The organism is Ruegeria sp. YTSC230 (genome assembly GCF_059609665.1).
The window spans coordinates 1-111,338 of record NZ_JBXWMC010000006.1 but is presented as its reverse complement, the minus strand read 5'-3'; the positions used below and the strand labels follow the sequence as shown (position 1 = coordinate 111,338).

121 protein-coding genes, 1 tRNA gene and 1 pseudogene (1 of these 123 running past the window's edge) are annotated in these 111,338 nt (G+C 55.7%); 42 read left to right on the top strand and 81 right to left on the bottom strand.

Annotated elements, in window-relative coordinates; all coding sequences use genetic code 11:
* The 11 genes from AC2FD9_RS13275 to AC2FD9_RS13225 all read right to left on the bottom strand — a co-directional run.
* On the bottom strand, positions 1–853 hold the 5' portion of the coding sequence (locus AC2FD9_RS13275) for an amidohydrolase family protein (protein ID WP_496837296.1). It extends 17 nt beyond the left edge of the window; 853 of the gene's 870 nt are visible here — the first part of the coding sequence; its start codon is at positions 851–853; its stop codon lies off the left edge, out of view.
* On the bottom strand, positions 850–1,989 hold the full coding sequence (locus AC2FD9_RS13270; RefSeq protein WP_496837294.1) for a mandelate racemase/muconate lactonizing enzyme family protein: 1,140 nt from the start codon (positions 1,987–1,989) through the stop codon (positions 850–852). The genes AC2FD9_RS13275 and AC2FD9_RS13270 overlap by 4 nt, the downstream gene beginning before the upstream one ends.
* A complete protein-coding gene (gene eda, locus AC2FD9_RS13265; protein ID WP_282120608.1) occupies positions 1,986–2,639 on the bottom strand; it encodes a bifunctional 4-hydroxy-2-oxoglutarate aldolase/2-dehydro-3-deoxy-phosphogluconate aldolase in 654 nt (217 codons plus the stop codon). Before eda ends, AC2FD9_RS13270 begins: the two co-directional genes overlap by 4 nt.
* An 87-nt stretch (positions 2,640–2,726) precedes the next feature.
* The gene (locus AC2FD9_RS13260) at positions 2,727–3,470 is read right to left on the bottom strand and encodes a ribonuclease activity regulator RraA (protein WP_282170075.1); all 744 of its coding nucleotides are present in this window, start codon (positions 3,468–3,470) and stop codon (positions 2,727–2,729) included.
* 16 nt (positions 3,471–3,486) lie between these two features.
* Positions 3,487–4,410 carry a sugar kinase gene (locus AC2FD9_RS13255; RefSeq protein ID WP_282170076.1) on the bottom strand — a complete coding sequence of 308 codons (924 nt, stop codon included), beginning with the start codon at positions 4,408–4,410 and terminating at the stop codon, positions 3,487–3,489.
* A gap of 72 nt (positions 4,411–4,482) precedes the next feature.
* Entirely contained in the window at positions 4,483–5,226 is a 744-nt protein-coding gene (locus AC2FD9_RS13250; protein ID WP_058272450.1) for an SDR family NAD(P)-dependent oxidoreductase, read from the bottom strand.
* A 54-nt stretch (positions 5,227–5,280) separates the two neighbouring features.
* A complete protein-coding gene (locus tag AC2FD9_RS13245) occupies positions 5,281–6,153 on the bottom strand; it encodes an NAD(P)-dependent oxidoreductase (protein WP_496837292.1) in 873 nt (290 codons plus the stop codon).
* 25 nt (positions 6,154–6,178) lie between these two features.
* Positions 6,179–6,598 (bottom strand): GlcG/HbpS family heme-binding protein, encoded by a 420-nt coding sequence (locus AC2FD9_RS13240; RefSeq protein WP_058272448.1) that lies wholly within the window; start codon positions 6,596–6,598, stop codon positions 6,179–6,181.
* A gap of 19 nt (positions 6,599–6,617) precedes the next feature.
* A complete protein-coding gene (locus tag AC2FD9_RS13235; RefSeq protein WP_058272447.1) occupies positions 6,618–7,904 on the bottom strand; it encodes a TRAP transporter large permease in 1,287 nt (428 codons plus the stop codon).
* Between the two features lie 2 nt (positions 7,905–7,906).
* A complete protein-coding gene (locus AC2FD9_RS13230) occupies positions 7,907–8,401 on the bottom strand; it encodes a TRAP transporter small permease (RefSeq protein ID WP_496837290.1) in 495 nt (164 codons plus the stop codon).
* A gap of 115 nt (positions 8,402–8,516) precedes the next feature.
* On the bottom strand, positions 8,517–9,491 hold the full coding sequence (locus AC2FD9_RS13225) for a TRAP transporter substrate-binding protein (RefSeq protein ID WP_496837289.1): 975 nt from the start codon (positions 9,489–9,491) through the stop codon (positions 8,517–8,519).
* A 321-nt stretch (positions 9,492–9,812) separates the two neighbouring features.
* Here AC2FD9_RS13225 and AC2FD9_RS13220 point away from each other — a divergent pair, with 321 nt between their 5' ends.
* Complete coding sequence (locus tag AC2FD9_RS13220; RefSeq protein WP_496837288.1) at positions 9,813–10,481, top strand: GntR family transcriptional regulator; 669 nt, start codon at positions 9,813–9,815, stop codon at positions 10,479–10,481.
* Positions 10,482–10,505: 24 nt separating this feature from the next.
* On the opposite strand, the gene AC2FD9_RS13215 is transcribed toward AC2FD9_RS13220, so the two are convergent.
* Together AC2FD9_RS13215 and AC2FD9_RS13210 are read right to left on the bottom strand one after the other, a co-directional pair.
* On the bottom strand, positions 10,506–11,024 hold the full coding sequence (locus tag AC2FD9_RS13215; protein ID WP_496837286.1) for a redoxin domain-containing protein: 519 nt from the start codon (positions 11,022–11,024) through the stop codon (positions 10,506–10,508).
* Positions 11,025–11,569: 545 nt separating this feature from the next.
* A complete protein-coding gene (locus AC2FD9_RS13210) occupies positions 11,570–11,779 on the bottom strand; it encodes a hypothetical protein (RefSeq protein WP_496837284.1) in 210 nt (69 codons plus the stop codon).
* Between the two features lie 463 nt (positions 11,780–12,242).
* Between AC2FD9_RS13210 and AC2FD9_RS13205 the strand changes: the two genes are divergently transcribed.
* A complete protein-coding gene (locus tag AC2FD9_RS13205; RefSeq protein ID WP_496837283.1) occupies positions 12,243–12,500 on the top strand; it encodes a hypothetical protein in 258 nt (85 codons plus the stop codon).
* Positions 12,501–12,517: 17 nt separating this feature from the next.
* Here AC2FD9_RS13205 and AC2FD9_RS13200 read toward each other — a convergent pair whose 3' ends face one another.
* The 6 genes from AC2FD9_RS13200 to AC2FD9_RS13175 form a co-directional block, all read right to left on the bottom strand.
* Positions 12,518–13,054, bottom strand: a complete 537-nt coding sequence (locus AC2FD9_RS13200; RefSeq protein WP_496698268.1) for a hypothetical protein — start codon at positions 13,052–13,054, stop codon at positions 12,518–12,520.
* Between the two features lie 198 nt (positions 13,055–13,252).
* A complete protein-coding gene (locus AC2FD9_RS13195) occupies positions 13,253–14,074 on the bottom strand; it encodes a hypothetical protein (RefSeq protein WP_496837281.1) in 822 nt (273 codons plus the stop codon).
* 504 nt (positions 14,075–14,578) lie between these two features.
* Positions 14,579–15,556, bottom strand: a complete 978-nt coding sequence (locus AC2FD9_RS13190; protein WP_496837279.1) for a 2-dehydropantoate 2-reductase — start codon at positions 15,554–15,556, stop codon at positions 14,579–14,581.
* A 4-nt stretch (positions 15,557–15,560) separates the two neighbouring features.
* A complete protein-coding gene (locus tag AC2FD9_RS13185; protein ID WP_496837277.1) occupies positions 15,561–17,096 on the bottom strand; it encodes an acyl--CoA ligase in 1,536 nt (511 codons plus the stop codon).
* A gap of 57 nt (positions 17,097–17,153) precedes the next feature.
* Positions 17,154–17,837, bottom strand: coding sequence for a fumarylacetoacetate hydrolase family protein (locus tag AC2FD9_RS13180; protein ID WP_496837275.1), 684 nt, complete (start codon positions 17,835–17,837; stop codon positions 17,154–17,156).
* 187 nt (positions 17,838–18,024) lie between these two features.
* Positions 18,025–18,705, bottom strand: coding sequence for a FadR/GntR family transcriptional regulator (locus AC2FD9_RS13175; RefSeq protein ID WP_496837274.1), 681 nt, complete (start codon positions 18,703–18,705; stop codon positions 18,025–18,027).
* Positions 18,706–18,943: 238 nt separating this feature from the next.
* Between AC2FD9_RS13175 and AC2FD9_RS13170 the strand changes: the two genes are divergently transcribed.
* The 5 genes from AC2FD9_RS13170 to AC2FD9_RS13150 all read left to right on the top strand — a co-directional run bounded on the left by AC2FD9_RS13170 (position 18,944) and on the right by AC2FD9_RS13150 (position 23,591).
* The gene (locus AC2FD9_RS13170; protein WP_496837273.1) at positions 18,944–19,765 is read left to right on the top strand and encodes a fumarylacetoacetate hydrolase family protein; all 822 of its coding nucleotides are present in this window, start codon (positions 18,944–18,946) and stop codon (positions 19,763–19,765) included.
* Positions 19,766–19,890: 125 nt separating this feature from the next.
* Entirely contained in the window at positions 19,891–20,850 is a 960-nt protein-coding gene (locus AC2FD9_RS13165) for an ABC transporter substrate-binding protein (protein WP_282120629.1), read from the top strand.
* Positions 20,847–21,656 (top strand): ABC transporter ATP-binding protein, encoded by an 810-nt coding sequence (locus AC2FD9_RS13160; RefSeq protein WP_058275284.1) that lies wholly within the window; start codon positions 20,847–20,849, stop codon positions 21,654–21,656. The genes AC2FD9_RS13165 and AC2FD9_RS13160 overlap by 4 nt, the downstream gene beginning before the upstream one ends.
* Positions 21,653–22,525, top strand: a complete 873-nt coding sequence (locus tag AC2FD9_RS13155) for an ABC transporter permease (protein WP_496698258.1) — start codon at positions 21,653–21,655, stop codon at positions 22,523–22,525. The genes AC2FD9_RS13160 and AC2FD9_RS13155 overlap by 4 nt, the downstream gene beginning before the upstream one ends.
* Positions 22,515–23,591, top strand: coding sequence for an Ldh family oxidoreductase (locus tag AC2FD9_RS13150; protein WP_496837270.1), 1,077 nt, complete (start codon positions 22,515–22,517; stop codon positions 23,589–23,591). Before AC2FD9_RS13155 ends, AC2FD9_RS13150 begins: the two co-directional genes overlap by 11 nt.
* A 42-nt stretch (positions 23,592–23,633) precedes the next feature.
* On the opposite strand, the gene AC2FD9_RS13145 is transcribed toward AC2FD9_RS13150, so the two are convergent.
* Both AC2FD9_RS13145 and AC2FD9_RS13140 read right to left on the bottom strand, forming a co-directional pair.
* Positions 23,634–24,311: a GntR family transcriptional regulator gene (locus AC2FD9_RS13145; RefSeq protein WP_496698254.1), complete on the bottom strand. Its 678-nt coding sequence runs from the start codon at positions 24,309–24,311 to the stop codon at positions 23,634–23,636.
* 9 nt (positions 24,312–24,320) lie between these two features.
* Entirely contained in the window at positions 24,321–27,197 is a 2,877-nt protein-coding gene (locus AC2FD9_RS13140; protein WP_496837268.1) for an FAD-binding and (Fe-S)-binding domain-containing protein, read from the bottom strand.
* Between the two features lie 134 nt (positions 27,198–27,331).
* Between AC2FD9_RS13140 and AC2FD9_RS13135 the strand changes: the two genes are divergently transcribed.
* From AC2FD9_RS13135 to AC2FD9_RS13095, 9 genes are all read left to right on the top strand, one after another.
* Positions 27,332–28,495: a pyridoxal-phosphate-dependent aminotransferase family protein gene (locus AC2FD9_RS13135; RefSeq protein ID WP_496837266.1), complete on the top strand. Its 1,164-nt coding sequence runs from the start codon at positions 27,332–27,334 to the stop codon at positions 28,493–28,495.
* 370 nt (positions 28,496–28,865) lie between these two features.
* On the top strand, positions 28,866–29,450 hold the full coding sequence (locus AC2FD9_RS13130) for an ANTAR domain-containing response regulator (protein WP_282120623.1): 585 nt from the start codon (positions 28,866–28,868) through the stop codon (positions 29,448–29,450).
* Complete coding sequence (locus AC2FD9_RS13125; protein WP_496837264.1) at positions 29,447–30,616, top strand: ABC transporter substrate-binding protein; 1,170 nt, start codon at positions 29,447–29,449, stop codon at positions 30,614–30,616. Before AC2FD9_RS13130 ends, AC2FD9_RS13125 begins: the two co-directional genes overlap by 4 nt.
* A 270-nt stretch (positions 30,617–30,886) precedes the next feature.
* Entirely contained in the window at positions 30,887–32,251 is a 1,365-nt protein-coding gene (locus AC2FD9_RS13120) for a CmpA/NrtA family ABC transporter substrate-binding protein (RefSeq protein ID WP_496837262.1), read from the top strand.
* A gap of 73 nt (positions 32,252–32,324) precedes the next feature.
* Positions 32,325–33,407: an ABC transporter permease gene (locus tag AC2FD9_RS13115; protein ID WP_496837260.1), complete on the top strand. Its 1,083-nt coding sequence runs from the start codon at positions 32,325–32,327 to the stop codon at positions 33,405–33,407.
* A 5-nt stretch (positions 33,408–33,412) separates the two neighbouring features.
* On the top strand, positions 33,413–35,092 hold the full coding sequence (locus tag AC2FD9_RS13110; RefSeq protein WP_496837259.1) for an ABC transporter ATP-binding protein: 1,680 nt from the start codon (positions 33,413–33,415) through the stop codon (positions 35,090–35,092).
* 4 nt (positions 35,093–35,096) lie between these two features.
* Entirely contained in the window at positions 35,097–37,532 is a 2,436-nt protein-coding gene (nirB, locus tag AC2FD9_RS13105) for a nitrite reductase large subunit NirB (RefSeq protein ID WP_496837257.1), read from the top strand.
* Positions 37,529–37,861, top strand: a complete 333-nt coding sequence (gene nirD / locus AC2FD9_RS13100) for a nitrite reductase small subunit NirD (protein ID WP_282120617.1) — start codon at positions 37,529–37,531, stop codon at positions 37,859–37,861. Before nirB ends, nirD begins: the two co-directional genes overlap by 4 nt.
* Positions 37,861–40,521 (top strand): molybdopterin-dependent oxidoreductase, encoded by a 2,661-nt coding sequence (locus tag AC2FD9_RS13095; RefSeq protein WP_496837256.1) that lies wholly within the window; start codon positions 37,861–37,863, stop codon positions 40,519–40,521. The genes nirD and AC2FD9_RS13095 overlap by 1 nt, the downstream gene beginning before the upstream one ends.
* Positions 40,522–41,577: 1,056 nt before the next feature.
* Here the strand turns inward: AC2FD9_RS13095 and AC2FD9_RS13090 are convergent.
* Genes AC2FD9_RS13090 through AC2FD9_RS13080 form a run of 3 tightly spaced genes read right to left on the bottom strand, consistent with a single transcriptional unit; the run spans position 41,578 to position 44,208 of the window.
* Positions 41,578–42,912, bottom strand: coding sequence for a sensor histidine kinase (locus tag AC2FD9_RS13090; RefSeq protein ID WP_496837255.1), 1,335 nt, complete (start codon positions 42,910–42,912; stop codon positions 41,578–41,580).
* Positions 42,912–43,571 carry a response regulator gene (locus AC2FD9_RS13085; protein ID WP_058278674.1) on the bottom strand — a complete coding sequence of 220 codons (660 nt, stop codon included), beginning with the start codon at positions 43,569–43,571 and terminating at the stop codon, positions 42,912–42,914. The genes AC2FD9_RS13090 and AC2FD9_RS13085 overlap by 1 nt, the downstream gene beginning before the upstream one ends.
* 37 nt (positions 43,572–43,608) lie before the next feature.
* Positions 43,609–44,208 carry a PepSY domain-containing protein gene (locus tag AC2FD9_RS13080; RefSeq protein ID WP_496837253.1) on the bottom strand — a complete coding sequence of 200 codons (600 nt, stop codon included), beginning with the start codon at positions 44,206–44,208 and terminating at the stop codon, positions 43,609–43,611.
* A gap of 206 nt (positions 44,209–44,414) precedes the next feature.
* Between AC2FD9_RS13080 and AC2FD9_RS13075 the strand changes: the two genes are divergently transcribed.
* A complete protein-coding gene (locus tag AC2FD9_RS13075) occupies positions 44,415–45,632 on the top strand; it encodes a hypothetical protein (protein WP_496837251.1) in 1,218 nt (405 codons plus the stop codon).
* A gap of 201 nt (positions 45,633–45,833) precedes the next feature.
* On the opposite strand, the gene AC2FD9_RS13070 is transcribed toward AC2FD9_RS13075, so the two are convergent.
* Both AC2FD9_RS13070 and AC2FD9_RS13065 read right to left on the bottom strand, forming a co-directional pair.
* Positions 45,834–46,022 (bottom strand): hypothetical protein, encoded by a 189-nt coding sequence (locus AC2FD9_RS13070; protein ID WP_282120596.1) that lies wholly within the window; start codon positions 46,020–46,022, stop codon positions 45,834–45,836.
* 316 nt (positions 46,023–46,338) lie between these two features.
* Entirely contained in the window at positions 46,339–47,181 is an 843-nt protein-coding gene (locus AC2FD9_RS13065) for a helix-turn-helix transcriptional regulator (RefSeq protein WP_496837249.1), read from the bottom strand.
* Positions 47,182–47,686: 505 nt separating this feature from the next.
* Here AC2FD9_RS13065 and AC2FD9_RS13060 point away from each other — a divergent pair.
* The 9 genes from AC2FD9_RS13060 to AC2FD9_RS13020 all read left to right on the top strand — a co-directional run bounded on the left by AC2FD9_RS13060 (position 47,687) and on the right by AC2FD9_RS13020 (position 56,305).
* Positions 47,687–47,878, top strand: a complete 192-nt coding sequence (locus AC2FD9_RS13060) for a Flp family type IVb pilin (RefSeq protein WP_282171115.1) — start codon at positions 47,687–47,689, stop codon at positions 47,876–47,878.
* 170 nt (positions 47,879–48,048) lie between these two features.
* Positions 48,049–49,008 (top strand): Flp pilus assembly protein CpaB, encoded by a 960-nt coding sequence (gene cpaB, locus AC2FD9_RS13055; protein WP_282171114.1) that lies wholly within the window; start codon positions 48,049–48,051, stop codon positions 49,006–49,008.
* Positions 49,009–49,017: 9 nt separating this feature from the next.
* Positions 49,018–50,553, top strand: a complete 1,536-nt coding sequence (locus tag AC2FD9_RS13050) for a pilus assembly protein TadG-related protein (protein WP_282171113.1) — start codon at positions 49,018–49,020, stop codon at positions 50,551–50,553.
* A 14-nt stretch (positions 50,554–50,567) separates the two neighbouring features.
* Complete coding sequence (locus AC2FD9_RS13045; RefSeq protein ID WP_282171112.1) at positions 50,568–51,065, top strand: TadE/TadG family type IV pilus assembly protein; 498 nt, start codon at positions 50,568–50,570, stop codon at positions 51,063–51,065.
* On the top strand, positions 51,062–51,709 hold the full coding sequence (locus AC2FD9_RS13040; protein ID WP_282171111.1) for a TadE/TadG family type IV pilus assembly protein: 648 nt from the start codon (positions 51,062–51,064) through the stop codon (positions 51,707–51,709). The genes AC2FD9_RS13045 and AC2FD9_RS13040 overlap by 4 nt, the downstream gene beginning before the upstream one ends.
* On the top strand, positions 51,706–52,935 hold the full coding sequence (locus AC2FD9_RS13035) for a CpaE/TadZ family protein (protein WP_282171110.1): 1,230 nt from the start codon (positions 51,706–51,708) through the stop codon (positions 52,933–52,935). Before AC2FD9_RS13040 ends, AC2FD9_RS13035 begins: the two co-directional genes overlap by 4 nt.
* A gap of 12 nt (positions 52,936–52,947) precedes the next feature.
* Positions 52,948–54,339, top strand: a complete 1,392-nt coding sequence (locus AC2FD9_RS13030) for a TadA family conjugal transfer-associated ATPase (protein WP_058278683.1) — start codon at positions 52,948–52,950, stop codon at positions 54,337–54,339.
* Positions 54,336–55,304, top strand: a complete 969-nt coding sequence (locus AC2FD9_RS13025) for a type II secretion system F family protein (RefSeq protein WP_058278684.1) — start codon at positions 54,336–54,338, stop codon at positions 55,302–55,304. Before AC2FD9_RS13030 ends, AC2FD9_RS13025 begins: the two co-directional genes overlap by 4 nt.
* The gene (locus AC2FD9_RS13020) at positions 55,235–56,305 is read left to right on the top strand and encodes a type II secretion system F family protein (RefSeq protein ID WP_158507058.1); all 1,071 of its coding nucleotides are present in this window, start codon (positions 55,235–55,237) and stop codon (positions 56,303–56,305) included. The genes AC2FD9_RS13025 and AC2FD9_RS13020 overlap by 70 nt, the downstream gene beginning before the upstream one ends.
* A gap of 917 nt (positions 56,306–57,222) precedes the next feature.
* On the opposite strand, the gene AC2FD9_RS13015 is transcribed toward AC2FD9_RS13020, so the two are convergent.
* The 4 genes from AC2FD9_RS13015 to AC2FD9_RS13000 all read right to left on the bottom strand — a co-directional run bounded on the left by AC2FD9_RS13015 (position 57,223) and on the right by AC2FD9_RS13000 (position 60,919).
* Positions 57,223–57,299: transfer RNA gene (locus AC2FD9_RS13015), tRNA-Arg, on the bottom strand.
* Between the two features lie 64 nt (positions 57,300–57,363).
* Entirely contained in the window at positions 57,364–58,746 is a 1,383-nt protein-coding gene (locus tag AC2FD9_RS13010) for an ATP-binding protein (RefSeq protein WP_496837245.1), read from the bottom strand.
* A gap of 18 nt (positions 58,747–58,764) precedes the next feature.
* Positions 58,765–60,183 carry a dihydrolipoyl dehydrogenase family protein gene (locus tag AC2FD9_RS13005; protein WP_496837244.1) on the bottom strand — a complete coding sequence of 473 codons (1,419 nt, stop codon included), beginning with the start codon at positions 60,181–60,183 and terminating at the stop codon, positions 58,765–58,767.
* A 4-nt stretch (positions 60,184–60,187) separates the two neighbouring features.
* Positions 60,188–60,919 carry a TVP38/TMEM64 family protein gene (locus tag AC2FD9_RS13000; protein ID WP_432653424.1) on the bottom strand — a complete coding sequence of 244 codons (732 nt, stop codon included), beginning with the start codon at positions 60,917–60,919 and terminating at the stop codon, positions 60,188–60,190.
* A gap of 296 nt (positions 60,920–61,215) precedes the next feature.
* Here AC2FD9_RS13000 and rpmH point away from each other — a divergent pair, with 296 nt between their 5' ends.
* From rpmH to AC2FD9_RS12930, 14 genes and pseudogenes are all read left to right on the top strand, one after another.
* Positions 61,216–61,350 carry a 50S ribosomal protein L34 gene (gene rpmH, locus AC2FD9_RS12995; RefSeq protein WP_005632162.1) on the top strand — a complete coding sequence of 45 codons (135 nt, stop codon included), beginning with the start codon at positions 61,216–61,218 and terminating at the stop codon, positions 61,348–61,350.
* A 25-nt stretch (positions 61,351–61,375) separates the two neighbouring features.
* A pseudogene (gene rnpA / locus AC2FD9_RS12990) lies at positions 61,376–61,802 on the top strand (ribonuclease P protein component).
* Positions 61,799–62,038: a membrane protein insertion efficiency factor YidD gene (gene yidD, locus AC2FD9_RS12985; RefSeq protein ID WP_282171074.1), complete on the top strand. Its 240-nt coding sequence runs from the start codon at positions 61,799–61,801 to the stop codon at positions 62,036–62,038. Before rnpA ends, yidD begins: the two are co-directional and overlap by 4 nt.
* 76 nt (positions 62,039–62,114) lie before the next feature.
* Positions 62,115–63,731, top strand: coding sequence for an acyl-CoA dehydrogenase family protein (locus AC2FD9_RS12980; protein WP_496837242.1), 1,617 nt, complete (start codon positions 62,115–62,117; stop codon positions 63,729–63,731).
* Between the two features lie 44 nt (positions 63,732–63,775).
* On the top strand, positions 63,776–64,669 hold the full coding sequence (ttcA, locus tag AC2FD9_RS12975) for a tRNA 2-thiocytidine(32) synthetase TtcA (RefSeq protein WP_496837240.1): 894 nt from the start codon (positions 63,776–63,778) through the stop codon (positions 64,667–64,669).
* A gap of 116 nt (positions 64,670–64,785) precedes the next feature.
* Positions 64,786–66,273, top strand: a complete 1,488-nt coding sequence (locus AC2FD9_RS12970; protein WP_496837238.1) for an EAL domain-containing protein — start codon at positions 64,786–64,788, stop codon at positions 66,271–66,273.
* A gap of 123 nt (positions 66,274–66,396) precedes the next feature.
* Complete coding sequence (yidC, locus tag AC2FD9_RS12965; protein ID WP_058276195.1) at positions 66,397–68,226, top strand: membrane protein insertase YidC; 1,830 nt, start codon at positions 66,397–66,399, stop codon at positions 68,224–68,226.
* A complete protein-coding gene (locus tag AC2FD9_RS12960; protein ID WP_496837236.1) occupies positions 68,223–68,960 on the top strand; it encodes an MOSC domain-containing protein in 738 nt (245 codons plus the stop codon). The genes yidC and AC2FD9_RS12960 overlap by 4 nt, the downstream gene beginning before the upstream one ends.
* Positions 68,957–69,610 carry a ribosome biogenesis GTP-binding protein YihA/YsxC gene (yihA, locus tag AC2FD9_RS12955; protein WP_496837234.1) on the top strand — a complete coding sequence of 218 codons (654 nt, stop codon included), beginning with the start codon at positions 68,957–68,959 and terminating at the stop codon, positions 69,608–69,610. Before AC2FD9_RS12960 ends, yihA begins: the two co-directional genes overlap by 4 nt.
* Positions 69,607–69,975, top strand: a complete 369-nt coding sequence (locus tag AC2FD9_RS12950) for a DUF2946 domain-containing protein (RefSeq protein ID WP_496837232.1) — start codon at positions 69,607–69,609, stop codon at positions 69,973–69,975. Before yihA ends, AC2FD9_RS12950 begins: the two co-directional genes overlap by 4 nt.
* Positions 69,976–70,042: 67 nt before the next feature.
* Positions 70,043–71,446 carry a PepSY-associated TM helix domain-containing protein gene (locus tag AC2FD9_RS12945; protein WP_496837230.1) on the top strand — a complete coding sequence of 468 codons (1,404 nt, stop codon included), beginning with the start codon at positions 70,043–70,045 and terminating at the stop codon, positions 71,444–71,446.
* 105 nt (positions 71,447–71,551) lie between these two features.
* A complete protein-coding gene (gene argB / locus AC2FD9_RS12940; RefSeq protein WP_496775254.1) occupies positions 71,552–72,415 on the top strand; it encodes an acetylglutamate kinase in 864 nt (287 codons plus the stop codon).
* An 18-nt stretch (positions 72,416–72,433) separates the two neighbouring features.
* Positions 72,434–73,120: a ferredoxin gene (locus AC2FD9_RS12935; RefSeq protein ID WP_496837229.1), complete on the top strand. Its 687-nt coding sequence runs from the start codon at positions 72,434–72,436 to the stop codon at positions 73,118–73,120.
* Positions 73,117–73,614, top strand: coding sequence for a SixA phosphatase family protein (locus tag AC2FD9_RS12930; RefSeq protein WP_496775252.1), 498 nt, complete (start codon positions 73,117–73,119; stop codon positions 73,612–73,614). Before AC2FD9_RS12935 ends, AC2FD9_RS12930 begins: the two co-directional genes overlap by 4 nt.
* Positions 73,615–73,662: 48 nt before the next feature.
* On the opposite strand, the gene AC2FD9_RS12925 is transcribed toward AC2FD9_RS12930, so the two are convergent.
* The 21 genes from AC2FD9_RS12925 to AC2FD9_RS12825 all read right to left on the bottom strand — a co-directional run bounded on the left by AC2FD9_RS12925 (position 73,663) and on the right by AC2FD9_RS12825 (position 92,716).
* A complete protein-coding gene (locus tag AC2FD9_RS12925) occupies positions 73,663–74,454 on the bottom strand; it encodes an amino acid ABC transporter ATP-binding protein (protein WP_058272392.1) in 792 nt (263 codons plus the stop codon).
* A gap of 12 nt (positions 74,455–74,466) precedes the next feature.
* Positions 74,467–75,771 (bottom strand): amino acid ABC transporter permease, encoded by a 1,305-nt coding sequence (locus AC2FD9_RS12920; protein WP_282153886.1) that lies wholly within the window; start codon positions 75,769–75,771, stop codon positions 74,467–74,469.
* Position 75,772: 1 nt separating this feature from the next.
* Positions 75,773–77,041, bottom strand: a complete 1,269-nt coding sequence (locus AC2FD9_RS12915; RefSeq protein ID WP_282120551.1) for an amino acid ABC transporter permease — start codon at positions 77,039–77,041, stop codon at positions 75,773–75,775.
* A 126-nt stretch (positions 77,042–77,167) separates the two neighbouring features.
* A complete protein-coding gene (locus AC2FD9_RS12910) occupies positions 77,168–78,184 on the bottom strand; it encodes an amino acid ABC transporter substrate-binding protein (RefSeq protein ID WP_108861233.1) in 1,017 nt (338 codons plus the stop codon).
* A gap of 208 nt (positions 78,185–78,392) precedes the next feature.
* A complete protein-coding gene (locus AC2FD9_RS12905; protein WP_496837226.1) occupies positions 78,393–79,100 on the bottom strand; it encodes an ATP12 family chaperone protein in 708 nt (235 codons plus the stop codon).
* A gap of 4 nt (positions 79,101–79,104) precedes the next feature.
* Positions 79,105–79,776, bottom strand: a complete 672-nt coding sequence (locus AC2FD9_RS12900; protein WP_496837224.1) for an HAD-IA family hydrolase — start codon at positions 79,774–79,776, stop codon at positions 79,105–79,107.
* Positions 79,773–80,816, bottom strand: a complete 1,044-nt coding sequence (locus AC2FD9_RS12895) for an RluA family pseudouridine synthase (protein WP_496837222.1) — start codon at positions 80,814–80,816, stop codon at positions 79,773–79,775. Before AC2FD9_RS12895 ends, AC2FD9_RS12900 begins: the two co-directional genes overlap by 4 nt.
* A gap of 206 nt (positions 80,817–81,022) precedes the next feature.
* Complete coding sequence (locus AC2FD9_RS12890; RefSeq protein WP_496837221.1) at positions 81,023–82,333, bottom strand: replication-associated recombination protein A; 1,311 nt, start codon at positions 82,331–82,333, stop codon at positions 81,023–81,025.
* A gap of 4 nt (positions 82,334–82,337) precedes the next feature.
* On the bottom strand, positions 82,338–83,726 hold the full coding sequence (locus AC2FD9_RS12885; RefSeq protein ID WP_496837508.1) for a trypsin-like peptidase domain-containing protein: 1,389 nt from the start codon (positions 83,724–83,726) through the stop codon (positions 82,338–82,340).
* Positions 83,727–83,805: 79 nt separating this feature from the next.
* On the bottom strand, positions 83,806–84,861 hold the full coding sequence (locus AC2FD9_RS12880; protein ID WP_496837219.1) for a TauD/TfdA family dioxygenase: 1,056 nt from the start codon (positions 84,859–84,861) through the stop codon (positions 83,806–83,808).
* Positions 84,862–85,020: 159 nt separating this feature from the next.
* Entirely contained in the window at positions 85,021–85,443 is a 423-nt protein-coding gene (gene rplQ / locus AC2FD9_RS12875) for a 50S ribosomal protein L17 (RefSeq protein WP_058272384.1), read from the bottom strand.
* 118 nt (positions 85,444–85,561) lie between these two features.
* Positions 85,562–86,578 (bottom strand): DNA-directed RNA polymerase subunit alpha, encoded by a 1,017-nt coding sequence (locus AC2FD9_RS12870; RefSeq protein WP_058272456.1) that lies wholly within the window; start codon positions 86,576–86,578, stop codon positions 85,562–85,564.
* 114 nt (positions 86,579–86,692) lie between these two features.
* Positions 86,693–87,082, bottom strand: a complete 390-nt coding sequence (gene rpsK / locus AC2FD9_RS12865) for a 30S ribosomal protein S11 (protein ID WP_037311698.1) — start codon at positions 87,080–87,082, stop codon at positions 86,693–86,695.
* Between the two features lie 14 nt (positions 87,083–87,096).
* On the bottom strand, positions 87,097–87,465 hold the full coding sequence (rpsM, locus tag AC2FD9_RS12860; RefSeq protein ID WP_058272383.1) for a 30S ribosomal protein S13: 369 nt from the start codon (positions 87,463–87,465) through the stop codon (positions 87,097–87,099).
* Between the two features lie 201 nt (positions 87,466–87,666).
* A complete protein-coding gene (locus tag AC2FD9_RS12855) occupies positions 87,667–88,335 on the bottom strand; it encodes an adenylate kinase (RefSeq protein WP_496837216.1) in 669 nt (222 codons plus the stop codon).
* The gene (secY, locus tag AC2FD9_RS12850; RefSeq protein WP_058276180.1) at positions 88,332–89,696 is read right to left on the bottom strand and encodes a preprotein translocase subunit SecY; all 1,365 of its coding nucleotides are present in this window, start codon (positions 89,694–89,696) and stop codon (positions 88,332–88,334) included. The genes AC2FD9_RS12855 and secY overlap by 4 nt, the downstream gene beginning before the upstream one ends.
* Positions 89,697–89,805: 109 nt before the next feature.
* On the bottom strand, positions 89,806–90,279 hold the full coding sequence (gene rplO, locus AC2FD9_RS12845) for a 50S ribosomal protein L15 (RefSeq protein ID WP_058272380.1): 474 nt from the start codon (positions 90,277–90,279) through the stop codon (positions 89,806–89,808).
* A 142-nt stretch (positions 90,280–90,421) separates the two neighbouring features.
* A complete protein-coding gene (locus AC2FD9_RS12840) occupies positions 90,422–91,282 on the bottom strand; it encodes a hypothetical protein (protein ID WP_496837215.1) in 861 nt (286 codons plus the stop codon).
* Positions 91,283–91,460: 178 nt separating this feature from the next.
* On the bottom strand, positions 91,461–91,676 hold the full coding sequence (locus tag AC2FD9_RS12835) for a DUF1127 domain-containing protein (RefSeq protein WP_282120542.1): 216 nt from the start codon (positions 91,674–91,676) through the stop codon (positions 91,461–91,463).
* 203 nt (positions 91,677–91,879) lie between these two features.
* A complete protein-coding gene (locus tag AC2FD9_RS12830; RefSeq protein ID WP_282171057.1) occupies positions 91,880–92,326 on the bottom strand; it encodes a hypothetical protein in 447 nt (148 codons plus the stop codon).
* A 21-nt stretch (positions 92,327–92,347) separates the two neighbouring features.
* On the bottom strand, positions 92,348–92,716 hold the full coding sequence (locus AC2FD9_RS12825) for an antibiotic biosynthesis monooxygenase family protein (protein ID WP_496837213.1): 369 nt from the start codon (positions 92,714–92,716) through the stop codon (positions 92,348–92,350).
* Positions 92,717–92,793: 77 nt separating this feature from the next.
* On the opposite strand from AC2FD9_RS12825, the gene AC2FD9_RS12820 reads away from it, so the two are divergent.
* Positions 92,794–93,225 (top strand): MarR family winged helix-turn-helix transcriptional regulator, encoded by a 432-nt coding sequence (locus tag AC2FD9_RS12820; RefSeq protein ID WP_496837212.1) that lies wholly within the window; start codon positions 92,794–92,796, stop codon positions 93,223–93,225.
* Positions 93,226–93,327: 102 nt separating this feature from the next.
* Here the strand turns inward: AC2FD9_RS12820 and rpmD are convergent, their stop codons facing one another.
* The 21 genes from rpmD to AC2FD9_RS12715 all read right to left on the bottom strand — a co-directional run bounded on the left by rpmD (position 93,328) and on the right by AC2FD9_RS12715 (position 103,542).
* Positions 93,328–93,516, bottom strand: a complete 189-nt coding sequence (gene rpmD / locus AC2FD9_RS12815) for a 50S ribosomal protein L30 (protein ID WP_008757946.1) — start codon at positions 93,514–93,516, stop codon at positions 93,328–93,330.
* Positions 93,517–93,528: 12 nt separating this feature from the next.
* Positions 93,529–94,098 (bottom strand): 30S ribosomal protein S5, encoded by a 570-nt coding sequence (rpsE, locus tag AC2FD9_RS12810; protein ID WP_058272455.1) that lies wholly within the window; start codon positions 94,096–94,098, stop codon positions 93,529–93,531.
* A gap of 115 nt (positions 94,099–94,213) precedes the next feature.
* On the bottom strand, positions 94,214–94,573 hold the full coding sequence (rplR, locus tag AC2FD9_RS12805) for a 50S ribosomal protein L18 (RefSeq protein ID WP_010437103.1): 360 nt from the start codon (positions 94,571–94,573) through the stop codon (positions 94,214–94,216).
* Positions 94,574–94,584: 11 nt separating this feature from the next.
* Positions 94,585–95,118, bottom strand: a complete 534-nt coding sequence (gene rplF / locus AC2FD9_RS12800) for a 50S ribosomal protein L6 (protein WP_058272374.1) — start codon at positions 95,116–95,118, stop codon at positions 94,585–94,587.
* A gap of 12 nt (positions 95,119–95,130) precedes the next feature.
* Entirely contained in the window at positions 95,131–95,523 is a 393-nt protein-coding gene (gene rpsH / locus AC2FD9_RS12795) for a 30S ribosomal protein S8 (protein ID WP_008757119.1), read from the bottom strand.
* Between the two features lie 13 nt (positions 95,524–95,536).
* Positions 95,537–95,842, bottom strand: coding sequence for a 30S ribosomal protein S14 (rpsN, locus tag AC2FD9_RS12790; protein ID WP_010437098.1), 306 nt, complete (start codon positions 95,840–95,842; stop codon positions 95,537–95,539).
* Between the two features lie 19 nt (positions 95,843–95,861).
* Positions 95,862–96,422 carry a 50S ribosomal protein L5 gene (rplE, locus tag AC2FD9_RS12785; protein WP_058272373.1) on the bottom strand — a complete coding sequence of 187 codons (561 nt, stop codon included), beginning with the start codon at positions 96,420–96,422 and terminating at the stop codon, positions 95,862–95,864.
* A complete protein-coding gene (rplX, locus tag AC2FD9_RS12780; RefSeq protein WP_058272372.1) occupies positions 96,415–96,726 on the bottom strand; it encodes a 50S ribosomal protein L24 in 312 nt (103 codons plus the stop codon). Before rplX ends, rplE begins: the two co-directional genes overlap by 8 nt.
* 2 nt (positions 96,727–96,728) lie before the next feature.
* Positions 96,729–97,097 carry a 50S ribosomal protein L14 gene (gene rplN / locus AC2FD9_RS12775; RefSeq protein ID WP_008757934.1) on the bottom strand — a complete coding sequence of 123 codons (369 nt, stop codon included), beginning with the start codon at positions 97,095–97,097 and terminating at the stop codon, positions 96,729–96,731.
* A gap of 76 nt (positions 97,098–97,173) precedes the next feature.
* Complete coding sequence (gene rpsQ, locus AC2FD9_RS12770; protein ID WP_058272371.1) at positions 97,174–97,404, bottom strand: 30S ribosomal protein S17; 231 nt, start codon at positions 97,402–97,404, stop codon at positions 97,174–97,176.
* A gap of 4 nt (positions 97,405–97,408) precedes the next feature.
* Entirely contained in the window at positions 97,409–97,615 is a 207-nt protein-coding gene (gene rpmC, locus AC2FD9_RS12765) for a 50S ribosomal protein L29 (protein ID WP_037311745.1), read from the bottom strand.
* 193 nt (positions 97,616–97,808) lie between these two features.
* Positions 97,809–98,036, bottom strand: coding sequence for a hypothetical protein (locus AC2FD9_RS12760; protein ID WP_496837209.1), 228 nt, complete (start codon positions 98,034–98,036; stop codon positions 97,809–97,811).
* Positions 98,037–98,212: 176 nt separating this feature from the next.
* Positions 98,213–98,419 (bottom strand): cold-shock protein, encoded by a 207-nt coding sequence (locus AC2FD9_RS12755; RefSeq protein ID WP_010437077.1) that lies wholly within the window; start codon positions 98,417–98,419, stop codon positions 98,213–98,215.
* Between the two features lie 257 nt (positions 98,420–98,676).
* On the bottom strand, positions 98,677–99,297 hold the full coding sequence (locus AC2FD9_RS12750; RefSeq protein WP_496837506.1) for a 2OG-Fe(II) oxygenase family protein: 621 nt from the start codon (positions 99,295–99,297) through the stop codon (positions 98,677–98,679).
* A 49-nt stretch (positions 99,298–99,346) separates the two neighbouring features.
* Entirely contained in the window at positions 99,347–99,895 is a 549-nt protein-coding gene (locus AC2FD9_RS12745) for an amino acid synthesis family protein (protein ID WP_496837208.1), read from the bottom strand.
* A gap of 163 nt (positions 99,896–100,058) precedes the next feature.
* A complete protein-coding gene (rplP, locus tag AC2FD9_RS12740; protein ID WP_058272368.1) occupies positions 100,059–100,472 on the bottom strand; it encodes a 50S ribosomal protein L16 in 414 nt (137 codons plus the stop codon).
* 12 nt (positions 100,473–100,484) lie between these two features.
* Positions 100,485–101,195 carry a 30S ribosomal protein S3 gene (rpsC, locus tag AC2FD9_RS12735; protein ID WP_058272367.1) on the bottom strand — a complete coding sequence of 237 codons (711 nt, stop codon included), beginning with the start codon at positions 101,193–101,195 and terminating at the stop codon, positions 100,485–100,487.
* The gene (gene rplV / locus AC2FD9_RS12730) at positions 101,195–101,575 is read right to left on the bottom strand and encodes a 50S ribosomal protein L22 (protein WP_039538267.1); all 381 of its coding nucleotides are present in this window, start codon (positions 101,573–101,575) and stop codon (positions 101,195–101,197) included. The genes rpsC and rplV overlap by 1 nt, the downstream gene beginning before the upstream one ends.
* A gap of 3 nt (positions 101,576–101,578) precedes the next feature.
* Positions 101,579–101,857, bottom strand: coding sequence for a 30S ribosomal protein S19 (rpsS, locus tag AC2FD9_RS12725; protein ID WP_010437056.1), 279 nt, complete (start codon positions 101,855–101,857; stop codon positions 101,579–101,581).
* Positions 101,858–101,860: 3 nt separating this feature from the next.
* Positions 101,861–102,703 (bottom strand): 50S ribosomal protein L2, encoded by an 843-nt coding sequence (gene rplB / locus AC2FD9_RS12720; RefSeq protein WP_008757664.1) that lies wholly within the window; start codon positions 102,701–102,703, stop codon positions 101,861–101,863.
* Positions 102,704–102,969: 266 nt separating this feature from the next.
* Positions 102,970–103,542, bottom strand: a complete 573-nt coding sequence (locus AC2FD9_RS12715) for a TetR/AcrR family transcriptional regulator (protein WP_282153870.1) — start codon at positions 103,540–103,542, stop codon at positions 102,970–102,972.
* A gap of 146 nt (positions 103,543–103,688) precedes the next feature.
* Here AC2FD9_RS12715 and AC2FD9_RS12710 point away from each other — a divergent pair, with 146 nt between their 5' ends.
* Positions 103,689–104,828, top strand: coding sequence for an MBL fold metallo-hydrolase (locus tag AC2FD9_RS12710; RefSeq protein WP_160116543.1), 1,140 nt, complete (start codon positions 103,689–103,691; stop codon positions 104,826–104,828).
* 190 nt (positions 104,829–105,018) lie between these two features.
* Here AC2FD9_RS12710 and AC2FD9_RS12705 read toward each other — a convergent pair whose 3' ends face one another.
* The 9 genes from AC2FD9_RS12705 to AC2FD9_RS12665 form a co-directional block, all read right to left on the bottom strand.
* Complete coding sequence (locus AC2FD9_RS12705; RefSeq protein ID WP_050605905.1) at positions 105,019–105,195, bottom strand: hypothetical protein; 177 nt, start codon at positions 105,193–105,195, stop codon at positions 105,019–105,021.
* Positions 105,196–105,440: 245 nt separating this feature from the next.
* On the bottom strand, positions 105,441–106,475 hold the full coding sequence (locus AC2FD9_RS12700; protein ID WP_496837205.1) for a fatty acid desaturase: 1,035 nt from the start codon (positions 106,473–106,475) through the stop codon (positions 105,441–105,443).
* A 273-nt stretch (positions 106,476–106,748) separates the two neighbouring features.
* Entirely contained in the window at positions 106,749–107,759 is a 1,011-nt protein-coding gene (locus tag AC2FD9_RS12695; protein ID WP_496837203.1) for an aldose epimerase family protein, read from the bottom strand.
* A gap of 135 nt (positions 107,760–107,894) precedes the next feature.
* Positions 107,895–108,191: a 50S ribosomal protein L23 gene (locus tag AC2FD9_RS12690; protein WP_058272362.1), complete on the bottom strand. Its 297-nt coding sequence runs from the start codon at positions 108,189–108,191 to the stop codon at positions 107,895–107,897.
* Positions 108,188–108,805: a 50S ribosomal protein L4 gene (gene rplD / locus AC2FD9_RS12685; protein WP_050605826.1), complete on the bottom strand. Its 618-nt coding sequence runs from the start codon at positions 108,803–108,805 to the stop codon at positions 108,188–108,190. The genes AC2FD9_RS12690 and rplD overlap by 4 nt, the downstream gene beginning before the upstream one ends.
* Positions 108,802–109,527 carry a 50S ribosomal protein L3 gene (gene rplC / locus AC2FD9_RS12680; protein ID WP_058272361.1) on the bottom strand — a complete coding sequence of 242 codons (726 nt, stop codon included), beginning with the start codon at positions 109,525–109,527 and terminating at the stop codon, positions 108,802–108,804. The genes rplD and rplC overlap by 4 nt, the downstream gene beginning before the upstream one ends.
* Before the next feature lie 18 nt (positions 109,528–109,545).
* Positions 109,546–109,860 (bottom strand): 30S ribosomal protein S10, encoded by a 315-nt coding sequence (rpsJ, locus tag AC2FD9_RS12675; RefSeq protein WP_008756422.1) that lies wholly within the window; start codon positions 109,858–109,860, stop codon positions 109,546–109,548.
* A gap of 296 nt (positions 109,861–110,156) precedes the next feature.
* The gene (locus AC2FD9_RS12670; RefSeq protein ID WP_496837201.1) at positions 110,157–110,852 is read right to left on the bottom strand and encodes an FkbM family methyltransferase; all 696 of its coding nucleotides are present in this window, start codon (positions 110,850–110,852) and stop codon (positions 110,157–110,159) included.
* Between the two features lie 409 nt (positions 110,853–111,261).
* Positions 111,262–111,338: EF-Tu C-terminal domain-related protein (locus tag AC2FD9_RS12665; protein ID WP_211198660.1), on the bottom strand; the 77-nt coding region annotated here is incomplete at its 5' end.

The following is a 111,338-nucleotide window of genomic DNA, read 5'->3' as shown; positions in this document are numbered from 1 at the left end:
GGAAGCCGTAGAGTTTTTCGGCGTTTTCTACGAGAGCGAGGTGACGCGCGCGGTCATCTGGAAACCAGTTTAAAACAGTATCGAGCAATGCGGCATCGTTAGGGTAGTCTGTGGTTCTTGTCGCTGTGTTGTGAGGAAAGTTTGTCCCCCATACAATGCGTTCGGGGGCATGGGTTGCCATGACCTTCGAAACCTCGGCTACGTCTGAATAATCGGGTCCACCTTCAAAGGAGGACTCATAGCAACCGGCAAACTTGAACCAGCATCTGCCGCCGTCGACAAGGCGTTTGAGCATTGCTACTTCATCGCCATCTGGCGCGGTGCCCCTCAAAAATTTGCCATGGTGGTCAAGCACCCATTTGGATCGCAGTTTTGAGAGCCTATCAACATGGTCCGAAATGTCGGAGCCATCGAACTGAATAGCAATCATCCAGCCCGCGGCAAGTGCACGGGCGTCAACCTCTTCGAGCTGACTGAGCCCAACCGCGCCCCCTGGCAGATCCACGATACGTGTTCCAACGACCCCTCCATCCTTGAGGATTTCAAGTTCTGCGTCAGAGGTTTCACCGTCAATGGCGGCCACGCCACGTGCCACGTCCCTGGTTTCTTTGAGCGCCGCCAGCAAATTCGCATGGTTGGCGTGATGTGCATTTCCTTGTGTGATGACAAACCTGTCAATGCCAAGCCAGCCCATGACTTGTCTGTACTCTGATAACCCAGGCTGGCCCTCTGGCAGATCAGGACCTCCTGGCAGTGCTGGAAACCCGGAAAGATAGACGTGAAGGTGTGTATCAATGGCGCCTGCAGGCAGCTTGGTCTCAGGGGCACGGCCAGAGAAGCTACGTTCGATCATTCGGGTTCTCCCATGGCGAACTCTGCCAATGCATCACGATTGATCTCAATACCCAGACCCGGTTTGTTTGGAATTGCGATCACGCCGTTTTCATGTTCGATCGGGTGGGTGATTATCGCCTGCCTGAATGGGTTATGCGTCCGATCAAACTCAAAAATCGGTTCGATTGGATCACGCCGTGGTGGGTCTGGTAACAGGGCCGAAACAAACTGGAGGCTCGCAGCGATTTGCACTGCCGTTCCCCAAACATGCGGAACAACACGTACGCCGTGAAGAGCCGCCATATCAACGACCCGGCGCATCTCCGAAAAACCGCCAGTGCCACACAAGTCTGGCTGGGCGATATCGATACATCCTGTTTCCAGGGGCTCGCGGAACGCGAACCTGCCATGCCAAGTCTCGCCACCAGCAACCGGAATAGGTTGACCGGCGCGTACACGACGGTACGCGTCAAGTTGTTCCGGAATGACCGGTTCCTCGAACCAATCGATATCGAACTCTGCCGCTCGGTTGCCCAGAGTGATCGCTTCTTGGATCGAGTACCCGTGATTTGCGTCTATCATCAGACGAGTATGCGTTCCGATCGCTTCACGCACCGCCTTGATGACTGCAACATCTTCTTCCACCCCAAAGCCAATCTTGATTTTAACTGCGTGGAACCCTGCAGCGATATGGGCTGCGCATTCCTCGGCATTGTCCGAAATACGATCGACCCCGTCGCGCCGAAAAGACCCGGTGGCATATGCCTTTACTTTGTCCCGAACACGTCCTCCGAGAAGCACCGAAACCGGAACGCCAAAGTGGTGACCCTTGATATCCCACAAAGCGACATCAATTCCTGAAAGTGCGGTCATTGTGAGACCGCGCTGCCCTTGGTCTCGAAGGAGATTATACAGGCCTTGCCAGAGAACTTCCGTATCCAGCGGATTGCGGCCAATCAAATAGGGCGCATAGGCCTTTACGATCGCAGCGTTTGGCTGAGCTGGCCCCAGGCATTCTCCCCAACCCGTTGTTCCGTCGTCACAGATAATCTCGACCAAAACATGTTGGCGTCGCGTGAAACGAGTTGCTGCGCTCTCGAAGGCGGTCTCAAGCTTGTAGTCAAGAAGATGTGTATGGACCTCGGAAATCTTCATTTACACACCTCCAACTGGGCAGCGTCCCGAGCCAGGGTCTCGATACCCGCCCAATCGGTCGCTGCTATAAGATCTTTGGGCGCCACCCAACTGCCTCCAGCGCAAACCACATTCTGCTGCGCCAGATATGAGCCTGCATTGGCCGCGCTGACCCCACCTGTAGGACAGAAGGAAACCTGCGGCAAAGGCGCGCCAATAGCCTTGAGTGCCGATACTCCGCCCGAGGCCTCGGCTGGAAAGAACTTGAGCATATCATAGCCGCGCGCCAAAAGACGCATCGCCTCAGACGCAGTCGCGGCCCCGGGCAGGAGCGGCAATCCTTCGGTTTCACAAGCCGCCAGCAGTTCATCGGTTGCCCCCGGAGAGACACCGAAGGTAGCGCCCGCCTCTTTGGCAGCCCGAACATCTTCGGGGGTTATCAGTGTGCCAGCCCCCACATGCCCGCCCGGGACGCCGCTCATGACCCGAATAACCTCGAGAGCGGCAGGAGTGCGCAATGTGACCTCCAGCGTGGGTAAACCGCCTGCGATAAGCGCCTCGGCCAATGGTCGGGCTGTTGTGACATCATCAACCACCAAAACCGGCACAATTGGCGCGAGTGCACAGATTTCTCGGGCCCGTAAACTCGCTGCCTTTGGAGAAATAGTCATCTGGATAAGCTATCCTTTTGGTGGGTGAGCCCTGAGGCGAAATGCGTTCGTCCCAGTATTGGACAATAGGTGATCGCGATTCAGACGTCAGTCAGAGAGCCGTGCGCGCCAGACCTTAAATCGTTCAAGAACGTCTGGGTCGGTTGCAGGATAAAGTCCGATTACGGGGGTGTTTTTTCGTACCTCTTCCAGAACAAAGCGTTCGAACAGCTCCATTGGGCCTGCCTCGATCGCAATGTCATCGGCAAGGTGACGTGGGATAATCATGACACCATCGCTGTCACCCAGAACGATGTCACCAGGATAGACCGCCACACCGCCACACCCGATTGGCAATCCGACATCAACCGCATGATGTTTCGTAAGGTTGGTTGGGGCAGACGGTTTGGCAGCAAACACTGGCATCTCTAGTGCGGCGGCACCGTCGGCATCGCGAATGCCACCATCCGTGACGACGCCCGCTGCTCCGCGCATTTCCAGTCGCGTCAAAAGGATCGAACCGGCCGAGGCCGCCGAGGCATCCTGCCGACAATCCATGACCAATACCGCGCCTTCCGGACATGTCTCCACGGCCACGCGCTGCGGGTGATCTGGCTCACGAAACGCCTCGATTGGGTCGGTATCAGGTCGCGTCGGAATGTAGCGCAGCGTAAAGGCCGGGCCGACAAGAGTGGACTTGCCCTTGCCCAATGGGGCAACGCCTTGAACATAGGCGTTTTGGTAACCGCGTTTGTAAAGCAGCGTGGCCACAGTCGCTGTGCTGACCTTCGACAAGCGATCAAGCGTATCCGGACGCAGTTTGATCGTTTCGGCAGGCTGAGGGTTCGGCATGGACTGGATCCTTCTGCTAAGGCCGTGGGCAACTGTCGAGCAGGCTTTGGTTGATGGGAACAAGTGCACCTTTGCCTTGCACGACATGCCCTGCCAGTTTGCAAGCCAGTGCTATGCTGTCAGGTAAGGGTGTATCTGTTGCCAGCCCCGCCAGAATGCCAGCGTTGAAACTGTCGCCGGCAGCCGTCGTATCCACAACCGAGGCCAGAGGCGGAACATGGACAGAGCCCTCTGCGCCGCGGGTACGATAAAAGACCGTTTCTGCGCCATTCTTGACAACGATCGTTTCCGCACCGGCCCTTGCATAGCGCTGCAAAGTGGCCGCGGGGTTCATGTCGCTGAACCAACGTGCCTCGTCCTCGAACGATGGCAAAGCGATATCGCTAACGGCGGCCGCTTGCATGATGTTCTCGGTCATCTCAGACGGGCTGTCCCAAAGATGCGGGCGCAGATTGGGGTCGAAGGCAATCCGTTTTCCGGCACGCCGCGCAGACCGAGCAACGTCGAGCAAGGCGGCGCGCCCCTCAGGGTCCAAGATTGCCAGAGTGATACCCGAGAAATAGATGAGATCTGATTGCGTCATGGCATGGGCGAGTGCTTGCTTGTCTTGCGCCAACAGACGTGCGGCTGACTGACCACGCCAATAGGTGAAACTGCGCTCCCCGTTGTCCAGCGTGATAAGATACAACCCCACAGAACGGTTTGGCACGATCCGCACCTGCTGGGTATCCACCCCACTTTCGCGCATGGCACCCAGCATCCGGGACGAGATGGCGTCGTCTCCGACGGCGGTAAAATAGGACAAGGGCGTTTCGGGAGTGAGTTGGGCCAGATACCAAGCTGTATTGAACGTGTCTCCGGCGAACCCCATCTGATACGTGCTTGGCGCGTCAGTAGGGGCCATTTCGGCCATACATTCACCAATCGAGAGAATACGCATAGTCCGGTGTCCAGTACTTAGAAGGTTGACGAACAGTAGCGTTTGACACTTACGCCAACTGTGCTGCTGCGATCACGAGAACAGCATCCCACCATTGATATCAACATTGGTCCCGGTCAGATAAGCCGAGTCCTCGCTTGCCAGAAACGTCACGAGGTTCGCAACATCCTGAGACTGGCCTTGCCGCTTGAGCGGCGCAGCAGCTTCTAGCCCGCGACGGCCTGCATCGGGAGTATGGATGTTATGGAAATCCGTGTCGATCATGCCTGGGCAGATTGCATTGACACGGATATCGGGGCCCAGTTCCCTTGCAAGACTACGGGTGAACGTCATGACCCCGCCTTTTGACGTTGCATAAGCCGACGCACCCGGGCCACCACCGTCGCGACCCGCCTGACTGGCGATGTTTACAATGGCCCCGGATTTCATATGCAGCAGTGCCGCTTTGACCATAAGAAACGTGCTGGTCAGGTTGAGATCCATGACAGCCTGCCAATGCTCAAGCGACATCTCGGTGATTTTCTTGCGCGCGATCAAACCTCCGGCATTGTTCACCAGAATGTCCAGGCTGCCATAGGTATCGACCGTCTTGGCGATCAACGCATCGACCTCTTCGGGTTTGTTCAGGTCGCCTTGCATTGCAAACGCCTGTCCACCGATCTTTTTGATCTCGGCTACGGTTTCCTCGGCGCCAGCACTACTGGCGAAGTAGTTCACCGCGACATTCACCCCTTCGGAGGCGAGTTTGACAGCGCAGGCGCGCCCGATATCGCGGCCACCACCCGTGACAATTGCGGTCTTTCCCTGAAGTCTCATGGTTGCTCTTTCCCGTTCAATTGGTGCTGCTATGCGTGACTGATGGATCTGACGCTAAAGCTTGGCAAAATAGTCGAAGATTTCCGGCACGTTGCCGTCGCCCATGCCTGCGTCCGCGGCTGCCTGAAGGTTGTTCGCGGTTCCTTCAGCGATCTCGGCACGAGTGCCCACGTCCTCGGCCAGCTTCAGGAAGTAACCAAGATCCTTGTTGGCGTTGTTAATCGAAAACCCCAAATCGCTGACACCATCAACCGCGTAGTTCTTACAAAACTGCATAAAGGGGGAATTGGACGGTCCAGCTGACATGATGTCAAAAAGCTGCTGTTTGTTTACCCCTGAGCGTTCAGCCACAGCAAAGGCTTGGCTCATGGTGCAAGCTGTCGTCATGCCCATATAATTGTTGATGAGCTTGGTCACATGGCCCGCACCCAGTTCGCCGAGGTGAAAGACATTTTCCCCCAGTACATCCAGGACAGGTTTCACCTTCTCAAAGGCGGCTATATCGCCCGCTGCCATGATGTTCAGCAAACCAGCCTTGGCGTGCGCCGGTGTGCGTCCCAGCGGCGCATCAATCATACCAGCACCTTTTGCGGCCAAGTCTGTGCCGATTTTGCGTGTGGACGCTGGGATCGAGGTGCCAAAGTCAATGACCACAGCACTATCTTTGATGCCTGCCAGGATGCCGTCATCGCCGTAGATCAGGCTTTCGACGACATCCGATGTTGTTACACAAAGCATCACGATATCGCTGTTTTCAGCAAGCTCTCGTGGCGTTGTAACCTCTACAGCACCGCGGTTGACTGTTGCTGCGACAGCTTCCTTGTTCCGACCCATAACAACCAGGTCAAAACCGTTGTTTTGCAGGCACTCTGCCATGTTGCCGCCCATAAGACCGAGGCCGATGAAACCGATGACGGGTTTTGTCATATCTGACTCCTTAAACTCTTTCTAATTAGGCTTCGCAGAGCGCCGTGACCCCTGCCTGTGCAACTTTGAGATCCTGAGCTGGTGAGCCCGAGCTGACACCAATCCCGCCAACCACCTGTCCGTCGACCGTCACGGGAAGGCCACCTGCAACGGTCACCATTCGTCCGCCGAGCGTTGAGGATATTCCGTGTGCGGCCATCCCAGGCTGATTTGCTTCACCAAGAGCATCGGTTCCTTTTTGGATACCGGTTGCAGTGAAACTCTTGTCGATGGCCAAAATGATGCTGGTAATCTTGCCACCATCCATCCGTTCAAACGCGATGAGGTTGCCGCTTTCATCTGTGACGGCAATACACATCGGCACGCCGATTTCCTGCGCTTTGGCTCGCGCTCCTGCGATCAACTTGCCCGCGTCATCGATGTCCAGGCGTCTTATTGTCAGCATCGCCACATTCTCCTTTGATTTACGGGCCAATGATCAGGTTCGGCAGCGTCAGCGATATTGCCGGTACAAAAGTGATCAGCATGAGCGCGGCAAAGATGGCGAGGTAGAAAGGCCAAATCGTTTTGACCGCTTTCTCCATCGGTAGTTTTCCAACCGCACACCCCACAAAGAGACATGTCCCGACAGGTGGCGTGCAAAGACCAAGACCGAGGTTCACCAAAAGGATCATGCCGAACTGCAGCGGGTCGATACCCAGCATGTTCATCACCGGCAGGAAAATCGGTGTGCAGATCAGGATCAACGCGGCCATGTCCATGATCATCCCCAAAAGCAACAGGACAGCATTGATCATTAACAAGATCAGGATCGGGTTTTCTGTGATACCCAACAGGAATTCGACCGTTTTCGTCGGCACCCGGTTGAACGTCAGCATATAGGCAAAAGCACCGGCACAGGCGATCAGAATCATCACCATAGAAGTTGTGCGTACCGAAGAGATAACGGCAGTTTTAAAGTTTTCCCAGGACAGGCTACGATAGACAACAAGCGTCACGACAAAGGCATACATTGCCCCGAACGCGCCGGATTCAGTCACCGTAAAGACGCCTGACAAGACCCCTCCGACAATAATCACGGCAGTCAATAAACCCGGAATCGAACCCACAAAAGCAATGGCAAGTGCGGTCCAACCTGGAAACTGCTCGGCCTGATAGCCGCGCTTGACCGCTACGACGTACGCTGCAATTGCAAGGCAGCAACACATAAGGACGCCAGGCACAACGCCAGCCAGAAACAGTTTTGAGATTGAAACAGCACCGCCTGTTGCAAGGGCAAAGATGATCATGTTGTGGCTGGGCGGAATGATGATCCCGGCAATTGATGACGTCACTGTAACGTTCACCGCATAGTCGGCATCATAACCTTTGTCTTTCATCACCGGGATCAGGATCGACCCAAGCGCCGAGATATCGGCAATTGCCGATCCGGAAATGCCACCAAACAACATGGACGAGAAGACATTGACGATGCCAAGCCCACCGCGCACAGCGCCTACGGCGGCCTGCGCGAACCGAACCAACCGGATCGCGATGCCACCGTGAAACATCAGCTCGCCCGCAAAGATGAAGAACGGGATTGCCATTAGGGAAAAGACGTTGATCCCCGACACGATACGCTGGAATCCAACAAACAGCGGCAATCCTTCAAACCAAAAGGAAGCCAATGCAGCGATACCTAGGGCGTATGCCACTGGCGCGCCGATGATGACACAAAGGGCGAAAACCCCCAACAGAATCATGAGTCCCATGACTATCCCTGATCTATGTTGTCTTGGCGTTCGTCTCGGCCCAGAAACAGGCGGATCAGATGGCCAGTGGAAAAAAGGAACACTAACGCGCCGCTGATTGTCAGTGGCAAGGAGCGCAAGCCCTCTGACCATTGGATGAGCGGGATCAGGGTGTTCCATTTGAATATGGTCAGCTCGATCCCGTACCAAAACATCATGCCACCGAAACCTGCCATCAGGACATCAGAGACCACGACGAAAACCGTTCGCACAGAGGGTGGAACTATATTGCGGAACACGACAACAGAGAGGTGCGTGTGATTGTGCACACCCGCAGCCGCACCAAGAAACGCGATAACCATGACCAACAGCAGTGAAACCTGCTCGACCCACGTGGGCGTGTTGTTCAGAACGTAGCGGCCGAAAACCAGCCAGGCAAAGATCGCTGTCATAACAACAATGGCGACGCCAGACAGCAACATGCAAGCTCGTGCAAGCAGATCAAGAATCCTGTCCATTTTGCGTATGGCGGCAGGTGGGGTATCGGGCTCTTGCATTGGATTTCCTCTGAGACAAAACGCCCGGCATCCAATTGGCGGAGCCGGGCGCTCAAAGTTGAACTGTTAAGACAACTTATTCAGTGGCTTGCGCCATTTCCACCAACGCCTTCATGTCAGGATTTGCAGCCAAATAGTCTGCATAAACCGAATCCATTGCGGACTGGAATGGGCCTTTGTCGGCGATTTCGTTGACCGTGATACCAGCCGCTTCAACATCTTTACGCGCTTGCTCAGAGCCAACTGCCCAAAGCTCACGCTGGACCAGTGCGGCTTCTTCTGCTGCACCGCGGACAGCGGCCTGCAGCTCAGGAGACAGCGCATTGAATTTGGCCGTGTTCACGCAGATGCACTCGGGGATAATCAGGTGCTCGGACAACGAATAATTTGTGGTCACTTCATAGTGACCGACATTTTTGAACGACGGGAAGTTGTTTTCCGCACCATCAACAACGCCGGTTTTCAGCGCTTGCTGAACTTCGGAGAAAGCCATTGGAGACGGGTTTCCGCCCATAGCTGAAATCATCGATGTATAAAGATCGTTGTTCATCACACGGATTTTCAGACCTTCGACATCTGCGGGCGTGTTGATCGGCTTTTGGCTGTAGAAGGAACGCGCGCCGGCATCAAACCATGCCAGTGGCAAAACGCCTGCTTCACCCATCGCAGCCGAAACAACCTCACCGGCGTCGCCGTCCAGCACGCGGAACATGTGCGGCACATCTTTAAAGATGAAAGGAAGCGATACAAGGTTAGCTTCTTTCACCATTGGGCCAATGGGACCGAGGTTGAAGTTACCGACCTCGATTGCGCCGATACGAACCTGTTCAAGGGCGTCCGGTTGGGAACCAAGAACACCACCGTGGAACACATCGACGGTAACTTCGCCGTCTGTAGCTGCGTCAACCAGTTCGGCAAACTTGTCCATCGCAGCTGTGTTTGGGTGGCCGTCGTTGTGGATGTTCCAGGCGCGCCAGTTGTCGGCTGAAGCAGACGTTGCGATGAATGCCACAGCGGTCGCAGTCGCAAAGAACGATTTCGTGAAAGTCATGGGTTCTCCTCCCCGATTAATTTTGGACAGGATTTGGCTTTCATGGAATTTCAGAGACCGAAAGCCACGTAGCTTTCGATTTCCCCCAAGAACCAGAATCGCTGCTACCTCAAAGGGACACTAGTATCCAAGTTATGTCAACTGTAGGCTTTTAGTATGTCAGATTGCTTGACAGTCGAAAGCGCAAGGCATTTGATAGGTGACAGGCCTACATTGGTTCACTCAAGCAAGATCAAATAGAATATTCTATATATTTCAATGATCTAAAAGTGAATCTGTAATTTGAAACGTGACTAAGATAGAGGGCGCAAGCAACATACCGTGGAAGAAATTATCAGACGAACCACAACCGATGCGGTCTATGAAGCGCTACACGACGAGATCGTTTCGCTTGAAATTCTTCCCGGTACAAAGCTATCCGAAACAGAGGTAGCCAGCCGATTCGGCGTATCACGGCAACCTGTTCGCAACGCATTCACAAGGCTTGGCAACGAAGATCTGCTCGTAATACGACCACAAAAGGCGACCGTAGTTCGAGGATTTTCTATGGAGCGTGTGGCTCTCGCTCGATTGGTTCGAATGGCGGTGGAGCTGGAGATCATCCATCGAGCAATGGAAGTCTGGGACGCAACACGTGAAGCAAAGCTTGCAGAAAACCTCGCCTTACAAGAGCAGGCGATCAATGACGGTGATCTATCTGCGTTTCACGCGCTGGACTATGATTTTCACAAACTGATCTACGTGCTCAGCGGCAATCCTATGGCATTTGACGTGATGCTGGAATCAAAGCAAAAGGTTGACCGGCTTTGTATGCTCAGCCTTGAAAAGGGCAGTGCCGCAGACGCCATCCTCGCCGATCACCGAGAGATTGCACAGGCCATGGCGGCAGGAGACCATGACCAAGCGCAAGCCGCTGTCAGAAAACACCTGTCCCGCCTCGACGAAACCATCGACTTCATCCACAAGACGCACCCAGGCTACTTTGAGTAACCGAGGCCATGCGATCTGGTGGTCTCAGGCCGTTCCTCGTTCCGGACGATCATTATCAATATTGAATTTCATGCCGTCCAAAAGCTCTTCCAAATCGGGACGTGCCGCAGGGCCGTTAGAGATATCGGCCAGCATCAGTGTTCCATTCGGACGGATAGCAAACGCGCCAGGTTCGGCGAACAGACCCGTCGTTTCTGCATCAGACAGAGGCGATGACACGTAAAGACCAAGCGCGCGCATTTGCGCTTCAGTCATTCCATAGCAAAGATCAAAATCCCAGCCGAATTCTGCTTTGTCTGCCGCAGCTTTTTCTTTGGTGTCGGCAGAGACAACAATAACGTCCATAACGTCAGCCCATGCCGACAGCGCCGAATTCAACTTGTTCAAAAAACGCTTGCAGCGCGGACAATGCTTGCCTCGATAGACAAACAGCATGGTCCAGCGGTCTTTTTGTTGACCGATCGAAACCTTGTCCTCAGACCCTAGCATTGAAAAGTACATTTGCTCGATTTGCGCGCCGACATTTGGTTTGGCTGAGGTCATAAGTTGTTCCTTTGCTCCGTAAATCATGGCTTGGCGCAGATACCGTTAGTTTATTTCATGTCACGTCAAGGCAACGATTGAAACCCAGATCGCGGTATCATTCGGTGCTTGAAAGGCACGCTCGGTCTAAGATCGCCGTTGGTTGACGAGGAATCAATGATACCTACCCGCCGTCACTCTACGGCCCTCATTGCAGCCGGGCTTCTAATGCCGCAACAGGTGTGAGCGCAACCAGCTACCTGTATTAGATTCAACGCGACCTGATCACCTGTAGCCCTCAAGAAACCTTTACAATCGAGACAAGAACGATCAAACGACCAGCCTGGTGAAATCCACCACGTCACCGATACCACTTAACTGTAAGCGCGAAGAAATGCTGCGTAAGCACTACCTGCAACCGCAAAAGTCCGCTTAGTCGGCATTGCAGCTGCCGCAGAGCCGCGTTTCGAATGGCAAGTTTTTCGCAGCCGTTGGGTGATTGGCGGCAAAATTACAAACCACAAACGTCGCAGTTGGGGTATTATGTGAAGCGATCTCTGGTTGTATCATCGCCCACCTGGGCCCTCATCAATCCAGTGTCCCAATTCATAAATACCCTGTTTTTTCATACGACGTATAAAAGCAAGGTAGTTTATCACCCGGTCGACCTCATCCATGTCTCCAGTGGCATAGGCGACTGCAATCATCTTGAACTGAGCTTCAGGATCCTCCGCTACTTTTTCGTCACACCAATCCGGACTATTTTCAGTCCCCAATTAAGCGGTCCGTGCTTTGTCTACTTCGCCCCTCATCTCATTGATGATAGACCCTCATACTGAGTTCGGGGGTGTTCTCGCCAAACTTAACCACGGCCTCCCAAATTGGTTTGAGCCGTTCAAAAAGATCATTTCGACCATCAGTCATGTCTCTTCACCTCGCAGTTTAACAAATGCTTGTAGTTTGCCTTTAGGAAAAACTGGCAACGGCCTACGCACATGAAATACTTGTAACGTTCCGTTGCCTGTAAACTGCCCTGACTAAAGGGCCTCTCCGGTTGCCAGAGCCGATGCACAAATTCTTTTGCAAAGCCGTCCTATTCCCTCCGATTGATTTTGAAGACCCAGTCCGATATCCAGTCCGGCTGCGTGTTCAGTGTCAAAGCAGAGCCCAGCCCAAGACCAGCAAACCAAACGATGGAGGGTGCCATGTAGTTCTGAAACTGCATGAAAGGCCAAAGACATGGCCCACTACAAACGCAAACGTCCCCGCACCGTGCCTGGGAACGGGTACTCGCTCTTGGGTCTGAGCCGTCGTCTCGGAAAAGACCTGGATGATGTCCGGTGGCTCGGCAATTGGCCGCGCGGCCACGACATCATCTTTCACACACGTCCAACAAGACTCAAATCCAAGGCCCTTGCGCTTGGCATCCTGAAAGGCGCTGATCCTAATGACATTGCTTGGCCGGATAGCCGCAAACCCAATCACTACTACTGGTGAGCATGCACGGCGGAGCATCAGCTTGGCTCCGCCACTTGCTTTTCTTGGTTCAAACAGTCGTTGGTATTTTCGGGTTGGTCTGACGTGTAACCCCTCATCGTCAATTCCCGAACAATATCTCGTATCTCTTTCGGATACGCGCGAACAAACCCGGCCTCACAGCGGATAGTCTCGATTTCTCTTCGGTCCAACGCCCGAGCCAGATGGATCGCGGCAAGTTCAAACTGCTCAGCCATTTGACCCAGTGTTACATAACGCGCCTCAAACGCTTGCAGGCTTTGGGCCATGATATAGCACCGGTTGTGCTGCGTGTCCGGGTTTCGCACCGTGACCTGACTAAGAAAGCCACCATCCCGCAACCGTCGGATCGATATCACATTCATTTTCAAGCGTGCCGCCGCATCCAAGAGCGGCAGGTCACCAGAAAATGCACGCTCCTGCCTCTCTAAGCCTTCAGCTTGATCGATCAGCATCCCAGCCAAACCTTCGACTTCTGGATCACGCGACACGCCGGTCAATCGACCTGCCGCCCAATCGGCGACAACGCGTGCCAAAGGAACCCGGCTCTTTCGGCTGAATTCCTTGAGTGGCAACCTACGACGTGTCGATGATGCTAACTGCAGATTCTCAAGACGGGTCATCTAGGTTTGCACAGAAGACGATGTCACGTAGCGCAGAGACGTTCCGAAACGATGAGCTTTCAAAACGTCCTGCCGGATCAGCGCTTTCACCTGGACCGGATGGATATTCAGCTAGGTCGCGGTGGATTTGATATTCTGCAGTCCAGACCAGAAATCGAGCACGGCGGCCAGATCCTCATGGCTGACATCTTTCATATCTGACAACTCGCTCGCGTTTTGACCGCGAAAGTGGGCGAGAATGCCTCGCACCCGAACCTCGCCGACCCCATGTAGCTCCCGCGCGCGTTCTAGCGTGATGAGTTTGGGTGCTGAGATTTCCGTACCCAGAACTTTCGCACCGGTCTGCAGCGGATAATTCTCCCGCACAAAATCCTGCACCCAAGCCCTGAGGACTACTGTCGCCGGGTCCTCTTCAGTGTCTTTCAGCCAGGTATAGAATTCGCCCATATCTGTCGTGAAATAAGATCGCTTGGAGGAAGACCGACGCCTGGCACGGTCCAACTCAGATATCAGGGCTTCCGGCCCACTCTTCAAAACCTCGAACCCGGCCGACATGGCAGCACGCTCCTGTTCGAAGTCCAAGTCCAAACGACCGACGCCTCGAACCAGGGCGATCGACATTCCCAGTGTCAAACACGCCTGATGAAGATGCGTCAGGTCCAGTGGGTCCAACCAATCATCCGCGACCTCAAACTCGATACGGCGGCTTAAGTAAGCTTCAAACAAAGAACGTCGAAGCGTCTTTGCGTCTTGTGCGGCCTCAAAGATCAGACCCTTGTGGCGGGCCACCTGCTCAATCACGTCGTAGGTGAGATGCGCATGCGCCGCGTTGGGAAGCAGGAGCAACGGTACGCCATGTTTGGCACAGGTCCCAATCGGCAGCACCAACCACTCAAGAAGTTGAAACGCGTTCTCGGAGCCAGAAGCCTCCATGGTCTCCAAAATACATCGTGGACAAATGCGGATGGCCTCCTATTGCTTTTTGCAGTTTGACAGAATGGTACAATCGCAAATGGCGGCGGGCGCTCTTTCCCCTTACTTTCCCTTCGTGGGCCAGCGGCATTTGGACAAGCCAAACGCCCCTGGCCGTCAGGGTGAGGGCGCTGCCCTCCCCCTCGGGCAACCCTTTTAGTCAGGGCCGTGTCCTCGGCTTTGCCTGCGGGCCGCACCCCCCCCTGTCGAATAACGTTGTCTCGCCCCCTCCCGCGTTCGTGTGGAACGTCACTGATTCCTGCCTAAATCGGCGTCAAAAACCTCAACAAATGGGTAAATCGCGTCACTCAATTCCGACCCAAACGTCAAGCATTTCAAACCCAAAACGAGGAGCGAAATGACATCGAAGGTGCAGGAATACTCCCAAAGACGCTGTGTGACACGTTCGAACCAGCCCCAGTTATCCGCCTCAAGCATGCGCGCGGTGCAAGGCCCGCAGAGACTTTAATAGAGACCTGCGACCTTTGCCCTCAGTTTGATCAGTGATGCGACGGTATCGATTGTGGGCGTTGAGATACCCGTAAGGTGCCCCAGTTCTTGCACTGAAGTGACCAAGGCATCAATTTCCATCGGTCGGCGCAACTCCAAATCCTGCCACATAGAGGTTTTGTGCGCACCGACAGCCGCTCCGCCGTCGAGGCGTTTTTCAACGTCTATCGGGAACTTTACACCAAGTTTTTCACCGACTTCCTGAGCCTCGAGCATCATTCCGCGTGCCACGGAGCGTGTGCCTTCGTCGGCACACAGGACATCAAGTGTTGAGTGGGTAAGAGCGGAAATCGGGTTGAACGACAAGTTACCCCACAGTTTCAACCAAATTTCATCCCGGATTCTTGGTCTGACGGGCGCACGCAGTCCGGCGGCGGATAGCGCAGCCGAAAGCTTGGTAGCACGGTCTGATTTAGCACCATCGGGCTCGCCCAACGAAAAACGATTGCCTTCGATATGCTTGATTGATCCTGGGGCAATGACCTCGGCGGCAGGATAAACAACACATCCGAGGACGCGATCTGGTCCAAAACCGTCCCACTGCACATTTCCCGGATCGACTGAAGCCAACCTCGTTCCCTCGTAAGGACCGCCTAGTTTGTGGAAGTACCACCAGGGCACCCCGTTCACTCCACTAACTACGGTTGTCTCGTCTGCAATCAACGGCTGCATTGAGTCTACGACTGCTGGGACGGAATGCGCTTTCAGTGTGATGAAGACATAATCTTGTGGGCCGAGATCGGCAGCATTGTCTGAAGCGCGTATTGGAACGCTAACCGGATCCTGCCCTTCCTCAAGAAGGGTTAGTCCTTTTTCCTTCATTGCCGCCAAGTGGGGGCCACGCGCGACGACACTGACTTCTGTATCAGTCTGTGCAAGTTTCGCGGCAACGTAACCTCCGATAGCTCCGGCACCAAAGATACAAACTTTCATGTGTCTAAGCCTTTGCCAGCCCCAATTTAGCAGCTAGTCCGATCCTTTGTATCTTGCCAGTCGCGCCTTTTGGAATTTCTTCAAGAACAACCACCGAAGTCGGCACCTTGAATTTTGCGAGCCGCGCGCCAACAAAAGCCCTGACCTCCTGACCTTGGATCGTCGCGCCTTCTGAAAGCACCACAGCTGCCGCTATGTCTTCACCCAGTTTTTCGTGGGGAACGGCAAAACAAACTGCCTGAGCAACGTCTGGGTGGCTCAAGAGTACAGAGTCAACCTCAAGTGGGCTGATTTTCTCTCCACCGCGATTGATAAGTTCCTTAAGTCGACCGGTCAGTCGCAGATAATTTTCTTCGTCGAATGAACCCTGGTCACCAGTGCGAAACCAAGTTTTTCCGTCCACTTCAAAGAAATTGTCGGCATTTGCCTGCGGGTTGCTTTCGTATCCCGGCGTCACGTTCGGCCCGCTGATAACGATTTCTCCGACGTCCCGCGAAGAGATCAGAACATTTTCGTTCTCGTCTGCAATTCTGACTTCGGGGCCTGCTGCAATTCCAACAGATCCGGGTTTTTGCGTTTGGGGAGTAAGCGGATTGCAACACATTTGATGTGTCGCCTCAGTCATACCGTAGGCTTCGATGACGGGCGCATCAAAAGTTGCCACCAACTCTTCCATTACCGGGCCCGGCAACGAAGCAGAAGAAGACCGAAGAAAGCGCAACCGCGATTGCACAATGATCGATTGGTTTCGCGCAGCTCGGGCGAGAATAGCTTGGTGCATTGTCGGAACTGCGGTGTACCAGGTCGGATCAACTTCAGCGACCTGTGAGAAAAAGCTAAGAGCGTTGAACCCGGGGGCACAGCTAATTTGAGATCCAGCACCTAAAGACGCGGCAACAGCCGCAATCAACCCGTGGATATGAAACAGCGGCATAATACTCAGACAGCGATCGTCGATTGTCAGTTTCAAAGACGAAGCCACATTTCGAGCGGATGCGTAGATATTAGCCTGCGTCAGAGGGACGATTTTGGGACGCGACGTTGTTCCTGACGTGTGCAGTATCAGGGCGACATCATCTTCACCCGGTTCGGAGGTGTCAGCCGTGCCAATTGGGTCACAGGACAATATGGAGAACTGTCCGGCTGAATGTAAGCTATCGTGAGAGGCCCTCAAGATTGCGATGCCAAGGTCCCCAGCAGCCTTTACGGCAGGTCCATCGTCGTTTTCGTTTACAAGTAGGGCCTTGGCCTTCAGATCCTTGAGGTAGAAAACGTATTCTTCGTAAGTGTACGCCGGGTTCAAAGGTGCCGTCGTCGCCACTTGGGCGACGGATATGAAGGCCGTCGCCATTTCGGGGCCATTGGGCAACACAATTGCCACTCGGTCGCCGCGACCTACTCCGATCTGATGAAGATCTTTTTTGACCTTTGCGCAAAGCTCTCGCAGCCCGAGGTAGTTCAACCAAGATCGACCTGGGGCACCGATAGCATTTGCGGTACCAGAATGGGGTGCGATCAATTCGGCAACTAAGTGGGGCATCTGGGATCCGTTTACAAAAGCGTTGGCCTATTTCGCGGAGAGGGTTTGGTGTGGTTGCTAAGTTACCTTGACAGTTAGGCTACCCAATTTGTCGACCGACAGCACCAATACATCGCCGCGGTTTACTGGACCAACTCCAGAGGGCGTGCCAGACAAGATAACATCGCCGGCGGCAAGTTCGAAGTAATCGCTTAAGTAAGAGATCATTTCAGGGACTTTCCAGATCATCTGGTTCAAATCACCTTCCTGCCGAGTTTCTCCGTTTACCGATAGGCGAATTGCGCCTTCGTCGAGTGGCCCAACATCTTCTGCCTTATGCACCGGTCCGCATGGAGCTGATCGCTCAAATGCCTTCCCGATTTCCCAAGGACGACCCATTTTCTTCATTTCGCCCTGCAGATCTCGACGGGTCATATCCAGTGAAAGCCCGTAGCCGTAGACATGATCCAGAGCATCTTGCACAGAAATATTCGTTCCGCCGGATTTAAGCGCCACATACATTTCAGCTTCATGATGTACGTCCGAGCTGTGAGCCGGATATGGAAATTCTCCGGATGGATCGAGGTTGTCAGGGTTTTTTTGGAAGAAAAATGGGGGTTCACGATTTGGGTCGTGGCCCATTTCTATGGCGTGCGCCGCGTAGTTTCGACCAATGCAATAAACCCGACGTACCGGGAATATGCCACCGCCTTCTACCGGTATTTCGTGAACCTTCACCGCGGGAATTACAAGATCGTGCATCGCTATCCTCCTGAACACATCGTTGCCAAAGATCGGTTTGCCAATCTGTGGCCGCGTTCCGATCGATGCTGTGCCACGCCCGAAAAGACGTAGCTCTTGTCTCAGTCATCGCCAATGTGACCGTCGATTTGCAAGAGGTTCAGCCGCTGCTTAGCCCAACCATTTCCCAAATTGGTCGGACGCTAGTTTAATGGTCGGCCTCAAGACTAGCTGGCAACACGCGGGAGTAAACGGATCTCAGATGAGCCAACATGGCCTGCGCCGCCTGTTCTCCGTCTCCACTCGATATCGCCGACAGGATCAAGTCATGCTCTCGAAAGCTGGAATAATCCTCCGGGGGTTTATAGGTTTTACGAGGTTGTCCCCACACAATGGACCTTCGAACGGAATTCAGAGTCTCGAAGAAGTACAGGAAAAGCTGGTTACGCGTTGCCCGGGCTATCGCGTGATGCAAATTATTGTCCCATGCTTCATATGTGCGCCAGTCTTCTGCGGCTCGGCACCTCTCAACGCAGAGCCTCATTTGCTCGCGGTCCGAACGCGTAGAATGAAGCGCGGCAAGGCGGCTAAGCTGCGGCTCGATGGTAAACCGAACACCCACAACCTGTTCAGGCTTGATCTGAGCACCCAAATAGGTCACGTCCGTCAGATTGAGAACCGGTCGGGCACCAACGAACGTGCCCCGGCCCACATGCCGCCAGATAAGCCCCTGCGCCTCTAGTTCGGCCAATACGCGCCTCAGCTGATTTCTGGTCGTGCCTAACCATTGGCACAGTTCCCTTTCAGGCGGAAGTCTATCGTTGTGCCGGTATCCCGCATTGTCGATCAGGTCCCGGACACGTTGCGAAAGTTCTGAAGGCTCACTCACATTGCCACCCAATTTGCTGATTGGTTGATTGATTGAAACGCCAAGTCGGCAAAAACTCAAGGGCAAGTGACAACCAAATCTGAGTCGCCTGCCAAGATCGGTGACCTAAGTGGGCGCCAGCATGTAGGAGGAGAGCCGAGTGCGTTTAGCGACTGTTTCATTAGATGGCCACGCCGTTTGTGTCGCAATGCTTGCCAACGGAAGCAGGTTGGATGTTTCGCGTGCGATTAAGATGCTCATGCCGGATACAGCTCTTGATGTAAGCACGATGCAGCTGATTATCGAAGGCGGTCAGACCTCACTTGAAGCGTTGAACGCCGTTGTTGCTGCGGGTGAGGCTGGCGAACTCAAGGACTTGCTAGTCCCCGAAGACGCGCCTCTTCTGTCGCCCATTCCCACGCCACGTAAGAACGTTTTCTGTGTGGGGCGAAACTACGCTGAGCACATCGCAGAAGGTGAACGGGCGCAAAAAGAGATAATCGGCATCACCGAACATCCGGTTTTCTTTACCAAGCCGCCGACCTCGGTCGTTGCACCAGACGCCGACATCCTACTTTTCCCTTCGGTGTCGCAGTCCATCGACTATGAAGTCGAGTTGGCAGTCGTGATAGGGAAGCGCGGGCGTAACATCACAAAGGCAGATGCATTTAATCATGTCTTTGGGTATTCTATTCTGAACGACATAACCGCCCGTGACATACAGCGCCGCCATGGCGGCCAGTACTTCAAAGGCAAAGGGCTTGATGGATCTTGCCCAATTGGTCCCTACATCGTGACCGCCGATGCCATCAGCGATCCACAAGCCCTGTCGATCGGACTGACAGTTAACGGTGAGCAGCGCCAAAACGGCATGACGTCGGACATGATATTCGACATTCCAACGTTGATTGCATCCTTGTCAGAAGGCCTGACACTAGAACCGGGAGACATCATTGCGACAGGTACGCCATCAGGCGTCGGATACGCAATGGAACCGCCGCAGTTTTTGAAAAACGGGGACGTCGTAGTTTGCGAGGTTTCCGAAATCGGCACGCTAAGGAACACAGTGCGCGCCGTATAATGGCTCCTACGCAGCAATCGCTGTGAGGCGTCAACATTCAAGGGAGGAAGACTACAATGATGAACAGAAGGACTTTCACAGCGTCCCTGCTTACTGCTGTTCCGGTAGCAGGAGCACTAGGAACAATGGGTTTTGCGCAAGACTTGCGTGAAATCACCTTCGTGCAACCCAGCCCTTCGGCAATCAACTCATTTCCTGTGTTTGTCGCCATTGGCGAAGGATACTTCGCAGATGAAGGATTGAACGTGACAGTCGAGGCGATCAACGGCTCAGGCGCCGTGCTTCAGGCATTGTCTGCCGGGCAAGCGCATTTCGGTCGCCCTGGACCTGGACCTCTGATCGCAGCGCGGTCGCGCGATGTGGATGCCGTACATATCTACAACGTTGCGGCACGCAGCAACTTCGGCATCGCGGTGCCAGAAGATTCTGCAGTTCAAAGCGTTGAGGAACTGCGAGGAAAAGTCATCGGAACCGGCACCGCGGACGGTGCCGAAGTAGGTTTTGCACGAAACGTCTTGACCGGTGCAGGTATGAAAGAAGGTGAGGATTTCACATTTCTTACTGTTGGCGACGGCGGCCCTGCGACTGCAGCTTTCCTGAATGGTGAAATCGACGCATATTCTGCTTCGACGGCTGATACAGCAATCCTGAACCAGCGCGGAATGAAGGTGCGTGACATCACGCCTGCGGAATTCGGGCGTTTCTTCGGAAACGGTATCGCCACAATGGCTGACACAATCGCCAACGATCGCGAATTGGTCGAGGCCTGGAGCCGCGCGTTCGCGCGTGGCCATGCCTTTGCTCTCGATGATGCTAACCGTGAAGCTGTGCTGAAGCATCTGGCGGACGGCAATCCGCAGGAAGGCGAAGACAAGGAATTCCAGGCAGCGCTGTTCGATGCCGTACGCTCGAAGACCATAGCAGCGGATCCAAGCAATGGTCTGGGATGGTACCCCGCCGAGGTTTGGCAAGAATGGCAAGACGCACTTGTCGCAGGGGGCGAAATTCCGGGACCGCTTGATGACTTGAGCGCCGCCTGGACCAATGAATTTGCCGCCATTGGCAACGAGGCCGCCAGCAAATGAACGCTGCAGCCGCACAAGAGTTTTCCGGCGCGCCCTTGGGCACGCCGGTCTACGAATTGACCCATTTAAGCAAGACCTATGCACGCAACCTTGTTGTTGCGCTTGAGGACATTAATCTGACGCTTCGGAAAGGAAGCTTCACATCTGTCATTGGGTCCAGCGGGTGCGGGAAATCCACTCTGCTCAAGATCATGGCGGGTCTGATCCCTCCCACCAAAGGGCGTGTGATCCTACAAGGTCTGCCAGTGACCGGTCCCCGGCGAGACATTGGTATGATGTTCCAGCAGGCGACACTATTTCCCTGGAAAACTGCCGTGGAAAACATCGTGTTGCCAATCGAGATCCGCGATGGCAAGGCAGCCGCCAAGCAAGCAATGGGCAAGGCTCACGAACTTTTGGACATCGTGGGTTTGAAGGGATTCGAAAACGTATACCCGAATGAATTGTCGGGCGGCATGGCACAGCGCGCCTCAATCTGCCGTATGCTGATCACAGAACCAGCCGTGCTTTTGTTAGACGAACCATTCAGCGCGCTGGACGAGCTGTCACGCGACATGATGAATATGGAACTGCAGCGGATTTGCCATGAACAGGATGCGACTGCTTTTCTTGTTACGCACTCTATTCAGGAAGCCGTGATTTTGTCCGACGAAATCGTCGTGTTGAAACCACGCCCGGGCAGGATTGCCGAGATCGTGAAGGTCGACCTGCCACGCCCACGCACGTTGGATATGATGACCACGCCCAAGTTTGGCGCTATTGTAGACTACATTCGCAGCCTCCTGGATAAGGGAGAAGAAATGTGAGCGACGTTCATAACCACTCACCTTCCCTAAAGGATTCTGACGCCGCAGAAGACACTGTATGGGAACAGAAAATTCACTTTATCGACTCGGTTCCACGCTGGCTGGCGATGACCTTTGTCTTCGTGGTTTTCGTGGGCACATGGCAAAGTGTCACGAGCCTTGGGCTGGTTTCCCCAATCATTTTGCCGACACCGATGGAAACCCTAAAAGATATGATCTTCGTGGGACAAAATCTATTGTCTGGCGGCTACATGCTTGGGGCGCTGTGGATCACAATCAAAGAAGTTATCTATGGTTTTGCGCTGGCAATCGCGATCGGTTTTTCGCTGGGCGTATTAGTGGGGGAAACGGCATTTGGTGAAAAGGCAGTGATGCCTTACCTGGTGGCCATAGATACCATGCCAAAGGTGGCGTTTGCCCCACTCTTTGTAGCGTGGTTAGGCTTTGGTATTGAATCAAAGGTCGCACTTGCTGCCTTTATCGCGACATTTCCAATCGTGGTTGGTACTGCGGCTGGGCTTCACGCTGCCGACGAAAACGCGCGTATGCTTTTCAAGACAATGGGCGCAAGTCGGATGCAGACATTGTTCAAGATGAAACTGCCGACTGGCCTGCCGCAGATTTTTACCGGTCTCAAGATCGGAGCAGTCGGCGTAATGGCTGGTGCGATCACAGGAGAATTCCTGGGTGGTGGCAAGGGATTTGGCGAACTTATCCGAGTCGCGGCCTCGCAGCTCAACACGCCGCGCGTCTTCTCGTTGATCCTGTATCTCAGCCTTGTTGGTCTGGTGGTTTTTGCGTCGGTGGTTTGGACACAGCGTAAATTGGTGTTCTGGCACAAGGAACAGGTGGGAAGAGATGACTTCTGAGCCTGTGAAAATAGACTGCCACACCCTGCGTGAATTTGTGGCGACCGCGCTCGAAACTCGAGGTGTGCCAAAAACAGATGCGGACAAGGTGGCCTCGTTGATGGTCGAGGCCGACATTTATGGCTACGGTACGCACGGTGTCTTTCGCCTGCGCCAGTACCTTGCCCGGCTGGCGGGAGGTGGCTCCAATCCTACGCCAAAAGTAACTGTAGAACATGAGACTGTCGCAACCGCTTTGATCGACGGAGACGATGGCCTCGGCCATCTGGCTATGTCGGCGGCGCGGGATCTTGCAATTGAAAAGGCAAAAGCGGCCGGTATCGGGTGGGTTGGTGTTCGGCGCGGCAATCATGCGGGACCACTCGCACTTTATGTACGTCCACAAGCCGAGGCAGGGCTGCTTGGTATGGCCGCGGCAGTGGGCAGCGCGAACCACGTCCCGCCTTATGGCGGTAGCGATTTGCTTCTTGGCACCAATCCCATTGCTTTTTCCGCCCCTGCCGATGGTCCCGACTCGTTTGTGTTTGATATGGCGACGACCGTAGCCGCGATGGGCAAGATCAAAACCCTGTTGCAGCAAGGCAAGCTTATGCCCGAGGGCTGGATGGTTGGGCGTGATGGAAACCCATTGACGGACCCCGCCCTCAAGTCAGAAGGATTTCTGTTGCCGATTGGGGGTCCGAAAGGGTTCGGTCTTTCCGTAGCTATCGGGTTGATGGCCGGGGTCTTAAACCGCGCGGCCTTCGGTTCCGATGTGGTCAATTTCACCTCGGACACAACTTCATCCACAAACACCGGCCAGTTCGTTATGGCGCTCAATCCGGCAGCCTTTGGGATGGGCAATGACTTTGCTTCTAACGCAGCCCGCGTCTTCTCTGAAATGCGCGCATCCGCCCCCCTGCCCGGTCATGACCCGGTGCGCTTGCCCGGAGACGGCAAAACGGCTGCCGCAGAGGCCCGCCGCAAAGACGGTGTGAGGCTGAATCCCGCTCTTTGTCGAGACCTCAACAAACTTGCTGAGGACTGTGGGTTATCCCCTCTGTTTCCTAGTCTCAGCGCCGACTAGCAGCGCATCCGTGGGAAGCTGGTAGGCGCTTTTTACTAGGGTTTAGCGAGGTGTCTCGTCCTCTGCCTCCAGCGCTTTCACAAGAGCAGAAAGTTTGTTCATCATGTGAAGCTTCATGGATTTCCCAAGCCCATCTGCATTACGGGCCCTGAGTAACTCCATCATGGCTTTGTGTTCGTAAATGGCCTGCGCCCAGCGCTCGTCCGACAAGTTGGCCATAAAACGTGCGCGGCGGACCCGTGCGGCCAACAGCTTGTGGTGGCTCGCAAGGATATCGTTTCGCGCGCCACGTATCAGTGCCTGATGAATGTCCTGATTGGCCTTAAAATATGCCTGTCGGTCATGTGACTTATAGGCTTTCAGCATATCGGCGTGGCGACGTTCGATTAGTTCAATTTCAGCGGAATCCAGGTGCTGACATGCCAACTCTCCCGCCAGTTGCTCAAGCGTCGCAAGCACTGGAAATGTATTCTCCAATTCCTCTCGCGTGACACTTGCGACGCGGGCCCCCCGGTTGGCTTGAAGTACCACAAAGCCTTCTGATGCGAGCACCTTTAAAGCTTCTCGCAAAGGTGTCCGCGAGACCCCCAACGAGTCACAAAGCTGCTTCTCGGGCACTTTTTCACCCGGCTTTAGCACATCTTCGACAACCAGGTTACGCAGCCTTTCGACCAGTTCTTCATGAAGGGTCGGGCGATTAATGCTGTCCGTCAGGTTCATTTCCATTTCCTAAACATCAAGAACCAGATCCAACAGGCGCGCGACGTGCATGGGCTTCCGCTGCGTACCTTCGGCGATTTGATGGCGGCAAGATGTCCCATCGGCCACGATAACTGCATCTATAGGTGCTGCTTCCAACGCCGGGAACAAGTCAAGTTGTGCCATCTTTATCGAAACATCGATAGTTTCAGGCGCATACCCAAACGCCCCGGCCATTCCGCAACAACCGCTTTCTATCATGTGAACCTGTGCCTCCGGAATACGCTTCAAAAGGTTGAGCATCGGTGTGACGGCATCGTGTGCTTTCTGGTGGCAATGCCCATGCACATAGATCGGGCGATCCAACGGCTTCAGGGCCAAGTCCGGCTGATCGGCCAGAAATTCCTCAAAGGTACGCGTTGCATTCGACAACATCTCCGTTTCCGGCCCCGGGAAAAGCGCCAAAAACTCATCCCGGAACGTGAGGATAGAGGAAGGTTCGAGCCCGACTACTGGAACACCTTTTGCAACCGCCTCTCGCGTCGCGTCAATCACGCGTTGTGCCTCGTGACGCGCTTCGTCGACGCAGCCCATAGCTAAAAGAGTACGTCCGCAATCCAATGCCCTGTCGGATTGATCGTCTCGCGCCACGGCCACCCGAAGTCCGTTTGCCCGCAAAACCCGGACAGCGGCGCGTAAATTTTCCGGTTCGAAATACCGGTTGAACACATCGGCAAACAGCAACACCTGCGGATCATTGTCCTGAGCCTCGGCATCACGGAACGGAGCAGAAGACCACACTGGCAGATCACGTCGCGCTGAAATACCAGTCGGTCCCTCCAATAGCTTACGCGAGGGTGCAATTTTGTTTCGTAAATTCATAAGCCACGCGACTTTCGCGGCTTTTGGTGCATATCGGGGCAGGTAAGCTATCAATTTGTCTGCCAACGTCAGCCCATCTTTTTTACGTTTTGCTGACAATACTTCGATTTTCATTCGCGCCATATCGACGCCAGTCGGACATTCCCGAGCGCACGCTTTGCAGGACACGCAGTACTTCATTGTGTCCAACATGGCATCGGACGACAAACCGCCTGACATCTGCCCGCTGATCGCAAGCCGCAGCGTATTTGCCCGTCCACGCGTAACATCACGCTCGTTTCGGGTCGCTCGGAAAGATGGGCACATAACGCCACCCTTGAGCTTGCGGCATGCACCATTGTTGTTGCACATCTCGACGGCGCCCTGAAACCCTCCTCCGGAACCCGGCCAAGCGGACCAGTCCAGTGTTGTTTCGAATTCAGGAACCGAATAATCTAGGCCATAGCGGAACAGTCTGCGGTCGTCCATGGCAGGCGCGTTAACGATCTTGCCGGGATTCATCACCCCGTCGGGATCAAACCGGTTCTTAACCTGCTCAAACGCAGAAACGATACGCTGACCGAACATCTTCTCATGAAATTCTGATCTTACGATCCCGTCACCATGTTCACCTGAATGAGATCCTTTATATTTTTGGACCATATCAAATGTTTCTTCGGCGATCGCCCTCATTGTCCGGACGTCTTTGTCTTGCCGCATGTTCAGCACAGGGCGCACGTGCAAACACCCCACCGAGGCATGCGCGTACCACGTTCCCTTTGTGCCATGCCGGGCAAATATTTCGGTTAGGCCAGCGGTGTAATCGGCGAGGTCGGGCAGAGGGACAGCGCAATCCTCGACAAAAGAGATTGGTTTGCCTGCCTCTTTCATCGACATCATGACATTCAACCCGGATTTTCGGTACTCGGCGATAGCATTCTGCAAAGAGGTGTCCGTAACAGTGACAACGCCGCCCCACCGGTTTTTCGCACCGCTGAAAGCAAACCCGAGATCTCCCATCAGTTGCGAAAGCTCGACCAGTTTTGCAGCATTGGCCTCGGCGCTGCCCTCGGCGAATTCCACCAGCAGCAGGGCTTCGGGATTGCCTTCAACAAATGCATTTATCGTTTCGCGAAACAATGGGATTTCACGCCCTAATGCAATCATGGTGTCGTCGACCAACTCTACCGCCAGGGGGTTGAGTGTCACGATGTGCTGAGTGGCCTCCATTGCAGCACGGAATGTCGGGAAATGGCACACACCAGTAACTTTCGCACCCGGCAACTGTGCCAAGCTTAATTCCAGTTCTGTGAAATAGGCCAATGTGCCTTCTGACCCCACCAATAAATGGGACATGTTGATGTCGTTACCGATGAGGGCGTCGATATTGTACCCGCCCACACGGCGTTGGACTTTGGGAAAACGAGCGTCAATTTCAGCAGCCTCGCGACGCCCAAGAGCGCGCATATCACCAACAAGATCCGCATAATCGCCTGATGCGGCCGTATCAGCGCTGAACCGCGCTTCCGGGCCGTCAACCATGATTGCGTTTATCGCACGGACGTTGTCTCGCATGATCCCGTATCGCAGAGATTTTCCACCTGAAGAATTATTTGCCGCCATCCCCCCAAGAGTGCAACGAGACGCTGTTGAGGGATCCACGGGAAACCACAGGCCATGCTGCTTCAACGCTTGGTTCAATTGATCCAGAACAACACCGGGCTGAACGCGCGCGATACGTTTCTCAGCGTCTACGTCAAGAATACGATTCAAGTGTTTTGTGTTGTCCAGCACAACACCCTGATTGACTGTTTGCCCGCATTGCGACGTGCCGGCGCCGCGCGGTAGAACCGAACATCCTTCGTCCCGCGCAATGGACATCACGGCTTGGACATCTTCTGTGGACCGGGGGATCACCACAGCGTCCGGTATCATCTGATAGATTGAGGCATCGGTCGAGTATCGAGCAAGCGATGCCGGATCTGACATCACTTCCCCCCGCACATCAGACAACAGTCGGCGGTACAACGATCCATTCTCTACCATCAGGTTCGCCTTCCCTTCCCTGTAAGCCTAATTAGACCTTTCACTTCATCGTTGACTGAATAATGAATTCATAATTAACTTTTGCAATAGATAATAGCGCCACTTTTTTGGCACCAGCGTAAGGATCAGTTCAAATGCGTCAGGCGGGTAGACACTTTTTGCAGATTCCAGGGCCAAGTGCTGTGCCAGATCGCATCCTGAGAGCCATAAGCACGCAGACCATTGACCATCGAGGACCCAATTTTGCAGAAGTCGGGAATAAAGCCCTCAATGGAATGAAGACGATTTTCAGGACAAAACAGAACGTCTTTATCTATCCTTCATCCGGCACCGGTGCATGGGAAGCCGCACTTGTGAACACGGTTTCGCCTGGCGAAAAAGTTCTGATGTTTGAAACAGGACATTTCGCTTTCATGTGGTGCAACTTGGCTGGAAAACTAGGGTTGCACCCAGAGCTGATTGAAGGAGATTGGCGTGGCGGCGCGGACCCCAATCAGATTGAAGACCGTCTACGTGCGGACAAGCAGCACGACATCAAGGCAGTTTGCGTCGTCCACAACGAAACGTCTACCGGGTCAGTCTCATCAATTGAGGAAGTGCGCAGGGCCATAGACGCAGCCAAACACCCAGCACTTCTAATCGTGGACTCCATCTCCGGCCTTGCGTCGATTGATTTTCGGTTCGATGACTGGGGGGTCGATGTGTGTGTCTCCGGCTCGCAAAAAGGACTGATGTTACCGCCTGGTCTGAGCTTCAACGCCGTGAGCGATCGGGCGCTAAAACACTCAAAATCCGTGACCACGCCGCGAAGCTACTGGGATTGGCAAGATATGGTCGGACCAAATCAGAAGGGGTTCTTTCCCTACACCCCCGGCACCAATCTTCTCTATGGATTAAATGAGGCCATAGACATGTTGCACGAGGAAGGGTTGGACAACGTTTTTGCCCGTCACTCCCGACACGGAGCCGCGACACGGGCTGCCGTGCGCGCCTGGGGTCTTGAGGTTTTGTGCACACATCAAGGTCAGGAATCGGGCGTCTTGACTGCGGTTAAGGTCCCAGAAGGTCACTCCGCCGATGCGTTTCGTGCTACGGCGCTTGAGCACTATGACATCTCACTAGGAAATGGTCTGTCCAAGGTAGCCGACAAGGTGTTCCGCATTGGTCATTTGGGCGATTTCAACGACCTAATGTTGATGGCGACCCTTTCTGGCGTAGAAATGGGGCTAGCCAAGAGCGGTATGCCTCATCACGGAGGCGGCACTCAGGCTGCCTCGGAACATCTCAAGGCTGCGTAGCGCCGGATAGACGGATACACTTTCATCAGCGCTCGCACGAATTCCAGCAGTTGGGCGGAAAGCGATCATTCGCTGCGATTGCGGAGTCACGTGGTTCTTGCTGTCAAAGTGGACCTTCGATTTCGCATCGTCGATGGAAGTACATTTGGCCTCCCAAACCAAAGATTAGACCAAATGAAAATTCAAAGAGTCGATCCAATGCGCCACGCCAGGGCTCAAAGCAGATTTCTTTGATAACATGTAGAAAAACTGTGCAGACATTCCGCTGCATGTAAAAATATGCTGATAAAATAGGCAAACTGGCAGCCTGATGAAACGCTTAGTGGCCTTGGAATTGCGATCGATGAAGCTTGGGCTCACTTGGGTGCCTATGAAACAACACCTTACTGTCGTTGTCGTCGAGCAGAACCAAGAACGTGCCTTTGCAATTGTGGATGCCTTAAAAGAGTCTGGAGACGTAGACGTTTCTGTAATTGGCAATGTTTCCGGGCTGGCACGTAGAATTGCAATGCATAGCCCAGACATCGTTCTGATCGACATAGACAATCCATCGCGGGATATGCTGGAAGAGTTGACCGTCGCCTCCGGTCCGATGGAGCGTCCGGTGGCCATGTTCGTCTCGGGCGCTGCGGGTGGATTGGCGAAAGCAGCCGTTGAGGCAGGGGTATCAGCCTATGTAGTCGATGGCCTGCAAGCCGAGCGCATCAAACCTGTGATCGATACCGCCATCGCCCGGTTTCAGGTACTACGCCAGATGAGGACCGAACTGGCCGAGACCCGCCGTGCGTTGGAAGAACGCAAAGTGATTGATCGCGCCAAAGGGTTGTTGATGAAAGCCAAGGGTGTGTCTGAAGACGAGGCCTACGCCCTGCTGCGCAAAACAGCGATGAACCAGAACCGCCGGGTTGCAGAAGTGGCCGAAGCCCTGGTCACGGCCTCGGGTTTGTTGTCATGAGAACCGTGACCTTGCCTGTCGCCTATATGCCTTTGGTCGACGCGGCCCCGTTGATTGTCGCGCGCGAGATGGGATTTGACCATGCCGAAGGCGTGTCTCTGGATCTGCGACCGGCCCCGTCATGGTCATCTCTGCGCGATATGCTGGCTTTTGGGCATGTGGACGCAGCGCATCTGCTGTCACCTGTACCCGTTGCGATGGCCTTGGGTTTGGGCGGTATCTCGACGCCGCTGTCCGCAGTGTCTGTCCTATCCCTGAATGGCAACGTCATAGGCGTTGGAACCCAATTGGCAGGGCGTCTGACCGATCAGGGCTATGACTTCGATTTCAATGATGCCGTTGCGGCTGGGGCTGCACTGGCAAAGGCTGCCGGTGAGGTTTTGGTGTTCGGAGTGCCTTTTCCGTTTTCGATGCATGTTGAACTGCTGCGCTATTGGGTTGCGGGAACCGAACTGGCTTCGAAGCAGGTCGAAATCCGCACTGTCCCGCCCCCTCTCATGGCGCAGGCGCTTGCAGGTGGCGAGATCGATGCCTTCTGCGTGGGCGAGCCTTGGGGCTCATTCGCCGTGGATGACAATGTTGGTGCCTTGCTGCTGCCCGGTAAGGCAATCTGGACCTGCGCACCTGAAAAGGTGTTGGCGGTTAGAAACAACTGGGCCGAAACTGAGCCGCATTTGCTGGGTAGCCTCATGCGGGCCGTTTGGCGCGCGGGACGTTGGCTTTCAAACACGGACAGCCGAACAACCGCGTCCGAGATGCTATCGCGCAAAACCTACCTCAATGTCTCACCCGAACTAATCGACCGTGCATTGATGGGCGAATTCACAATCTCGGCGCGCGGCGAGCAACGCCATGTGGATGGGTTTGTCGAGTTCTTTGATGGCGCTGCCACCTTCCCATGGCGCAGTCAGGCCAAGTGGATCGCGCATCAGCTAGCGCAACGGAACGGGATCGATGTCAGCACAGCCGAACGTCAGGCCGCCCGTGTCTTTCGCAGCGATCTCTATCGGCGCGAGTTGTTCGGGCTGGGTGTCGAAACCCCCGGAGCGTCAGAAAAGCTGGAAGGGGCGCTTCCTGAGTCGACCACCGTAGCCTCGACAAACGGAAGCTTGATTCTGGCGCCGAACGTCTTCTTCGATCGTCGCATTTTCGAGCCAACGGGGTGAGAGTGCTCAAAATTTTTGCAGCGCAGCATCAAATTACGCTGCAGCGCAGAAAAATCACACTTTGACGCTCAAAACCGGATGACGGCCCAGATCAAGGATGTCTTAATCGGGACATCGGAAGGCAACGACGCCCACCGACGGAATTCGCCCACTATCCAGGGCACCTTACAAGAGCAAAGCCGCTCGACCATCCGCCACCTCCTCCCGGCGGACTGTGTCGGCGGCTTTTTTGTTTGCCCAAGAGGTTGGGCTGAACCGAAAGGGATCGAGATGAAAAAGCTTCTTTTAGGCCTCGTCGCAACGACGGCGCTTGTGTCTCCGGCACTGGCCGAGCTGGAACTGGAAAAAGACGAGCTGACTTTTGGCTTTATCAAACTGACCGATATGGCGCCGCTGGCTGTCGCTTACGAGAATGGGTACTTTCTGGACGAAGGCCTGTTCGTGACGCTGGAAGCACAAGCCAATTGGAAGGTCCTATTGGATGGCGTGATCGACGGGCAGCTTGACGGCGCACACATGCTGGCCGGACAGCCTTTGGCCGCCACCATCGGATACGGAACCGAAGCGCACATCGTAACGCCCTTCTCAATGGACCTGAACGGCAACGGCATCACCGTGTCCAACGAGATTTGGGAAGAGATGAAGCCGAACATCCCGGTGATGGAGGATGGTCGTCCCCAACACCCTATCAGCGCCGAGGCGCTTGCTCCGGTCGTTGAGAAATACAAATCTGAAGGCAAGCCCTTTAACATGGGCATGGTCTTCCCAGTCTCGACCCACAATTACGAACTGCGCTATTGGCTGGCCGCTGGTGGGCTGCATCCGGGGTTCTACAGCCCAGACAACGTGACCGGTCAAATCGGTGCGGATGTGTTCCTCTCGGTGACACCTCCGCCGCAAATGCCAGCCACGTTGGAGGCCGGAACGATCTATGGCTACTGCGTGGGTGAGCCGTGGAACCAGCAAGCAGTGTTCAAGGGCATCGGCGTTCCAGTAATTACCGACTACGAACTGTGGAAGAACAACCCCGAGAAGGTCTTTGGCATCACAGCCGAGTTTGCCGAGGAGTATCCGAATACCACTCTGGCAGTGACCAAAGCCCTGATCCGCGCGGCACAGTGGTTGGATGAAAATGACAACGCCAACCGACCCGAGGCGGTCGAAATCCTGAGCCGCGCGGAATATGTGGGCGCGGATTATGACGTCATCGCCAACTCGATGACCGGCACGTTTGAATACGAGAAAGGCGACAAGCGCGAGGTTCCCGATTTCAACGTGTTCTTTCGCTACAATGCGACCTATCCGTTCTATTCGGACGCTGTTTGGTACCTGACCCAGATGCGTCGTTGGGGTCAAATCGCCGATGCGAAGCCGGACAGTTGGTATGACGAAGTGGCCAAGTCGGTTTATAAGCCCGAAATCTACCTGGAGGCCGCGCGCCTGCTGGTCGACGAAGGTCTGGCGGATGAGGCTGACTTTCCCTGGGACAGTGACGGTTACAAGGCACCAACGCCTGCCGAGGATATCATTGACGGTATCGCCTACGACGGCCGCACACCCAACGCCTACCTCGAAAGCATGTCCATTGGCCTGAAGGGCGAGCAGAAGATCGTCGGCTCGGACGTTCAGGGCTAATTCCTCAGCTCCACGTCCGGCCACGGTCGGACGTGGGCTTCACAAGTGCCCCGCCATCGCAAGGACACATCAGATGACGACCGTCGATCCCGAATTCAACGCAGACGCCGCACGCCAGGAGCGTCGCGCCCGCCTTTTCACCCGCATCAATGCAGCCGACAAATGGTTCCAAGTGTTGGGCCTCAGCTGGGCCACGCCTGTTCTGAAGGCCGCTGCCGGAGACAATCCCCGCGCTCAGATGGCCGAGATCTGGCGCTTGCTGATCGTGCCATTGCTGTCGATCTTCGCCTTTTTGCTTCTGTGGGGCATGCTGGCGCCCAAGGTACAGACCTCGCTGGGCGCGGTACCCGGGCCAGCGCAGGTTTGGGCGGAGATGGTCAGCCTGAATGAGGACGCCAAAGCTAAAGCGGCAAAACGCGCCAAGTTCGAAGCCATGGTCGAGACGCGCAATCAAAAGTTTATTGATGCCGGCCAGCCGGAGAAGGTGAAAGACGTCGCTTTCACCGGGGCTCCGACCTACTATCAACAGATATGGACCTCGATCAAAACTGTGTTTTTCGGCTTTCTGATCGCCACTGCCCTTGCGGTCCCGCTGGGCATCGCCGCTGGCCTGTCTCCGACCGCAAATGCCGCGCTGAACCCGCTGATCCAGATCTTCAAACCGGTCTCGCCGCTGGCATGGCTGCCGATCGTCACCATGATCGTTTCGGCTGTCTACGTCACCAATGACGGATGGTTCGCAAAGTCCTTTTTGATCTCAGCCATCACGGTGACCCTGTGTTCGCTTTGGCCGACGTTGATTAATACCTCTCTGGGTGTGGCGTCCATCGACAAGGATCTGGTGAACGTCTCCAAGGTTCTGAAAATGAACACCTATACCAAGATCACCAAGCTGGTGCTGCCCTCGGCGCTGCCGCTGATCTTCACCGGTTTGCGCCTCAGCCTGGGTGTCGGCTGGATGGTTCTGATCGCGGCTGAAATGCTGGCGCAGAACCCTGGTCTGGGCAAATTCGTTTGGGATGAATTCCAGAACGGTTCCTCCAGCTCTTTGGCCAAAATCATGGTTGCGGTCTTCACTATCGGTATCATCGGCTTCCTGCTGGACCGTGTGATGTATGCCCTGCAATCCCTTTTCACCTTCACGAATAACCGGTGAACGCGATGAGCATTCTAAGCTTCAAGGACGCCTCTAAATCCTTCGGTGAAGGCACTGCGCGCGCCGATGTGCTGAAAGGCATCGATCTGGACGTGCAAGAGGGCGAGTTTCTGGTGGTCCTTGGTTTCTCAGGCACTGGTAAGACGACCCTGATCAACCTGATGGCCGGGCTCGATAGTCCGACCAGCGGAGAGGTCACGTTCAAAGGCGCTCCGATCAAGGGCCCCGGCCCGGAACGCGGGGTGATCTTTCAAAATTACTCGCTGATGCCTTGGCTGACAGTCAGCGGTAACGTCGGGCTGGCAGTTGATACGGTTTTCCCCGGTCTCAGCAAGGTCGAGAAAGCCGAGAAGGTTGCGCATTACGTGCGGATGGTGGGTCTCAGCCAGGCCGCGACGCGCCGCCCGGCGGAACTGTCCGGCGGGATGCGCCAGCGGGTCAACGTGGCGAGGGCGCTGTCGATGAACCCTGAGGTATTGCTGCTGGATGAGCCTCTGTCGGCGCTCGACGCTTTGACCCGTGCCAATCTGGCGGACGAGATCGAACACATCTGGGAAGCCGACAAGAAGACTTGCGTGCTGATTACCAACGACGTCGATGAAGCAATCATTCTTGCCGACCGGATCATTGCACTGAACCCCGATGGCACGCTGGGGCAGGAGTTCCACGTGTCGATCCCGCGACCGCGCGAACGCGGTGCCATGAACAACGATGAGACGTTCAAACGCTTGCGGGCGGACGTCACCAAATATCTGATGGACGTAGGGATCGAGGCCAAGGTCGAAGGCACTCGTACCCTGCCGGATGTCACCCCAATCCACGGGGTTCCAACGGCGGTGGCCGAGGCGCAAAAGGGGATGATTGAGAACCGCTTCCTCGATTTCTCGCAGCTGCACAAGGTGTATCCGACGCCCAAAGGCCCTCTGACCGTGGTCGAGGATTTTGACCTGAAGATCGACAAGGGTGAGTTCATCTCTCTGATCGGCCATTCCGGCTGCGGCAAGTCCACAGTTCTGACCATGGCCGCAGGTCTTAATGACATCTCCAAGGGCGCGATCAAGTTAGATGGCCGTCACGTCCAAGGCGCCGACCCGGAACGCGCTGTAGTGTTCCAATCGCCAAACCTGTTCCCCTGGCTGTCCGCCAAGGAAAACGTCGCGATTGGTGTCGACAAGGTCTACCCCAATGCAAGCCTGGCCGAGCGGCAGGACGTGGTGGAGTACTATCTGGAACGCGTCGGACTGGCCGATGCGATGGACAAATCTGCCTCTGACCTGTCGAACGGGATGAAGCAGCGTGTCGGTATCGCCCGCGCCTTTGCTCTGTCGCCCAAACTATTGCTGTTGGATGAGCCTTTCGGGATGCTCGACAGCCTCACACGCTGGGAATTGCAGGAAGTTCTGATGGAGGTCTGGTCCCGCACAAAGGTGACTGCGATCTGCGTCACCCATGATGTGGACGAGGCGATCCTGCTGGCCGACCGCGTAGTGATGATGACCAACGGTCCGCAGGCGACCATCGGTAAAATCACCAAGGTCGACCTGCCGCGCCCAAGGACTCGCAAGGCCCTGTTGGAGCACCCGGATTATTACGCCTACCGGCAGGAAGTTCTCAATTTCCTTGAAGAATACGAACACGGCGCCAAGCCGAAATCGCCCGCCCCTAAGGCGATTGCAGCGGAGTGAAATCATGAAGCAAAGACTAGTTGTTATAGGCGCAGGCATGGCCTCGGGTCGGGTGCTGGAACACCTGACCGACGCCGCACCGGATGCGTTCGAAATCACCCTGTTCAACGCTGAGCCACGCGGGAACTACAACCGCATCATGCTCAGCCCGGTTCTGTCGGGTGAGAAGACCTATGAAGAGATCGTCACCCATGACGACACTTGGTATGCCGAGCGGGGCATCTCCTGCCGCTTTGGAGAGAAGGTGGCCAAGATCGACCGTGAGATGAAGGTGGTCGAGGGCGAGAACGGACATGTTCCATACGACAAGCTAGTCGTCGCGACCGGGTCGAACCCGTTCATCATCCCTTTGCCGGGGCATGATCTGGATGGTGTGATCGCCTATCGCGATTTGGAAGACACGCAGCAGATGATGGGCATGAGTCCGGAAAACAAGGTCGTCGTAATTGGCGGTGGTTTGCTGGGGCTCGAGGCCGCTGCAGGGATGGTCGCGCATGGTGTTGACGTCACCGTTGTCCACATAATGGGCCACCTGATGGAGCGTCAACTGGACGAAGCCGCAGGCTACCTGCTGAAGAAGTCGCTGGAAGACAAAGGCATCAAGATCTGCCTGCAGGCGAACTCCAAGGAAATTCTGGGGCAGGACGGAAAGGTTCGCGCGCTGCTTCTGGACGACGGGACCGAACTGCCCTGTGACCTGCTGGTTATGGCGGTGGGTATCCGTCCCAACACGGCGCTGGCGCACGAGGCCGGGCTGGCCGCCGGTCGCGGCATCCATGTGGATGATCAAATGCTGACCTCGGACCCGGATGTCTATGCCGTGGGTGAATGCGTCGAACATGGCGGAGAGATCTTTGGCCTTGTCGCTCCGCTCTACGATCAAGCGAAAGTGGCGGCGCGTGCTCTGTTGGAAGAAGACGCCGCATTCGCGCAGAAAACCCTCTCGACCAAGCTGAAGGTCACGGGCTGCGATCTGTTCAGTGCCGGCGATTTCGCTGACGGGCCGGGGCGTGAAGACATCGTGTTTCGCGACCCTTCGCGCGGCGTCTACAAGCGCCTCGTTATCGAAGAGGATCGGCTGGTTGGTGCTGTCATGTATGGCGACACCGCCGATGGTAGCTGGTTCTTCGGGTTGATCAAGGACGGCACCAGCATCGACGAGATGCGTGAGACGCTGATCTTCGGCCCGGCCTATCAGGGGGGCGACACCGCGGACCCTCTCTCAGCCGTTGCAGCATTGCCGCCTGAGGCGGAGATTTGCGGCTGCAACGGCGTATGCAAAGGCGAGATTGTCGAGGCGATCAACGCAGGTGCCGACGATCTGGGCGCGGTACGTGCAGGCACCAAGGCGAGTGCTTCCTGCGGCACCTGTACTGGACTGGTGGAACAGGTGTTGCAGGTGACGCTGGGTGACGACTTCCAAATGCCAACCGCGCAACCGATCTGCGGTTGCACCGACCTGACGCATGAGGATGTACGTCGTCTGATCAAGGGGCAGGAACTGAAAAGCCAGGCCGCTGTCTGGCAGGAACTCAGCTGGACCACGCCCAACGGCTGCCATGTTTGCCGCCCGGCGATTAACTATTATCTACTGGCGGATTGGCCGCTGGAATACCAAGACGACCCGCAAAGCCGCTTCGTCAATGAACGCAAACACGCCAACATTCAGAAAGACGGCACATTCAGTGTCGTGCCCCGAATGTGGGGAGGGATCACGACACCGGAAGAGCTGCGCGCCATTGCCAATGCTGCCGATAAGTACGACGTGCCAACCGTCAAAGTCACGGGCGGTCAGCGCATCGACCTGCTGGGCGTAAAGGGTGTGGACCTGCCTGCGATCTGGTCGGATCTGAACAAGGCTGGTCTGGTCTCGGGCCATGCCTATTCCAAGGGTCTGCGCACGGTCAAAACCTGCGTCGGCACGGATCATTGCCGGTTTGGCACGCAGGACAGTACAGGCCTGGGGATCAAGCTGGAGAAGACCCTGTGGGGGGCGTGGACGCCGCACAAGCTGAAGCTTGCCGTGTCAGGCTGCCCGCGCAACTGCGCCGAGGCGACGTGCAAGGATATCGGCGTGGTCTGCGTGGATTCGGGCTATCAGATCAGCATCGGCGGTGCCGCAGGCATGGACGTAAAAGAGACCGAGTTGCTCTGCCAAGTCTCCACCGAGGACGAAGCAATCGAGGTCGTGATGGCCGTCACCCAAGCCTATCGCGAAGGCGGCAAGTATCTGGACCGCTTGTACAAATGGTTGGGCAAGGTTGGCATGGACTGGGTCAAAGCTCAGGTCGTGGACGATCTTGAAAACCGCGCTGCTTTGGTCGCCCGGTTCGAACTGTCGCAAAGCATCTACCGCAAAGACCCGTGGGCCGAACACGTCAAAGAAAAAGCGCAGACCTACGCGCCGATTGCAGATTTTACATTGGAGGCCGCGGAATGAGCTGGATCGACATCGGACATATTGATGAGGTGCCGGTGCGCGGAGCGCGTCTGGTGAAAACCCATATCGGCTGTATCGCCGTCTTCCGCACTGCCGAGGCGGAAGTATTCGCCGCGACCAACAACTGTCCGCATAAGGGCGGCCCATTGTCCGAGGGCATCGTCCACGGCCAGTCAGTCACCTGTCCGCTACACAACTGGGTCTTTGACCTGAACACGGGCGAAGCTAAAGGCGCGGATGATGGCAGCATCACCACCTATCCGGTGCGTCTTGAAGACGGTCGTATCCTATTGGACGACAGCGCGGTTTCCCGGCGGAGCGCGGCCTGATGGACGGAAGTGGTCTGCCCGAAGTTCGCTCGACCTGCGCGTATTGCGGCGTTGGCTGCGGCGTGCTTCTGCGACCAGATGGAGTTGGAGGGCTGACTGTCCGGGGCGACCCGGATCATCCAGCGAACCATGGTCGTTTGTGCTCGAAAGGGTTGGCTTTGGGTGAAACCGTGGGGTTGGAACACCGGTTGCTGGCTCCTCGCGCCTTTGGTCAGGACACCAGCTGGGATAACGCGTTGCAACTGATTGCAGACCGGTTCTCTGCCGCGATAACTGAACACGGGCCGGACAGCGTCGCTTTTTACGTCTCGGGGCAGTTGCTGACCGAGGATTACTATGTCGCCAACAAACTGATGAAAGGCTTTATGGGCTCGGCGAATATCGACACCAACTCTCGGCTTTGTATGGCATCTACAGTGGCAGGGCACAAACGCGCTTTCGGCACAGATACGGTGCCTGGAACCTATGAGGATCTGGATCAGGCTGACCTGGTTGTGCTGGTCGGCTCGAACCTCGCTTGGTGCCATCCTGTGCTCTATCAACGGGTCATAGCTGCGCGTCAGGCGCGCGGAACGAAGATTGTGGTTATTGATCCACGTCGAACAGCAAGCTGCGATCAAGCCGATCTCCATCTGGCGCTTCAACCGGGCAGCGACGTCGCATTGTTCAACCGATTGTTGGCCAGAATTCACCAAACCGGGCATGTGTCTGCGGAATTTCTGGATCGCAGCGTTGGGTTCAATGAGGCCGTCGAGCTGGCACAGCTTGACGATCCTGATGAGACGGGGCTGCGCCCTGGTGAGATTGAAGCTTTCTGCGATCTATGGATCGGTACCGAGCGCGTTGTGACGATCTTTAGTCAGGGTGTGAACCAGTCTTCTAGCGGAACCGACAAGGTCAACGCGATACTGAACTGCCATTTGGCCACCGGACGGATCGGTCGCCCGGGGATGGGTCCGTTTTCAGTCACCGGTCAGCCAAACGCCATGGGTGGTCGAGAGGTGGGCGGCTTGGCCAACATGCTCGCCTGTCATTTGGATATCGAAAACAAAGCCCACAATTCAGCCGTCCGGAATTTCTGGAAAGCACCCAACATGCCACAGAAGCAGGGGCTCAAAGCGGTTGACTTGTTTCGCGCTGTCGAAAGCGGCCAGATCAAAGCACTGTGGGTCATCCACACCAATCCGGCGGCCACTATGCCAGATGCAGACCGAGTGAAGGCGGCCATCGAAAGCTGTCCATTCACAGTTGTCAGCGACCTGACCGACAGAACAGATACCGCGCGTGTCGCAGACATATTGCTGCCAGCAGCGGGTTGGGGCGAAAAAAGCGGTACAGTGACCAATTCAGACCGCACGATCAGCAGACAACGCGCCGTTTTGGCGCCTCCGGGACAAGCGCGCGCGGATTGGGATATTTTGGCCGAAGTGGGCCGCCGCATGGGCTGGACAGAAGCATTCAGCTATAAAACCCCAGCACAGGTTTTTCGAGAATACGCTAAGATGACTTCGCTCGCTGTATCATTTGGCAAGGATCTGGATATTACAAATTTTTCGGACCTTGATGACGAAGACTATGAAGCGCTGAGCGCAACACGGTGGCCGACGACATCTCGTAAATCAGATGGCCGTTTTTTCGGCGATGGGCAGTTTTTCCATCCTGATGGCAAAGCACGTTTTGTGCCTGTTACCCATCGTCCACCTAAGGCGACGACTTCTGAACAATTTCCGTTTCTTTTGAACACGGGACGAAACAGGGACCAGTGGCACACCATGACAAGGTCCGGGTTGTCGCCGCGCCTGTCTGCCCATCTTGCCGAGCCTTATGTTGACGTTAACCCCAACGACGTTGATCGATTGGGCCTTAGTGCCGCAGATTTGGTTGAACTCAACAGCTCAGTTGGAAGCGGTATATTTCGGCTTCGCATCACGGAGTCTGTGGCACCAGGTCAAGTGTTTGCGCCAATTCACTGGACGGCCGAAACGGCCCCATCAGCCTGTGTGGATGCGCTTGTTCCAAGTGTGACTGATCCGATTTCAGGACAGCCGGAAAGTAAGTCAACAGCGGTATCTGTAAAACCTATGCATGCCGCGTGGTACGGCTTTGCCGTTTCAGTTGACGCGGCGGCCCCTGGCTCAGAGTACTGGGCAACTGCCAAAACACCCAACGGCTACAGGATGGAGTTGGCAGGCATGCAGATCATAGACAATTGGGAAAGCACTGCCCGCGAATGGTTTGGGCTACCGGATGCCGAGGCCACCGTAGTAGAAGATCCAAAGAGGGGCTCGTACAGAATAGCAATGACAGACGGGCAGCGCGTATTGGCAGCGCTCTTCGTCTCGCGCCAACCTATCACATTGATGCGAGACTATTTGGCAAGCTTTCCCAAGGTGACGCCTCAGCAGATTTTGTCTGGCCGTTCCTCTGCGTCTTCAGAAGATTGCGGACCAATTGTCTGTTCCTGTTTCGAAGTCGGGCTAAAAACCATCATCCGTGCCATTCATGACCAACATATGATCAGTGTGGACGATATCGGAGATACCCTTCAGGCTGGAACGAATTGCGGGTCTTGCCGGCCAGAGTTGGCAGACTTGCTCACCGAGCATTCGAAATCAATCCGCAACAAACAGAAGAACTGCCGGCAAGAACAATCCGCGTAGATTCAAGGTTCCTTTGAACGGTACTGCGGTCCGCTATGATTGGTTTTCAAAGCCAGCGCAGGTTCCATTCATCTATAGAACAGATCAAATTGGGCCTTCCTAACCGGTTCGAACAACTTGGTCAGACGATGGCTTCGCCCGTGCTCCAGACCAACACTCGCGTCCCAGTTTCGCGTTTGCGGCGAATGTCTCCTCTGACGCGCCGCACAACGGCTAAGGCGACCGCAACCGAACGGCAGGTTAGGGCCGAATGTCACTTTCGCTATTAGGTAATTTAATGATCGCCAATAGTAGCTATCACCCTTCACGCCGCTTTCCTTTCGCGGGCCAGCGGGATTTGGACAAGCCAAACGCCCTTGGCCGTCAGGGTGAGGGCGCTGCCCTCCCCCTCGGGTAAGGGCCGTATCCTCGGCTGTGCCTGCGGGCCGCACCACCCCTGTCGAATAGCGTTGCCTTGCCCCCTTCCGCGTTCGCCACGTGGCAGATTAGCAGGAACAGGCAGCTTCGCTGTCTGACCTACAAATCAGCTCTGATTTTCCGAAAGGGAAGTCAGAACAAATCAAACTGCGTGCGGGAGCATAAAATGGGAACGGTGTGTTAGTTGATGACGCAAAGGTCAAATTCAACTGATGTCCAACGTTGGGGGGCGCCTTCGGATGTCGAACGTTCACCTAGTTTCTGGTCCAACTATGACGATTGGGTCAGGTTCGTGTGACGTTCAACAGGAAATGTGGAACGTCACTGACCTTTGACTCAATCGATTGTCAAAACCTCAATAAATCAGTGAATCGCGTCATTCAATTCTGACCCAAACGTCAAGCATTTCTGACCCAAATTGAATGGCGGCCATTCATCGACGCTGCAGCCAATATCTCAAGGAAAGCACAACAACATCAAGAGACCCCACAGCGCACTGGGCTATCGCCCACCAGCCCCGGAAACTATAATCCCAATGGATCAGAGGCCAACAATGCACTAACAATCAAACTGGACCAGTCAGATGAGGCTGCTCAGAAATCCACACATTGAGCCACTCATTCTCTGAGCCGTCGCCGCTTATGACTTGGTTGGAATCACCACCCGACCGCTTAATCCTCCAAGCGAGACAGATTTTCCCAAGTCAAAGTGCGCACCATATGCATTGAGAAGATCAACCGCTATTGCCAGCCCCAGCCCGCTGCCTCTCACCGAAGTGTCAAGCCGCCCACCAGAGCGCAATGCTTCGCGTATTGCGTCCTCTGGAATACCCGGCCCGTCATCTTCGATACAGATCTCGACGCAGTATTCCCGACGTTTCGCAGCCAGTCTTACTTGGCCGCGACACCATTTGACTGCGTTATCCAACAAGTTTCCAAGAACCTCTTCGATATCTTGCGTATCCATGCGCACCCAGAGTTCGGGGTCGCTTTTGACGTCCAGCTTTTTGCCTTCTCTTTCGGCAATCGTTGAAAACAGCCGTGCGAGACGTTCGACTGAGTGTGAAATATCCGTGCGCGAATGCGTCAACTCAGCTGTGTTTAGAGCTCGGATGCGCGCGAGTGACCGACCGAGTTGAGCGTCGATTCGATCAAGAGCTTCGTCAGCGATATTTGTGTCGACGCCGGACTGGGACATAGCCTGCAATTCATTTCTCAGAATAGTGGCAGGTGTTTTCAAAGCATGTGCCAGATCAGCGGCTTGCCTGCGTGATCCGGACACAATGTCCCTATTGCGACGCAAAAGCTGATTCAAGTCATCAACCAAAGGGGCCACTTCCTCCGGATAATCCTTTGGTTTCAGGTCGTCATCAGCGTCCCAACGATAAGCCACATCCCTGCGCAATTTACGAAGAGGCCCCAGGATGACAGACATCAGCATCAATGAGCTCGCAACGCCGATCAGGCCAACCAACCCAAACACTGGCAGAAGACTGCGCTGTGCCGCCTGTCTTTCGTTGACCAATTGCGCCTGGCTTTCAGCAACACTTATGCCCCAGACAGTGTCATCTTCGAAGGTAATCTGTTGGTACGCGCTGCGCAGCGCTTCGCCCTCGGGGCCCGAAGTGTTCCAAAGGGTTGCGTTTTCTGAGGCGTTGGGTGGCTCGGCGATTGTTTCATCAAACAGAGACGCCGACGTGAAAACCTCTCCGTCGCCGCTGGTGACCTGCCAGTATCTGCCGGAATATGGCGCACTGTATGCCGGATCAAACATGAGATCACGCAGGGCATCCGGGTCTTGGGTCGTGACGCTCAGCCCGACAACAAGCTGGGTGTGGCGATCTAGAAGCGTGGCGTCGAACCTGTTTGAAACTCGGGAATCGATGAATGAAAACACCGCGAGTGTGCCCACGCCAACCGACAAGGCCCCGGACGCAATCCCCCCAAGCAATGCCCGTTGACGCAATGACAACATCAGAGTGAATCGATCATGTATCCGCGACCCCGAACCGTCGTGATCAGGTCAGGTCCCAACTTGTTACGCAGTCGGTTTATGAAAACCGCGATGGTATTCGAGTCCCGGTCACCATTGTATTCGTAGATATGCTCTGAAAGCTCGGATCTTGGAATCAGGCGACCGGCGTTATGGGCCAGGTAAGTCAGAACAGCAATCTCCTGGGCGGTTAAATCGATCGGAACACCTTCAACAGTCACCCGTCCATTACGTGTATCAAGAATGACGTTGCCCATCTCGATAATGGGGTTAAGCTGCCCACTCTGACGGCGCAAGATGGCGCGGACACGCGCGGCCAGCTCGGGCAAATGGAATGGTTTGGTCATGTAATCATCCGCACCAGCATCCAACCCGTCGACCCGTTCGCTCCACCCATCACGTGCCGTCAGGATCAATACCGGAGTTTTTACGCCTGCGCTGCGCCAGTCGCGCAAAACAGAGATGCCATCGCGTTCCGGAAGCCCGAGATCGAGGATGATCATATCATATGGTTCGGTAGTTCCCAGATGCTGGGCGTCAATGCCATTGTGGACGATATCGACCACTCGGCCTTCAGCGTTCAGCAGCTTTTTGATCTGCTCACAAAGGTGCGGTTCATCTTCAGCGAGTAATACTCTCATACTTTTTTCTATAGGCCTGCGACCGAAATTATAACCACTATTTTTTGCCACCACCATTACCGTTGCCGCCGGAGTTGCCGTTACCGTTGCCACCGCTGTTGCCGTTGCCGCCAGAGTTGCCGTTGCCACCGGAGTTGCCGTTGCCGCCAGAGTTACCATTGCCGTTGCCGTTACCGTTGCCGCCAGAGTTACCGTTGCCGTTGCCGCCGGAGTTGCCGTTACCATTGCCGCCGCTATTGTTGCTCTGATTGCCCTTACTGCTGGCCTGTCCTTGCGAGTTGGATTTGGCAGAATTGCCGGGTGTGGACTTGGCTGCATTGGAAATCTGGCGTCCGATATTTGAACGATTGGGCACAACCACACCGGTTTGAGCATTCACGATAACACTGATGATCTTGCCGTTGGGTTTCTTTACAAGGATCCGATAGTAGACCTTGTCAGTCTGAAACGCACGCGCATCAACCGGCGTTCCGCCAAAGACTCTTTCAACGCCTTTAAGAACCCTCTTCAACCTGATGGTGCTGCCCGACGTTGTCACTTTGCGCAATTCGGACTGCTTTAGTTCGCGCACAGCAGCATGCCCGTCCCCGACTTGGAGAAAGGCGAACAGACAAGCGATGATAAAAAAATTTCTCATCCTCAGTACTCAATATCGCGTAACTGCGCCTCAATTCTACAGATTTTAAGATGAACTGGCGATGAACGGCCGGTTCGTCGCAGGTTCAACGATAATGGGCTTAAATCTGTCAGTTAGTTCCTGATTCCGGCACGCACACTCGTGCTGTCATTTTTCTACGCATTTCATCGTGTGTGGAAATTCGCATTTAACAAACGAGGACCGTCATGAAGATCAAAACGACCGGCCTAATGAAAGCCTCTGCAATAGCAATCGCTTTGCTGGGATCTACTGCAATTATTGGGGCGTTCACATTCCCCGATACCGCCTATGCCAAGCAAGGCAATGGTAACGGCGGTGGCAATGGTAACGGCGGTGGCAATGGTAACGGCGGTGGCAATGGTAACGGGGGCGACAAAGGCAACAGCGGTGGCAAAGGCCACGGCAGCAGCGCGAGTAGCGGAAAAGATAAAGGTAAAGGATCAACCGCATCCACAAACGGCGCAAGCAAAGCTGCCGGGAAATCTGGTCACAAGTCAAAAGGCTCTGAACGGAGCTCCTCGAAATCTTCCAAGAAGGGTCAATTCTCTCTGAATGGATTGTTTGGCGGCAATAAAAAACAAACTGCCAAGAAGACACAAAGGAAGGGAATTGCCGGCCTGTTCAAAGGTAGCAAGCCAGTCACCACTGCAAAACGAACAAAAACTACTTCAGTTAAGCGGTCTTTGCGCCCGCCAAGCAGGAAAGCAACGATTCTAGAAGATAGTACGCTTGCGCTTGAACCGCGCAACCTCGGCAAGTTGAACGGCGCCACTAACTCCAGCCCCAAGGCAAAGCTCGCGCATATTGCCAACGGTCAGTATATGAAAGGTACGGGGCCGGTCAGCCTTGCAGCAGGCCTTGCCGTTGCGGACACCAAATTCAATCACATCATGGGTGAAAACAACACGTTGAGTCCCAAAGACGTGAAAGAAATCAACGCAGCGCTGGACTACTTGGACGAAGCCCCCCTGTCCCTGGAAGAAGCCGAGGATATCCTTGCCAATGAGGAAGCCAACCCTGGGACAACTGATCCTGAAGATTTGGAAGACGCGCAAGCCGTTAAAGATGCGCACGACTTAACCACGGATGAAGATGGTAATCCGATTGATCGACCTACGGAAGATCAGTTGGCGTCCGCAGAAGCCGTGCATCAGGCAGAAGACAACCTTTTGGATCACCACAAGGGCGGGTTTTCAGAAGATGACGCCATCGCAGCGCAGCAGCAAGACAGTGTTCTCGACGCTGTACGAGCCTCTAATCCTGACGAGGAAGCCGTCAAAACCGCTCTTGGCAATTCGTATGACGAAGACAAGTACGATGACGAAGAAGTCAGTATCGATCCGGCCGAAGAAGATCAGACGCCTGATGGAGAGGAAGAGGAAGAACTTGTTAGTAATGGCTAAGTGCTAGGTCAGAAGGGTGTTGGTAAAGACCTGGTCCGCGCCAATATCGCACGGGTTCGCATCATTCCCCAATAACCATTTGGATTCTTTACCCTGCCTCTCACTGTAAAAAAAGCCCGCTCTGATTAGAGCGGGCTTTTGCATTGGTGTTTTCCCGGGTGGGACGTGTCCCTGGAAAACTACAGACGTCTTTATGTAGGGTCAGACGTCCTTTTTTGCTCTTTCAAACTGTTCGCTATTTACGATAGCCGTCAGAGCAATCTCGACAGGCGAGAAACGCCCGCTGCCGGATTTCGTGGTGTTCGACACGCATTTGTGCGCGGTGGAACGTGATGGTTTCATTCGTACAGGAATCGGATCCAAAGCTTTTTCAGTGGCAGACTTAATCATGCTGTTCCCCTTCCAGAGAGCCAAGCGCCCTTAACCGTCTCGGCTCGGTAGAATGAGTATGCGCGATGTTTGTTGAACACTGCGAGAACACATTGTTCATCTTTGGTTAAAGTTGTAGCCGATACGTCAACAATAGTCTAAGTTGCTCTTCGCTGCTCAAATCCCCACTGATGGTTTAAGTAACCCTTGATAGTAGATGAGCAGCAATTGTCGTATTTGGCCTTGCACCATCGCTGTGTAGTTGAACAGACAAAGGAACGTTTTGCCAACCTGTGCGGCTAACTTGGTGCTTTACAGCTATCGCATTCACTAGCCGTCAGCCGATACGTGCTGTTTCAGCATTGTTGGAGCCGCGGTCTGCATCATTTCTTCGATTTAACAAATGCAGCAGTTCAACTTGATTAGAAGCGCCCGTCTTTGAAAAAACTGAACTCAGATGCGACCGAACAGTCGTTGGGCAGACAGTCAGGGCTTCGGAAACCTTTTTGACCGTAAATCCTTCCTTCAACATGGCACAAACCCGAAATTCACACCGGCTCAGGCCTGCTGGGTTTTGAGGACCCAGTATCGGAACACGTTTGTTTCCCGAAACCTCCTTAAGATGGTGATTTCGGCCCTTCTCAAAAATCGCGGAAGCTGAACCAGGCGTTCGATTGCTCCAACCGGACGCTAGTGTCGACGCCATTATGGCCAGTAAGTCCAAATCAAATTGGGCAGGCTTATGCCGGAAATGCAGCTCGATGTGATCCACATGCCCGCCACTCGTATCAAGCGGAACGATGATCACCTCACCCAAATCCTTTAAATCGCCCTCAAGATGTCGTGGTATTGCTGCGTTGTCTGCAATCAATGCATCTGACAATGTCCAAATTGAACCAGCCTTTGCCGTCGCAAAATTGTCACCCAAAACCAGCTCTGCCTGAGTTTGAGATTGAGAGGGCCAGACTTTACCTTCTTCTCTGCAACACCGAGCAACGTATTTTACTTTTCGGTCCAGCTTAAATGTTCGTGCAATTAATGCAGCGTCTGCATTAACCAACTCTATTAATTTTCTTAAAGCTTGTGGAATGGAATTATTACCCGCTAAAGCGTGTGTCCATTCCATAACGAATCTGAAGCTGTTTTGCGCCTGGGCGCTTCTGGGAAAACTGACACTCATTACTCTACCAACCAAATCAGCAAACTTTGCTGGTCAAAATTTCTTTCGCAGCCCCCGCCGCAGTTACAAACTTGTTTAGGTCTCATCAGCTCAGCAACTGGTTTTTGAAGCTTCAAATGAAGATGAACAATAAAGCTTGGCGCCGAACTAGTTACTAATTATCTGAATTTATTACTAAAAATTCAATTTTGTGAAAATTAAACGTCGACATCCGATCGATCCAAAGAACGAGATTTTAGACTACAGTTACCCCTCGAATCACTAAATTGTTTCCAAACATGCTGATTCGAATGAATGTTAAGACCTTGTTAATGCAAGGTTTATTTTTGTCACCTTCAGGTAACTAGTGAAATTAAAAACACACTTTAAAGGTGTATTTTTCCTATTCTTCGCGGAAGGCGGGAATTTTTATCACGGCTACCGTTATTTCAGAGCCAATGCAAAATGTCTGGCTTGCGTTGCGACAAACGCAACGTGGATTTCAATTTAACCTTTCGAGGGAAACATGACCAAATTTATGAAGAAGTTTGTCAAAGAAGAAAGCGGCGCGGCAATTGTTGAATATGGCCTTGCCCTTTTGGTTGTCGCGTCAATTGCGGTTGGTGCGTTCTCGTTTTTGGGAAGTGAAACGGCCAACAACGTTGCCGCAGCTTGTAATGCGCTAAACGCACAAAATGACTGTGCGCCTACTAACTAACAATGACTGCGCACCCGCCGTCTAGGTGGGAACCGATTCTGGGATTGCAAAAAATAACAGTTTTCTGCGCCGCAACGACGCCCTCGCGGCGCAGAAAACACCGCCGGGATTTTCGACAACAAGATATTCCGTTGTTTCGAATTTTTTGAGCGTAACTTTTGGAGACAGAGATGCGTATCAGACCAGTTATTACCACATTATTCGGAATCGCAATTGCTTCGGGCTCTGTGTTCCTGGCGAAAGATCACATTCAATTTAAAACGACTGAACCCAGTGCTACGACGAACACCGATCTTGTTGAGATCTACGTCGCGCGTTCTGAAATTGCATTTGGTCAAACCATAGAAAATCATCACGTCACCACTCACCTTTGGCCCCGCGAGGCGCTGCCCGCCGGTGTATTTACCGAGCTTGGAGTACTTGTTCCGGATAATCACCGACAACTACGCCGCGCTAAGGGGCGGTTCTATCCCGGCGAGGTCATGCTTCAGTCCAAGGTTTCGAACTATGGTGAAAAGGTCACCTTGGTTCAGAAGCTTGGCGAGAACACGCGCGCAATGGCAATCAAGGTCGACGCGGTCACTGCGGTTGGCGGATTTGTCACGCCCGGTGACTGGGTCGACATCGTTCTAACTCAGGGTGCGAGCTCCGAACTGAGCGCTGTAACCATTTTGCAGAAGATCCGGGTGATCGGTGTGGATCAACAGTCCGAAGAACTGAGTGATCAACCCGGGGTCGCGCGCACGATTACGGTGGAAGTGACACCTCAGCAAGGACAGCGCCTGGCTTTGGCTCAAAAAGCCGGGACCCTGAGCCTCACTCTAAGAACGCTGGACGGTGTCGAGGATGAGCCAATGGAAATGGTTCGCCTGCGCGATCTTTTGCAAGAAGAAGGTCCAGCTGAAAAAGTCGAAACTCAACCGACGGTTAGGTTGAATCGCGGCACGGAATCCGAAGTTGTCATCATCCAGAGGAACTCCCGCGGAGCCGAAGAAGCGACAGAGGCGGCGACGACCCCCCAGACGCAATCCAGCAATCAGACGGATGCTTCGTCCACCCCATTAACTGTCAGCCCAGAGATCAAGCCAAAAGCCCGCTCGATCGAAGTCAGCCAGAACTCTGCACAGTAAGTCTGCGCCATGCATTTTAAAGCCAACATATCATTCTTTGTAAGGGACGAACGCGGCACGGTCGCGATCCTTTGGGGCACAGCATTTGTTGCATTTCTCGGTTTCTTTGCGATCACGCTGGATGTTGGCCGATTGAACTCGACCCACGCAGAGTTTCAGTCCTTCGCGGACCACGTAGCCTTGGCAGCCGCTGGTGAGTTGGACGGACAACCCGACGCTATCACCCGCGCAACCAATGCAGCGGCCAACTTGATCAGTGACAGCCAGACATTTGCCAACGGTCCTTCCACGCTTTCGGGCTCGTCGGATTATACGCTTTTGTTTCACTCCGCGCTGCCGGTTTCGGACCTCACGCCGTTGGGCTCAGATGTCACCACCAACCCACGAGAAGCCAAATTTGCGCAGGTCGTGTTAACACCCAAATCCCTTAGCATGAACCTTGCTTCGGCTTTGGACAGAATGTTTGGTGGAAGCGGCATATCGGCCAGCGTTTCGGCCGAGGCCGTTGCCGGTTACTCCAAAGCGGCCTGCGATATCTCACCTTTGATGTTCTGCCTGCCGCCGGATTGGGAAAATACCCTGACCGTCGGCGATCAAATCTTGCTGCGCAGCGGTGGCAACGGAACCGCCTGGGGACCGGGTAACTTTGGGTTTATCGACCTGGCGACATTTGAAGATGCCTCTGGCGTATGTGCGGACGAAGGCGGGAACAAACTTGCCTGCCTCATCGCAGCGCAAAGCCAGATTACGCAATGCGTGTTGACTAATGGTCTGGATACCGAACCGGGTCAGAAGGTCGGAATCACCAATGCGGCGTTCAATGTCCGCTTTGATATTTTCCGCTCCGTGCTTAATGGTGAAAAAAACAACCCGGACTTTGCACCGGCTCCGAACGTCATCAAAGGGATACAGAAAAAGGGGGGTGGTTCCTGCATTCAGGGTAACGAAGAGGTTACGCCTGACACGGTCGCTCTTGGTCGAGACACTTGCATGGCGGCAGGCACATGCGGTGGCAACAACCGGTTCGGAGACGGCGTCTGGGATCGCGCAGGGTATCTTAACCGGAACCATGACCTTGCAGACGGTATCGCAGACGGAATTGGCAGCGATGCTCACCTTCCGGCTCTTAGCGTAAGGGATAGCGTGTTTGCTGGCACAAGATACGGAATGTATCTGCGGGAAATCGCGCACGGCAATAGCAACCCACATTCACCGCCGAACGCAAATTCGATCCTGGACCCTTCGCTTGCGGAAACCGGCCGCCCGATGTGCTCGAACCAAATGTCGACTGACCCGGCCCGTCGTGTCGTAACAGCGGCAGGCATCGATTGTACCCAAAATCCGGTTTCCGGCTCGACCACGGGCGTTCCGGTTACAAAGTTTGTCGCTGTCTTCCTGACTGAACCAGTTGGGGATGATGGCGGCTCGCCACCCAGCTTTGACATCCATGGCGAAGTTGTCGGCTTCCCTGACGTTTCAGGTGTTGGCAGCGGCGGCAATGGGTTCGGCGGTATCTTTCGCGACCTCGTGCAACTGTATCGGTGATGGGACGCAGGATCATGAAAACCCGCCTCACAGACCCCCTCAAACGCTTTGCAAAAAAGGATGATGGCGCGATCCTCGTGGAATTTGGCCTCGTCATGCCAATCATGCTGCTGCTACTGGCCGTCACGCTGGAATCCGCACGCATGATGTGGTCCTACCAATCGGTCATAGCAGGCGTTCGCGACGCCAGTCGCTATCTGTCCAGAGTGACACCCGCAGATATCTGCACCTCTGGAGGCAATGTTGCGGGACTTACTACTACTTTGAAGGGCATCGTCGAGGACGACAAAAATGCCAACAGCCTGTTCCCGCCCAGCATAACGGTCAATTCGGTGACACCCAGTCTGTCCTGTGTATCAGGAACCTATCGGGTCAACCCGGCGCCTGTCGGTACGGTCAGCGCGAACATTACCATTCAATTTCCTTTGGGCGGAATCCTGTCTCTCTTTGGCAACGGGCTGTCTTCGGTGACGACTGACGTTTCGGACACTTCACGGATTTTTGGGCAATGAAAGGTCTGCTTCATATCCACACGCACATGCTTCGCAGAGGGCAGAAAGTTCTTTGGGATCAAAGCGGCGGCGTTCTTGTCGAGTTCGCCATTGTCGTTTCCCTGTTTCTGTTCCTCTTCATGGCGCTACTGGATTTCGGTCGCATGTCCTATAGCATTGCAAATGCTCAGAAAGCCTCGCAACTGGCAGCGCGCATTGCAATCGTTCGACCGCCTGCGTGCCCCGGAGTACCCACGACGCATCAGCGGGGCACCTCTACTTCGTCACCACGGTTTGGCACGTCCTGCAGTGCCTCGGCCGGGGTTTGTGCGGATCCTCAAACCTCTTCGTGTTCGGGTGTCGCAATCAATGCTACGGCCTCGGAAGTCTGGGCGCGGGTTAGCCCGCTTTTGCCTCCGGATGCCACAATAGACAACTTACAGTTTCATTATGACTTCAACCCCAATCTGGGTTTCTTGGGTGGCCCGTATACTCCCATGGTCTCAGTCGAATTGAACCTTAACGATTTTCAATTCGTTTCACCGTTGGCCGCGCTGGCAAATGCCGCGGGCGCAACTAACAGCACAATATCTTCGACAGTCGGTTACTCAAACTTCAGCGTCTCGCTGCCTGCTGAAGACCTTGCATTAGGAGAGTCAGGATGAGAGATCAGAATGTTTTTACACCGAAATCGCAGGCAATTATGCTTGTTTCGGAAAACGAAGAGATCGCGCAGCTGGTTGCGGATGTCTTTCCCGTAAATGAGGAAAATAAAGTCACCAGGAACGGGGCATCGTTTCAGATGTTGAATGGAACTGCCCTCGATCTTGCATTCAAGCACGATCTGGTGATCTTTGAAATCGACCCTGATGACACAGGGGAGCTCCGCGCTATCGAGGCTGTCCTGACGCACCGCGACGATAACACCTTGTTTGTTGCACTCACTCAGAATGATCTGTCGATCACCAAGGCGCGTGAATTGTACAAGATCGGTATTGATGAGGTTTTGCCGCTGTCGATTGATGGCGAAGGTTTGAAAGCCGCAGTCAGTGAGAAACTAAATGCGCGCGCGGTTTCGCGAACCACTATTTCAGACGGTTCTTCGGCGTTGGGCAAGGTGATACCAGTCGCAAAGGCGCGCGGTGGAATCGGAGCTACAACAGTTGCTGTCAACCTCGCTTGCTCGCTTGTCGGCGGGCGGGGATCTTTCTTCAGGAAGTCCGCAAAAAACCGAGTAGCCCTTTTGGATTTTGACCTTCAGTTCGGAAACTCAAATGTTTTTCTAGATCTCGAGGACAACGGCGGGTTCCTTCAACTTATCGAAAACTCTAAGATTCCTGACGATCATTTTCTGTCTTCGATCCTGCAAGAGCATGGGCTTGGCGTCGACGTTCTGTGCGCGCCTGCCCCGATGGTGCCCCTACAATCGATGCGGCCTGATCTGATCGAAGGGATGCTGGACCTTCTGCAACATCGCTATGATTATATTATCATCGACCTTCCCTGCGCCGTCGTTGAATGGGTTGAACCTATTTTCAAACGGGCCACCAAATTGGCTTTGGTTACCGATACTACTGTCCCCTGCGTGCGCCAGGCGCGGCGGTTGATTGATTTCTACCGCGAGGCAAACGTCGGCCTTCCGGTGGAGTTCGTGGTCAACAGAGAGCGGAACACATTGATCAAGCCTTCGCATGTCCGCGAGGCCGAGAAGGTATTGAAGACAAGCCTGAAACACTGGCTGCCCGAGAATTCGAAAGTTGCCAGAAACTCCGTAGATCTTGGACGGCCGATTGTGGACTTGAAGCGGCAAACGGATCTTGGAAAAGCCTTGGCAAAACTGGCCGCTGCGGTCTCGGCTGAAACTCAGCCCGTGGCAACGAAGAAAGCGTAAAAGGAGATCAACGTGTTCAACGAATTTAGATCACGCAAGGTTGCTTCCAAGTCGAATGTGCTGACACTGGATCGACCCATTGACATGCCCACCAAATCCAAGGCGACTCCTGATCCAGTAGATGTCGATCTGCAGGCGCATCTGGAACTCAAAAGCCGCTTGCATGGTGAGCTTCTGGACCGGCTCAATCTTTCGGTTATCGATAAGGTTGAACGATCGGAATTGAAGCGCCAGATCGCATCTTTGGTAACCGGTCTGATTGAGGCTGAAAACCTGCACATGCGCTCTGAGGCTTTCACTGCGCTGGTTGATGAGCTTATTCACGAAGTTATGGGTCTGGGGCCATTGGAGCCGTTGCTGGAAGACCCGACTATCAACGATATTCTCGTAAACTCTTTTGATCAGGTTTACGTCGAACGCTTTGGTCTTCTGGAGCTTTCTACTGTTCGCTTCCGCGATGAACGTCACTTGCTGCGGATTATCGACAAGATCGTCAGCAAAGTTGGTCGGCGTATCGATGAGTCTCAGCCCTGGGTTGATGCGCGCTTGGAAGACGGCAGCCGCGTTAACGCAATTATTCGGCCGTGTTCCGTCGATGGACCAGCTTTGTCAATTCGTAAATTCTCCCGCAACCCTTTAACAATAAAAAAGCTTGTTGATCAGAACAGCATGAATGATCAGGCAGCCAAACTCCTTGCGGCCCTTGTCGAAGCAAGGTTGAATATTCTCATTTCAGGCGGCACTGGCACGGGTAAAACAACCATGCTGAACGCTGTATCGTCGTTTATCGATGGCAATCAGCGTATTGTTACTATCGAAGACGCTGCCGAACTTCAGCTTCAGCAAAGCCACGTTGTTCGTCTTGAAACCCGCCCTCCGAATGCTGAAGGGCAAGGTGTAATCACCCAACGTGACCTAGTTCGCAATGCCCTGAGGATGCGGCCTGACCGCATCATCGTAGGAGAAGTTCGTGGGTCAGAGTGTTTTGACATGCTTCAAGCCATGAATACGGGCCATGACGGGTCTATGACTACCGTTCACGCAAACTCGGCGCGTGATTCACTAAGCCGGGTTGAGCAGATGGTAACAATGCTTGGCACTGACTTGCCGATGAAAACCATCCGATCACAGATTGCTTCGGCGATACAGATTGTACTCCAGCTCAGCCGCCTTAGTGACGGCTCCCGCAGAGTCGTCAGCATTTCGGAAATTACCGGCATGGAAGATGACACAATCACCATGCAGGACATTTTTGTTTTCAAACGTCGCGGCAAGTCGGAGGACGGGCAGATTCTTGGGGAATTCCTGCCTACGGGTATTCGGCCAAAATGCTTCGATCAGTTGGTTGCCGCAGGGGTCAACGTAGATACCAACATGTTTATTCGTGGGGCTATGTCGTTATGATTGACCTGCAACCGAACACCCTGAACATTCTGTTCTACATTTCGATTTTCCTTGGAATTCTTCTTGCATACGAAGGATTACAGCAGCTTTTCCTGCGCAAGGAATCCCTCAGCGAGGCCAGAAACCGGCGCATGAAGCTGATCCAGGGGGGCGCCTCGACCGATCAGGTTCTGCAATTGTTACGCGACCCTGCAATGATGGCTCCTGGCGAAAAACCCAGTTTGATCGCGCGCTTTCGCCGTCTGCTTGTCCAAGCCGGGCTGACGATCAATCCGATCTGGATAGTCCTTGCAGCCACTTGTGTAGCCCTAGCGGCCTTCGTTGCAATATCCCGGCTCCTAGCCCCGGAAATTGCCGCAGTTCTTAGCGGCTTTCTGGCCGTTATTCTCCCGGTGCTGGTACTGATCGCCATGAAGGATGCCCGATCCAGGAAACTGACAAAACAGTTGCCGGATGCATTGGACCTTATGGCCCGTGGCCTGAAGGTCGGACACCCGGTGGCTGTAACGGTCGGGAATGTGGCATCAGATCTTCCGGATCCGATAGGTTCCGAGTTTGGCATTATTCAAGACCAAATTAACTACGGCGACGACGTCGCAACGGCGTTTCAGGATTTCTCGAAACGTGTCGGAACAGAGGACGCAAACTATCTTGCGGTCAGCATCGGTATTCAGCACGGAACCGGCGGCAACCTTGCACGTGTCCTAAGCATTTTGTCCCAAGTCATCCGCGACCGGCAAACCATGCAAAAAAAGATCAAGGCAATCTCTGCCGAGGGCCGTCTTAGCAGCCTTATTCTTACGGTCTTGCCGGTGTTCATCTACTTCTCAATCGAGATGTCCACACCTACGTTCTACGGCGATGTGCGAAACGATCCGCTATTTCCCTATTTCGCGTGTGCGATCATCGGCCTGACAATTGCTCAAGGGCTTATTCTGAAACGGCTCGTAAAGTTCAAATTCTGAGAGGGAGCGGAAAAATGGAATTTATTCAAGGTTTTCTGAACAGCCAAGATCTGCCCCTTCAGTATCTCGTGCTGGGCGGGATCGCCGTAAGCGTATTCTTTGTAATCCTCGGGATTTCCGGCATGACCGCAACTGATGACACGGCTGCACGCCGGATGCGGGTCGGATCAATTTCTCGGGGGCATGGCGCAGATTTCGACCTCATCCAGGGGGATAACAGCGACCCGCACGGTCTTCTAAAGGCTTTTGTGCCCTCGTCGAAACGTGAGCGTTCCAGAATTGGCAGAATGCTTAAGCAGGCTGGTATTCAGCGCAAACACGCCATCCGCACTTTCTATTTGTTTCGTGTGGTTATGGGGTTCGTGCTACCGGCCGCTTTCGTTACGGCGTTGGCATTACCGTTAGAAATTCAGGTTCAGCTTGGTATTGCCAGTCTTTTGCAGAGCATCTCCTGGGTAAATGCATTGCAGATTGTCACCGCGCTGATGGTAGTCGGATTCTACGGCCCTGCTCTGTGGCTGCGGTACCGTATTAGAAAGCGCCGTCAGGCCATTGAACACAGTCTTCCAAATGCGCTGGACCTGTTGCAAGTAGCGATAGAGGCAGGATTAGGATTTGACGCCGCGATGGTGCGTGTGTCGCATGAAATGGCGCACGCAGCACCGGAAATTTCGCAAGAATTCACGATACTCCAACTGGAACTGCAAGCTGGGAAAGAGCGCCAAGCCGCCTTTATGGACATGGCGGAACGCGTCGGCATTGATGAGGTAAACTCTTTCGCGAACGCCTTCCTGCAATCCAACCAATACGGTACCAGCATTTCTGCTTCTCTACGGAGGTTTGCCACCGACATGCGTGTGGATCGCGAACTTCGGGCACAGGAAAAGGCCAACAAACTACCAGTGCAGATGTCAGCTGTTATGGCCATGTGTATGATGCCCGTTCTTCTGCTGATCTGCCTTTCACCGATGGTGATCCGATGGATCAACATGTTTGGGTGAAAGCGAGGAAGACAACAGTTAGAAGTTTGACGTCTATCCGGGCGCTGCCGGTCCGTCACAGAGCCCGGAGTTCTCCAACCCATGGATGTTCGACGCCTCGGCAACAAACCGCGAACGTCGTTGAACGGGTGTTATGTGAAGCGATCTCTGGTTGTATCATCGCCGATCTGGGTCCTTATCACTCCAGTGTCCCAATTCATAAATAACCTGTTTTTTTTCATACGACGTATAAAAGCAAGGTAGTTTATCACCTGATCAACCTCATCCATGTCTCCGGTGGCATAGGTGACTGCAATCATCTTGAACTGAGCCTCTGGATCCTCCGCTACTTTTTCGTCACACCGATAATGTCCGCTATGCGGACTGCGGGTGCAGCAAACGAAGGCAATGGTAAATGGTAAAGGTCCAGTTAGGGCCGGACTGTCACTTTTGCGGTATGACAGAATGAAAAACCGCCAATGGCGGCGGGTCATCCTCCCCGCCGATTTCCTTTCGTGGGCCATCGGGATTTGGACAAGCCAAACGCCCCTGGCCGTCAGGGTGAGGACGCTGCCCTCCCCCTCGGGTAACCCTTTTAGACAGGGCCGTGTCCTCGGCTTTGCCTGCGGGCCGCACCACCCCTGTCGAATAGCGTTGCCTCGCCCCCTCCCGTGTTCGCCACGTGGCAGATCCGCAGGAACAGGCGGCTTCGCCTTCTGGCCTGCAAATCAGCCCTGATTTTCCAAAGAGGAAGTCAGAGCAAACGAAACCGTCTGCGAGAGTCTGAGATTGGGGGAATTGAGTCAGTTTATGACGCAAACGTCAAATTCAACTGATGTCCAACTTCGGGTGCGCCTTCTAGTGTCAAACATTCACTACTTTTCTGGTCCAACTGTGACGGTTGGGTCAGGTTCGTGTGACGTTCAACAGGAAACCAGTGGCGGACCGAGGAGGATTCGAACCCCCGACCCCTTGATTCGTAGTCAAGTACTCTATCCAGCTGAGCTATCGGTCCGCGTTGGTGAGGCGGTATTTAGACCCGGTGTTCGGGACACGCAAGTCGATTCTTCAAAAAGTTTTCAAAAAGTCCCATCGCCCCGCGGAAGCCTGATTTCAAAGGTTGTCCCCTCGGGCCCGGTATGCGCCAGTATCAGGTCTCCGCCATGCCCACGCACCAGCTCCTGCGAGATGGCAAGCCCCAGCCCAGAGCCTCCCTTACGCACCCCACCCTGAAATGGAGTGAACAAGTTCTCACGTGCTTTGGGCGGCAATCCGGGGCCGTCATCCCTGATCTCGACGCACCAGTCGTCTTTATACTCGCAGCCGGCGATCGTGATGCTTCCCGGCTTCCCGGATGCCACCAAGGCCTGACGCGCATTGCGCACAAGGTTCATCATGACACGGAATATCTGCTCTGGGTCTGCCCGGGCCACAAGGTCTTTGGGTACGTCGTTCACGATCTCGACGCAGGCATCTGCAACGGCCAGCTGTTCGCTGGCGACGACATCTGCGGCGACATCGTGCATGCGCACCATGGTCAGTGTCGGCGCAGGTTCTTCTGCGCGTCCGAAGGCCAGCGTGCTTTCGCATAACGACACCGCACGTGTGATCGAGTTCACCAGCTTGGGCGCCATACGCCGCACCAAGGGATCATCGCTGGTCTCAATCCGGTCGGTGAACAACTGTGCCGAAGTCAGTATGTTCCGCAAATCGTGGCTGACCTTGGCCACCGCGCCGCCCAGCTGCGCCAGCCGTTCTCGTTGCTTCAAGGCCTGCGTCAGCTCGGTCTGCAATTGCTGCAGCGCCTCCTCGGCCTCGCGAAGTTCGGTCACTTTGGAGTTGGGCGAGATGATTCCTCGTGCGTCTTCGGGCGCCTCTGCATAGCGCTGCATATAACCAACAACACTTTTGATCGGTTTCACCAAAACGACGCGCACAGCCAAAAACAAAAAGAACGCGGTGATGATGGAAATTACGAAGGACAGCCCCAGAATGCGCAGGCCATAATCTGTCATCGCCATTCGCAGCGGCATGCTCTCTATGGTGACTTCAATCAGCAGACCTGCCCCTTTGACGGGTTCGCCAATAACGCGGATGACTTCGTTCTCAGTAGTGAACAGTCGCGCCAGCGCGTCGCGGATCAACACCCAAGGCCCTGCGTCGCGCAGATCGTAGGTCTTGGTGATCTGTTCCGGAATCGGCGAAGACAGCATAAGCTGGCGCACCTCGTCGCGGCGTAGCACGACGTTATAGACACCAGCGTTGGCCAGCAGTTCGGCCTCAAGGTCTTCGGCCAGCATATCGTCAGCCAGCAGCGCCAATGACGCGATCTGCGCGCGCTCAAGCCGGTTCAGCAGAAAGTCTTCGCGAAAGCGCGCGATTGAAGGAACAAAGATCAAAATCTCGGCCAACATCACGAAGACCGTCGTCAGGATCAGAAATCGGCCCGACAGCGAATTCAATCTGCTCTCCCTTCTTGGCTAGGGCATCCAACGCTGGACGAACCTGACCACTTGTTTAACCATCTGATTCTCAAACAGCCTTGGCGAGAAATAGGCACCCGCCACCCGTTTGTTAAGCTCTCCGATCGTCGGATAGGGCGAAACCATCGCAGCGATCTGACCCATCTTCAGGTTATTGGCCAACGCAAGCGACCACAAGTTGATCAGCTCTCCGGCCTGATGCCCTACGATTGTGGCCCCCACAGGCCGACCCTTTATGACCATGACCTTAATGAACCCTTTGGTTTTCCGCTCAGAGATTGCCCGGTCGTTATGGTGATAGTCAAAGCGCGCGACTTCGACCTTGTCACCATGGTGTTCACGGGCCTGAGCCTCGGTCAGGCCCACCTGCGCCAATTCCGGGTCGGTGTAGGTCGCCCAAGGGATATGTGCGGTTTTTGCCTTCGAGGGCAGGCCAAACAACGCAGAACGGATGATGATCCCTGCGTGATATCCAGCGACATGAGTGAATTGCAGACCACCAGCGACGTCGCCAATGGCGTAAACTCTTCGATTCGTCGTGCGCAGCGCGTCATCGACCTTGATCCCGTTGCGGGTTGGTTCAATCCCGGCAGCCTTTAAGTTCAAACGGTCTGTGTTGGCCTTACGCCCGGCGGCCAACAACAAATGAGACCCCGAATAGATCTCACCCGCCTCGGTCACAATTTCTATGGCCCCTTTGTTGTCGCGAATCTGGGCGACCATAGCCTGTTCATGAATAACCACACCTTCGGCGCGCAAGCTGTCCAGAACGACCGCGGCGGCCTCGCGGTCATCCTTGCCTAGCGCCTTCAGGCCTTCGACAACCGTGACCTTACAGCCCAGTCGGACATGCGCTTGCGCCATCTCCATCCCGATCGGTCCGCCACCAATAATCAAAAGATGTTCAGGCTTGTCGCGCAGGTCAAAGATCGTCTCATTGGTATAGAATGGCACCTGGTCCAATCCCGGAATCGGAGGCACCAAAGGCGAAGAGCCCGTCGCGATCACTATGCGCCGTGCGGTGATCATGTTGTCGCCCGCCTGCACCTGTGTCGGAGAGACGAAACTGCCGAATTCCCGGATCACATTTACGCCGAAACCTTCAAACCGTTCCTGACTGTCCATCGGCTCGATCTGAGCGATAACATCGTGAACGTGGTCTTTGGCGGCGGCGTAGTCGACCTGCGGTACCACGTCAGCCACGCCCAGCGCGGCAGAATGTGCCTGACCATAAGCGGCCTTGCCGCTGGCAATAAGGGCCTTGGAAGGGACGCAGCCGAAGTTGAGGCAATCGCCACCCATCTTGTGACCTTCCAGCAGAATCACATCGGCCCCCATCTGGCTGGCGCCAGCAGCGACTGACAGCCCCCCGGACCCGGCGCCAATCACCAGGATGTCGGTTTTCAATTCTTGCATGATTTCAGCGGTCCTTTCGGCCACGCAGGGATTTGATGACAATTGGCAGCGTGGCCAGCACACACAAGCCGATGATCGGGCCAATCACAAATGGTTCCCATAACAGCGATACATCAGGTGTTTCGCCCCGATCGAACACACCACCCAGCCCGACGCCGATCCATGTGTAGACGATTCCGCCCGGGATAATGCCCAGCGCGGTGGTGATCAGGAAGTTGCGGAACCTCACGCCGACCAGCGCCGGCACTAGGTTGGCCACAAAAAACGGCACAACGGGAACAAGACGCAATAGAAACAGCACCGAGATCTCATTCTCGCGTAACCCGTCTTTCAGTTTCTTGATCGTCCCTTCCGAGGACTCAAGCCGTTTGGTCAGGGATTCGCCCAACCCCCAGCGCGCCGCCAGAAAGATTGCAGAGGCTCCGATGGTTGCCGCAAACACGTTGAACACGGTTCCGGCGAACAGGCCGAAAAGAAACCCGCCGGTCATTGACGCCACTGCGGCACCCGGCAGCGAAAACGCGACGATGACAATGTAAATGCCAACGAAAGCTGCAGCCATTGCCCAATAGTTGGCGTCGCGCCAGGCCAATAGCGCCTCACGATTGTCCCGCAGCGTCTCAAAAGTCAGATAATCACCCAGCGTGAAAAATCCCACCGCAGCGACGGCGAGAATCACCAGCAATGGAATATGCCGCGCCAACCCGTTGCGCGGTGCCTGAGTCGTTTCGCTCATAAGGCTGTCCGGTTTGTTACGTTTCATTCTGACCCCAACATGCGCTGCTTGCGCCCTACGCAACAGGGGCCTCACGCTGCCTTGATGTTTTTGATAGAGAATGTGAGGGTTTGGGGCGATAATCCCGCTGATTTGAAACCTTTTGCCCGACCCGATTACAGAATTGTTGCAAAAGCCACGAAAACCCCCACCTAGGGGTTTGACTTACCCCCCACTACCCAGTAGAGGACGGGCTTCGAACACCACGGGCAGGCGAATCCGCGCTGCACCCGACCGCATAGATTGGAGACGGAGCGATGAAACGCACCTATCAGCCTTCGAACCTGGTTCGCAAACGCCGCCACGGTTTCCGCGCGCGCATGGCCACTAAGGCCGGCCGCAAAATCCTGAATTCGCGCCGCGCACGCGGCCGCAAGTCGCTGAGCGCGTAAACCGCTCACCGATCAGGTTATGAACATGACGCCGCCGGAGGCCCCTCGTGGATGGTAAGAACCAGCCCGGGGAAACGCCCCCGGCGGCGTCCGTTTGCGCGCCTGAAATTTTGACCGTTCTCAGGAAACGATCTGATTTCCTTAAGGCAGCGCGTGCCCGCAGGCAGGGCACCTCCTCGATGATGGTGCAGGCTCGCAAACGTACCCTGGACGAGGCGACCGGAATTCGGGTTGGCTTTACCTGTTCCAAAAAGGTTGGCAATGCCGTAGCACGCAACCGCGCCAAACGCAGGTTGCGCGAGGCCGCGCGGGCTGTTCTGCCCGTCAATGGCCAAGACGGGTGGGATTACGTCCTGATCGGCCGGGCTGAAACGACGGCAGCTCGACCATATGAGGCGCTTCTGGACGATCTGCGATATGCGCTTCGCAAAGTGCACAGCGGGCGGAAATGACCCTCTTCTCTCATATTGTGGCTCTGCCTGTCAGGGCCTATCGGCTGGTCTTCAGTCCCTGGGTTGGCTTCAATTGCCGATACCAGCCCACCTGCTCGGCCTATGCGCTGGAAGCATTGGAAAAGCACGGGGCCATCAAGGGAAGCTGGCTGGCGGCACGGCGGATTGGTCGATGCCATCCCTGGGGCGGTGATGGGTACGACCCCGTGCCAAGCCGCAAGGAAGACGACAGCTGATCTTTATGACCCTCCGTCAGCCTTGACCCATTCGGACATGCGCTGAACACTTGAACCCGTACTGCCCGAGGTTCAGATGACATCCGACGCCCGCCATTCCCTGCCGACACATGACGTATTGAATCAGCCGCCTGTGCGCGGGGAGTCTAACCTCTGGTCTTCAGATCCCGTTCTGCGAAACGCCGTGCATTTCACGGGCGGTCGCGAAGCGCCTTTGGCGGCTTACGGGGAAACGTTGGGACGGGTGGAAACCCGCGAGCTGGGGCGCGAGGCCAATCGGCACCTCCCCGAACTTCGATTGTTCGATCAGGGCGGTAGGCGCCTGGACGAGGTCCGGTTTCACCCCGCCTATCATGAGATGATGCAGATCAGCCAATCTGCCGGCTATGCGGCCTTGGCCTGGGACGGTCAGTCGGGCGGCCACACGACCCACGCCGCGATGATGTATCTTGCCAGCCAGGTTGAGCCGGGCCATTGCTGCCCATTGACCATGACCTACGCAGCAATCCCGGCTCTTGCTGCAAATGAACAGATCGCCTCCGAGTGGCGGCCTAAGCTCATGGCGCGCAGCTATGATCCGGCGACGAAACCGATCGAACAAAAGGCCAGCGCCACATTGGGCATGGCAATGACCGAAAAGCAGGGCGGCTCGGACGTGCGCGCCAATACCACTGTTGCCAGCCAGGACAGAGAGCATTGGCGCCTGCGCGGACATAAATGGTTCTGCTCGGCCCCTATGGCGGACGGTTTTCTGACGCTGGCACAAGCGCCCGGTGGGCTGACCTGTTTCCTCGTCCCCCGCTGGCTGGACGGTGAACGCAACGCCATTCACCTGATGCGACTAAAAGACAAGCTGGGCAACAGATCCAACGCCTCGTCCGAAATCGAATATCACGACGCACTGGCGTACCAACTGGGGGACGAAGGCGCGGGCGTGCGAACAATTATCGAGATGGTCCATCACACCCGACTGGATACAGCCGTGGCCCCGGCGGGCCTGATGCGCGCAGCCCTCAGCGAAGCGCATCATTGGGTCGCCCACCGCAGCGCTTTTCAGCGCCGGTTGATCGACCAACCTCTGATGCGCGCTGTCCTGGCGGATCTCGTGTTGGACTGGGAGGGCGCGTTGACGCTGGGGATGCGCGTCGCGCAGGCCTTCGACGGCCAGTCACCCGAAGACAAGGCCTTTGCCCGTATCGGTGTCGCCCTGGCCAAGTTCCTGAGTAACAAGCGGTGCCCGGCCGTAGTCGTTGAGGCAATGGAGGTGCTGGGTGGCATGGGCTATGTCGAAGACACGCCCCTGCCCCTACTGTATCGCGAAGCCCCGCTGAACGGTATTTGGGAGGGGTCGGGCAATGTGATCTGTCTCGACATTCTGCGCAGCCTGTCTCGCGACCCGCTGGCCGCTGAGGTCCTGCAGGCCGAACTGGATATAGCAACGGGTGTCGACCACGGCTTTGACGCCGCGCTCAAGGCGCATCGTGATCGGTGGCCCGGGCTGCCGCCTGAGAGTGAAGCCCGTTGGTTTGCCGAACGTACTGCATTGCTGCTGACAGCCGCTCAGCTATTGCGTCGCGCACCCGCGGCCGTTGCAGATGGATTCATCGCCACAAGGCTTTTGGGCAACAGCGGCCGCATTCACGGATCAGTATCCGGGCTGGACACGGACGCCCTGCTTGCCCGACTGGGCTGACCCGGCCACTTGCCCGGTTGCCTCAACTGCTGTAGGGGCTGCGCATGTTTGACGAAGCTGACGATATCCACCCGCTCTTTGCAGGCGCGCCCTCGACCACCGAGTTCAAAAAGCTGCGCAAACGCATCGTGCGCCAGACCCGTGAGGCCATTGAGCACTATGGGATGGTGGACCCGTCCGCGCATGACAAGGACGGGAAACCGCCCCGCTGGCTGGTTTGCCTGTCCGGCGGTAAGGACAGTTATACTCTGCTGGCCGTTCTGTACGAACTGAAATGGCGTGGCCTGCTGCCCATCGATTTACTGGCCTGCAACCTCGACCAGGGCCAGCCCGGATTTCCGGCCACTGTCCTGCCCGAGTTCCTGGAACGAATGGGCGTTCCGCATCGGATTGAATATCAGGATACCTATTCCATCGTGATGGACAAAGTTCCACAGGGCCGCACCTTTTGCGCCCTGTGTTCGCGCCTGCGCCGAGGCAACCTGTACCGCATTGCCCGGGAAGAGGGATGCTCGGCCGTCGTACTGGGCCATCACCGCGACGATATCCTCGAGACGTTCTTCATGAACCTGTTTCACGGCGGGCGACTGGCCACCATGCCGCCCAAGCTGGTGAACGAAGAAGGCGATTTGTTCGTCTTCCGCCCCCTCGCCCATGTGGCTGAGGCCGATTGCGAGAAATTCGCGACCTCGATGAACTATCCGATTATCCCCTGCGACCTCTGCGGCAGTCAGGATGGGTTGCAACGTCAGCAGGTCAAACAGATTTTGGATCAGTGGGAAAAGAACAGCCCCGGACGCCGTCAAGTGATGTTCCGGGCCCTGACAAATGCGCGTCCGTCGCATCTTTTGGACCCAAAATTGTTTGATTTTCAAAACCTTGCACTCAAACCGAATGAAAATGACGAAAATTCGGGCGAAATTCCGCAGCTCCGTTAACGAGTGACTCAGATTGGTTTCCTAGGGTCGACCTGAGCGTTTCAAACGCAAGGTAGAGGCCCGAAGATCCGATGTGGAAACATATCTCAGTCAGCAGAATTTTTGACTCTCTTGCCATGGTACTAAGCGGCCCGCCCGCCTTGGCCTTCGCGCCTGCGATCAGTCTGGCCGCGTATTGGATTGGTGGTGAGCGGGCATTGGTTGTCGTGGCACTTACCCTGCCGCTTGTGTTCGCCGCGGTATCGACCGCGCACAAGGCCAGCAATCGGGAAAAAGACGGTAACGGCCTCCTTCCTCTCGACAGGTTTGCGGCCCAGATGGAAACGCTGTTTGCGGAAAATCAGCTCGCTGGCCACGAAGCCTCCTGTATGATTGTTGAATTGGACGGGTTTTCTGAATGTCTTGATCTGCACGGAAATGCGGCCGGGAACGTAATGGCTGACCAATTCCGCAGCCGGGTACTTTCGGTCATACGCTCACATGACATTGCCACTGGGCTGGACCAGGGCAAGATCGCAATCGGCCTGCACGCCGCACAGAATCTGGATCTGGAGGCTTGCATACAGATGTCAGGGCGCATTCAGGCTGCCGTCGATGAGCCAATCATGCTAAATGGCACCAGCGTTTACATGTCATGTTCAATCGGGTTTTGTCTGCAATCCACTTTGCCCGACATCCCCTTTGCCGAGTGGATCGATGCCGCCAACGCGGCCTTGGCCGAAGCACAAAGGAACGGTCCTGCAACCATCCGCGCCTTTTCATCTGAAACGCAGCGGCGGGCACGCGTGCGTGCCAACCTGCGCAATGAGTTTATTGCGGCCTTGGATAGTGGTGAAATCCGCCCATGGTTTCAGCCACAGATTTCCACCGACACCGGCCACGTTACCGGGTTCGAGGCGCTTGCCCGTTGGGAACACCCACAGAAAGGCGTGCTGGGACCGCCGGTTTTCCTGCCTTTTGCAGAACAAGCCGATCTGATGGAACGCTTGGGTCAGGTGATGCGCCATCACGCTTTCGCCGCCATGCGCCAGTGGAACCTTGCCGGTGTCGTTGTGCCCCGGATTGGCATGAATTTCTCGTCAGAAGAGCTGCGCGACCCGGCGTTGATCGACCGTCTGAAATGGGAGCTGGATCAAAATGACCTGACGCCCGACAGATTGACCGTCGAGATTCTTGAAACAGTGTTTTCCAGGCGGCCCGATGACGTAATCACCCGCAACGTGATAAGCATGTCCAAGCTCGGCTGCTGCATTGACCTCGATGATTTCGGCACTGGCCACGCCTCCATTGCGTCGATCAAGCGCTTTGACGTTTCACGCATTAAAATCGATCGGTCCTTCGTGGCAAAGGCGGATCGGGACGCAAACCAGCAACAGTTGGTCAGCGCGATTTTGACCATGGCGGAACGGCTGAATGTCGAAACTCTGGCCGAGGGGGTCGAGACACAAGGCGAGCATGCCCTGATGGCGCAACTGGGCTGCGACCACGTGCAGGGGTTTGAAATTGGCAAGCCCATGCCCTTTGAAAAGACGTTGGACTGGATGGCCGCACATCAAAACAAACTCAACGGAATGCCAAAAATCGGGCGTCAGGCACGTCCTTAGGCGCGAATTAACGCCACAGAACCCCAATCGGTGATGAATTACAGGGCGATTCCGCTTGACCTTTGGGCCCGCACTCTGTTGAACCCAGCGGGTGTCTTTCACTGCTTAAGGTGGCTGTCCCCGATGGACGATCAGAACAAGAACCTCATCCTCGCAACCGCGCTCAGCTTTCTCGTGATCCTGGTTTGGTTCGTGCTGTTTCCACCGCCCGAGCCGACGACCGCACCGGAATCTGCCGAGATCAGCGCGACTGATGGAACAGAGGTTCAGACCCCAAGCGCTGCTGGCACCAATACAGTTGGTGAAGCAACCGCAGACGCCACCGAGATCGAGCCCGACGCCCAAGCACCTCGGGTCGAGATTGAAACACCGCGCCTGAAAGGCAGCCTGTCCCTGTCCGGCGGTCGTATCGATGAGCTGTTCCTGAAAGATTACAAAGTTTCGATCGAAGAAGGCGCGCCCATTGTCGAGCTGCTGTCGCCCGTTGGTTCGGAATCGGCTTACTATGCCTTGTACGGTTGGGCACCGGGCGCAGGCGTCGCCGGCGCTGACGTCCCCGGCCCTAATACGCTGTGGACCGTCGAAGACGGCGAAACCCTGGGGGTCGATACCCCGGTCACTCTGAAATGGGACAACAGCAAGGGCCTGACCTTCCGCCGCACTATTGAGGTTGACCAGGACTACATGTTCACCGTCACCCAGTCGGTTGAGAACAATACCCAGGCCGAGGTCGGCATGGCCCCATATGGCATACTGGCCCGTCACGGCATTGGCGAAGACGGCGACCTGCCCGATCTGAAAAACTTCTTCATCCTACATGAAGGCGTTATGGTCATGGCTGACGGCGTTCTGGACGAGATCGACTATGGCGATGTGCGCGACTTTGACATTGACCCGAATGAGCGTGCGCAAGCCGAAGTCTTTCAGGTCAAGGAAGGTGGCTGGGTCGGTTTTACCGATCACTACTGGATGACCACTCTGATCCCTGCAGAGGGATCGGCATTCAAGGCTGCGGCTAAATATGACGCCCGCCGCAAGATTTATCAGACCGAAACGGTTCTGCCGACGCTGACTGTCGCGCCCGGGGCAACTGAAGAAGTCACCACCCAACTGTTCGCAGGTGCCAAAGAATGGGAAACCATCCGCGAGTATCAGGCTGACGGTGTACAGAAGTTCGTCGACAGCATCGACTGGGGTTGGTTCTATTTCCTGACAAAACCGATCTTCTGGCTGCTGCATAACATCAACGCCCTGATTGGAAACATGGGTTGGTCGATCATTGGCCTGACGCTGATCATCAAGGCGATTCTGTTCCCGCTGGCGTACAAATCCTACGTCTCAATGGCGAAGATGAAAGAGCTTCAGCCGCAGATGGAGGCCATGAAAGAAGCCGCAGGCGACGATCGCCAAAAGATGCAGCAAGGCATGATGGAGCTATACAAGAAGGAAAAGGTAAACCCCGCCGCGGGCTGTTTGCCGATCCTGATGCAGATCCCGATCTTCTTCTCGCTGTATAAGGTGATCTTCGTCACCATCGAACTGCGTCAGGCCCCCTGGTTTGGCCCGTTCCAGGACCTCAGCGCACCTGATCCGACTTCGATCATGAACCTGTTTGGTTTGCTGCCCTTTGCCGGTCCGCAGCCAGATACCTTCATGGCACTGATCTTCATCGGTATCCTGCCTTTGCTGCTGGGGATCTCGATGTGGTTGCAGCAAAAGCTGAACCCGGCACCAACTGACCCGACTCAGGCGATGATCTTTGCCTGGATGCCTTGGGTGTTCATGTTCATGTTGGGCAGCTTTGCCAGCGGACTGGTCGTTTACTGGATCGCGAACAACACGATCACGTTCACGCAGCAATACCTGATCATGCGTAGTCAGGGCTATAAGCCTGACGTGTTCGGCAACATCAAATCCGGCTTCAAGCGGACGCCCAAAACGGACGACAAATGAATGCTGAAGTAACCCATATCTGGCGGCATCCGATCAAAAGTCATGGTCGCGAGTCCCTCCAGACCGTATCAGTGACCCCCGGGCAGACCATGCCCGGGGATCGCGTTTGGGCAGTCGCGCATGAGTCGTCGAAGGCGGATGGTTCTCAATGGGTGCCTTGCGCCAATTTCAGTCGCGGGGCGAAAGCGCCGCAACTGATGGCTATCTCGGCCCGGCTGAACAGCGACACGATAACTCTGACACATCCGGATCGTCCGGATCTGACTTTTAATCCGGATGGGGAACAGCAGGTCTTTTTGGACTGGGTCCGGCCGTTGATGCCTGCGGATCGGGCGGCGTCAGCCCGGATCATCCGAGTGCCGGGTCGCGGCATGACTGACAGCGATTACCCTTCGATCAGCCTGTGCAACATGGCATCGCACCGCGCCGTCGGGCAAAAGCTTGGCAGCAATTTGTCGATCCAGCGCTGGCGTGGCAACATCTGGTTCGATGGCCTGCCCCTGTGGGAAGAATTCGACTGGCTGGGTCGCGAAGTACAGATCGGTGAGGCCGTGTTTCATGTCAAAGAACGCATCCGCCGCTGTTTGGCGACAACGGCAAATCCCGAAACCGGCGTGCGCGATGCGGATACGCTGGGCACATTGAACAGCTGGGGCCATCAGGATTTCGGCGTTTACGCCGAGGTCGTCCGGGGCGGCGCAATCTCAGTCGGCGATAAGGTTCATCCGTTATGAGCACCCTTCCCTTCCCACTGGTCGAAGACCCGGACAAGTTCGCGCTGGAACGTGGTCGAAAATTGTTCGCGGGACAATCCGAGTTTGTCAAAGGCGTGGTCGCCATGAATGGCCTGCCTGCACCGGACCGGCTTGAGGTCTGCTTTGCCGGGCGTTCAAATGTGGGCAAGTCCAGCCTGATCAATGCGCTGACCGGCACCAAAGGTCTGGCACGCGCGTCCAACACTCCGGGCCGCACGCAAGAGATCAACTTTTTCACACAAGGTCCCGAACTTTATCTGGTTGACCTGCCCGGGTACGGCTACGCCAACGCCCCGGTGAAGGTTGTTGAAAAATGGCAGCGGCTGCTGAAACAGTATCTAAGCGGCCGCCAGACTCTGCGCCGGGCCTTTGTCCTGATTGACTCGCGCCATGGGGTGAAGGCGGTCGATGCCGAGATCATGAAGCTGCTGGATTCCAGCGCTGTTACATTTCAATGCGTGATGACCAAGGCGGACAAGGTCAAGGCCAATGACCGGCAAAAGGTGTTGGATCAGGTACGCGGTGCATTGTCCAAGCACCCGGCGGCATATCCGGAAATCGTGCTGACGTCGTCCGAAAAGGGTGACGGTATTCCGACCCTTCGTTCGATCATCGCACATCTGGAATGATCCGGATCGGCCGCATTTTCCCAATCCTTACGTTGCTGGCAGTTGTGCTGACCGGCATGATCCCGCAGGGCTGGATGCCAGCGATGGGCAGCGATGGGAAAGTGCTGCTGGTGATCTGTACTGGCGATGGAACAGTCGAACAATGGGTTGACCTGAACCCCGGCGATCCTGGGCACGACGACACGGATTCGCGCGCAATGTGCCCATTCGCGGGCCTAACGGCGGATACACACTTGCCGTCAGTCGGCGAGATCGTCCCTTTTATGGCGAAAATCCAGCCACGCTGGATCCATCGTGATTTCACCCATCGCAGTGCCGGGTTCTACGCCCGCTATGATGCGCGGGGGCCACCCTTCTTTTCCTGATTCAGCTCAACACTTTTGAACCCGTGCACGCGCTGCGCGGGGCAATAATCGAATCCGGAGAACAAAAATGGCACTGGATAGCCAAAACCTGGGGGATACCCCGACGCAGAACACTGCTGCGCAAAAATTCTATTTCGCCGCCTGGCGGTGGCACTTTTATGCCGGGATCTTCGTCATCCCGTTCCTGATCATTCTGGCAGTAACCGGACTAATGATGATGTTCATCACTCAGTTCGACGGTCGCGACGGCGAAAAAATCGCCGTGGATGTTCACGGGCAAGCGTTACCGGCCTCACAACAGGCCTTTATCGCCCTTGACGAGGTGCCCGGCACGGTTGCCGAGTGGATTGGTCCGAAGGCTGATAATCTGGCCACTGTGTTTCGCATCAAAACCGAAGAAGGTCAGCGTCTTGTCGCCGTCGATCCTTACGCCGGAGAGGTTCTGCAGGTCTGGGATCGTCGCGCCGGATGGTATGATCTGGCCGACAACATCCACTCGACCCTTTTGATTGGCACGACCGGAGACCGCATTATTGAAATCGCAGCGGGGCTGAGCCTGCTTTTGGTCTTTACCGGTCTTTACATGTGGTGGCCGCGTGGAAACACCTTGGCCGCTTTTGTGCCCAATCTGCGCGCACGCGGCCGCGCATTGTGGCGGTCGCTGCACGCTGTGATTGGGTTCTGGATGTCCGGGCTGTTGGTGGTCTTCCTGATCTCGGGCCTCTCCTGGGCGGGCGTCTGGGGCGGTATGATCGTTCAGCCATGGAGCAGCTTTCCGGCCGAAAAATGGGACAATGTCCCCCTGTCCGATGACATCCACGCCAGCATGAACCACGGCCACCAGAATGACGTCCCATGGGCGTTGGAACAAACGCCCATGCCCGCTTCTGGGTCCGAGACCGGGATCGACGGTGTTCCACAAAGCACACAGGTCGATATCGACGCGCTTGTGGCCCTTGGCACCGCTTTGGATATGACAGGCCGGTTCCGTGTGGCCTATCCCAACGGCGAGGACGGTGTCTGGACCCTGAACCGCGACAGCATGAGCAGCGACTCGACCGATCCGGTGAACGACCGCACTGTCCACGTGGACCAATTTACCGGCAAGATTCTGGCGGATGTCCGGTATGAGGATTACTCGTTGATGGGAAAATCCATGGCCATTGGGATCCCGTTTCACATGGGTCTGATGGGCATGTGGAACTTTGTACTGAATCTGGTGTTCTGCCTGTCTGTCATCTTCGTCTGCGTCTCGGGCGTTGTGATGTGGGTAAAACGTCGTCCCCAGCGGGCCGGACGTCTGGCCGCGCCGCCGATGCCAGCGGAACTGCCATTGTGGAAAGGGGCCGTCCTGATCGGCTTGTTCACCGCGATGGCGTTCCCGCTGGTGGGCCTGACCTTGCTGACCGTACTGGCCGTCGATTTGCTGTTGATCAGCAACATCCCGGCGATGAAACGCGCGATAAGCTGACACACAAACAGCCGCATCCGGGCAACCGGTGCGGCCCTATGCGCGATCCGGTCTTGGCAGAGCTGTACAAAGGCCCTAACACGGGTTCCCAGAGGGACTGCAGCCATGAAGACAAGAGACATGAACCGGGACTGGATCGCCACCGCCGCAACGCTGAACAGCGCACTGCCATACCTGCAACGCTATGACGGCGCGATTGTCGTCATTAAACTTGGCGGCCACGCCATGGGCAGTGACGAAGCCATGGAAAGCTTCGCCCGCGATGTCGTCCTGATGCGTCAGGTGGGTGTAAACCCGGTTGTCGTGCATGGCGGTGGTCCGATGATCAACGCGATGCTGGATAAGCTGGATATCCAGTCCGAGTTCGTGAACGGCAAGCGTGTCACCGACAAAGCAACCGTTGAAGTGGTTGAGATGGTGCTGTCCGGCCTCGTGAACAAGCGCATCGTGCAGGCGATCAACGGCCAGGGCGGCTCGGCCGTGGGCTTGTCGGGCAAGGATGCGCAGTTGATGACTTGTGATCAGACCGATGAATCCCTGGGTTTTGTCGGAAGTCCCGCAGAGATGAACCCGAAAATCCTGCATGACCTGTTTGCGCATGATGTAATTCCTGTCATCGCCCCGCTGGGTGCGGGCCGGAACGGCGAAACCTTCAACGTCAATGGGGATACTGCCGCTGGCGCTATTTCATCCGCGCTAAAGGCCGATCGACTGCTACTGTTGACCGATGTCTCGGGTGTTAAGAATGCCGCCGGGGACGTCGTGACCGAACTAAAGGCGGGTCAGATCCGCGAGATGACGCTGGACGGCACCATTGCGGGCGGCATGATACCCAAGACCGAAACGGCTCTGGACGCGCTGCACAGCGGGGTCCGTGCCGTGGTTATCCTTGACGGACGCGCGCCCAATGCCGTCTTGCTGGAACTTTATACGGAACACGGCGCCGGGTCGCTGATCCGACCGGACTGAGCCTTTGGCGGAGGAGACATGACCAAACGCCATCACCCCTCCTCTGACCCGGCAGCGCATAGCTATGCTGACATCGAAAAGGCTGCACAGGACGTTGGCCTGATCATCATGGGCGCGCTGCACCCTCGCGTTACAGACGCCAAGCAGTTGGAAGGCGGCACGCTGATCCTGCTAGGTGCTGGGGGTGCATTCTGGCCTGCCCTGAAATCCTCGCCTGAATGGCAAGGCAAGGATCCGGTCGACCGCTGGTCGCTGCGTGTGGTGGGGCAGATGGCACAGGACTTATCCGCCACAGCCTATTTTCCGTTTGGCGGCCCGCCCTATACGCCCTTTATCGATTGGGCATTGAAATCGGGACGCACGTTCAGCAGCCCGGTGGGCGCTTTGGTGCACGATGAGGTCGGCATGATGATCTCATTCCGGGGTGCGCTGCATTTCACCAACGAAATTCCCATACCCGCACCACCTAGCGCGTCCCCCTGCATCACCTGCGCCGCCCCCTGCACCCAGACATGCCCGGTGGGCGCTCTGAACAGTCGGGACTTTTATGATGTGTCGACCTGCCAGGGACACCTGTCCACTCCTGAAGGGCAAACCTGCATGACCGGCGGTTGTCTTGTGCGGCTGTCCTGTCCTCTTAGCTCGGGTGCAGGGCGTGATCCCGAACAATCCGCGCATCACATGAGAGCGTTTCACCCATCATGACACGCACACTGATCCTGACACGCCACGCGAAATCCAGTTGGGACAGCCCGGCCCTTACCGATCATGATCGCCCGCTGAACAAGCGCGGGCGCAGGTCGGCCCCGGCGATTGCGGCGTGGCTGCGTGAAAACGACTGGCTGCCGGACGAAGTTCTCAGCTCAAGCTCGGTCAGAACCCGCGAGACGTGGGAGAGGATGGGCCTGCAGGCAGATAGCGTTTGCTTTCACCGAACGCTTTATCATGCGGACCCCGCAGATATGCTGCTTGAATTATCGGGCGCGACGAAACAAACCGTTTTGATGCTGGGCCACAATCCCGGCATTGCCGCTTTTGCGAACCAAATCGTTAAGCACCCGCCGGATCACGCCCGGTTCTACGACTACCCAACCTGTGCAACAGCTGTGATCCGCTTTGACATTGCGGATTGGTCCGGCGTCCGGTGGCACAGCGGCGATGTGCAGGGGTTTGTTACTCCACGCGAGTTGCTGGAATAGAAAAAGGCGAGGCCAAAGCCCCGCCTTTTCCTGAATTGGTAACCGGGTTCAGTGCCCCAGAATCTGGCTGAGGAACAGCTTGGTTCGCTCGCTCTGCGGGTTGTTGAAGAACTCTTCCGGTTCGTTCTGTTCCACGATCTGACCGGCATCCATAAAGATCACGCGGTTGGCGACCTGACGAGCAAAGCCCATCTCGTGCGTGACGCACAGCATGGTCATGCCTTCCTCGGCCAGCTCGATCATGGTGTCGAGCACCTCTTTGATCATCTCGGGGTCCAGCGCCGATGTCGGTTCATCGAACAACATGATACGCGGCATCATGCACAGCGAGCGGGCAATCGCCACACGCTGCTGCTGACCACCTGAAAGCTGACCGGGATACTTATCCGCCTGCTCGGGGATTTTCACCTTTTCCAGGAAGTGCATCGCGCGCTCTTCGGCCTCTTTCTTAGGCGTCTTGCGCACCCAGATTGGGGCCAGCGTGCAGTTCTCCAGAATGGTCAGATGCGGGAACAGGTTGAAGTGCTGGAACACCATGCCAACCTCGGACCGGATCTTGTCGATGTTCTTGAGGTCATTCGACAGCTCGGTCCCATCCACCATGATCGTGCCCTGCTGGTGTTCCTCCAGCGCGTTCAGGCAACGGATCAATGTGGATTTTCCGGACCCGGAAGGACCCGCAATAACAATCCGCTCGCCCTGATTGACGGTCAGGTTGATGTCGCGCAGCACGTGGAAAGATCCGTACCACTTGTTCATATTGTTGATTTCGATGGCGACCTCGTCGCTCACCTGCATCTTCGAGCGATCGATTTGACGGTCAATTGCAAGTTCAGACATATGTTGAACTCCTTAATGGTGGCCAGTTTGAAGCTTGCGCTCCAGATACATGGAGTAACGGGACATGGAGAAGCAGACGACGAAGAACAGCGCCGCGATGAACGCGAACAGTTCCCAGTAGATGCCGTTCCAGGCGGTGTCGGCGCGGATGGCAGATGCCAGTCCGATCACGTCGAACAATCCGATGATCGACACCAGTGTGGTATCTTTGAAGATCCCGATGAATGTGCTCACGATGCCCGGAATTGAGATTTTCAGGGCTTGCGGCATGATGATCAGTCGCTGTGCTTGCCAGTAGTTCAGGCCGAGACTGTCGGCACCTTCATACTGACCCCGTGGCAGGGCAGCCAGACCACCCCGGATCACCTCGGCCATATAGGCGGCTGAGAACAGGGTCATCATGATCATCACCCGCAGGATGATGTCAAAGTTGGTGCCCGGCGGCAGGAACAGGTTCAGCAGCAGCGAGGCCACGAACAACAGCGTGATCAGCGGCACACCGCGGATGAACTCGATAAAGCCCACGCACAGGTACTTGACGATCATCAGGTCGGACTGACGGCCCAGCGCCAGAACAATTCCGATCGGCAACGAGACACCAATGGCCACGACACCCAGCAGGATCGCCAGCATGAAGCCACCGAACTGGCGGCTTTGGACGGCTTCGATACCGATTGGCAGGATCGAGTCCAGGGCACCGACGAAATAGCTGGACAGAACCAGCCACCAGATAACCGACGCTGCGACACCCGCAATCATGCCAAACAGACCGCTCAGTTGTTTGCTGACAAGGGTGTAGGCACCCCAGCCGACAACAAATCCCAACGCTGCCGCGATCGGTCCCCAAATGGTGCCGCCCCACATCAGGAATGGCATCAGGAACGGATAGATCGCCGTGACGATCAGCATCTTGGACGGCACACGATCCGAGTACAGGACCGGCGCCAATGCGACCAACAGCAGGATCAGCGATACAATCGGACGCCAGTACAGGTGGCTCGGGTAGAACCCGAACAGCAACTGCAGCCAACGGTCATTGATCACCGCCCAGCAGGCATGGCCATGGGTTGAACCCCAGGTGGCGATCATGATCTCGCGGCATTCGTTCAGCGAGTTGGCGTTCCAGACGGACTGAAAGATCCATGGCAGAACGCCCGACAACACGTACCAGATCGCGTAAAGCGAAACCAACGTCAGGATCGAGTTAAACCAGCCTGAGAACAGATTGTGCCTGATCCAGCCGATTGCTCCGACTTCGGACGCTGGCGGGGCTTGTTCCGGCAACATTTCCGTGCGGACAAATGAAACATCACTCATATTACCGCTCCACCAGTTTGACACGGTTGTTGTACCAGTTCATCACCGCTGAAATGCTCAGCGAGATGGCCAGATAGACCAGCATCAGCAGCAGAACGCATTCCAGCTCGCGGCCGGTCTGGTTCATGGTGATGCCACCCAGGGTCCCCGTGATGTCCATGTATCCGACCGCAATCGCCAGTGACGAGTTCTTGGTCAGGTTCAGATAGTTCGAGATCATCGGCGGGATGATCACACGCAGCGCCTGAGGCAGGATAACCAGCCGCATGGTGCGACCCGGACGCAAGCCCAGCGCAGACGCAGCTTCGGTCTGACCCTTGGAAATAGCCAGAATGCCGGCGCGTACGATCTCGGCGATGAAGGCCGCCGTATATAGCGACAAAGCCAGCCATAGCGCGATCAGAGAGTTGCGCATATGCGTGCCGCCTCTGAAATTGAATCCTTTCAATTCCGGGTATCCAAGGTGTAAGCCCAGTGCAGTCATCAGTATGATCATCGGGACGAACAGAATGCCCAGCTGGATATGCCAGATCTTAGGACGGTCGCCGGTTGATTCCTGTTTGGCGGCGGCCCAGGCGGACACTTTGCGCATGGTAAAGATGCTGCCACCCAGAACGACCAGAAACGCGACCAGATCCAGCGAAATATCAAACCGAAGGCTTGATGTTCCGAACAAGTGAATGTCGCCCAAACTACGCGAGAACAGGAACTCCGGGATATACACACCCCGATTGGTAACGGCGACGGTGTTGAACAGATCCATCGTTGCCGTGGGGTTATCACCTCGGAACGCATTAGGTGCGGGCAAGCCTTCGATCAAAATGGCCATTGCCAAAACGATCCAAAGCAGGACAGGCACGTTACGGAAAATCTCGACATAGAAGGTCATGATGCGCGCGACCAACCAGTTGTTCGACAGACGCAGCACGCCGACAAAAACACCGACTATCGTCGCCGTGATACACCCGAGAACCGCAACAACAAGCGTGTTCAGCAAACCGATGAACGCGGCGCGAAGATGGCTGTCCTGTGAGGTGTATTCCAGCAATCGCTGGTTAATGTCATAACTTGCGGATTCTGCAAAAAAACCGAATTCGACCGGTTTTCCCAACCCTTCAAGGTTTTGAATGGTATTTGAGATGATCCAGGCTGCCAGAAGCATGAAACCGATTAATGCAATGACCTGAATGGTCGCTGATCGGTACCGCGTATCGTAAAGGAGCATGGACAGCCGGAACTGCTCCTTCGGCGGGTCAGTGAGAGTCGTCATGACCTATGAATTTCCCCGTGCATCCCGTTTTTTGCCGGCGAAGTTGATCTTCGCTCAATCCATCCGGGAGTGTTTCTTATTTATGGAAAAAGGGCGCAGGTTGCCCCGCGCCCTTTCCCGTGGATTTTAGCGGAACGGCGGCGAATACAGCAGACCACCATCGGTCCACTGGGCATTCAGGCCGCGCGCAAGACCAATCGGAGTTTCTTCACCGATGTTCTTGGCAAACACTTCGCCATAGTTACCACCCGCCTTGATTGCGCTTGCTGCCCAATCTGCGTTCAGACCCAGCATCTCACCCAGAGTACCTTCGGTACCCAGCAGACGGTTCACTTCCGGATTGTCGGTGCCAGCGCTCAGCTCGTCGATGTTTGCCGAGGTCACGCCCAGCTCTTCAGCCGAAACCAGCGCGTTCAGAGTCCAGCGGACAACGTCGCCCCACTCGTGATCGCCATGACGGACCAGCGGGCCCAGCGGCTCTTTCGAGATGATTTCAGGCAGCAGGACGTGATCACCGGGGTTTTCGAACGTGGCGCGGGTTGCAGCCAGGCCCGATGCGTCGGTGGTGTAAACGTCACATGCGCCAGCCAGATACTGCTGTTGCGCTTCGGCGTTGGTTTCGATCGGAACCGGCTCGTAGCTGATGTTGTTGGCACGGAAGAAATCGGCCAGGTTCAGCTCGGTGGTGGTGCCGGTTTGGATGCAGACGGTCGCGCCGTCCAGTTCCTTGGCCGAGCTTACGCCCAGTGCTTTTGGAACCATGAAACCCTGGCCGTCATAGTAGTTGACGCCAGCAAATTCGAACTTGAGGTCGACATCGCGGCTGAAGGTCCATGTGGTGTTACGTGCCAACATGTCGATCTCACCCGAAGCCAGCGCAGTAAAGCGCGTCTTACCGGTGGTCGGCACAAACTCGACAGCGCTGGAATCGCCCAGAACGGCTGCGGCGACGGCACGGCAGACGGCGACGTCAAAACCTTGCCATTCGCCATTCGCGTCAGGCAGCGAAAAGCCGGCCAGTCCCGAGGACACGCCACAGTTCAGCTTGCCGCGCGCTTTGACGTCGTCAACAGTGCCCGCTGTCGCTGCCGCAGCAGCCAGACCGGCAACTGTGGCCACGCCCAAAATTACGGATTTTTTCATTTTTACCTCTTCCTGTTTACCCGCCCCTATTCCGGGACGGCTCTGTCCGGCACCTCTGGCACCAGAAAGGTTACTCCAAAGGTGTCTCCCCTTTAGTGGGCATGAGTTTGCTCGCATTCATAAACAAACGTCAAGGGTCGGATCAGGGAAAACGATGAGTCAACTCAGCGATGACCGGATCTGTGTCAAAATTTGATGCCCAATAGGCTCAGATAGAGATTTCAATAAACCGTTTAGCGTGTAGAAACGCAGTTTTTTTGATCTCGGCAACCGCGTGCGCCTCGTCATCGTGGCCCCACTGTTCGGTTTGCCAGGCCTCGTCGAGCCTTGAGATGTCCCAGATTTCGTCCGCCGCGCGCCAGTCCATGGCGGCGGCAAATCCCAGTACCAGTGAGCCGGACAGGCTGACCAGATCGTGAAAGGCGGCGAGCTGGAAGTCGTTGAATTCGTGTACGCGGCCTCGAAGTGTGCTGAGCGCATCTGCAGACTGTGGCTGATGCAGCACACCAACCACAGGAACCAATCGCGCGGCTAGGGTTTCAGCTGCCCAATCCAGGGCCGGGTCCCACTGATCTGCCTGTCGCTGCTGCAACGTTTGCGGGTGTGTCGCCCGGTAACACAACAAATCCGAATCGCCGTAATCGGCCAGCATGTCCGCAACCTCGGCGTGCTGATGACGCACTTTGTCGATGGCCGCATTTGCAGACCGGGTAAACGGCATCAGGGTCGGATCGACCTCTTTTTCCTGCGCATCCCATTCTGCAGCAACCGCGTCGGCCATTGCCTGCGTCGGCAGGATCAATGCGGCCTTGGCCGGGGTCTTGACCCGGCGACCGTCCAATTCGACGGTGTATCCGTTTTCCGCTGGGACAACCGTGCTTGCGGTCCAAAATCGCTTGGGCTTCCAGTCACTCATGTCTTCAGGTCCAGATATTATCCAGCGCACGGGGCAACTGGTCAAAATTTTCAATTATACAGGCCGCGCCGTTCAGGGCTGATCGGTCATGATATCCCCAGGATACGCCGATGCCTGTTACTCCGGCAGCCCGCGCCATATCCATGTCGAACCGGGTATCGCCAATCATCACCGTATCTGCCGCATCAACGCCGGTTTCAGAACGGGCCGTGTCGATCATCGACGGATGCGGTTTCGAGGGGTGATGGTCCGCAACCTGCCGGGTCACGAAATAGCGCTCCAGGTCATGTGCTTCGATCAAGGCATCCAGACCGCGTTGGGATTTTCCGGTGGCCACACCCAGCAGCACCTCGGGGATGTCATGCAGGGTTTCGATTGCGCCCCGCGCACCGGGATAGAGCGGTGAGCTTGCGGCCCCCTGCTCCAAACGATTTGCGTGATAGGCCTGTTTGTAGCCCTCAACCAGATTGTGTTGAACCGTTTCGCTCTGCTCGGGCGCAAGCCGGGCCATGGCGTTGGGCAAGGACAGACCGACGATGGACAAAATCGCCTCGCGATCGGGAACCGCTAGGGACAGTGCCCCAAAACTGGCGGTCATCGCCGCGACAATGCTGCCCTGGCTGTCGACAAGGGTTCCGTCCACATCAAAAAGCACCAAACGCAAGGGTGCGCTCATTGCAGTTCCTCGAACGGGTCTTCCGCGGCCAGATCCTCGGTCCAGCCGAACGTGTCCCAGCTGTGTTTCATATGCTCAGGCAGCGGAGCTTTGACGGTTATGGTCTTGCGCGTGACCGGATGCTGGAATGAGGCCTGCCGCGCGTGCAGGTGCAGCTTCTTGCTGATGACCCCGCCCAGTTGCGCGCCCCAACCGTCCCCCATATTTTCCTGCCCCGAGCCACCGTATTTGCCATCGCCAACGATTGGGTGACCGATCGCCGCCATATGCACCCTCAGCTGGTGCGTACGGCCGGTGATCGGCTCCATCGCAACCCACGAGGCGCGCCCAGCCACGCGATATAGCGTTGCATACAGCGTATGCGCCCGTTTCGCGCCCGGCGTGTCGTTGATTTCGTTCAGATGTACGGCGATCATCTTCTCGCCCTCACCCTGTTTACCGTGACCGGATGCCTTGACCAGTCCGGTCTTGATCTCGCCCAGGTACGGGGTCGGCACGCCAGCAACCAGCGCCCAATAGATCTTGCGTGTATCGCGATGCCGGAAGGCAGCTGTCAGCCCCTTGGCGGCCTCGCGGGTGCGGGCCATCAGCAATACACCCGATGTGTCCTTGTCCAAGCGGTGCACGAGGCGCGGATTTTCGTCATAGCCAAAGCGCAACGCCTCGGACAGACCGTCAACGTGGCGGGTCTGGCCGCTGCCGCCCTGCACTGGAAGACCTTGTGGCTTGTTCAGGGCCAGAACATGATCGTCGCGATAGATCACGCAAGACTGGATCATCTTGGCGTCGGCATCTGAGATGCCTCGTTTGACTGCAGCCGGCTTGTGATCAGCATCCGGCAAGGGTGGCACGCGCACGACCTGCCCGACCTCAAGCCGGGTCGAGGCTTTGACCCGCCCGCCTTCAACACGCACCTCACCTTTGCGGCACATCTTTTCGATGCGGCCCTGGCTGACATGCGGGAACAGGCGGCGCAGCCACCGATCCAGCCGCTGGTCGCCGTCACCCTCTGCCACGGTGATCATCTGTACGCCGCTCATGCCGATATCCTCTGCGTCGCGCGGATTATCCGCCCGCCAAACAAGTGTGTAAGTGCCCTAGAAAACATGCGCGTCTGTGCCGTGCAAAAGGCCAAGAGTCAAGCCGATCAAATGCCCGGGAAACTCAGGCGCCTGCGTTGTCTCGGCGTCGGATCACCTCTTGGTCGTTTGCGCATTCGTTCTTCAACGCATCACGCAGCGGTGTGCTACTCGTTCCTCTGTGCCCGCAGCTTGGCGAAGTAGTTCAGACGCTTCTTCAAGTCACGCTCGAACCCACGCTCCACGGGTTTATACAATTCCGGCCGCTTCATGCCGTCGGGGAAATAGTTTTGTCCGGAAAAGCCGTCTTCGGCGTCATGGTCATAGGCATATCCCGTGCCATAGCCCTGATCTTTCATCAACGATGTCGGCGCGTTCAGGATGTGTTTTGGCGGGGGTTCGCTGCCTGACTGCTTGGCCAATCGCATCGCCGCCTTGTACCCGACATAGGCACCGTTCGATTTTGGGGCCAAGGCCAGATAAACCAGCGCCTGCGCTATGGCCAATTCACCCTCGGGGCTACCCAAGCGTTCGTAAGTTTCCCACGCGTGCAGGCAGATCGTCTGCGCCTGCGGATCGGCAAGACCAATGTCTTCGACCGCCATCCGCGTGATCCGCCGCGCCAGATAGCGCGGATCCTCCCCACCCGTCAGCATCCGCGCAAACCAGTAAAGCGCCGCATCCGGGTCAGATCCGCGCACGGACTTATGCAGGGCCGAGATCAAATTGTAATGCTCGTCCCCGGATTTGTCGTATTTGGCCGCGCGGCGCATCAATCTTGTCGACAACGCATAAGGGTCCAGCGGTGCATCCACCTTCCAAGCCGCAACCTGTTCGATCAGATTCAACAGCGCGCGCCCGTCGCCATCCGCCATCTCCTGCAGAGCTTCGCGGGCATTGCCCGTCAGCGGCAGGGCGCGGTCCAGCTCTTTCTCTGCGCGCTGTGTCAGACGTTCAAGGTCGCCGAGGCTGAGCCGTTCAAGGACAAGAACCTGTGCTCGGCTAAGCACAGCGGCGTTCAGTTCAAAGGACGGGTTCTCGGTCGTGGCCCCGACCAGCAGGATCGTCCCATCCTCCATGTGAGGCAGGAACCCGTCCTGCTGCGCTTTGTTGAAGCGGTGGATTTCATCGACAAACAGCAACGTGCCCTGCCCGTTCTGCCGACGGATCTTGGCCGCCTCAAACACTTTCTTCAGGTCCGGCACGCCAGTAAAAATCGCACTGATCTGAACGAAATGCAGATCGGTTTCCTGCGCCAGCAAGCGTGCAATGGTGGTTTTCCCAACGCCCGGCGGGCCCCAAAAAACCAAACTGGACAGACTGCCCGAGGCCAGCATGACCCCCAGCGGAGCATCCGGTCCCAGTACCTGCTGTTGTCCGATGACCTCGGCCAACGACTGCGGGCGCAGCCGGTCCGCCAACGGGCGGTGCGGGGATGGTGCAGGCTCGCTCGCCCCGGTATCGAACAGATCGCTCATGCGGTTACAGCCGGAACCGCAAAGATACGGCCCGTCCGCCCCGCAGAACATCCAAATTCAATCTGCGCCCCGGATCGGTCATCGCATCCACCACGTCCACAGGATGCCGGACTTCCGTTCCGTTGATGCTTAGGACCACGTCACCCGCGCGCAATCCGGATCGTCCTCCGTACCGGCCTGCATCCACAATCACGACGCCAGTTTGCGACAGCAACAGCCCCATCTGGGTAATGATCGCCGGGTTGATGCGCGACACCTTCAGGCCCGGCATCACGGTGTTATCGTTCAGAACGGTTTCATCAGCCGGTGGAGTTTCCGGGACCTTGATCAGGGCAACCTCGATATCCGCACTGTCGTGACCCCGCAGCCGGGTCAGCACCGAAGTGCCACCAACGCCGGCGACGGACATGCGGAACTTCATCTCGGCCGGGGAATTCACCTCATCCCCATCAACATGGGTTACCACGTCCCCCACGCGCAGCCCTGCCTCACCCAGCGGACTCAGGGCGTGCAGGTCCGAGATCACAACACCCATAGGGAATACCAACCCCAAAGATTCGGCGATATCCGCACTCATGTGCTGACCAGCGACCCCGGCCCAAGGGCTGACAAAGCTTTCATTCCCGGCCTTGGCCTGGCGCAAAAATTCGGCAACCAGATTGGCCGGGATCGCAAACCCGATGCCGTTGGAGCCGCCGGATTGCGTCAGGATTGAAGTGTTTATCCCGATCAGATCGCCATTCACGTCGATCAGCGCCCCGCCGGAATTGCCCGGATTGATCGCAGCATCGGTTTGAATAAAGTACCCACGCGCGTTGCCGGTGGCCGTCCCGGTCCGCGCCAATCCGGAGATGATCCCGGAAGATACGGTTTGTCCCACACCAAACGGATTACCGATCGCAAGCGCCAGTTCCCCTACCTCGATCTGGTCGGAATCGCGGAAGTTCAGATGCGGCAAATCCTTGGCGTCTTCCAACCGCAGGATGGCAATATCGCTTTCCTTGTCGCCCAGCACCACTTGCGCTGAAAATTCGCGTCGATCGGTTGTCACCACGCGGATTTCGGTAGCCGTGCCAACAACGTGATAGTTCGACACCACATAACCGTCTTCTGACAGAATGACGCCAGATCCCAGTGAATTCTGTACACGTGGGCGCGGTTCGGCAAATCCCCTGCCAAAGAACTCTTCAAAAAACGGGTCCGAGAAAAACGGATTGGCCCCGCCCTGTCTTACGATCTTAGCATAGATATTGACGACTGCGGGTGAGGCCTGCTTCACCACCGGGGCGAAACCCAGGCTGATTTCGGCCTGCGATGTTGGCACCTTTGTTTCAGCATTTGCTGACACTGCAAGTGTCGCCAGCATCAGAGCACAGAGAACTTTCCGCATGATCCATCCGTCGGTTAATCGCCTATCGGATATGCGTCTACACGTGCCGTAATGCAAGCATCCGTTCTGCGCGTTAGAGGCCTCAATCCAACGGAGCGTGCAGCCGCGTGCCTTCCGTGATGATCCCGCCGCGCTTGCCCACCTCGATGGTGCCGTAACGTTGCCTGAAAACTTCGGGCAATTCGCGATCTCCTTCCGGCGACAGCCAAAGCCTCAGCAAATGGCGGCGCTCTACCGGGTCAGGCCAGTCCACGAACCCGGTCCGGTCGTGCAGTTGCGAATGGTTGTACACGAACTGCATGTCGCCCGGTTGCAGCCGCATAGAAAGACAGAGGTCGGGATCATTCGCCAGCTCATCAAACCGGTCCAGCGCCTCAATGTGATCCGGAGTCAGCCGCATCGCTTCAGGAAATCGTTGCGCACTGTCGATATACTGTCTTTGGTAAAACACCGTCAGCTTACCATCGTGCCAGGAAAACGGCGGGATCGACATAAAAGGTTCCATGCCGTCTGGTACTTCCCCGCGCCGGTCGGTCGCTATTGGGTCAAACAACCGTTCCAGCAATTCCGGGCATTCTGACCGCATCCTATTAAAGATCGTCTCGGCACTGACCAGCAGCGAATCTCCGCCCTCCTTAGCCTCGCGCAGGCACAGCAGGCCGACGATATCGGCGCTGTCGGTGTGAAATGTCTGGCGCTCATGCGTTTGATAGATCCGGGTATTCGGATCGTTCGCATCTGCACCGATGTCGCGAACATGCCCCAGAATGTGTCCTTGCGCGTTCTGTGACCGGGCCGAGCCAAGATGAGCACCCACGCCGCAGAAAATCGTGGCCGCGACCTGTTGCGAATAATTCTGCACCGGAAGGCCACGGATCACTTCGAAACCGATCCCGTTGATCAGCTTCTCTCGCAGGCTTGCCAGATGCCGGTCAAACCGCTTTAGGGGGAAAGCGGGCTTTGTGATCTCACCGATATCTCTTTCGAGGCTCAGGTAGTGACGGGCAGCTTGTTCAAGATCCTCGATGTCGTCCCCCGTCAGATCATTGATCCATTCACTCCGACGCGCACGCATGTCCCGACCGGTCCACACAGACGGACCCGTGAGTTCGTTCGGTAATTTAGTTGGGATTGCCATCATCCGTCCTCCACGCTCATCTTGCAGCATGATCCGTGAGGTTCGGGGATTCATCAACGGATATCGCCGAAAATGCCCTAACCGCGACACCAAGGGACCAAAAAGAAAAAACCCCCGCGTCCGAAACGCGGGGGTTTGAATTCAGAAAGCCGGGCTTTCTTATTCTTCGTCTGCGGCCTCTTCGGCGGCAACGCGGGCTTTGTCAGCCGCGCCTTTGGCGTCCAGATCACGATCAACGAATTCGATGATCGCCATTGGGGCCATGTCGCCATAGCGGAAGCCTGCTTTCAGGATACGGACATAACCGCCCTGACGCTCGGCGTAGCGGGGGCCCAGAATTTCGAACAGCTTTGCGACGTCTTTGTCTTCTTTCAGCTGCGATGCGGCCTGACGGCGGGCGTGCAGGTCGCCGCGCTTGCCCAGAGTGACCAGCTTTTCGATGATCGGGCGCAGTTCTTTTGCCTTGGGCAGAGTTGTTTTGATCTGCTCATGTTCGATGAGCGAGCCAGCCATGTTTGCAAACAGAGCCTTACGGTGCTCATGAGTACGGTTCAGGCGGCGGTAACCACGTGCGTGACGCATTTTCTAGTTCCTTCTTCAGCGTTTTGCTTTGTCTGGCCGGCGATGCGTGTCACCGGCTCTCCTTGGGGCGGATCTGCCCATTTTGTCCCCGGAAACCCGGGCATTTGGGAAGACGCGTTTAGAACGCGTCTTCGAATTTCTTTGCCAGATCTTCGATGTTGTCGGGCGGCCAGTCCTCGACATCCATACCGAGGTGCAGACCCATGCCGGACAGCACTTCCTTGATCTCGTTCAGCGATTTGCGGCCGAAGTTCGGGGTGCGCAGCATCTCGGCTTCGGTTTTCTGGATCAGGTCGCCGATATAAACGATGTTGTCGTTCTTCAGGCAGTTTGCCGAACGGACCGACAGTTCCAGCTCGTCTACTTTTTTCAGCAGCAGCGGGTTGAACTCCAGACCATCGTCTTCGTCCTGGCGACCAGCCGCTTCGGGCTCGTCGAAGTTGACGAAGATTGACAGCTGATCCTGCAGGATGCGTGCGGCGAAAGCCAGCGCATCTTCCGGCGTGATCGAACCATCGGTTTCGATCTTCAGTGTCAGCTTGTCATAGTCCAGAACCTGACCTTCACGGGTCGGTTGAACGTCATAGGCAACCTTTTTGACCGGCGAATAGATCGCGTCGATCGGGATCAGACCGATAGGCGCGTCTTCCGGCTTGTTCTTCTCAGCCGAAACATAGCCCTTACCGGTGTTGACGGTCAGTTCCATGAATAGGTCGGCGCCATCGTCCAGGTGACAAATGACGTGATCGCGGTTCAGAACCTCGATACCAGCGCTTTCGCTGATGTCACCTGCGGTAACAACTGCAGGGCCTTTGGCATTGATCGACAGGCGCTTGGGGCCTTCGACTTCCATGCGCAGGGCAACCTGCTTGAGGTTCAGGATGATGTCAGTGACGTCTTCGCGAACGCCAGCGACGCTCGAGAACTCGTGCAATACGTTGTCGATCTGAACGCTGGTGATGGCCGCTCCTTGCAGCGAGCTCATCAGAACGCGGCGCAGCGCGTTGCCCAGAGTCAGACCAAAGCCACGCTCCAGCGGTTCAGCAACCAAGGTAGCCTGACGCGCGGGGTCGTTGCCCGGCTTGCCATCCAGCTGTGTCGGCTTGATCAATTCAGCCCAATTCTTATGGATCATGTAATCCCTCCATTCCTGTCCGCGCCCCATGACCAACAAGGTGCAGACGCCCGAGGTTCAAAATGACGTGCTGGGGCCGTGTGAAAACACAGCCCCAGCTCAATTCAAAATCGCTTAGACGCGGCGGCGCTTCGGCGGGCGGCAACCGTTGTGAGCAATCGGTGTCACGTCACGGATCGACGTGATGTTGAAGCCCACAGCAGCCAGCGCGCGCAGAGCCGATTCACGACCAGAGCCGGGGCCCTGAACTTCGACTTCCAGCGTCTTGACACCGTGATCCTGCGCCTTCTTGCCTGCATCTTCTGCAGCCATCTGAGCGGCGTAAGGTGTCGATTTACGCGAACCTTTGAAACCCATGGTTCCTGCCGAAGACCATGCAATGGCGTTGCCTTGCACGTCCGAGATCAGGATCTTGGTGTTGTTGAAGGTCGAATTCACGTGGGCAACGCCCGATGCGATATTCTTGCGCTCTTTTTTCTTGGTACGAGTCTTTTCGCGTGCCATCAGTCAGACCCTCCTTATTTCTTCTTACCAGCAATGGCCTTTGCGGGGCCTTTGCGGGTACGAGCATTGGTGTGGGTACGCTGACCGCGAACGGGCAGGTTACGACGGTGACGCAGACCGCGGTAGCAGCCCAGGTCCATCAGGCGCTTGACGTTCATCTGAACTTCGCGGCGCAGGTCACCTTCAACGGTGAAGTTTGCGTCGATATGTTCGCGGATGGCCAGAACTTCGGCGTCGGACAGTTCATTGACGCGACGGGTCGCATCGATGCCTACGGCTTCGCAGATCGCTTTGGCCGAGGTGTTTCCGATACCGGTGATATATGTGAGGGCGATAGGTACCCGCTTTGCAGTCGGGATGTTTACGCCGGCAATACGTGCCACGTGTCACTTTCCTTTTTTGTTGCGGTTCCGTAGCTCCGGAACCTTTTTTCACAACACTCGATCTTGGCAGTGACGCCAGAGGATCCAGTATTATTCGAGGTGGTCGGGGCATCCGGAACGAATCCCGCATGCGGTCGTGATTCCCGTTAGGGATGGGGGTCGATATGGGCTTTTCCCGCTCAGGTCAAGGACAGAAATGGATCAGCCGTTTCCGACGTCGACGCCACCATCCAAAACCTGCGAAATCTCGTTTTGAACGGCGTCGATTTCACCCAGGCCGTCAACCCAGGACAGGTTGCCCTTGGCATAGTAATAGCCGATCAGCATCGAGGTCTTTTTGTAGTACTCCATCAGACGGGTCTTGAGGCTTTCCTCATTATCATCTGCGCGGCGTTTAAAGTCGTTTTCCTTGCCACAGTTGGAGCATTTTCCATTGGCAGGGATCGGCTTGGTGATGTCATTGTAGACCTCGCCGCAGCCTCCACAGGTCGAGCGGGCGGTGATCCGTTCGACCAGCGCGTCATCGTTGACTTCCATCGCGATGACCGCATCCAGCGTTTCGCCGGTGCTTTTCAGCAGATCTCCCAACGCGTCAGCCTGTGCCAGCGTCCGCGGAAAACCGTCGAAAATGAAACCGCCCTTGGCACCTTGTTCCAGTTTTTCACGGATCAGGCCGATGACGATCTCGTCGGTTACCAGTTCACCTTTGGCCATCACCTCGGCGACGCGGTTGCCCATTTCGGTCCCGCTGTCCTTGGCTTCTCGTAGCATGTCACCGGTGCTCAGTTGCACCATACCACGCGTTTCAACCAGATGACGCGCTTGCGTTCCTTTGCCCGCACCCGGCGGGCCCAACAAAATGATGTTCATCGACGAGCGGGTCCCTTCCTGCCGCGTTTCTTGCTTTTACCGCGCAGCTGGGACTTTTCGATAAGCCCTTCGTATTGATGCGCCAGCAAATGGCTCTGCACCTGCTGGATCGTGTCCATGGTCACAGAGACGATAATCAGAACCGAGGTGCCGCCGAAGTAGAACGGGATAGCGAATTGGTTCCGCAGAATTTCAGGCAGCAGACATACCAGCGCCAGATAGGCCGAACCCAGAACCAGCACGCGGTTGACCACGTATTCCAGATACTCGGCGGTTTTCTTGCCGGGGCGAATGCCGGGCACAAAACCGTTCTGCTTTTTCAGGTTGTCCGCAACATCATCCGGTTTGAACGAGACGTTGAAGGTGTAGAAATAGGCGAAGAACACGATCATCGACGCGAAGAACAGCAGATACAGCGGCTGGCCGGGGCCAAAATTGGCCAGCAGCCACGACATGACCGGACCGTTTGTGGCACCCGAAGAGAAGGTCGAGATCGTTACCGGCAGCAACAGCAAAGAGCTGGCAAAAATCGCCGGGATAACGCCCGCCGGGTTCACCTTGACTGGCAGGTGGCTGGAGCCGCCCTCGTATACCTTCATACCGGCCTGACGGCGCGGGTATTGAATGTGGATCTTACGCAGCGCGCGTTCCATGAACACCACGAAGGTGATGACCACGATAACCATGACGATCACACCGATAATCACGGCGGGGCTGATTGCACCAGAGCGACCGGACGCAAAGAACTGCGCCAGAGCGGCCGGAACCTCGGCAATGATGCCGACGAAGATGATCAGAGAGATACCGTTGCCGATGCCGCGCGCGGTGATCTGTTCACCCAGCCACATCAGGAACATCGTACCGCCAACCAGAGTGATCATGGTCGACATGCGGAAGAAAAGCCCAGGATCGGTGGCCAGATCGCCCGATTCCAGCGAAACCGCCAGACCATAGGCCTGAACAGTGGCTAGGGCCACGGTGCCGAAACGGGTGTACTGGTTGATTTTCTTGCGCCCCTGCTCGCCCTCTTTTTTGAGCTGTTCGAGCGCGGGAACCATGGATGTCAGCAGTTGCACGATGATCGAGGCTGAAATGTAAGGCATGATGCCGAGGGCAAAGATACCCATCCGCCCCAGCGCCCCGCCGGTGAACATCGAAACCATGCCGCCGATGCCCTGCCCCGCTTGCTCCATGAACTCGCGCAGTGCTTGTCCGTCAATCCCCGGCACCGGAATGAAGGTGCCCAGACGATAGACGATCAGCAATGCAAGCGTGAACAGGATGCGGTTGCGCAGATCGGTGGCTTTACCAAGGGCAGACCAGCTTGTGTTGGCTGCCATTTGTTCTGCTGCTGATACCATAAATCGGTCTCTCTTATGAAAACACCGCCCGGAACCGTTTTCCGGCTCGGGCGGCGTCTTGGAAAACTCTGAGGTCTATGTAAGCGGGTCTTGGCCCGCTCACAAGCGCTTACTCTGCCGCAGCAGCTTTTGTGACCGTAAGTGAGCCGCCCGCTTTCTCAACTGCTTCAACAGCAGCCTTCGAAGCACCGGTGACTTCCAGGTTCAATTTGGCGCTGATTTCGCCTTTGGCCAGAACGCGGATACCGTCCAGCTTGCGACGAACAAGACCGGAGGCAACCAGCGCATCCTCGGTGATCGCAGCTTTGGCGTCCAGCTTGCCGGCGTCGACGAATTTCTGGATCAGGCCCAGGTTGATAACGGCGAATGCCTTGCGGTTCGGCTTGTTGAAGCCACGCTTGGGCAGACGCTGGTACAAAGGCATCTGACCGCCTTCATAGCCATTGATGGCCACACCCGAACGGGATTTCTGGCCTTTGATACCACGGCCACCCATTTTACCTTTGCCGGAACCCGGACCACGGCCAACGCGGGTGCGTTTCGGTGTGGCGCCAGGATTGTCGCGCAATTCGTTCAGTTTCATTTCGCTTCTCCTAAGCCGGAAATGACCCGCGAAGCGTGATGGGTCAGACACGGCATTTCTTGGTTTTGATTCGTATGGCGCAAAGCCACCGCAGGCGTATAGGACTGTTGGGACAAGTTGGCAAGCCCGCAGCCCCTATACGTCATTCGTCAGACACGTCGGCAAGGTCTTCCGTTGCGGCTTTTTTCTGCAAGGGTGCTGCGTGCGGGTCGATCCCATGCTTTTCGACCAGCCGGCCAACCATGCTTTCCGGATGTGGGATTCCGTTGAACCGATTGAGTATGAACGAACGCATGCGACGGCCATAGAAATGGATCGACATGGTGTTCTCGGTAAGGAACCGCTCGGCATTTCCGTTGGATCGTACCATTGCCCGCCGAGCCCTGTAGGTTACAGGGTACAAAACGTCTTGGGGCTGCGAAAAACGAGCCTCGTTATTGTCCCTCAAAAGCCAGGTCAGGGCGCGTGGGCCCCAAATACCCCACGGCATATCGCTTGCGTGTGGCGTTTCACCAGCCAAAGCCATGTCAATAAGCGGTCGGCGTTGCTTGGGCGACAGCCAATGCGGAATGCGATAAGGATTATTGGTGTAGTCGATCAAATCATACAGCGTTGCGCTGTCCGCAGGCAAAGCCAACACCCCACCGTTGATTTCGTGCGCGGCTAGCCAACCATGCAAATGACCGTTTTCAGTTGTAAAGGGTTTGACACAATATGCGTCGGTATCGGCCCAGATTATGTCCGGCACTTTCGCCAGCATCTGGACGCGAAACTTGTCGGAATGCAGCGCGGGACTGCCCGTGCGCTTGTGTAGGATCACCTCATCATCCGCCAGTACTTCCCGCGCGTCACGCACTTCGACACCCTCGGGGATGTTTGTGACCCGCCCGTAAGTATAAAGGCGGACATGTTGGCCGACATCCAGAAAGGATTTGATGCACAACTGCTCGAGAAAGCTAAGAGGGCCTTCAATCCAAAGCATGCCAACCTGATACTCTTTCACCGGCTCCGGCCCTTCGTGTTGTTCCTGGTTACGGCGCCGACAGGTGCCCTGTCGCGTATTTGGCCCATTTCCCGCTAGGTCGCAACGGTTGGGGCGAAATTCCTGTCGACTGTGCCAAGAGCACCCCGGAATCAAAAGAGACGCCCTCAGGCGTCTCTTGATCAGGTTGTCGGTAAGGTCACGAACAATAAACGTGGTCCCGAGCGATGTCCTTTATATCGCAGCGGCGAACACCGATGTCGTCCAGTTCACGATCTGTCAGACTCTGCAATTCCGAATAAGTCTGATCGTACTGAGCACGCAGGGCATTTGCCTCTTTGACGCGCTCGAAAAAGTTCGCGATGCGGGCGCTCAGGCTAAAGCCGTCGCGGGAATATGTAGCTGTGTGAGCCATGATGTATTTCCTTTCTCTGCCCGGGGCGAATTCCCCGGAAACTGTTTGCGTTCCTTGTTTGGACAGGGCTGAGATAGGCCCGGGCGATATCGCTAACAACCGAAGTTTCGGTCTAGCCGTTATGCAACTATTGAATAGCTGAGCAGCAGGTCGCGCAGCTGTGAGACCAATTGCATGGGAGTAAGCGGCGGCCACTGGTGCAGCTACTTTCCCGCACGTCTTCTGCGGGCAGTCATCGCCCGGCCGTCGCGTATACTCGACCCCATCAAAGTGAGGTTTGTGGCACCAGCGAGCAACTCAACGACCTGCACGGCGTAGAAACTGATGTCAAAGGACCCAGCGCTCGCTTTCGCGTTCAGGAAGATTGCAGCGGGAACAAGGATCAACAGGCCGTTCATCGCGATGATCGGCATTCGCTTCTTCTTGACTAGCGCCGGTGCATCCTTGCGCCGACGCCCAAGGGACATGCCGGATGCACCTACGATCACCATCGCGGGCACAAGAATAATCAGCCCACTGACGATCATGGACTTTACGGCCGCGACAGTCGCATGGGTCGCAAACAATTCGCTGTACAAAGTGGATGTCCAGAACACGAATATTGTCAGGAATCCTATTATACCGGCGACGGGGTGAATTGACTTTATCATGTGCCTACTCCTCTTTTGGCATCAAGCGACGCAGTGGTTTTCGACTGTGAGCTTTCTTAGAAGATGTGGACGCGCCACGGCGCTTTCGGGATAGTCTGCAATTCGACGCTGGAACTCTGGGTGGGTGAAGGCGTCGCGAAAGCTTTTGACGTCCTGCCAGATCGCGTAGTTCACGAAGGTCGAACTGCCAGCGATCCCTTGATGAAGCTGGGTCGAGATATATCCCGGCTGGGATTTCATGAATTCCGCATCATGTGCCCAGGCCTTCAACAGCGCCTCTTCGTCTTTCGCGTCCACTGTAAAAACGTTGATCAGCACCACGGGGCCTTCCTCGGCCTGCATCTGATCAGCCAGTGTGACGACTTTATCCATCTCTTCGATATGAGCCATTTCGATTCCTTTCCATTCATTCACATAGCTTGCTATATATTATTGCATAGCTTGCTATTCAAGTGTAAATCTCAGGCATGGACTTCAAAAAAGAGAACTCGGCCGGATATCTGGTCAATCATATGGCGCGATTGTTCGCGAAAGAGCTGCAACACCACATTGCGCCTTTGGGCATCGTTGTTGGACAGTTCCCAGTCTTGCTGGAGCTTTGGCTCAAAGACGGGGTCACCCAAAAGGATCTGCTAGCCAGAATTGACGTCGAACAAGCGACTTTGGCCAACACGCTCAACCGTATGGAGCGCGACGGCTTGATCAAAAGAACGAAAAACCCCGCTGACGCCAGGGCCCAGTTGATCTGGTTAACCGAAAAGGCCGCCGCACTTAGAAACAGCGCCTATGAGTCGGCCCAGAACGTTAATTCCCAAGCCTTGCAAGTTCTGACTGAGCCTGAGCGGGCGCAGTTCATGGACTATATGCGGCGGGTAATAAGCGGAATACGTACAAGTTGAACTAAAACCACATCGGGTGAGGCGACAGCCAACACTGCCCTTAAACAAAAAAAACGCCCCCGAACTGATCGGAGGCGTTTCTAGCTCTTAGAAGCAAGGCGCTTAGCCGCGCTCTTCGATGATCTCAACCAGATGCGGGATCTTGTTGACCATGCCGCGGACCGAGGGGGTATCCTCAAGCTCGCGGGTTTTGTGCATCTTGTTCAGGCCCAGGCCGATCAGAGTCGCGCGCTGTTCAGCGGGGCGACGGATCGGGGAACCGATTTGCTTGACGACGATGGTTTTTGCCATGGGTCGCTCTCCTTATGCTTCTGCTTCAGCAGCAGCTGGTGCTTCGTCCCGCTTGGGCAGGATGTCAGCAACCTTTTTGCCACGACGCTGGGCAACCGAACGCGGGCTCTGCTCTTTCTGCAGGCCGTTGATGGTGGCGCGGATCATGTTGTACGGGTTCTGCGAGCCCAGCGACTTGGACACAACGTCCTTCACGCCCAGCATTTCGAACACAGCACGCATCGGACCACCGGCGATGATACCGGTACCTTCAGGTGCGCTGCGCATAACCACTTTACCGGCGCCATGACGGCCTTCGATGTCGTGGTGCAGGGTACGACCTTCGCGCAGTTGCACGCGGATCATCTGACGCTTGGCTTGTTCAGTCGCTTTGCGGATGGCTTCAGGTACTTCTTTCGCTTTACCTTTGCCAAAGCCGACGCGGCCTTTCTGATCGCCTACGACCACCAGAGCGGCGAAGCCAAAGCGCTTACCACCTTTTACGGTTTTCGATACGCGGTTGATCGCAACCAGACGATCTGCGAATTCCGGAGTTTCGTCGCGGTCACGCCCACGGCCCCGGCGGTTATCACGTTCTGCCATTTTGGCATCCCTTTTCTTTGGTGACGCTTGCGGCGTCGTTTGTTCAATCCAAGTGGGCCCCGACATTGCCAAGGCCCCCGGATCATCGGGGCGGATCGAAACCCGCCCGCAAGTCTTAGATCTTCAGACCACCTTCACGCGCAGCGTCGGCGACAGCCTTCACTTTGCCGTGGAACAGGAAGCCGCCACGATCGAAATAGGCCTCTTCGACGCCTGCCTTCTTGGCACGCTCGGCGATGGCCGCGCCCACTTTGGTGGCCGCTTCGACGTTGTTCTTGCCAACAACACCCAGATCTTTTTCCAGGGTCGAGGCCGAGGCCAGGGTCACGCCACGTACGTCGTCGATCAACTGAACAGAGATGTTCTTGTTCGAACGGTGTACGGACAAACGCGGACGACCCGCGTTGACCTTGCGAAGTTTGTTCCGAACGCGCAGGCGGCGCTTCAGAAACAGGGTTCTTTTGCTGTTTGCCATTGTTTGCGTCCTTACTTCTTCTTGCCTTCTTTGCGGAAGATGAACTCGCCCTTATAGCGGATGCCTTTGCCCTTATAGGGCTCGGGACGGCGCCATTCACGGATTTTCGCCGCGACTTCGCCCACCTGCTGCTGGTCGTTACCTTCCACAATGATCACGGTCTGCTTCGGCGCGGTGATGGTGACACCTTCCGGAGCGACGAAATCAACGTCATGGCTGTAGCCCAGGTTCAGCTTCAGGGTGTTGCCCTGCATCTGAGCCCGGTAACCAACACCCTGGATCTCCAGCTCTTTCTTGAAGCCTTCGGTCACACCGGTCACCAGGTTTGCGACCATTGTGCGGCTCATGCCCCACTGCTGGCGCGCGCGCTTGGACATACCGCGGGGGTTGATCTGAACCACGTTATCTTCGACCGACAGCGTAACGTCGTCAGTCGCAGTGAAGCTGCGGGCGCCTTTCGGGCCTTTGACTTCGATGGTCTGGCCGGAAACCGAGGCAGTTACGCCGCTGGGCAATTCGACCGGACGTTTACCAATACGAGACATTGACAGACCTCCTTAGAAGACGGTGCAGAGCACTTCGCCACCAACATTGTTGGAGCGTGCGTTCTGGTCCGACATCACACCTTTCGGAGTGCTGACAATCGACACACCCAGACCCTGACGGACCTGCGGGATGTCATTGACGCCCATGTATACGCGACGACCGGGCTTAGAGACCCGCTTCAGTTCGCGAATGACAGGGGTGCCTTCGTAGTATTTCAGGCTGATTTCGATGGCCGGATGACCGTTTTCACCGGTCGTCGCTTCGTAGCCACGGATGTAACCTTCGTCCGCCAGCACGTCCAGAACCCAACCACGCAGCTTGGAAGCCGGGGTGGAAACGGTGGACTTGCCACGCATTTGCGCGTTGCGGATACGGGTGAGCATATCGCCGATAGGATCGTTCATATCATTCTCTCCCTTACCAGCTCGATTTCACCATGCCGGGGATCTGACCAGCAGAACCCAGCTCGCGCAGCGCGATACGGCTGACCTTCAGCTTACGGTAGTAAGCGTGGGGACGACCGGTCAGCTGACAGCGGTTGTGCAGACGAGTAGCCGAGCTGTTGCGCGGCAGTTTCGCCAGTTTCAGACGCGCTTTGAAGCGCTCTTCCATCGGCTTGCTCTCGTCATTCGCGATTTCTTTAAGCTCGGCACGCTTTGCGGCATATTTGGCCACCAGGCGTTCGCGCTTCTTCTCGCGTTCGATCATTGCTTTTTTAGCCATGTCTCAATCCTCCCGGCGCTTACGCGTTGAACGGCATGTTGAAAGCTTTCAACAGTGCCTTTGCTTCAGCGTCGGTTTTCGCTGTGGTGGCAATTACGATGTCCATGCCCCAGACTTCGTCAACTTTGTCGAAGTCGATTTCCGGGAACACGATGTGCTCTTTCATGCCCATGGCAAAATTGCCCTGACCATCGAAAGACGGCTTCACGCCGCGGAAGTCACGAATACGTGGCATCGCGATGGTGATCAGACGATCGAGGAATTCATACATCCGGTCACCGCGCAGGGTCACTTTCGCACCCAGCGGCATGTCTTCACGGACGCGGAAGCCAGCGATCGACTTCTTCGCCTTGGTGGAAACAGCCTGTTGACCAGCAATCGCAGTCAGATCCTCGACAGCAGCTTTCGCTTTCTTCGAGTCTTTGACCGCTTCGGCACCACAACCGATGTTCAGAACGATTTTGTCCAGCTTGGGCAGCTGCATGTCGTTCTTGTAGCCGAACTCTTCTTTCAGAGCGGCACGGATGGTTTCAGCGTACTGAGCTTTCAGACGCGGGGTGTAGGTTGCGTTATCAAGCATCGATCACGTCCCCCGTGGTCTTGGCGAAGCGCACTTTCTTGTCACCTTCCATGCGGAAGCCAACGCGAGTTGCTTTGCCGTTCTTGTCCAGCAGAGCCAGGTTCGACAACTCGATCGGGTTTGCCTGAGGCAGACGACCACCCTGAGAGTTCTGAGTCTGGCGAGTGGCGCGGATGGCGATGTTGATACCGTCAACAACAGCTTTTCCGGCAGATGGGTTAACCGAGGTGATAGTTCCCTCTTTGCCCTTGTCCTTGCCGGCCAGCACGACGACCTTGTCGCCTTTGCGGAGTTTAGCAGCCATGATTACAGCACCTCCGGAGCGAGCGAGATGATTTTCATGAAGTTCTTGCCACGCAGTTCACGAACAACCGGGCCAAAGATACGTGTACCTACGGGCTCGTTGTTGTTGTTCAGGATGACGGCGGCGTTGCGATCAAAACGGATCGCGGTGCCGTCTTCGCGACGGACTTCTTTGGCGGTGCGTACGACGACGGCCTTACGGACGTCACCTTTCTTTACGCGGCCGCGCGGGATGGCTTCCTTCACCGAGACGACAATGATGTCGCCGACGGAGGCGTATTTACGCTTGGAACCACCCAGGACCTTGATGCACTGAACTCGGCGTGCGCCGGAGTTGTCAGCGACATCCAGATTGGTCTGCATCTGGATCATGTGGTTTCTCCCGACCTGTGGGGGCTGGTCTGGTTAGATCCCCCAGGGTTTCGACAAATGGAAAAATCCTGAAAGCTTACGCTTCCAGAACTTCCCAACGTTTCGTCTTCGATTTCGGCGCGCATTCGATGATGCGAACAGAGTCACCGACCTTGAAGGCGTTCTTTTCATCGTGAGCCCGGTATTTCTTGGACTTACGGATGGTTTTCTTCAGAACCGGATGCGTAAAGCGGCGCTCGACGGACACGGTTACGGTTTGTGCGTTGGCATCGCTGGTTACGGTGCCGGACAGGATACGCTTGGGCATAGGATTACTCCTCCGATGCCGCAGCAGCGGCCTTTTCGTTCAGAATGGTTTTGACGCGGGCAGCGTTGCGGCGGGCCGCTTTGATGCCGGCGGTGCTTTCCAGCTGACCGGTTGCCTGTTGAAAGCGCAGGTTAAAGCTTTCTTTCTTCAGGTTGGCCAGTTCCTCGCGGAGCTGGTCCGGGGTCTTGTCACGCAGTTCTTGGGCGTTCATCGCCTTTTTCCTTTGCTCAAAACACCAGAAGGCCCCTTACAGGGTCACCTTTGACCTGGTGGATGAATGATAGACATACGAATCCCCCGACTCGGCCGGGGGAACGCAAGATGCCGCTCTATAAGGGGTTCAGCAGTGGGTGGCAAGGGAAAGTTTGGCGCATGAGAATGCAAGCAAACTAGCCAAGTAAAAACTACATTTGTTTGCAGGCTTCCAAAGCTTGAAGCAGGACATAAAACGTTGCGCTGATCGTCACCGCCGAAACAACCAATTCAACCGGAGTGATGTTTCGCATTCCGCGCAAACCTATGATCGCCAGAATGCTCTCTCTCACGTTCCAACCCGTTCGATAAAGTATCAGCAGAAACAGCACCAACACGCCCCCCCAAAATACTGGAGTAGCAGTTTCCATGGCCTGCATGAGACACGGGTTTATACCACTTGTTGTCAAAGCTAACACCGATCAATTCCTTCGCGGCGATCTTCATCAGTGCGTCGCAGTGCAGTCAATCACAATTTCGGCACTACCTTCCACAAACGAAAAACGCGGCCTCGTTTGCACGAGACCGCGTCTTCAACTGTCTAAGTCTAAGTGACTTACGCCAGAGCGATGTTCACAGCCGACTCGCGACCGTCACGGCCGGGCTCGATGTCGAATGTTACTTTCTGGTCGTCGGCCAGGCCGGTCAGACCCGAGCGCTCAACAGCAGAGATGTGTACAAACACGTCTTTGCCACCGGTCTCCGGTGCGATGAAGCCAAAACCTTTAGTTGTGTTGAACCATTTTACGGTGCCATTGGCCATATCCGTAGTCTCCTATTAAATTGCTGTCCGCGGAATTGCGACAGCGCGGCGTTGTAGGTCTGGATCGAGAGACTGAACGCCGAAGATTCGGGAGACAGTGGTCGAAAAAGAAAAACGTAAGCGTGCCTCACATGGTTCATGACGACACATATTGCAAGGTTTTTCGACAACTCGAAGTGAAAAGTGATTGGCGGGGGCGCCGCCCATTCGTCTCGCAATCGCTACATTAGTACAATTGCTGTGTCGTGACCCGCGGCTCACTCCCACTTGTAGTTAAAGCTGACACTGATCCGCTCATCCTCGGCCATATTCATCGGTACCTCATGGCGCAGCCAGCTTTCCCACAGCAGGACATCCCCCACCTGCGGCTTCATATAGATGAACGGCTGCAAATCCCGCCGCCCGCCCTTTAGCCGCGTCGGTGCCGCCATCATACGGGCCGAGCGGGGATCTTCCAGTTTCAGCGCGCTTGCCCCTTCGGGCATCGCCACATAGGTCGTGCCGGAAATCACGCTGTGCGGGTGCAGGTGGCTGGAGTGCATTCCGCCTTCGGGGAGAATGTTGATCCACAGGTCTTCAAGCTTCAAATCACCCTCGCCCAGATCGAACTCCAGATCCTTGGCAAAGGCTGCCACATGCTGATCCAACGCCTTGACCAGATCGGCAAAGATCGGGAACCGCCAGGGCAGATCGGTCAGCGAGGCATAGCTGGTGTAGCCGGGATAGCCGTTTTCCTCGCACCATTCCTGCCCGGCCTCATCATCCTCGGCGATGACAAGACAAGAATTTTCCATTTCCTCGGGATCGATCTTGGGATCGAATTCGGAAAGGGCTGCGCGATAAAGACGGGTAACGAAGAGTGATTCAATCTGTGCCATGGGCCGGGCATAGCCCAAGCCCTGCCCCAAGACCAGCCCCAGCCAGCCTTCAGTTTTTGACCGGTCCCGAACCGCAGCGCGGGATCGGGCGTCCGCCATCTGCGTAGGCCAGACACATGACTATCTCGTCCGGTTTCGGCGCATCCGGAATATTCAAAGTCATGGTATCGAAATGGTCAAAGGACCACGGGTTGTCCTTGTGCCCAAGCGGCAGATCGATTGAACATCCCGGTGCCCCGAGCTTGGCATTAGACGGAATGACAGCTTCGCCCCCACCCGCTGTAGCACGCATAGGAGCGCCAAGTTTCGGGTGGATCAGTGCGCCGCCTTGTTCGAGATCGCCATTCGCGCCAATAATCGCTGCTTTACCATACGAAATCGGAGAACCGTCGAGTTGAGAAACAGCCTCGGCCGCGAGGTCTGCGCCGAGCGCACCACCTATTTCAAACAGCTCGGACAAGTCTTCCGAAAATTTACCGGCGAGTGGGTTCTGTATGACTGCCAAAGCTGCAACCCGGCAGACCGGAGCACATAGTTGCCCCAATTGATCGGTGGTTATGACCTCTTTGATGAATACCTTCTTGCGCAGCTGAAACATATGACCCTCCCATTCACAATTGTCAGCCTATGGGGGCTATGGACAATCGTCGACTTCTTTCACGAAACGATGGGATGGATCACAATAGGCTGACGAAAAAGAAAACCCCCGCCGATGTCCCGACGGGGGTTAATCTTGTTACGAAGGGCTTTCGCCCAATCGCTTACCAGTCTTCGCGGATCACTACGCGGGTCTTGATCGGCAGCTTCATCGCGGCCAGACGCAGGGCCTCACGTGCGATGTCGTCATTGACGCCGTCGATCTCGAACATCACGCGGCCAGGCTTGACTTTGCATGCCCAGCGGTCGACCGAACCTTTACCTTTACCCATACGAACTTCGATCGGCTTTGCAGTGACCGGGGTGTCGGGGAAGATGCGGATCCAGACACGGCCCTGACGCTTCATGTGACGCGTCATGGCACGACGTGCAGCTTCGATCTGGCGTGCAGTTACACGCTCAGGCTCAAGAGCTTTCAGACCATAGGTGCCAAAGTTCAGATCAGAGCCGCCTTTGGCTTCACCCTTGATCCGGCCTTTGTGCATCTTGCGGAATTTAGTACGCTTTGGTTGAAGCATATCTTTCCCTCCTTAGCGACGACCGCCACCAGCACCACGAGGTGCAGGGCCGTCCTGGAGTTCCTGTGCTTTACGGTCACGTGCCTGCGGATCGTGCTCCATGATCTCACCTTTGAAGATCCAGACCTTGATCCCGATGATCCCGTAGGGGGTCATCGCTTCGGCTTGTGCGTAATCGATGTCGGCGCGCAGCGTGTGCAGAGGCACACGGCCTTCGCGGTACCACTCGGTCCGTGCGATTTCGGCGCCGCCCAGACGGCCAGCGACGTTCACCCGGATACCCAGAGAGCCCATGCGCATGGCGTTCTGAACCGAGCGCTTCATTGCGCGACGGAACGAAACACGACGTTCCAGCTGCTGAGCGATGGACTCGGCAACCAGCTGCGCGTCAAGCTCGGGCTTGCGCACTTCGACGATGTTCAGGTGCAGTTCGCTGTCAGTCATGTGAGCAAGCTTTTTGCGCAGCACTTCAATGTCTGCACCTTTCTTGCCGATGATGACACCGGGACGTGCGGTGTGGATCGTAACGCGGCACTTCTTGTGCGGACGTTCGATGATCACACGTGCAATTCCGGCCTGCTTGCACTCTTTGTTGATGAACTCACGGATCTTGAGGTCTTCCAGCAGAAGATCACCGTAGTCCTTGGTGTCGGCGTACCAGCGGCTGTCCCAGGTGCGGTTCACCTGCAGGCGCATGCCGATCGGATTTACTTTATGACCCATTAGGCTTGCTCCTCAACTTGACGCACCTTGATGGTGATCTCCGAGAACGGCTTCATAATCTTGCCGAACCGACCACGGGCACGCGGGCGACCGCGCTTCATGACCAGGTTCTTGCCAACCCATGCTTCGGCGACGATCAGCTCGTCAACGTCCAGGTTGTGGTTGTTCTCGGCGTTGGCGATTGCGGACTGCAGGCACTTCTTGACGTCCTGCGCGACACGCTTGTTCGAGAAAGTCAGATCGGTCAGAGCCTTCTCAACTTTCTTGCCGCGGATCATTTGCGCAACCAGGTTCAGTTTCTGCGGGCTAGTGCGAAGCATGCGTGTTTTCGCCATTGCTTCGTTTTCAGCCACGCGGCGGGGGTTCTTTTCCTTGCCCATGACTTACTTCCGCTTCGCTTTTTTGTCAGCGGCGTGACCGTAATAGGTACGAGTTGGCGAATACTCACCGAACTTCTGACCGATCATGTCTTCCGAGACGTTGACGGGGATATGCTTATGGCCGTTGTACACACCAAAGGTCAGACCCACGAACTGGGGCAGAATGGTGGAACGACGCGACCAAATCTTGATGACTTCGTTGCGGCCCGACTCGCGCGCTGCTTCGGCTTTTTTGAGCACATAAGCATCGACGAAAGGACCCTTCCAAACAGAGCGAGACATAGATTAACGTCCCTTCTTCTTGGCGTGCCGCGAGCGGATGATCAGCTTCTGGGACGCTTTGTTCTTGTTGCGGGTACGCTTACCCTTGGTGTCCTTACCCCATGGAGTAACCGGTGTACGGCCACCCGAGGTACGACCTTCACCACCACCGTGCGGGTGATCGATCGGGTTCATTGCAACACCACGAACCGACGGACGCACGCCTTTGTGGCGCATACGACCGGCTTTACCGAGGTTTTGGTTGCTGTTGTCGGGGTTGGACACGGCACCGACGGTGGCCATGCATTCCTGACGGACCATGCGCAGCTCGCCCGAGCTCAGACGGATCTGAGCGTAGCCGCCATCGCGACCAACGAACTGAGCGTAAGTACCAGCCGCACGTGCGATCTGACCGCCTTTACCAGGCTTCATCTCGATGTTGTGGACGATGGTACCGATGGGCATGCCCGAGAACGGCATTGCGTTGCCCGGCTTGATGTCAGCCTTGGCGGATGCCACGACTTTGTCACCAACAGCCAGACGCTGCGGAGCCAGGATATATGCCTGCTCGCCGTCTTCGTATTTTACCAGTGCGATGAATGCGGTCCGGTTCGGGTCATATTCGATCCGTTCGACGGTTGCCGCGACATCAAATTTATTCCGTTTGAAGTCAACGATCCGGTAGAGACGCTTTGCGCCACCGCCGCGGCGGCGTGAAGTGATCCGTCCGGTGTTGTTCCGGCCGCCCGATTTGGTCAAACCCTCAGTGAGAGACTTGACCGGACGTCCTTTCCAAAGCTCCGAACGGTCGATCAGCACCAGCCCGCGCTGGCCCGGCGTCGTCGGCTTGTACGACTTGAGTGCCATGCTTTCTGTCTTCCGTTTAGCAAGTGCGGGGATTTCCCCGCTATGTGATAGGCCCCCGTAGGTGCCAAAGGTATAGGGCCCCGAAGGTCCCCGGTTTCAAATATCATAGGCCCCGGAACGAATCCGAGGCCGTAAGATTGGGTGCGTTTAGCAGTGTTGGGGGTGGGTGTCTATAGAAATCAAAAACATTATGTATGTGTCTCACTCCCCCTTTATTCCCTGGTCGAAGGAGTGCCTTTAGAACCTCTTGTTGGTTCGTATACCAATTAGCGTTTTTTAGTGAGAAATTCATGCCTCAGGAGTGTTTCGCTTGCTGAATCGTACGTGCTTTGGGGCGTGTACACAGACCGGCGCGCGCTGACAAAAACAAGAAACAGCCTAACCCGCATTTCCAGCTCGGCCCCCTCAAATCCAATAGCCTCAAAAACTCCCTTCACAAACTCATATCGCCTGCGATCGACTTCTTTCAGGGCTTCCGCCACGACGGGGTCCTGAGCCGCCCAGGATCGGAAAGCGATATCAAATTGATCAAGTCCTTCAGCCTCGACATATTGCGTTAACGATAACAGGCGCTCTGAAGGTGAAGCCTCGGACGAATTGACATCGTTGATGACCGACTCCGTAAACTCCTTGGACCAGTAGTCGATCAGCGCCCGAACAAACTCATCACGGTTTTTGAAGTGGTGATAAAAACTGCCCTTCGTCACGCCAAGGTTTTTGACGAGAGAGTCGATTCGCAGCCGGGCACCCCCCTCTGTCGCAAGGACATTAAGGGCTGTTTCTAACCATCTTTCACGGTCATATCGAGGAAGAGGCGGGGATTTTTCAGCGTCGCGCATGCCCTTTTTTTAAGCCAAAATTGCGTTCCGTCAAGGCGTACATACCAAAAAGTACTTTACAGACCATTAAGTATGTAACATACCAAAAGGTACCCAATATACATATTCGAATGGTTGAGGTTTTCAGACCTAAAGGGGGATGTACGATGCCTAAGAAACTTTTATCAGCAACGCTCGCGACAGCTTGCGTCATTGCCGCAACTGCAACTGCGCAAACCTGGGAAGAAAATCTTGCGGCCGGTGCTGCAACAACAGAGCAGAACCATCTCAACGTGCCGTTCACGCAAATGAAGAATATGAAGACGGCCTTCAGTTCGCCCGGAAACTGGCCAATATTTGAGAACCGAGGGCCACTAGATCGCTCGCCTACCGACAAGCCGTCCAAAGTTCTGGTCATGGGAAGCGGCGACCCGAATCCCAACCCCTATCGTTATGGCCCGGCTCTGGCGGTAATAGTAAACGACTATCCCTATTTCATTGACGCTGGAGAAGGCTGGTGGCGCGCGCTGGGTAAATCGGTTCAGTCTCAGGGCGCAATGGATCTGGCAACGATCATGAACGTCCCGAACATCAAATACATGTTCCTGACCCACCTGCACGAAGATCATACCGTTGGATTGCCGTCTTTCATTTTGAATCCGTTCAAATTCGGGTCGAACCTGGCCGTCGTCGACAAGAAAGTTTACGGCCCCGCCGGTGTCGACGAGATGATGGCCAGCATCAACGACGCATGGCGCATTGACCGCAACGAAATGGCACAAGGATCGACAGTGCAGAAATTTGACGGCGCAACCGCAGTTGGGGTGCCGGTCTGGCCACATGTTGACGTCAACGGACGTAAGATTTTTGAAGATGACAATGTTCTGGTCGAAGCCTTCCCGACAGCGCACGGGTTTTTAGAGAATACCCACGCCTACAGGTTTACGACCAAACCCGACGGCCGTGTTCTCGTCTTTGGCGGCGACGGGCACTACTCGGAAGGCCTGGTGAATGCAGCCAAAGATGCTGACTTACTATTTATCGAGGGCATTACCCGCAAGAATATCAAGTACGCACCTTGGGGCGGTGACTCCGAGGAAGAAAAAGTGAAGGTCATCGGCGCCTACCACATGTTCCCCAGCGACATGAAGAAGTTACAAGATGACAGCGGCGTCAAAGGAATCGTCATGGTTCATGTTCAGAACTACAACAGCCCTGAGGACTTTGACCGGCTCAGCGTTCTGCAAGAGATGATCGACGAAGGCGTGGTCAACATCCTGCAGGCTTCGGACGGCGACCTCTACTAAACACGATCAGCGTGCCAAAAACAGCTCGGTACCAATCCTCACAAAGTAAGGCCCCTGCTAGCGCTGGGGCCTTTGTCGCTCCCAAAACGAATTCGACCTGAGACCGCTGGACACGTCGATGTGTGCTCCCCTCTTCGAGGGGCACATTTCTATTTGAAATCTTTCCGCTTGCCCAACCGGCCTCGCACAATCACTTCTTGTCGCGCGCGGCCTTCTCTTCTTTGGTCAGCTTGGCGTTCCAGACATTCTTGCTCAAACCCAGCTCAGCGGGCGCGGGTTTGGTTTTGCCGACGCTAACTTTGCCTCCTTTATCCAGAAACTCCTGAATAAGGGCCTCATCTGTTGTTTCTTTGGGTACATGTTTCATACCTGTATGCCTATCTGCTCTGCGCAGTCGAAGCAACGGCAGCTTCTCAGGGCCAATCTGACAGAGCAGGTTCAGAACAGAGATTCAAATAACAAAAACTCCCGCTTGCGTGGGGGGCTTTCGTCATTTCTCAAGGGCAGCTCCGATCAGAGGCCGGTGGGCACGTCGAAGGTGTTACCCTCTTCCAGGGTCACATGCTATTTCTTGACGTCTTTCCCGTTGTGCTCCACCCAGCGGAACACCCCTCACCCATACAGCGCGCGCGCCTCGGCGAAGGACAACAAACGGCGATTATTTTCGTCCCACAGATGCAACCGCGCGTTGGCGAGGCTCTCACGGATGGTCATCTTGTTGCTGTTGGCCAGCTCATCATGGTCGCGCAGCACTTCGGTCAGGCGATAGAACGGGATGCGGCTATACAGGTGGTGCACGTGGTGAATGCCGATATTGGCGCTGAACCACTGCAGCACGGATGGCAGGATGTAATGCGAGCTGCCGTGCAAGGCAGCCTCATGCAGTTGCCAGTCCTTATCAGCGTCCCAATGCGTATCCTCGAACTGGTGTTGTACGTAAAACAGCCACACGCCCGCGGTCGCGGCAATCAGGGTTGAGGGCAGAAAGATCAGCAGCACCGGCATCAGGCCGCCAAAATAGTATACGGCCACGAGCGCAGCCAGAATGGCAAGGTTGGTGCTCATCGCGCTGACCCAAAACCTGACGCTGCCCGTCAAACCCAACGGGAGGCGGTTCTGGAACAGAAACAGATAGCCGGGGCCAAGGACAAAAAGAGTAATGGGGTTGCGATAAACCCGATACCAGAACCGGTTCATGGGCGTCTTTGACCGGTACTCGGCGACTGTCAAAGTGTGGATATCGCCCATTCCCCGTTTGTCCAAATTACCCGAGCTGTTGTGATGGTTGGAATGCGTGCGGCGCCAGACGTCATACGGCGTCAGGGTCAATACACCAATGACCCGACCAACCCAGTCGCTGACCGACCGGTTCTTGTAGAACGCTCCGTGCCCGCAATCATGCTGGATCGCAAACAGGCGCAGCAGGAAGGCCGCGTTGAGAACGGCAATCGCAAAAGCCAACCAATAGCTGACCGAAAGCGACATCCAGGACAGCGCCCATAATACGAAAAAGGGGATAATGCTGACACCCAGCTCAAAGGAGCTGCGCCACTGGTTCGGTTCGCGGTATTTGGCAAGTGTCGTAACCCAATCCCGCGCGGCGGTCACATCCGGTTTGTCCGGGGTCGAGAGAGAGGGTTTTGTCATGCGCCTGCCATGTCACTTATGTTTGTAGAAACCGCATAGACTACCGATCCGGCATAGCAAGCGAATTCTGGCTGAGGCGAATGTGTCGCGCTCATTTTCTCTGGTGTTGTTGCTCAAGAAAACCTCCGCTTTCGCGGCGACCCTCACACTTATCCGTAGGCGGATCCGATCAGAGATAGGTGCTCACATCGATAGTGTAACCCTCTGCCTAGATCAAAAAGTGCTTTTTTGTCCCTTTTCCGGCGACCCAACTAGCCATGGAACCGCCTGACCTTAAACCTCGCTCTGAAACACGTATCGCGAAACATGGCGATAGGTTTGATCCTTGCGCAATACCGCACTTGGAAACCCTTGCTGGTTGATTGAATCGGGCCAGACCTGTGGTTCCAAAGCGACGCCCGAATAAGGGCCGTAGGGTTGGCCACCCAAGCCAATGCGTGGACCTTCATCAAAAGACGCACCGGAATAGACCTGCAAACCCGGCTCGGTCGTCTCTAGATGCATCGAAAGACCTGAGGACGATCCGGTCAGCGTCGCCACAGGACGACAAGGCAGACGCTGATCGGACAGGCAGAAATTGTGATCGTATGCCCAGCCCCCCAAAGGTCGCGGTGACCGCAGATCAAAGGGCGTGCCCTCAACGCTAAGCGCTTCGCCTGTGGGAATGAGGTCCCCGTCAACAGGGGTGTAGTGTTCTGCGCGCACCATTAGTTCGTGCTGGCGGATGTCTGCGCCGCCGTCGAGGTTGAAGTAGATATGCGGGGTCAGATTGCAGAGGCTTGCCGACGTTGTCCGCGCTTCCATTTCGATACTCAATGTAGCGTCCGCCTCGACTCGGAAGGTCACCGCCACTTCCAAGTCGCCGCCAAAGCCCATGTGGCCATCAGGCAGGGTCAGCTGCAAAGTGACCGCGCCCGGTGTAACGCTGGAAATTTCCCAGACCAGACAATCCATACCTTGCGTTCCGCCGTGCAACGTATGAGTGCCCAAATAATTGCGATCCAGCTGGTAGTTTGCACCATTCAAACTGTATGACGCGCGCGCGATCCGATTGGCACAACGGCCCACCATGGCTCCTAGGTAAGCCGTGCTGTCTTCATAGCCTGCAATCTCTGGCCACCCCAATATCAGAGGATGCTCAAAACCCTGCAAACGCAGATCCTGCAGCGTTGCACCATAGGTCAGGATACGCGCAGAAAGCGTCCCCTGCCCGATATCGATGCTTTTGACGATCTGACCATCCCGGGTTTTCCCGAAATCGCGAACCTGCTGTTCAGCCTGCATATCACCCGTCTCACTGCCTAGAGGTCACTGTGCACAGGTCCGGGCCAAGTTCAACGCGGCCAGATGAGCTGCGCCAAGAAAAAAAGGCCCCTGCATCAGCAGGGGCCCCATGTTTTTTCCCAAAGACGAGTCCGATCAGAGACCGGTGCTTACGTCGATGGTGTTACCCTCTTCCAGGGTCACATATGCTTTTTTGACGTCTTTCCGCTTGCCCAACTGGCCGCGGAACCGCTTGACTTTGCCTTTGGTGATGGTGGTGTTGACCGCCTTCACCTTGACACCAAACAGCGATTCAACCGCTTCTTTGATCTGCGGTTTGTTGCTGTCGATCGCCACTTCAAAGACAATCGCGCCGTTCTCGGACGCCATGGTCGACTTTTCAGTGATGATCGGCTTGCGGATCACGTCGTAGTGTTCTGCCTTCGCGCTCATTTCAGACGAGCCTCCAGTGCTTCGACAGCCGCTTTGGTGAGCACCAGAGTGTCACGCTTGAGGATGTCATAAACGTTTGCACCCATCGACGGCAGGATATCCAGACCTTCGATGTTGCGCGACGCCTTCAGGAAACCTTCGTTCACGGTCGCCCCGTCGATGACAAGAGCGCGTTTCCAGCCCAGGTTTGCAACCTGTTTGGCCAGTGCAGCGGTCTTGCCTTCGGCTTCGGCGTTTTCGATTACAACCAGTTCACCAGCTGCCATTTTGGCAGACAGCGCGTGGCGCAGACCGAGTTTACGGAACTTCTTCGGCAGGTCGTGACCATGCGAACGCACGACCGGACCCTTGTAAACGCCACCACCCCGGAAGATCGGTGCCGAGCGAGCGCCGTGGCGTGCGCCACCGGTGCCTTTTTGGCGATAGATCTTCTTGGTCGAGTAGGACACTTCCGAACGGGTCTTGACCTTGTGGGTGCCAGCCTGCGCGTTGTTGCGCTGCCAACGGACCACACGGTGCAGGATGTCCGCGCGCGGCTCGAGGCCGAACAGATCGGCGTCCAGCTCGATGTTGCCGGCTTTGCCGCCGTCCAGTTTGATTACATCAAGTTTCATGCTTCACCACCTTCCGCGGGAGCTTCTTCCGCAGGTGCTTCAGTTGCAGCACCTTTTACGGCTGCCGGGAAAGGCAGGCCTTCCGGTGCTTTCTTCTTGACGGCGTCCTTGACGGTAACCCAGCCCGATTTCGGTCCGGGAACGGCGCCTTTGATGAAGACCAGACCACGGTCGGCGTCGGTTTTGACGACTTCCAGGTTCTGGGTGGTTACACGGGCAGCGCCCATGTGACCGGCCATCTTCTTGCCTTTAAAAACCTTGCCCGGATCCTGACACTGGCCAGTCGAACCGTGCGAACGGTGGCTGATCGAAACACCGTGCGAGGCGCGAAGACCACCGAAGTTGTGGCGCTTCATTGCACCGGCAAAGCCTTTACCGATCGAGGTACCCGAAACGTCAACCTTCTGACCTTCCAGGAAGTGTTCTGCCGAAATCTCGGCGCCCACTTCGATCAGGCCATCTTCAGAGACGCGGAACTCGGCCAGCTTACGCTTGGGCTCGACCTTTGCAGCGGCATAGTGACCGCGCATAGCCTTCGAGGTGCGTTTTGCCTTGGCAGCACCAGCGCCCAGCTGAACGGCGGTGTAGCCGTCTTTGTCAGCGGTACGCTGTGCAACGACCTGCAGGCCGTCCAGGTGAAGAACAGTCACAGGGATCTGCTTGCCGTCTTCCATGAACAGGCGGGTCATGCCTACTTTTTTTGCGATAATACCAGAGCGCATAATCTATACCCTCCGATCTTACGACTGCAGCTTGATCTCGACGTCCACACCAGCGGCGAGGTCGAGCTTCATCAGCGCGTCAACGGTCTGGGGGGTCGGATCAACGATGTCGAGCAGACGCTTGTGCGTGCGGATCTCGAACTGGTCGCGGGATTTCTTGTCAACGTGAGGGCCACGGAGAACCGTGAACTTCTCGATCTTGTTCGGCAGCGGGATCGGGCCGCGCACGTTCGCGCCGGTCCGCTTGGCAGTGTTGACGATCTCTTGCGTGCTGGCATCCAGAACGCGATAGTCAAATGCCTTCAGCCGAATACGGATGTTTTGGCTTTGCATAGTAACAGCCTTTTATCAGGCGTTGAGGTTGAGAGGAGGACAAGCGCGCATCGCCAACCCTCTTCGAACCCAAAAGGCGGGAATCACCCCGCCTCGATGTTCTTGTAGAGAACTCGCGCGATCTACAGGGGTGCGGGGGGTTTGGCAAGGGGTTTTTCAGGCTTACTAATTCTGGATTTGACTGGCGCCAAACATCTCGAACCCGCCACGCCGCATCAACCAAGTATTATCGCGGCAAAACCGGAACTACCCGTGCCCATGGGCGCACGTATCTAGAAGGAAAGAACGACTTCCTCCTACGGCTTTACGCCCTTCGCTGCAATGCGCGATAGCTTCAAATCCCGAAAGTCAAACAAAGGGCTGTTAAAAGGTGCAAAAATCGCGTCGCAATCGGTTGCCTGCGGCGACGGCGGTCTGATGAAATCGTGCAGTTCAAACCCCTGACCTGCCATAACCGAAACAAAATCGCTAAACTTGTAGCCGCCTTGATAACGACGGCGTGTTGAAACCTCGGCCAAGACAAATGCGCAGTTTTTCAGCATTTCCGACGCGCCCCGAATTACTTCGATTTCGAAACCTTCGGTATCAATCTTAAGGCCGAAAGGTCCTTTGTAGGTCGAAGCGATCTCGTCAAGTGTTTTCACGGGCACCTGTCTTTCTTCGATTTTCGATATGTGCGCCGTAGCAGAATCATCGAACTCAAGCATAGTCGCGCGCGTTCCAAATGATCGGGCACCGACCGTTGGGATACGCAGCGTTGTCTGCCCGTTTTCCGCCCCAACACCGCAGGCGTGAAAATCAAAATTGATTTTGTCCGCCCATTTTCTTCGTAGCTTTGTTTCATAGTCTGCAATCGGCTCGATCAAAACAAATTTTGAATCCGGAAACGCCGCATACAAATGCGCTGTGCCGCCGGCAACACCAACATCAAATACCGTCTGAACCTGGAAACCGAGACTGCTAATATAATCGCCCGTTTCCTTGTTTGGCAAAACCTGGTATCCGCGTCGTTTCAAACGTCTGGACAGCCTTTGTACGGTTTCGTCCATTTCAAAGTACTCCTTGTGGGCCAACGCCTGTTTTTTTGGCGGCGGTTTTCAAAAAAGCACTTCTTCGGAAATACTACAACTCGGAATGAACGGCTGGTTCTGGGTCGGTGTCTGAGCCGCAGGGTAATTCATCAAACCGTCTTATCGGAGGGGTGTTTCAAACTCTGAGCAGTTCAGCAACAGAAGGGCAAATTCGGACAGTTTGCTTTGCGGACAAACGTGGTTCAGAAACCGCAAAACGCAAAAAAGGCCGCCCCGGACGGAGCGGCCTTCTTTGGTTTCTCACCGTGTTGCTCTCGGCAGATTTCCCTGAGGAAAATCGCCTGCCGCAACCAGGCGCGACAAGCGCGCCTTACTCGACGATTTTCGACACGACGCCGGCGCCGACGGTGCGGCCGCCTTCGCGGATGGCGAAACGCAGGCCGTTTT

What these genes read in the sequence shown, in the direction of transcription:
- eda (WP_282120608.1), bottom strand. Translation starts at nt 2,639, where the DNA reads ATGACTATTTCTCCAAAGGCAGCGAGTTTACGGGCCCGAGAAATCTGT.
- AC2FD9_RS13040 (WP_282171111.1), top strand. Translation starts at nt 51,062, where the DNA reads ATGAAAGGTCTGCTTCATATCCACACGCACATGCTTCGCAGAGGGCAG.
- AC2FD9_RS13165 (WP_282120629.1), top strand. Translation starts at nt 19,891, where the DNA reads ATGGGTTTTGCGCAAGACTTGCGTGAAATCACCTTCGTGCAACCCAGC.
- AC2FD9_RS13170 (WP_496837273.1), top strand. Translation starts at nt 18,944, where the DNA reads ATGCCGGATACAGCTCTTGATGTAAGCACGATGCAGCTGATTATCGAA.
- AC2FD9_RS13185 (WP_496837277.1), bottom strand. Translation starts at nt 17,096, where the DNA reads ATGCCCCACTTAGTTGCCGAATTGATCGCACCCCATTCTGGTACCGCA.
- AC2FD9_RS13125 (WP_496837264.1), top strand. Translation starts at nt 29,447, where the DNA reads ATGAGAACCGTGACCTTGCCTGTCGCCTATATGCCTTTGGTCGACGCG.
- rpsH (WP_008757119.1), bottom strand. Translation starts at nt 95,523, where the DNA reads ATGAACGATCCTATCGGCGATATGCTCACCCGTATCCGCAACGCGCAA.
- AC2FD9_RS13115 (WP_496837260.1), top strand. Translation starts at nt 32,325, where the DNA reads ATGACGACCGTCGATCCCGAATTCAACGCAGACGCCGCACGCCAGGAG.
- AC2FD9_RS13060 (WP_282171115.1), top strand. Translation starts at nt 47,687, where the DNA reads ATGACCAAATTTATGAAGAAGTTTGTCAAAGAAGAAAGCGGCGCGGCA.
- AC2FD9_RS12980 (WP_496837242.1), top strand. Translation starts at nt 62,115, where the DNA reads ATGACATCCGACGCCCGCCATTCCCTGCCGACACATGACGTATTGAAT.
- cpaB (WP_282171114.1), top strand. Translation starts at nt 48,049, where the DNA reads ATGCGTATCAGACCAGTTATTACCACATTATTCGGAATCGCAATTGCT.
- AC2FD9_RS12695 (WP_496837203.1), bottom strand. Translation starts at nt 107,759, where the DNA reads ATGCAGGCTGAACAGCAGGTTCGCGATTTCGGGAAAACCCGGGATGGT.
- AC2FD9_RS12950 (WP_496837232.1), top strand. Translation starts at nt 69,607, where the DNA reads ATGATCCGGATCGGCCGCATTTTCCCAATCCTTACGTTGCTGGCAGTT.
- AC2FD9_RS13205 (WP_496837283.1), top strand. Translation starts at nt 12,243, where the DNA reads ATGGCCCACTACAAACGCAAACGTCCCCGCACCGTGCCTGGGAACGGG.
- AC2FD9_RS13085 (WP_058278674.1), bottom strand. Translation starts at nt 43,571, where the DNA reads ATGAGAGTATTACTCGCTGAAGATGAACCGCACCTTTGTGAGCAGATC.
- AC2FD9_RS12825 (WP_496837213.1), bottom strand. Translation starts at nt 92,716, where the DNA reads ATGGCTCATATCGAAGAGATGGATAAAGTCGTCACACTGGCTGATCAG.
- AC2FD9_RS13095 (WP_496837256.1), top strand. Translation starts at nt 37,861, where the DNA reads ATGGACGGAAGTGGTCTGCCCGAAGTTCGCTCGACCTGCGCGTATTGC.
- AC2FD9_RS12930 (WP_496775252.1), top strand. Translation starts at nt 73,117, where the DNA reads ATGACACGCACACTGATCCTGACACGCCACGCGAAATCCAGTTGGGAC.
- AC2FD9_RS12755 (WP_010437077.1), bottom strand. Translation starts at nt 98,419, where the DNA reads ATGGCCAATGGCACCGTAAAATGGTTCAACACAACTAAAGGTTTTGGC.
- AC2FD9_RS13215 (WP_496837286.1), bottom strand. Translation starts at nt 11,024, where the DNA reads ATGACCTCAGCCAAACCAAATGTCGGCGCGCAAATCGAGCAAATGTAC.
- AC2FD9_RS13070 (WP_282120596.1), bottom strand. Translation starts at nt 46,022, where the DNA reads ATGATTAAGTCTGCCACTGAAAAAGCTTTGGATCCGATTCCTGTACGA.
- AC2FD9_RS12705 (WP_050605905.1), bottom strand. Translation starts at nt 105,195, where the DNA reads ATGAAACATGTACCCAAAGAAACAACAGATGAGGCCCTTATTCAGGAG.
- rplN (WP_008757934.1), bottom strand. Translation starts at nt 97,097, where the DNA reads ATGATCCAGATGCAGACCAATCTGGATGTCGCTGACAACTCCGGCGCA.
- AC2FD9_RS12880 (WP_496837219.1), bottom strand. Translation starts at nt 84,861, where the DNA reads ATGGCAATCCCAACTAAATTACCGAACGAACTCACGGGTCCGTCTGTG.
- AC2FD9_RS13130 (WP_282120623.1), top strand. Translation starts at nt 28,866, where the DNA reads ATGAAACAACACCTTACTGTCGTTGTCGTCGAGCAGAACCAAGAACGT.
- AC2FD9_RS13090 (WP_496837255.1), bottom strand. Translation starts at nt 42,912, where the DNA reads ATGTTGTCATTGCGTCAACGGGCATTGCTTGGGGGGATTGCGTCCGGG.
- rplQ (WP_058272384.1), bottom strand. Translation starts at nt 85,443, where the DNA reads ATGCGTCACGCACGTGGTTACCGCCGCCTGAACCGTACTCATGAGCAC.
- AC2FD9_RS13270 (WP_496837294.1), bottom strand. Translation starts at nt 1,989, where the DNA reads ATGAAGATTTCCGAGGTCCATACACATCTTCTTGACTACAAGCTTGAG.
- AC2FD9_RS13180 (WP_496837275.1), bottom strand. Translation starts at nt 17,837, where the DNA reads ATGCACGATCTTGTAATTCCCGCGGTGAAGGTTCACGAAATACCGGTA.
- AC2FD9_RS12715 (WP_282153870.1), bottom strand. Translation starts at nt 103,542, where the DNA reads ATGCGCGACGCTGAAAAATCCCCGCCTCTTCCTCGATATGACCGTGAA.
- ttcA (WP_496837240.1), top strand. Translation starts at nt 63,776, where the DNA reads ATGTTTGACGAAGCTGACGATATCCACCCGCTCTTTGCAGGCGCGCCC.
- AC2FD9_RS13035 (WP_282171110.1), top strand. Translation starts at nt 51,706, where the DNA reads ATGAGAGATCAGAATGTTTTTACACCGAAATCGCAGGCAATTATGCTT.
- argB (WP_496775254.1), top strand. Translation starts at nt 71,552, where the DNA reads ATGAAGACAAGAGACATGAACCGGGACTGGATCGCCACCGCCGCAACG.
- rplE (WP_058272373.1), bottom strand. Translation starts at nt 96,422, where the DNA reads ATGCTTGATAACGCAACCTACACCCCGCGTCTGAAAGCTCAGTACGCT.
- AC2FD9_RS13255 (WP_282170076.1), bottom strand. Translation starts at nt 4,410, where the DNA reads ATGCGTATTCTCTCGATTGGTGAATGTATGGCCGAAATGGCCCCTACT.
- AC2FD9_RS13195 (WP_496837281.1), bottom strand. Translation starts at nt 14,074, where the DNA reads ATGGAGGCTTCTGGCTCCGAGAACGCGTTTCAACTTCTTGAGTGGTTG.
- AC2FD9_RS13245 (WP_496837292.1), bottom strand. Translation starts at nt 6,153, where the DNA reads ATGACAAAACCCGTCATCGGTTTCATCGGCCTCGGTCTTATGGGCGGC.
- yihA (WP_496837234.1), top strand. Translation starts at nt 68,957, where the DNA reads ATGAGCACCCTTCCCTTCCCACTGGTCGAAGACCCGGACAAGTTCGCG.
- AC2FD9_RS12855 (WP_496837216.1), bottom strand. Translation starts at nt 88,335, where the DNA reads ATGAACATCATTTTGTTGGGCCCGCCGGGTGCGGGCAAAGGAACGCAA.
- AC2FD9_RS13025 (WP_058278684.1), top strand. Translation starts at nt 54,336, where the DNA reads ATGATTGACCTGCAACCGAACACCCTGAACATTCTGTTCTACATTTCG.
- AC2FD9_RS12960 (WP_496837236.1), top strand. Translation starts at nt 68,223, where the DNA reads ATGAATGCTGAAGTAACCCATATCTGGCGGCATCCGATCAAAAGTCAT.
- AC2FD9_RS12900 (WP_496837224.1), bottom strand. Translation starts at nt 79,776, where the DNA reads ATGAGCGCACCCTTGCGTTTGGTGCTTTTTGATGTGGACGGAACCCTT.
- AC2FD9_RS12890 (WP_496837221.1), bottom strand. Translation starts at nt 82,333, where the DNA reads ATGAGCGATCTGTTCGATACCGGGGCGAGCGAGCCTGCACCATCCCCG.
- AC2FD9_RS12905 (WP_496837226.1), bottom strand. Translation starts at nt 79,100, where the DNA reads ATGAGTGACTGGAAGCCCAAGCGATTTTGGACCGCAAGCACGGTTGTC.
- AC2FD9_RS12835 (WP_282120542.1), bottom strand. Translation starts at nt 91,676, where the DNA reads ATGGCTCACACAGCTACATATTCCCGCGACGGCTTTAGCCTGAGCGCC.
- AC2FD9_RS13140 (WP_496837268.1), bottom strand. Translation starts at nt 27,197, where the DNA reads ATGGTAGAGAATGGATCGTTGTACCGCCGACTGTTGTCTGATGTGCGG.
- rplO (WP_058272380.1), bottom strand. Translation starts at nt 90,279, where the DNA reads ATGAAACTGAACGAATTGCGCGACAATCCTGGCGCCACACCGAAACGC.
- AC2FD9_RS13000 (WP_432653424.1), bottom strand. Translation starts at nt 60,919, where the DNA reads ATGAGCGAAACGACTCAGGCACCGCGCAACGGGTTGGCGCGGCATATT.
- rplV (WP_039538267.1), bottom strand. Translation starts at nt 101,575, where the DNA reads ATGGGCAAGGAAAAGAACCCCCGCCGCGTGGCTGAAAACGAAGCAATG.
- AC2FD9_RS13150 (WP_496837270.1), top strand. Translation starts at nt 22,515, where the DNA reads ATGACTTCTGAGCCTGTGAAAATAGACTGCCACACCCTGCGTGAATTT.
- yidC (WP_058276195.1), top strand. Translation starts at nt 66,397, where the DNA reads ATGGACGATCAGAACAAGAACCTCATCCTCGCAACCGCGCTCAGCTTT.
- AC2FD9_RS13045 (WP_282171112.1), top strand. Translation starts at nt 50,568, where the DNA reads ATGAAAACCCGCCTCACAGACCCCCTCAAACGCTTTGCAAAAAAGGAT.
- rplR (WP_010437103.1), bottom strand. Translation starts at nt 94,573, where the DNA reads ATGGCAAACAGCAAAAGAACCCTGTTTCTGAAGCGCCGCCTGCGCGTT.
- AC2FD9_RS13230 (WP_496837290.1), bottom strand. Translation starts at nt 8,401, where the DNA reads ATGGACAGGATTCTTGATCTGCTTGCACGAGCTTGCATGTTGCTGTCT.
- AC2FD9_RS13260 (WP_282170075.1), bottom strand. Translation starts at nt 3,470, where the DNA reads ATGCCGAACCCTCAGCCTGCCGAAACGATCAAACTGCGTCCGGATACG.
- rplD (WP_050605826.1), bottom strand. Translation starts at nt 108,805, where the DNA reads ATGAAACTTGATGTAATCAAACTGGACGGCGGCAAAGCCGGCAACATC.
- AC2FD9_RS13110 (WP_496837259.1), top strand. Translation starts at nt 33,413, where the DNA reads ATGAGCATTCTAAGCTTCAAGGACGCCTCTAAATCCTTCGGTGAAGGC.
- rpsK (WP_037311698.1), bottom strand. Translation starts at nt 87,082, where the DNA reads ATGGCACGCGAAAAGACTCGTACCAAGAAAAAAGAGCGCAAGAATATC.
- AC2FD9_RS13080 (WP_496837253.1), bottom strand. Translation starts at nt 44,208, where the DNA reads ATGAGAAATTTTTTTATCATCGCTTGTCTGTTCGCCTTTCTCCAAGTC.
- rpsJ (WP_008756422.1), bottom strand. Translation starts at nt 109,860, where the DNA reads ATGCAAAGCCAAAACATCCGTATTCGGCTGAAGGCATTTGACTATCGC.
- AC2FD9_RS13160 (WP_058275284.1), top strand. Translation starts at nt 20,847, where the DNA reads ATGAACGCTGCAGCCGCACAAGAGTTTTCCGGCGCGCCCTTGGGCACG.
- AC2FD9_RS13135 (WP_496837266.1), top strand. Translation starts at nt 27,332, where the DNA reads ATGCGTCAGGCGGGTAGACACTTTTTGCAGATTCCAGGGCCAAGTGCT.
- AC2FD9_RS12750 (WP_496837506.1), bottom strand. Translation starts at nt 99,297, where the DNA reads ATGGCACAGATTGAATCACTCTTCGTTACCCGTCTTTATCGCGCAGCC.
- AC2FD9_RS13240 (WP_058272448.1), bottom strand. Translation starts at nt 6,598, where the DNA reads ATGCTGACAATAAGACGCCTGGACATCGATGACGCGGGCAAGTTGATC.
- AC2FD9_RS12820 (WP_496837212.1), top strand. Translation starts at nt 92,794, where the DNA reads ATGGACTTCAAAAAAGAGAACTCGGCCGGATATCTGGTCAATCATATG.
- AC2FD9_RS12945 (WP_496837230.1), top strand. Translation starts at nt 70,043, where the DNA reads ATGGCACTGGATAGCCAAAACCTGGGGGATACCCCGACGCAGAACACT.
- AC2FD9_RS12915 (WP_282120551.1), bottom strand. Translation starts at nt 77,041, where the DNA reads ATGACGACTCTCACTGACCCGCCGAAGGAGCAGTTCCGGCTGTCCATG.
- nirB (WP_496837257.1), top strand. Translation starts at nt 35,097, where the DNA reads ATGAAGCAAAGACTAGTTGTTATAGGCGCAGGCATGGCCTCGGGTCGG.
- rplP (WP_058272368.1), bottom strand. Translation starts at nt 100,472, where the DNA reads ATGCTTCAACCAAAGCGTACTAAATTCCGCAAGATGCACAAAGGCCGG.
- nirD (WP_282120617.1), top strand. Translation starts at nt 37,529, where the DNA reads ATGAGCTGGATCGACATCGGACATATTGATGAGGTGCCGGTGCGCGGA.
- AC2FD9_RS12760 (WP_496837209.1), bottom strand. Translation starts at nt 98,036, where the DNA reads ATGCAGGCCATGGAAACTGCTACTCCAGTATTTTGGGGGGGCGTGTTG.
- rpsN (WP_010437098.1), bottom strand. Translation starts at nt 95,842, where the DNA reads ATGGCTAAAAAAGCAATGATCGAACGCGAGAAGAAGCGCGAACGCCTG.
- AC2FD9_RS12970 (WP_496837238.1), top strand. Translation starts at nt 64,786, where the DNA reads ATGGTACTAAGCGGCCCGCCCGCCTTGGCCTTCGCGCCTGCGATCAGT.
- rpmD (WP_008757946.1), bottom strand. Translation starts at nt 93,516, where the DNA reads ATGGCAAAAACCATCGTCGTCAAGCAAATCGGTTCCCCGATCCGTCGC.
- AC2FD9_RS12920 (WP_282153886.1), bottom strand. Translation starts at nt 75,771, where the DNA reads ATGAGTGATGTTTCATTTGTCCGCACGGAAATGTTGCCGGAACAAGCC.
- AC2FD9_RS13225 (WP_496837289.1), bottom strand. Translation starts at nt 9,491, where the DNA reads ATGACTTTCACGAAATCGTTCTTTGCGACTGCGACCGCTGTGGCATTC.
- AC2FD9_RS13145 (WP_496698254.1), bottom strand. Translation starts at nt 24,311, where the DNA reads ATGAACCTGACGGACAGCATTAATCGCCCGACCCTTCATGAAGAACTG.
- rpsS (WP_010437056.1), bottom strand. Translation starts at nt 101,857, where the DNA reads ATGTCTCGCTCTGTTTGGAAGGGTCCTTTCGTCGATGCTTATGTGCTC.
- rpsE (WP_058272455.1), bottom strand. Translation starts at nt 94,098, where the DNA reads ATGGCAGAACGTGATAACCGCCGGGGCCGTGGGCGTGACCGCGACGAA.
- AC2FD9_RS13250 (WP_058272450.1), bottom strand. Translation starts at nt 5,226, where the DNA reads ATGAGACTTCAGGGAAAGACCGCAATTGTCACGGGTGGTGGCCGCGAT.
- yidD (WP_282171074.1), top strand. Translation starts at nt 61,799, where the DNA reads ATGACCCTCTTCTCTCATATTGTGGCTCTGCCTGTCAGGGCCTATCGG.
- AC2FD9_RS12710 (WP_160116543.1), top strand. Translation starts at nt 103,689, where the DNA reads ATGCCTAAGAAACTTTTATCAGCAACGCTCGCGACAGCTTGCGTCATT.
- rplC (WP_058272361.1), bottom strand. Translation starts at nt 109,527, where the DNA reads ATGCGCTCTGGTATTATCGCAAAAAAAGTAGGCATGACCCGCCTGTTC.
- AC2FD9_RS12925 (WP_058272392.1), bottom strand. Translation starts at nt 74,454, where the DNA reads ATGTCTGAACTTGCAATTGACCGTCAAATCGATCGCTCGAAGATGCAG.
- AC2FD9_RS12910 (WP_108861233.1), bottom strand. Translation starts at nt 78,184, where the DNA reads ATGAAAAAATCCGTAATTTTGGGCGTGGCCACAGTTGCCGGTCTGGCT.
- rplF (WP_058272374.1), bottom strand. Translation starts at nt 95,118, where the DNA reads ATGTCTCGTATTGGTAAACGTCCGGTCGAATTGCCCAGCGGCGTAACT.
- AC2FD9_RS13075 (WP_496837251.1), top strand. Translation starts at nt 44,415, where the DNA reads ATGAAGATCAAAACGACCGGCCTAATGAAAGCCTCTGCAATAGCAATC.
- AC2FD9_RS13005 (WP_496837244.1), bottom strand. Translation starts at nt 60,183, where the DNA reads ATGCAAGAATTGAAAACCGACATCCTGGTGATTGGCGCCGGGTCCGGG.
- AC2FD9_RS13050 (WP_282171113.1), top strand. Translation starts at nt 49,018, where the DNA reads ATGCATTTTAAAGCCAACATATCATTCTTTGTAAGGGACGAACGCGGC.
- rpsQ (WP_058272371.1), bottom strand. Translation starts at nt 97,404, where the DNA reads ATGCCCAAGCGTATCCTGTCCGGCACCGTAACCAGCGATGCCAACGCA.
- AC2FD9_RS12895 (WP_496837222.1), bottom strand. Translation starts at nt 80,816, where the DNA reads ATGAGCGGCGTACAGATGATCACCGTGGCAGAGGGTGACGGCGACCAG.
- AC2FD9_RS12935 (WP_496837229.1), top strand. Translation starts at nt 72,434, where the DNA reads ATGACCAAACGCCATCACCCCTCCTCTGACCCGGCAGCGCATAGCTAT.
- AC2FD9_RS12870 (WP_058272456.1), bottom strand. Translation starts at nt 86,578, where the DNA reads ATGATCCATAAGAATTGGGCTGAATTGATCAAGCCGACACAGCTGGAT.
- rplB (WP_008757664.1), bottom strand. Translation starts at nt 102,703, where the DNA reads ATGGCACTCAAGTCGTACAAGCCGACGACGCCGGGCCAGCGCGGGCTG.
- AC2FD9_RS13235 (WP_058272447.1), bottom strand. Translation starts at nt 7,904, where the DNA reads ATGGGACTCATGATTCTGTTGGGGGTTTTCGCCCTTTGTGTCATCATC.
- AC2FD9_RS12690 (WP_058272362.1), bottom strand. Translation starts at nt 108,191, where the DNA reads ATGAGCGCGAAGGCAGAACACTACGACGTGATCCGCAAGCCGATCATC.
- AC2FD9_RS13120 (WP_496837262.1), top strand. Translation starts at nt 30,887, where the DNA reads ATGAAAAAGCTTCTTTTAGGCCTCGTCGCAACGACGGCGCTTGTGTCT.
- rplX (WP_058272372.1), bottom strand. Translation starts at nt 96,726, where the DNA reads ATGGCTGCTAAACTCCGCAAAGGCGACAAGGTCGTCGTGCTGGCCGGC.
- AC2FD9_RS13190 (WP_496837279.1), bottom strand. Translation starts at nt 15,556, where the DNA reads ATGAAAGTTTGTATCTTTGGTGCCGGAGCTATCGGAGGTTACGTTGCC.
- AC2FD9_RS12745 (WP_496837208.1), bottom strand. Translation starts at nt 99,895, where the DNA reads ATGTTTCAGCTGCGCAAGAAGGTATTCATCAAAGAGGTCATAACCACC.
- rpmH (WP_005632162.1), top strand. Translation starts at nt 61,216, where the DNA reads ATGAAACGCACCTATCAGCCTTCGAACCTGGTTCGCAAACGCCGCCAC.
- rpsC (WP_058272367.1), bottom strand. Translation starts at nt 101,195, where the DNA reads ATGGGTCATAAAGTAAATCCGATCGGCATGCGCCTGCAGGTGAACCGC.
- AC2FD9_RS13065 (WP_496837249.1), bottom strand. Translation starts at nt 47,181, where the DNA reads ATGAGTGTCAGTTTTCCCAGAAGCGCCCAGGCGCAAAACAGCTTCAGA.
- secY (WP_058276180.1), bottom strand. Translation starts at nt 89,696, where the DNA reads ATGGTATCAGCAGCAGAACAAATGGCAGCCAACACAAGCTGGTCTGCC.
- AC2FD9_RS12700 (WP_496837205.1), bottom strand. Translation starts at nt 106,475, where the DNA reads ATGACAAAACCCTCTCTCTCGACCCCGGACAAACCGGATGTGACCGCC.
- rpmC (WP_037311745.1), bottom strand. Translation starts at nt 97,615, where the DNA reads ATGAACGCCCAAGAACTGCGTGACAAGACCCCGGACCAGCTCCGCGAG.
- AC2FD9_RS12830 (WP_282171057.1), bottom strand. Translation starts at nt 92,326, where the DNA reads ATGATAAAGTCAATTCACCCCGTCGCCGGTATAATAGGATTCCTGACA.